The sequence below is a fragment of the Mesorhizobium sp. 8 genome (genome assembly GCF_006351905.1).
GTDB classification, from domain to species: Bacteria; Pseudomonadota; Alphaproteobacteria; order Rhizobiales; family Rhizobiaceae; genus Mesorhizobium; species Mesorhizobium composti.
On sequence record NZ_CP040914.1, the window covers coordinates 222685 to 331616 of the forward strand.

The following is a 108932-nucleotide window of genomic DNA, read 5'->3' on the forward strand; positions in this document are numbered from 1 at the left end:
TGATCCGCCAGTCGCAGCGCGGCTTCTCGATGGATTACGAGGTTTCACTGGCCTTCGAGAACGTCAACACGGTCGGCCATGCCGAGGTCGGCTACGGCGTCGATCACGTCGCGGTGGCCGAGGCGATGGGCTGCAAGGCGGTGCGCGTGCGCCGTCCGGAAGATTGCGCGGCAGGTCTTGCCGAGGCGAAGCGCCTGATGGAGGAGCATCAGGTCCCGGTCGTCGTCGAGTTCATCCTGGAGCGCGTCACCAACATCTCCATGGGCACCGAGATCGACAATATCACCGAGTTCGAGGACCTTGCCGAAAAGAACGAGGACGCGCCGACGGCGATCGTGCTGCTCGATTGACATTTTGCCGTGCGTCCTTCGAGGCTCGCTCCGCTCGCACCTCAGGATGAGGACTGTCGGAGCGAGACTTGAAATCGCACGGATGACGACGGGGCAGATTGCCTCTTCCCCGCACCTCAGCAGGAGGACTGGCCCCGACGTCGCGCAGACGGCAGCAAGACTAAACGTTGAGATGTATCGCGACCTCCCTCATCCTGAGGTGCGAGCGGAGCGAGCCTCGAAGGACGCACAACGGACAAGCCGCACCGTAGATGCGGCGCCATGGAGACTATCGATGCCGAAATTTTCAGCCAATCTTTCCATGCTCTTCCAGGAGCACGATTTCCTCGACCGCTTCGACGCCGCTGCCCGCGCCGGCTTCAAGGGCGTCGAATATCTCGGTCCTTACGACCACACGCCCGACGAGGTGGCCGCGCGGCTGAAGAAGAACGGGCTGACGCAGGTGCTGTTCAATGTGCCGTCGGGCAACTGGGCGGGCGGCGAGCGCGGCATCGCCGTGCTGCCGAACCGGGTGGACGAGTTCCGAGCCGGTGTCGACAAGGCGATCACCTACGCCAGGGCGCTGGGCTGCGGCCAGGTCAACTGCCTTGCCGGCATCGCGCCGGCTGGCGCCGATCGCGCAAGGCTGGAGGAAACCTTCGTCGCGAACCTGAAGTTCGCGGCCGAAAAGCTCGGGCAGGCAGGGATAAAGCTGCTGATCGAGCCGATCAACACGCGTGACATTCCGGGCTTCTTCCTGACGAACACGAAGCAGGGGCTCGATATCCTGGAGAAGGTCGGCTCGCCGAACCTCTGCCTGCAATACGACATCTACCACATGCAGATCATGGAGGGGGATCTCGCCCGGACCATCGAGGCCAACCTCAGCCGCATTGCGCATATCCAGCTTGCGGACAATCCCGGCCGTCACGAGCCGGGGACGGGTGAGATCAACTATCCCTTCCTGTACGACTTCATCGACGGCCTTGGCTATTCGGGCTGGGTCGGCGCGGAGTACAAGCCGAAGGCCGGCACCGAGGCGGGGTTGGGCTGGTTCAGGGAACTCGCGGGCAAGGCCGCGGCGTAAGTTTCTGCCCCTCACCCTTACCCTCTCCCCGTGAAGAACGGGGAGAGGGGGGTCGCCGACGCAACAGCCTCTCTCCTCTCCCCGTTCTCACGGGGAGAGGATGCCGGCAGGCAGGTGAGGGGCGGCACCAACATACGAGAACAGGGATATTGCAATGGACACCATCGGCTTCATCGGACTGGGCATCATGGGGGCGCCGATGGCGGGGCATCTGCTCGATGCCGGCTATAGCGTCGTCACCAGCGATCATCGCGGCAAGCCGCCGGCGGACCTCGTCGCCAAGGGCCTGAAGGCGGTGACAGGCTCGAACGCCGTCGCCAGGGCCGCCGACATCATCATCACCATGGTGCCGGACACGCCGCAAGTGGAGGAAGTGCTGTTCGGCGAGAACGGTGTCGCTTCCGGCCTGTCGAAGGGCAAGCTGGTCATCGACATGTCGTCGATCTCGCCGATCGCCACCAAGGAATTCGCCAGGAAGGTCAACGATCTCGGCTGCGACTACCTCGATGCGCCGGTTTCCGGTGGCGAGGTCGGCGCCAAGGCGGCCTCGCTGACCATCATGGTGGGCGGCGAAGAGAAGGCGTTCGATCGCGCCAGGCCGGTGTTCGAAAAGATGGGCAAGAATATCACGCTGGTCGGCCCCAACAGCGTCGGGCAAACCACGAAAGTGGCAAACCAGATCGTCGTGGCGCTCACCATCGAGGCTGTCGCCGAGGCGCTGGTGTTTGCCTCCAAGGCGGGCGCCGACCCGGCCAAGGTGCGTCAGGCGCTGATGGGCGGGCTGGCCTCGTCGCGCATCCTCGAAGTGCATGGCGAGCGCATGATCAAGCGCACCTTCGCGCCCGGCTTCCGCATCGAGCTGCACCAGAAGGATCTCAATCTGGCGCTGGAGGGCGCAAGGTCGCTCGGCGTCGCACTTCCCAACACCTCGACCACGCAACAGCTCTTCAACGCCTGCGCCGCCAACGGCGGCGGCAAGGACGACCACTCAGGGCTGGTCAAGGCGCTGGAGATCATGGCGGGGCATGAGGTGGGGTGATATTTGGGTGCGTCCTTCGAGGCTCGCTGCCGCTCGCACCTCAGGATGAGGGAGGTAGGGGGCCAACACCACCTGTTGAAGTCAGCACCAAACGGTCCTCATCCTGAGGTGCGAGCGGCAGCGAGCCTCGAAGGACGCACAGAAAGGATCAGCGGCCGAGCCACTTCCCCGCCGCATAAAGCGCCACCGCCGCCGCATTGCTGACGTTCAGCGAGCGGATCGCGCCCGGCATCTCCAGCCGGGCGAGCGCCGTCACCGTCTCGCGCGTCTTTTGGCGCAGGCCCTTGCCCTCGGCTCCCAGCACCAGCGCGATTTTTTTTCCCGCAAACGTCTTTTCCAGTTCCGCTGGCCCGTCCGAATCGAGGCCGATGGTCTGGAAGCCGGCGTCGTGCAATGCGTCCAGCGCTTCGGCCAGATTGCGCACCTCGATATGGTCGATGTGCTCCAGCGCACCGGAGGCCGACTTCGCCAGCACGCCGCTTTCGGTCGGACTGTGGCGGGCGGTGGTGATGAGCGCCCCTGCACCGAAGGCGACCGCCGAGCGCAGGATGGCGCCGACATTGTGCGGGTCGGTCACCTGGTCGAGCACCAGCACGAGATTCGTGTCGCCGAGCGCGTCGAGCCGCTTCGGCTTGAGCGGCTCTGCCTCGATCAGCACGCCCTGATGGACGGCGTCCGAGCCGGTGATCCTGTCGATGTCGCGCGGTTCGGTAAATTCGGCTGCGAAGGGCAGGGCGGAAAGATCGGAAATCCCCAGCCGTTCGGCGGCGTTGCGTGTCACCAGCATATGGCGGATCTTCCGCGCCGGGTTGTCGAGCGCGGCACGCACCGTGTGCAGGCCGTAGAGCCGCACCAGCCCGTCGCTAGGGCCTTCGCCGGCGGCGATCTTCGCTTTCGGCCTGAACGCGGGCTTGCCGCCGGCCTTCTGGTCGCGATGCGCCCGCCGCAGCTTGGCGTAATGGGAGTCCTTGGGCGTTCCCGCCGGATTCTCGTCCGGCCTGTTTCCGCCGCGCTTGTCTTTTCGATCGACCATGCCGGCTCTATAGCTGCCGCCGGAACGTTTGCCTATGTCCTCCGTTTTTGTTCGCCCGGGGGAATTCATCCTTGGGAGCCGGCCTCGGGATAGGGCCGGCATCGGCCTGGACTTAAAATTGCAAGGAGGACGGCATGGGCGCTTCGGTTCTGGTTGGCATTCTCATCACTTTTCTGGTCATCATTCTGGTGCTTTATCTCGTCCAGCGCCTGCCGCTCGACGCCCGCACGCGGCAGATCGTGCAGATCATCGTCATCATCATCGGCATCGTTTCGCTGCTGAAATACCTGGCCGTCTTCTAGAAGACGCCGCGGATCGGGAAAAAGCCGGACAGCGTGGTTGACACCGAATTGCCCAGTCGCCATAAGGCGCTGCGCTTGCACCGAGACGGGAGACGTTTTCCGGCTTGGTGAAGCGCAGATGCCTCGTTGCATGGCTCCGTCGGCAGTACGGAGGGGTGTCCGAGTGGTTAAAGGAGACGGACTGTAAATCCGTTCGCTATGCGTACGCTGGTTCGAATCCAGCCCCCTCCACCACTGCCCGATGAGCCAGCCCGATGGGCAGCAGCGATGATGCAGCAAGGCCGCAAAGGCGCTATCGCTTTTGGCCCGGCCGTGCCACAACAGTGCGGCGCGGGTGTAGCTCAATGGTAGAGCAGCAGCCTTCCAAGCTGAATACGAGGGTTCGATTCCCTTCACCCGCTCCAGTTTCCGGTCTTTCAGTTTCCTCGCACGCGCTTTTCCAGTTCGAGCGTCCGGCTGCTGAGGTCGTCGAGCTCGAAGGCCTGCGAATCGAGAAAGGCGACCGATCCGTTGTTCGGGTCGGCTGCCAGCCGTTCGGTTTCGCTGAGGTGATGCTTGAGCCAGCCCCGCTGCTCCCGTTGCAGCTTTGAACGCGCTGCGCCCTTTTGCCGTTTCAGCAAAGTCTGGTAGGCGCTGTTCAGCCTGCGGTCCCACTTGCCGATTTCGGCGTGGCCGCAGTCGAGCATCTTGCTTGAAACGCCTTGCGCCTGCGCCATGCAGGTATCGAATTCGGGGCTGTTCTGCGCCTGCGCGGGAAGCGCGATTGCCACAGACAGCACTGCGGCCAGGAAGAAAGTTCTGGGCATCCTGCCGCCTCCGCGTGGGGACAAGACGAAATGCCCGCACGGCTTGCGCCGTGCGGGCCTTCGCGATGTGCCGATGGATTAGTCGTTGAACGCCGACGCCACCTGGCGATGCGACGGCACCTGGCCGCCCGGCGTCAGTTTGTCGACCACACCGGGAAGGGCGGTGGAAAGCTGCTTCAGCAGTTCCTGTTCGTCCATGCCGGTGCGCTGGGCGATCTCGCGGATGACGGCCGGGCCGAGCGCGCGGCCGAGGTCGTTGGCGTCGATGGGCTGGTTCTGGCCGGTTCCCACCCATGAATCGGCGGCGTTGCCGTGGCCGGCCTCCTTCAGCCGGTCGAGCAGGCCGCCGAGCCCGCCGAGCAGGCCGCCGTCGGCGGACGCGCCGCCCGTTGGTGCGGGTGCGGCTTGCGGTTCGGCCGGCGCCGATTCCGTGCTCTTGCCGGACAGCATCTTGCCGACCAGCAGCGCGCCGAGCGCGATGAGCAGCGGCTTGGTGACGTTACCGCCGGGCACGGCGTTGTCGAACAATCCCATGGCAGACCTCCACTTGGATCAGAAATGCCCTTGCCCGCCGGCAACAATTGGCCTGTCGCGCGCGGATTTCAAGTCCGGCTTGAGCTTGGCCGGTTCCTGTGAAAATGATTGCCGTGTCGGGGGGCGATGGAGGAGACGTGCATGTCTATCATCAGCTGGATCATTCTCGGCGTCATCGCCGGCTTCCTTGGCAGCAAGATCGTCAACAAGAGCGGCCAGGGCATCATCATGGATATCGTGCTCGGCATCGTCGGCGCCATTGTCGGCGGCCTGATCTTCAGCGCCTTCGGCGCCTCGGGCGTCACTGGCCTCAACATCTACAGCCTGATCGTGGCGGTGATCGGCGCCATCGTCGTCCTGTGGGCTTACCATGCCCTCGCCGGGCGGCGTGCCTGACGGCCCGTGCCGCCCTTGCGGGACCGCCGGAAAGTCCTACATGAGCGGCAATCCACCCCACTGACGTCGAGCCGCATTCGGGATCGGGTCCGGGCCTTGCGATGAAGGTTCGGCCACAAGACACTTGTGTTTTGGGGCCGTAGTCGCTAATCGCCCCGCATCCGATCGAAAAGGTCACGCCGTCACAGGGAAAGCCTCAAGGAAAGAGACTATGGCAAAAGGTAAATTCGAGCGTAATAAGCCTCATGTGAACATTGGCACGATTGGTCACGTTGACCATGGCAAGACGTCGTTGACGGCGGCGATCACGAAGTATTTTGGCGACTACAAGCCGTACGACCAGATTGACGCGGCACCTGAAGAGAAGGCACGCGGCATCACGATCTCGACGGCGCACGTCGAATACGAGACGCCGGCTCGCCACTATGCGCACGTCGACTGCCCCGGCCACGCCGACTACGTGAAGAACATGATCACGGGTGCGGCGCAGATGGACGGCGCGATCCTGGTGGTTTCGGCCGCCGACGGCCCGATGCCGCAGACGCGCGAGCACATCCTGCTCGCCCGCCAGGTCGGCGTTCCGGCGATCGTCGTGTTCATGAACAAGGTCGACCTTGTCGACGATCCGGAGCTGCTCGAGCTGGTCGAGCTGGAGGTTCGCGAGCTTCTGTCGAAGTACGAGTTCCCCGGCGACGACATTCCGATCGTCAAGGGCTCGGCGGTTGCCGCCCTTGAGGACAGCAACAAGGAGATCGGCGAGAACGCCATCCGCAAGCTGATGGAAGAGGTCGACGCCTACATCCCGACGCCGGAGCGTCCGGTCGACAAGCCGTTCCTGATGCCGATCGAGGACGTGTTCTCGATCTCGGGCCGCGGCACGGTGGTGACCGGCCGCGTCGAGCGCGGCATCGTCAAGGTCGGCGAGGAGCTTGAGATCGTCGGCATCCGTCCGACGTCGAAGACGACCTGCACGGGCGTGGAGATGTTCCGCAAGCTGCTCGACCAGGGCCAGGCTGGCGACAACATCGGCGCGCTGCTGCGCGGCGTCGACCGTGACGGCGTCGAGCGCGGCCAGGTTCTGGCCAAGCCCGGCACCGTGAAGCCGCACAAGAAGTTCAAGGCGGAAGTGTACATCCTGACGAAGGAGGAGGGTGGCCGTCACACGCCGTTCTTCACCAACTACCGTCCGCAGTTCTACTTCCGCACGACCGACGTGACGGGCATCGTGACGCTGCCGGCGGGCACCGAGATGGTGATGCCCGGCGACAACGTGTCGGTGGACGTCGAGCTGATCGTGCCGATCGCCATGGAAGACCGCCTGCGCTTCGCCATCCGCGAGGGCGGCCGCACCGTCGGCTCCGGCATCGTCGCCGCTATCGTCGAGTAAGCTCGGCATTCGAAACAGAAAATGGCGGCCCCGCGCCGCCATTTTCGTCCGCCAGGCAGCGGAAGTCACTTGAAGCTTTCGCGCCAAGCGATTAGGAACGGCGCCATCGGGCGCATTGCGGAGCGACTTGCTGCCGCAGCGCACCGAGCGGCCTAGGGGTATAGCTCAGTTGGTAGAGCGGCGGTCTCCAAAACCGCAGGTCGCGGGTTCGAGCCCTGCTGCCCCTGCCATTTCCTTCCGACGCAGCCCTTTTTGCTTCGGAATTGCCCGTCGGAGCCTTGCCGAGGCCTTGAATGCGGCGAAATGCTTGCCATATGAGGCCTTCTCAGGCATAACGGCACCATAGCCGGGACGGAACGACTGGATGGTTCCGATGCGGCGTTTGGTCATAAAACGGATTGTTCCCACTTGCGTGGACTGAGAATCGGTTTTATGGAAGCATGACAGACACGCGACGCGTGGAGCTGGGAAACCGGCTTTACGCGTCTGATTTGCATGGACGGAAGGACCGCGCCGATTCGGCGGCACCGGAAGTCCGGCGGCACATCCCGGCCGATGGCTTTGTCGGCTGGATCATCCAGGAGACCCGGTCCAACGGGTCTTGAAAGAGCAGGCATGGCGTCGAAGACATACAATCCTTTCGTCTTCCTCCAGCAGGTGAGGGCGGAAACCGCGAAGGTGACCTGGCCGTCGCGGCGCGAGACGCTGATCTCGACCGTCATGGTGCTCATCTTCTCGTTCCTGGCCATGGCCTTCTTCTTCAGCGCGGATTTCATCATGGGCTTCGCGGTGGAGAAGATCCTCGGCCTCGGTGCCATTTAGTAAGATTGCCACTACGGGGAATTTGTTGATGACTGCGCGGTGGTACATCGTCCATGCCTACTCGAACTTCGAGAAGAAGGTCGCCGAGGACATCGAGAACAAGGCCAAGCAGAAGGGCCTGAGCGACAGGATCGAGCAGATCGTCGTGCCGACCGAGAAGGTCGTCGAGGTGCGGCGCGGCAAGAAGGTCGATGCCGAGCGCAAGTTCTTCCCCGGCTATGTGCTGATGAAGGCGAACCTGAACGACGCGGTGATCTCGCTGGTGAAGAACACGCCGCGCGTCACCGGCTTCCTGGGCGAGGACAAGCATACGGCCAAGCCGATGTACATCACCGAGAAGGAAGCCGAGCGCATCCTTCATCAGGTGCAGGAAGGCGTCGAGCGGCCCAAGCCCTCGGTCACCTTCGAGATCGGCGAGCAGGTGCGCGTCTCCGACGGGCCGTTCGCTTCCTTCAACGGCTTCGTTCAGGAAGTCGACGAGGAGCGCGCCCGCCTCAAGGTGGAAGTTTCGATCTTCGGGCGCGCCGTGCCCGTCGATCTGGAATTCGGACAGGTCGAGAAGGGCTGATCCGGATCGCCGGGCTTCGGCCGGGCGGACGCGGTGGCGCAAGCCGCCGTATCGAAGGTGGGAGGCGAGACCGGCTTTAGCCGGCCTGTCGGACCAGACCACCGCACTGCAACCGCCGGCGTCGTCCCCAGGACGGACCGGCAAGAACAAAGGCAGGAAAGAGTATGGCTAAGAAAGTAGCGGGCCAGCTCAAGCTGCAGGTAGCCGCCGGCTCCGCGACCCCGTCGCCGCCGATCGGCCCCGCACTTGGTCAGCGCGGCATCAACATCATGGAATTCTGCAAGGCGTTCAACGCTGCCTCGCAGGAGATGGAGAAGGGTTCGCCCATCCCCGTCGTCATCACCTATTATCAGGACAAGTCCTTCACCTTCGTCATGAAGACGCCGCCGGTGACCTACTTTCTGAAGAAGGCGGCCAACCTGAAGTCGGGCTCGAAGGAGCCGGGCAAGACCAAGGCCGGCACCATCGGCCGCGACAAGGTGCGCGAGATCGCCGAGAAGAAGATGAAGGACCTCAACGCCAACGACGTCGAGGCGGCCATGCGCATGGTCGAGGGCTCCGCCCGTTCGATGGGTCTGGAAGTGGTGGGCTGACGATCATGGCGAAGATTGCAAAACGTGTAGTCAAGTCCCGCGAGGGCATCGACGCGAACAAGGCCTACGGCCTCGGTGAGGCGCTGCAGCTTCTGAAGGACCGCTCGAAGGTCAAGTTCGACGAGACGGTCGAGGTCGCTATGAACCTCGGCGTCGATCCGCGCCACGCCGACCAGATGGTCCGCGGCGTCGTCAACCTGCCGAACGGCACCGGCCGTACCGTCCGCGTCGCGGTTTTCGCGCGCGGCGACAAGGCTGAGGAAGCCAAGGCCGCCGGCGCCGATATCGTCGGCGCCGAGGAACTGGTGCAGACCGTCCAGGGCGGCACCATCGAGTTCGACCGCTGCATCGCCACGCCCGACATGATGGGCCTGGTCGGCCGCCTCGGCAAGGTTCTCGGCCCGCGCGGCCTGATGCCGAACCCGCGCGTCGGCACCGTCACCGCCGACGTCGCCGCCGCCGTCAAGGCGTCGAAGGGCGGCGCGGTGGAGTTCCGCGTCGAGAAGGCCGGCATCGTGCATGCCGGCGTCGGCAAGGTCTCCTTCGACCTCAAGGCGCTGGAAGAGAACGTGCGCGCTTTCGCCGATGCGGTGAACAAGGCCAAGCCGGCCGGCGCCAAGGGCAACTATGTGAAGAAGGTGTCCGTCACCTCGACCATGGGCCCGGGCCTGAAGATCGATCCGGCGACGCTCGTCGCGTCTTGATCGCGAGTTTTCGGGATCGGCCGCCAGACGGCCGGTTCCGCTGAAGAATTCCGGTCCCCTGCGTATCGGGGGCCGGATGCCCGAGGCCGAAAGGCCGACGGCACGTCCTGTCCGAGATTGCGGGCGGCCAGGGGCTTCGGCTCACGGCCTTAATCGAATGGCCTGCATGAGACGGGTGAAGACCCGACAAGGAAGCTCCGGCTTCTTTTGAAAGGTTCGAACCGTGTTTGCCTTTTGGCGCGGCTCCGGGGAACCGGGACCGACGGAAAGGGGGCAGGATCCTCTGAACCGCCGTTCGAGCGATCCATGAATGGAAAGCTCGCCCGGCAAAAGGCAACCGACGCCTGTTTCCGCGAATGGGGGCAGGGGTCAACTGGAGATAGGCAGTGGACAGAGCGGAAAAACGCGAACTCGTCACGGGCCTGAACGACGCCTTCAAGGGCGCCGGTTCAGTGGTCGTGGCCCACTATGCCGGTATCACCGTCGCGCAGATGAACGATCTTCGTACGAAGATGCGTCAGGCCGGCGGCACCGTCAAAGTCGCGAAGAACCGCCTCGCCAAGATCGCTCTTCAGGGCACGGACTCCGCATCGATCATCGATCTGTTCAAGGGACAGACGCTGATCGCTTATTCGGAGGATCCGATTGCAGCGCCGAAGGTCGCATCCGATTTCGCCAAGGGCAATGACAAGCTTGTCATTCTCGGCGGCGCGATGGGTCAGACCTCGCTCGACGCCGACGGAGTGAAGGCTCTCGCCACGCTTCCGTCGCTCGACGAGTTGCGCGGCAAGCTGGTCGGCCTGCTGGTCGCTCCGGCGACCCGGATCGCCCAGATCGTCAATGCGCCGGCCGGCTCGGTCGCTCGCGTCATTGGCGCTTATGCCCGGAAGGACGAGGCGGCGTGAGGCCGTTCCTCAGCAACAACAACACGTTCGAACTGATTGAAGGAAAACGCAAATGACTGATCTCGCAAAGATCGTTGACACGCTTTCGAGCCTGACCGTCCTCGAGGCGGCCGAACTCTCGAAGCTCCTCGAAGAGAAGTGGGGCGTCTCCGCCGCCGCTCCGGTGGCGGTTGCCGCTGCCGGCGGTGGTGCCGCCGCCGCCGCTCCGGCCGAGGAGAAGACCGAATTCGACGTCGTTCTCACCGCCGCTGGCGACAAGAAGATCGAGGTCATCAAGGAAGTCCGTGCCATCACCGGCCTGGGCCTCAAGGAAGCCAAGGATCTGGTCGAGGGCGCTCCGAAGCCGGTCAAGGAAGGCGCCAACAAGGCTGACGCCGAGAAGATCAAGGCCCAGCTGGAAGCAGCCGGCGCCAAGGTCGAGCTGAAGTAAGTTGCGGTTCCGGCGGACGGTTTTTCCCGTCCGCCGGTCCCCGTAGCGCGGGGGAAGTGGGGAGAACCTCTTTCCCGAGGGCCGGAAAACGGCCTTCGGGAAACGGGTTTTTTCCCGTTCTGGGAACGGCCCCGAAAAGTTGCAGACTTTTCGGACAAGGTCGTTTCCGAAATCGAGAATTTGACTGCATCGGACCCGAATGGGAAACCCGGTTCCGGAAAAGTCCGATGCTGAAGCAGGAACAGGCCCGCTTGCCGAGATGCGGGCCGATGGCAGGGATCGCCGGGCAGGGCGGTCCCCCAGAGATGAAGCCAGGCATGGCTGAACAAGGAGCGACGATGGCCCAGACCCAGACTTTCAATGGCCGCAGACGCGTACGCAAGTTCTTCGGGAAGATCCCGGAAGTTGCGGAGATGCCGAACCTCATCGAGGTGCAGAAGGCATCCTACGACCAGTTCCTCATGGTGGACGAGCCGAAGGGCGGCCGTGCCGACGAGGGCTTGCAGGCCGTTTTCAAGTCGGTCTTCCCGATTTCCGATTTTTCCGGTTCCTCGATGCTCGAATTCGTCAAGTACGAGTTCGAGGCGCCGAAGTTCGACGTTGACGAGTGCCGTCAGCGCGACCTGACCTATGCGGCTCCGCTGAAGGTGACGCTGCGCCTGATCGTATTCGATATCGACGAGGATACGGGCGCCAAGTCCATCAAGGACATCAAGGAGCAGGACGTCTACATGGGCGACATGCCGCTGATGACGCTGAACGGCACGTTCATCGTCAACGGCACCGAGCGCGTCATCGTTTCCCAGATGCACCGTTCGCCGGGCGTCTTCTTCGACCACGACAAGGGCAAGTCGCACTCGTCGGGCAAGCTTCTGTTTGCCGCGCGCGTCATCCCCTATCGCGGTTCGTGGCTCGACATTGAGTTCGACTCCAAGGACGTCGTGCATGCCCGCATCGACCGCCGCCGCAAGATTCCGGTGACGTCGCTCCTGATGGCGCTCGGCATGGACGGCGAGGAGATCCTGTCGACCTTCTACGACAAGATCACCTACAAGCGTGCCGGCGACCACTGGCGCATTCCCTTCAACGTCGAGCGCTTCAAGGGCCTCAAGGCCGTCGGCGATCTGGTCGATGCCGACACCGGCGAGGTTGTCGTCGAGGCCGGCAAGAAGATCACCGCGCGCCAGGCCAAGCAGCTGGGCGAGAAGGGCCTGAAGGCCATCAAGGCGACCGACGAGGACCTGCTCGGCAACTACCTGGCCGAGGACATCGTCAACTACGCCACCGGCGAGATCTTCCTCGAGGCCGGCGACGAGATCGACGACAAGACGCTGAAGGTCCTGCTGTCGACCGGCGAGGACGAGATCCAGATCCTCGACATCGACCACGTCAACGTCGGCGCCTACATCCGCAACACGCTGGCCGTCGACAAGAACGAGTCGCGTCAGGACGCGCTGTTCGACATCTACCGCGTCATGCGTCCGGGCGAGCCGCCGACGCTGGAGACGGCCGAAGCCATGTTCAACTCGCTGTTCTTCGACAGCGAGCGCTATGACCTGTCGGCTGTCGGCCGCGTCAAGATGAACATGCGCCTCGAGCTCGACGCCGAGGACACCGTGCGCGTACTGCGCAAGGAGGACATCCTTGCCGTGGTCAAGACGCTGGTCGAGCTGCGCGACGGCAAGGGCGAGATCGACGACATCGACAATCTCGGCAACCGCCGCGTGCGTTCGGTCGGCGAGCTGATGGAGAACCAGTACCGCGTCGGCCTGCTGCGCATGGAGCGCGCCATCAAGGAGCGCATGTCGTCGATCGAGATCGACACCGTCATGCCGCAGGACCTGATCAACGCCAAGCCGGCGGCTGCCGCCGTGCGCGAGTTCTTCGGTTCCTCGCAGCTGTCGCAGTTCATGGACCAGACCAACCCGCTGTCGGAAGTGTCGCACAAGCGCCGCCTCTCGGCGCTCGGCGCCGGCGGTCTGACCCGCGAGCGCGCCGGCTTCGAGGTGCGCGACGTGCACCCGACGCACTACGGCCGCATCTGCCCGATCGAGACGCCGGAAGGCCCGAACATCGGCCTCATCAACAACTTGGCGACCTTCGCGCGCGTCAACAAGTACGGCTTCATCGAGAGCCCGTACCGCAAGATCGTCGACGGCAAGCTGACCGACGAGGTGATCTACCTTTCCGCCATGGAAGAGGCCAAGCACTACGTCGCGCAGGCCAACGCCGATCTCGACAAGGACGGCCGCTTCGTCGACGAGTTCGTCATCTGCCGTAGTGCCGGCGAGGTGATGATGGCGCCGCGCGAGAACGTCGACCTGATGGACGTGTCGCCCAAGCAGATGGTGTCTGTGGCCGCCGCGCTCATCCCGTTCCTCGAGAACGACGACGCCAACCGCGCGCTGATGGGTTCCAACATGCAGCGTCAGGCCGTGCCACTGGTGCGCGCCGAGGCGCCGTTCGTCGGCACCGGCATGGAGCCGATCGTCGCCCGTGACTCCGGCGCCGCCATCGGCGCCCGTCGCGGCGGCGTGGTCGACCAGGTGGACGCCACCCGTATCGTCATCCGCGCCACGGAAGACCTCGATCCCGGCAAGTCCGGCGTCGACATCTACCGGCTGATGAAGTTCCAGCGTTCGAATCAGAACACCTGCATCAACCAGCGCCCGCTGGTGAAGGTGGGCGACCGCATCGAGAAGGGCGACATCATCGCCGACGGTCCCTCGACCGATCTCGGCGATCTGGCGCTCGGCCGTAACGTGCTCGTCGCCTTCATGCCGTGGAACGGCTACAACTACGAGGACTCCATCCTTCTGTCCGAGCGCATCGTCGCCGACGACGTCTTCACCTCGATCCACATCGAGGAGTTCGAGGTCATGGCGCGCGACACCAAGCTCGGCCCGGAGGAGATCACGCGCGACATTCCGAACGTCTCGGAAGAAGCGCTGAAGAACCTCGACGAGGCCGGCATCGTCTATATCGGCGCGGAAGTGCAGCCGGGCGACATCCTGGTCGGCAAGATCACGCCGAAGGGCGAAAGCCCGATGACGCCGGAAGAAAAGCTTCTGCGCGCCATCTTCGGCGAGAAGGCGTCCGACGTGCGCGACACCTCCATGCGCATGCCTCCGGGCACCTTCGGCACCATCGTGGAAGTGCGCGTCTTCAATCGCCACGGCGTGGAGAAGGACGAGCGCGCCATGGCCATCGAGCGCGAGGAGATCGAGCGCCTGGCCAAGGACCGCGACGACGAGCAGGCGATCCTGGACCGCAACGTCTATGCCCGCCTGTCCGACATGCTGGCCGGCAAGGAAGCGATCGCCGGGCCGAAGGGCTTCAAGAAGGGCACCGCGCTCTCGAAGGAGCTGCTGACCGACTATCCGCGTTCGCAGTGGTGGCAGTTCGCCGTGGAGAACGAGAAGCTCCAGAGCGAGTTGGAAGCCCTTCGCGGCCAGTACGACGACTCCAAGAAGGCGCTCGAGCAGCGCTTCATGGACAAGGTCGAGAAGGTGCAGCGCGGCGACGAAATGCCTCCGGGCGTCATGAAGATGGTCAAGGTCTTCGTCGCGGTGAAGCGCAAGATGCAGCCCGGCGACAAGATGGCCGGCCGTCACGGCAACAAGGGCGTGGTTTCGCGCATCGTTCCGGTCGAGGACATGCCGTTCCTCGAGGACGGCACGCATGCCGACATCGTGCTCAACCCGCTCGGCGTGCCTTCGCGCATGAACGTCGGCCAGATCCTGGAGACGCATCTGGGCTGGGCCTGCGCCGGCATGGGCAGGAAGATCGGCGACCTTCTCGATGCCTATAACGCGGGCGGCGACATCAAGCCGCTTCGGGCGACCATCGAGCAGGTCATTCCGGCCAACGACCGCAACGAGCCGGTACGCGACTACGACGACGAGTCCATCGTTCGCCTCGGCGAGCAGATGCGGCGCGGCGTTTCCATCGCCACCCCGGTGTTCGACGGCGCGCATGAAGCCAACATCAACGAGATGCTGGAACAGGCGGGCCTGCATTCGTCCGGCCAGTCGCAGCTTTATGACGGCCGCACCGGCGAGCCGTTCGACCGCAAGGTGACGATGGGCTACATCTACATGCTCAAGCTTCACCACCTCGTGGACGACAAGATCCACGCGCGTTCGATCGGCCCGTACTCGCTCGTCACCCAGCAGCCGCTGGGCGGCAAGGCGCAGTTCGGCGGCCAGCGCTTCGGCGAGATGGAGGTCTGGGCGCTGGAAGCCTACGGCGCCGCCTACACGCTGCAGGAGATGCTGACGGTGAAGTCGGACGACGTCGCCGGCCGCACCAAGGTCTACGAGGCGATCGTGCGCGGCGACGACACGTTCGAGGCGGGCATTCCCGAGAGCTTCAACGTTCTCGTCAAGGAAATGCGCTCGCTCGGCCTCAACGTCGAGCTGGAGAACACCAAGGTCGACGAGGCTCCGGTGCATCTGCCGGACGCTGCCGAGTAAAAGGCGTTGCGCCGTGGGAATGGGTTCTCGCGGCGCGCAAGTTTTCCGGCTTCGGCCGGCCCTCGCGGACCGCTGTCCGCAGATGAAATGGAATGGGGTATCGAGGCCCCGATAAGGAGAATGGCATGAACCAAGAGGTCATGAATCTCTTCAACCCGCAGGCGCCTGCGCAGGTGTTCGATTCGATCCGCATCTCGCTGGCGTCGCCGGAAAAGATCCTGTCCTGGTCGTTCGGCGAGATCAAGAAGCCGGAGACCATCAACTACCGCACGTTCAAGCCCGAGCGTGACGGCCTGTTCTGCGCGCGCATTTTTGGCCCGATCAAGGACTACGAGTGCCTGTGCGGCAAGTACAAGCGCATGAAGTACAAGGGCGTCATCTGCGAGAAGTGCGGCGTGGAGGTCACGCTGTCGCGCGTGCGCCGCGAGCGCATGGGACACATCGAGCTCGCCGCTCCGGTCGCCCACATCTGGTTCCTGAAGTCGCTGCCGAGCCGCATCGGCACGCTGCTCGACATGACCCTGAAGGACATCGAGCGCGTCCTCTACTTCGAGAACTACATCGTCACCGAGCCCGGCCTCACCGACCTGAAGCTGCACCAGCTTCTGTCGGAGGAGGAGTACATGCTGGCCGTCGACCAGTACGGCGAGGATTCGTTCACCGCCATGATCGGCGCCGAGGCCATTCATGACCTGCTTGCAGGCATGGACCTGGAGAACATCGCCGGCGAACTGCGCACCGAGCTTGCCTCCACCACGTCGGAGCTGAAGCAGAAGAAGTATCTCAAGCGCCTCAAGGTGGTCGAGAACTTCATGGAATCGGGCAACCGTCCGGAATGGATGATCATGAAGGTCGTCCCGGTCATCCCGCCGGACCTGCGCCCGCTGGTCCCGCTGGACGGCGGCCGCTTCGCCACCTCCGACCTGAACGACCTCTATCGCCGCGTCATCAACCGTAATAACCGCCTGAAGCGCCTGATCGAGCTTCGCGCGCCGGGCATCATCGTGCGCAACGAAAAGCGCATGCTGCAGGAGGCGGTCGACGCCCTGTTCGACAACGGCCGCCGCGGCCGCGTCATCACCGGCGCCAACAAGCGCCCGCTGAAGTCGCTGTCCGATATGCTGAAGGGCAAGCAGGGCCGCTTCCGCCAGAACCTGCTCGGCAAGCGCGTCGACTATTCCGGCCGTTCGGTCATCGTCACCGGCCCGGAGCTGAAGCTGCACCAGTGCGGCCTGCCGAAGAAGATGGCGCTGGAGCTGTTCAAGCCCTTCATCTACGCCCGCCTCGACGCCAAGGGTTACTCCTCGACCGTCAAGCAGGCGAAGAAGCTGGTCGAGAAGGAGCGTCCGGAGGTCTGGGATATTCTCGACGAGGTCATCCGCGAGCATCCGGTTCTCCTGAACCGCGCGCCGACGCTGCACCGCCTCGGCATCCAGGCGTTCGAGCCGACCCTGATCGAGGGCAAGGCGATCCAGCTTCACCCGCTGGTCTGCACCGCCTTCAACGCCGACTTCGACGGCGACCAGATGGCGGTCCACGTGCCGCTGTCGCTGGAAGCGCAGCTCGAAGCCCGCGTCTTGATGATGTCGACCAACAACATCCTGCACCCGGCCTCCGGCGCGCCGATCATCGTGCCGTCGCAGGACATGGTGCTGGGTCTGTACTACCTGTCGATCGTCAACCAGAACGAGCCGGGCGAGGGCATGGCCTTCGCCGACATGGGCGAGCTCCAGCATGCGCTTGAGACCGGCGCCGTGACCCTGCACGCCAAGATCAAGGGCCGCTACAAGGGCGTCGACAAGGACGGCAACGAAGTGTCGAAGATCTACGACACCACGCCCGGTCGCCTGATCATCAGCGAGCTTCTGCCGAAGAACGTCAACGTGCCGTTCGAGACCGCCAACCAGGAGATGACCAAGAAGAACATCTCCAAGATGATCGACACCGTCTACCGCCACTGCGGCCAGAAGGAGACGGTCATCTTCTGCGATCGCATCATGGCTCTCGGCTTCGCCCATGCCTGCCGCGCCGGCATTTCGTTCGGCAAGGACGACATGGTCATTCCGGACACCAAGGCCAAGCTGGTCGCCGACACCGAGGCTTTGGCCAAGGAATACGAGCAGCAGTACAACGACGGCCTGATTACCCAGGGCGAGAAGTACAACAAGGTCGTCGACGCCTGGGCCAAGTGCTCGGAGAAGGTCGCCGACGAGATGATGGGCCGCATCAAGGCGGTCGAGTTCGACAAGGACGGCCGCCAGAAGCCGATGAACTCGATCTACATGATGTCGCACTCCGGCGCGCGTGGTTCGCCCACGCAGATGCGTCAGCTTGCCGGCATGCGCGGCCTGATGGCGAAGCCTAGCGGCGAGATCATCGAGACGCCGATCATCTCCAACTTCAAGGAAGGCCTCACCGTTCTGGAGTACTTCAACTCCACCCACGGCGCCCGCAAGGGCCTGGCCGACACCGCCTTGAAGACGGCGAACTCGGGCTACCTGACGCGTCGTCTGGTCGACGTGGCGCAGGACTGCATCGTCAACTCGGTCGACTGCGGCACCGACAAGGGCCTGACCATGCAGCCGATCGTCGATGCCGGCCAGATCGTCGCTTCGGTCGGCCAGCGCGTCCTCGGCCGCACCGCGCTCGACGACATCAACCATCCGGTTTCCGGCGACCTGCTGGTCAAGGCCGGCAAGCTGATGGACGAGCGCGACGTGGAGCTGATCGAGAAGGCGGGCATCCAGTCCGTGCGCATCCGCTCGGCGCTCACCTGCGAAGTCAGGGTCGGTGTCTGCGCGGTCTGCTACGGACGCGACCTCGCTCGCGGCACGCCCGTCAACCAGGGCGAGGCCGTCGGCGTCATCGCGGCGCAGTCGATCGGCGAGCCGGGCACCCAGCTCACCATGCGTACCTTCCACATGGGCGGTACCGCGCAGGTGGTGGACTCGTCCTTCCTCGAAGCCTCGTACGAGGGCACGGTGCAGATCCGCAACCGCAACGTCGTGCGCAACTCCGAGGGCCATCTCGTGGTGATGGGCCGCAATATGGCGGTGCTGATCCTCGACGAGACGGGCAAGGAGCGCGCCACGCACCGCGTTACCTACGGTTCGCGCATCTTCGTGGACGACGGCGACAAGGTGAAGCGCGGCCAGCGCATCGCCGAGTGGGACCCCTATACCCGCCCGGTGCTGACCGAGATTGAGGGCCGCGTGGCGTTCGAGGATCTGGTCGACGGCATCTCTGTGCAGGAGACGGCCGACGAGTCGACCGGCATCACCAAGCGCGAGGTCATCGACTGGCGTTCGACCCCGCGCGGTTCGGACCTCAAGCCGGCGATCGTCGTGCAGGACGCCAAGGGCAAGGTCGGCAAGCTGTCGAAGGGCGGCGACGCCCGCTTCCTGCTCTCGGTCGAGGCCATCCTTTCGGTCGAGCCGGGCGCCCAAGTCAAGCCGGGTGACGTGCTGGCGCGTATCCCGATGGAAAGCGCCAAGACCAAGGACATCACCGGCGGTCTGCCGCGCGTTGCGGAACTGTTCGAGGCTCGTCGTCCGAAGGACCACGCCATCATCGCCGAGATCGATGGCACGATCCGCTTCGGCCGCGACTACAAGAACAAGCGCCGCATCATCATCGAGCCGCATGACTCGGCGCTGGAGCCGGTCGAGTACCTGATCCCGAAGGGCAAGCCGTTCCATCTCCAGGACGGCGACGTCATCGAGAAGGGCGACTACATCCTCGACGGCAATCCGGCGCCGCACGACATCCTGGCGATCAAGGGCGTGGAAGCGCTGGCTTCCTACCTCGTCAACGAGATCCAGGAGGTCTACCGGTTGCAGGGCGTGTCGATCAACGACAAGCACATCGAGGTGATCGTGCGCCAGATGCTGCAGAAGGTGGAGATCACCGAGCAGGGCGACTCGACCTACATCCCGGGCGACCATGTCGACGTGATCGAGCTGGACGAGATCAACGAACGGCTGATCGAGGAGGGCAAGCAGCCCGCCGCCGGCCAGCCGGTCCTGCTCGGCATCACCAAGGCCTCGCTGCAGACGCCGTCCTTCATCTCGGCCGCCTCCTTCCAGGAGACGACCCGCGTGCTGACGGAAGCGGCGGTTGCCGGCAAGACCGACATGCTGCAGGGCCTGAAGGAAAACGTCATCGTCGGCCGCCTGATCCCGGCCGGCACCGGCGGGCAGATGAGCGCGATCCGGCGCATCGCCACGCATCGCGACGAGCTCATCCTCGACGAGCGCCGCAAGGCGTCCGGCGTGGAAGTGGCCGAGCCGATGCTGGCCGACATGACCAGCGCCGCCGAATAAGGTTCTTGCATGGACCTTGGCAAAAAGGGGCCTCCGGGCCCCTTTTTCTTTGGCATTCGCTTGGCAAGAAACGGAATGCGCCCGTATGCGGCGCGCCCTAGGTTTATGACGCGGACGAATTGACCGCCGGCATAGTCGAGGAGAAGCGCCATGCAAGCCACCGACGGGATCGTGCAGGAAAGCCCCTGGAATCGCTCCGCAGTATGGCACCCGGCCTCGGCGGAGGAGCGCGTGGCCGCCTATGACTGGCCGGCGCTCTCCGCGAGCCTCGACGCGCATGGCTGCGCGGTGCTCGACGGGCTGCTCGGCGCGGAGGAATGTTCCGCGATTGCCGGGCTTTACGACGAACCGGACCATTTCCGCAGCCATATCGTCATGGCCCGCCATGGTTTCGGCCGGGGCGAATATCGCTATTTCGACTATCCGCTGCCCGGCCTGATCGACGGGTTGAGGACGGCGCTCTATCCGCGGCTGGCGGTCGTCGCCAACGACTGGAACGCCCGCATGAACGTTGCCGAGCGCTATCCCGACCGCCACGCCGAGTTCCTCGAGCGCTGCCATGAAGCGGGGCAGGGGCGCCCGACGCCGCTTCTGCTGCGCTACCGCGAAGGCGATTTCAACTGCCTGCATCAAGACCTTTATGGCGACCTGGCCTTTCCGATCCAGGTGGCGATCCTGCTGTCGGAACCCGGCCGCGACTTCACTGGCGGCGAGTTCGTACTGACCGAGCAGCGGCCGCGCATGCAAAGCCGCGTCGAGGTCGTCCCCTTGCGCCGCGGCGATGCGGTCGCTTTCGCTGTGCACAACCGGCCGGTGCAGGGCACGAAGGGCAATTATCGTGTCAATCTGCGCCATGGCGTCAGTCGCCTGCGCGGCGGACTGCGCCATACGCTGGGGATCATCTTCCACGATGCACGATAGTCACGGGCACAAACAAGCACGGCGGCCGGACCTTGTCTTCCGCACCGTCGCAACGCCAATCGGTGACATGACGCTTGCCTTTGACGGCGATGGCGCCTTGTGCATGGCCGAGTTTGCCGATTGCGTGGAGCGCACGGAGCGCTGGCTGGAACGCCGGCCGGGCCGTTCTCATCCGCAAAGGCTAGGCGGCGGCATGGATGCGGCCTCGGCGTTCGCGGCCTATTTCGCCGGCGATCTGCGCGCGCTGGACGCCATTCCGATTTGCCTCACTGGCACGCCGTTCCAGAACGAGGTCTGGACGGCGCTGCGTGAAATCCCGCCGGGCAGCACCTTTGGCTACGGCGCCTTCGCAGAAAAACTCGGCCGGGCGCAGGCGGCGCGCGCCGTGGGCCACGCCAACGGCACCAATCCGCTCTCCATCGTCGTTCCCTGTCATCGGTTGGTCGGCGTCGGCGGCGCGCTCACCAAATACGGCGGCGGGCTGGCGCGCAAGCGCTGGCTGCTCGACCACGAGGCCCGTTACGCGGCTCAGTCGTAGAAGGCGTCCACGACGTTGCGCCTGCCGAGCATGAAGGCGTCGGCGACATGCTGGAGGGGCGCGAGGTCGACGTCGGATACGCCGGCGCGGACGATTTCGGCGAAGCGGCGGTAAAGCTGCGGATATTCCGTCTCCGGTTCCTCATGCACGGCGCGGCCGTCGATGGCGAGCCTTGCGCCGCCGGAAGACAGCACCATCGCGCCGCGATCCGTCTCGGCCATGATGTCCCACGACTGCGGGCCGGTCTGCAGCCAATCGAGGTCCATGTCGACGGCGATGCCATTCTCGGTGCGGAAGCAAACCCGCGCGGCCACCGGTGCGTCGCGGTTGGCGGGAAAGTCCAGTTCCGCTCGCGCCATGAACATCGGCGGCAGGATATGGGTGGCGATCGACAGCGCGTTGATGCCGGGGTCGAAGACGCCGAAGCCACCGGCCTGCCAGATCCATTCCTGGCCCGGATGCCAGCGCCGCACGTCTTCCTTCCAGACGATTTTCGCCGATTTGAGTTGGGCTGAAGCGAGGAAGGTCTTCGCGGCCTCCACCGCCGGCGCGTAGCGCGAATGCCAGCTTGCGAACAGCGACAGGCCGCGCTCGGCGGCCAGCACCTTCAGGTGCTCGACCTCGCTCACCGTCGCGCCGGGCGGCTTTTCCATGAAGACATGCTTGCCGGCCAGAAGCGCGGCGCGCGCCGCGTCGTGGCGGAACTGCGGCGGCATGCACAGCGACACCGCGTCGAGACCGGGCACGGCTTCCAGCATCGCCTCGATGCTCGGGAAATTGGGAATGCCGTCCACCTTGCCGTGCCGGCTGGCGGCCGCCGCCAAGCGAAAGTCCGCGTCTTTGGCCAGTGCCGGCAGGTGCTGGTCGCGCACGATCTTGCCGACGCCGACGATGCCGAGCGCGATGGGGCCGGGCGCGGTGGGCTTGCCTGATGCCGGCATGGGCGATCCTGTCATTTGTCTGATGAAAGAAGCCGACACATAGCGGCGGCGGCGGCGTTCGGCAAGCCGGCTGCCGGTCGCTTGCAAGGGGTGAGTTTGTGCACGATAAAGTTGCATTGCAGGTTGTAAGCCGGATTTATCGCCGGCGATGAAACTCTTTAACGACTTGGCCGTAGTGAACGCTGCCGCAGTGATCCCGAGGAGGCGGAATGTCGAAGCAGCAGCCGGACCAGTTCGAATGCCTGTTGGAGCCGACGGGGCGGTGGATGGTCTGGGATGCCGTCCACCAGCGGCCGGCGCAATATATGCGCAACACGCTCGCCGGCCTGCCGCGGGGGAAGGCGCTTTTGATGTGCCGGTTGCTCAACGCGATGGCGGCCGATAGCCGCTTCCGCTCGCTTGCATCCTGACTGGAGCATTTTGCGGCCGGACGGAATCGTCCGGCGTCGCACAAATGCGGCCAAGACAAAGAGCTGGATCGTTGCGCGGTTTTCGTGAAACGATCCAGCCGTTACCGCGCCCAGCTTTCCTCGAAATCCAGATCCAGTTCGCCACCCGCCAGGAAGGCCTCGATCCGGCCCTCGAAGGGCGAAGGGTCCAGGCTCCTTTCGGCCAGCCAGTCGTCGCAGTAATAGGTCTTGGCGTAGCGTTCGCCCGAATCGCAGATCAGCGTGACGAGCGAACCGCTTTCCCCGGCCTGCCGCATGCGCGCCGCCTGCAGGCACATGCCGGTGAAGTTTGTGCCGGTCGAGCCGCCGACGCGGCGGCCGAGCTTTCGCGACAGAACCCGCATCGCCGCCAGCGACACCGCATCGGGGATGCGCAGCATGTGATCGATGACGCCCGGCACGAAGGACGGCTCGACGCGCGGCCGACCTATCCCCTCGATACGCGACGGTTCCTCGCAGCGGCAATCGCGGCTGCCGGTGGCGAAGCCCTCGAAGAAGGCGGAGCGCTCGACATCGACCACGCACAGCCGCGTCGCATGGCGCTTGTAGCGGATGTAGCGGCCGATGGTGGCGGTGGTGCCGCCGGTGCCGGCGCTCATTACCACCCAGGAAGGGCAGGGGAAACGCTCCTGCCGCATCTGGTCGAAGATCGATTCGGCGATGTTGTTGTTGCCGCGCCAGTCGGTGGCGCGCTCGGCATGGGTGAACTGGTCCATGAAATGGCCGCCGAGCCGCGCCGCCAGCCCGGCCGATTCCTCATAGATGCGCCGGCCGTCGTCGATGAAGTGGCAGTTGCCGCCGTAGTGCTCGATGGCCGCGATCTTTTCCGCCGAGGTGGTGCGCGGCATCACCGCATAGAAGGGCACGCCGATCATGCGGGCGAAATAGGCCTCCGACACCGCCGTCGAGCCGGACGAGGCCTCGATCACCGGCGTGCCCTGCCGGACATGGCCGTTGCACAGCGCATAGAGAAACAGCGAACGCGCCAGCCGGTGCTTGAGGCTGCCGGTAGGGTGGGTCGATTCGTCCTTCAGGTAGAGGTCGATGCCGGCGAGCGCCGGCACGTCCAGCTTCCACAGATGGGTGTCGGCCGAGCGCCGCTGGTCGGCCTCGATGGCCGCCACCGCCTCGTCGGCCCAGCCGCGCGATTGCCCGCAGCCGTGCCCGGTCTTCGCTTCCTCGCTCAAAACGGTTCCTCGAAGGTGACGATGGACACTTCGCCCTCCAGCGCGCCCTGATAGGCCGAAAGATGCGGCTCCTCGTCCGGCTCTCCCTGTATGTCGCCGATCTGGTCGAGTTCGGCTTCCGCATAGCCCTCCGCCGCCAGCGCTTCCAGCGCCCGGCGCACGGCCGAATCGTCGTCGGCGGCAACGAGGAAGATATGCACCCCCTCCGGTTCGCCGTCCTTTCGCTTCCATACCCGGCCGGTGATGATGGTGACCGGTCTTTCCTCGTTGTCGTTCACGCGCTGATTCCTTGATTCCTGCTCGCAAGGGGACGATGATGGCCTTTGCGCCCCTTTTCGCATGAAGCGGCGGCCGACGACAGCGCAAAGCACGCCACTTTCTTTTTCGCACATGCGAAACGACGAAAGAATATTTCATGCGCGGCACGTATGCCTGCCAAGCCCCGGTCGCGGCGCAATATTTCGGGCGGCGGGCTTGACGCTTGCGGGCGATGCGGATAGATAGCGCGTCGTCTGAGCCGATGTGAGGCTTTCGGTCTGAAGCGACGCGCTTTGGAGTTTGCCTCAAACAGGGTTCGTTTTACGAGCGAAAACACATTGCCGGCGTGCATGAAGCGGATTGCTGCTTCCTCTGCCATTTGTTCGGGCAAGACCGCAAGCAGGCGGTTTGTGGCCCGAATTTGCATATGGAGTCGCTCGAAACGGCCCGGTGACGGGTTATCGACACGAGATTTTGATTGAGAAGGAAGGTTTAATGCCTACCGTTAACCAGCTGATCCGCAAGCCGCGCCAGGCGCCGGCGACGCGCAACAAGGTCCCGGCCATGCAGCAGAACCCGCAGAAGCGGGGCGTCTGCACGCGCGTCTATACGACGACGCCGAAGAAGCCGAACTCGGCCCTGCGCAAGGTCGCCAAGATCCGCCTGACCAATGGCTTCGAGGTGATCGGCTACATTCCGGGCGAGGGCCATAACCTTCAGGAGCACTCGGTGGTGATGATCCGCGGCGGTCGCGTCAAGGACCTTCCGGGCGTGCGCTATCACATCATTCGCGGCGTGCTCGACACCCAGGGCGTCAAAAACCGCAAGCAGCGCCGTTCCAAATACGGTGCCAAGCGTCCGAAGTAAGGGTTTTCCCGGCTTCGGCGCTTTTTGTTTGTGCGTCGGGCCAGAGAGACAAGAGAGACTAAGACATGTCCCGTCGTCACAGTGCAGACAAGCGTGAGATCAACCCGGACCCGAAGTTCGGCGATCTCGTCGTCACCAAGTTCATGAATGCCGTCATGTACGACGGCAAGAAGTCCGTTGCCGAGACGATCGTCTACGGCGCGCTCGACCAGGTTCAGGCCAAGACCAAGCAGGAGCCGGTCACCGTCTTCCATCAGGCGCTCGACAACGTCGCGCCGCATGTGGAAGTGCGTTCGCGTCGCGTCGGCGGCGCCACCTACCAGGTTCCGGTCGACGTGCGCCCCGAGCGTCGTCAGGCGCTGGCCATCCGCTGGCTGATCGCCGCCGCCCGCAACCGCAACGAGACCACCATGGTCGACCGCCTCTCCGGTGAGCTGCTCGACGCGGCCAACAACCGCGGCACCGCCGTGAAGAAGCGTGAAGACACCCACAAGATGGCGGAAGCCAACCGCGCCTTCGCGCACTACCGCTGGTAAGCGCGAAAGAAGACTGAAGAGGCACCTCCCATGGCCCGCGAATATCCCATCCACGACTACCGTAACTTCGGCATCATGGCCCACATCGATGCCGGCAAGACGACGACGACCGAGCGTATCCTTTATTACACGGGCAAGAACCACAAGATGGGCGAGACGCACGACGGCGCCTCGACCATGGACTGGATGGAGCAGGAGCAGGAGCGCGGCATCACCATCACGTCCGCTGCCACCACCACCTCGTGGAAGGGCCGTGACGGCAAGAACCGCCGCTTCAACATCATCGACACCCCCGGCCACGTCGACTTCACCATCGAGGTGGAGCGTTCGCTGCGCGTTCTCGACGGCGCCATCGCGCTGCTCGATTCCAACGCCGGCGTCGAGCCGCAGACCGAGACTGTCTGGCGCCAGGCCGAGAAGTATCATGTGCCGCGCATGATCTTCTGCAACAAGATGGACAAGATCGGCGCGGACTTCTACCGCTGCCTCGAGATGATCAAGTCTCGTCTGGGCGCGATTCCGCTCGCCATGCAGCTGCCGATCGGCGCCGAAAGCGATTTCAAGGGCGTCGTCGACCTCATCGAGATGAACGCGCTGGTCTGGCGCGACGAGTCGCTGGGCGCTGCCTGGGACGTCGTCGAGATCCCGGCCGACCTCAAGGCCAAGGCCGAGGAATACCGCGAGAAGCTCATCGAGACTGCCGTCGAGATGGACGACGATGCGATGAACGCCTACCTGGAAGGCACCATGCCCTCCAACGATCAGCTCCGCGATCTGATCCGCAAGGGCACCATCGACGTCAAGTTCCACCCGGTGTTCTGCGGCTCCGCCTTCAAGAACAAGGGCGTGCAGCCGTTGCTCGACGCCGTCGTCGACTTCCTGCCGGCGCCGGACGAAGTCCCCGCCATCAAGGGCGTCGATGCCAAGACCAACGCCGAGATCGAGCGTCACGCGGACGACAACGAGCCGCTGTCGATGCTGGCGTTCAAGATCATGAACGACCCGTTCGTCGGTTCGCTCACCTTCGCGCGCATCTATTCGGGCAAGCTCACTAAGGGCGTGTCGCTCGACAACACGGTGAAGGGCAAGAAGGAGCGCATCGGCCGCATGCTGCAGATGCACTCGAACTCGCGTACGGACATCGAGGAAGCCTTCGCCGGCGACATCGTTGCGCTGGCCGGCCTCAAGGAGACCACCACCGGCGACACGCTGTGCGATCCGCTGCACCCGGTCATCCTGGAGCGCATGGAGTTCCCCGATCCGGTCATCCAGATCGCCATCGAGCCGAAGACCAAGGGCGACCAGGAGAAGATGGGCCTTGCCCTGCATCGCCTGGCGGCCGAGGATCCGTCCTTCCGCGTCAAGACCGACGAGGAATCGGGCCAGACCATCATCGCCGGCATGGGTGAGCTTCACCTCGACATCATCGTCGACCGCATGCGCCGCGAGTTCAAGGTCGAGGCCAATGTCGGCGCGCCGCAGGTGGCTTATCGCGAGACGATCACCCGCACGCACGAGCAGGACTACACGCACAAGAAGCAGACCGGCGGCACGGGTCAGTTCGCCCGCGTCAAGATCGTCTTCGAGCCGAACACCGAGAGCGAAGAGTTCGTGTTCGAGTCCAAGATCGTCGGCGGTGCGGTGCCGAAGGAATACATCCCCGGCGTGCAGAAGGGCATCGACAGCGTCATGGGTTCCGGCCCGTTTGCCGGCTTCCCGATGATCGGCGTCAAGGCGACGCTGATCGACGGTGCCTTCCACGACGTCGACTCCTCGGTCCTGGCCTTCGAAATCGCCTCGCGTGCGTGCTTCAAGGAAGCCGCTCCGAAGCTTGGCGTGCAGTTGCTCGAGCCGATCATGAAGGTCGAGGTGGTGACGCCTGAAGACTACGTCGGCAACGTCATCGGCGACCTGAACAGCCGTCGCGGCCAGATCCAGGGCCAGGAGAGCCGCGGCGTCGCCGTGGTCGTCAACGCCATGGTGCCGCTGGCCAACATGTTCAAGTACGTCGACTCGCTGCGTTCGATGTCGCAGGGCCGCGCCCAGTACACGATGCAGTTCGACCACTACGAGCCGGTGCCGACCGCGGTCGCCCAGGAAGTCCAGAAGAAATACGCGTAGTCCCCGGAAACGGTTTGGGATTGCGTCGGTAACTTAATTGAACGCCCGAACGGGCAAGCAGGAATGGAGAGCTCACATGGCAAAAGGTAAATTCGAGCGTAATAAGCCTCATGTGAACATTGGCACGATTGGTCACGTTGACCATGGCAAGACGTCGTTGACGGCGGCGATCACGAAGTATTTTGGCGACTACAAGCCGTACGACCAGATTGACGCGGCACCTGAAGAGAAGGCACGCGGCATCACGATCTCGACGGCGCACGTCGAATACGAGACGCCGGCTCGCCACTATGCGCACGTCGACTGCCCCGGCCACGCCGACTATGTGAAGAACATGATCACGGGTGCGGCGCAGATGGACGGCGCGATCCTGGTGGTTTCGGCCGCCGACGGCCCGATGCCGCAGACGCGCGAGCACATCCTGCTCGCCCGCCAGGTCGGCGTTCCGGCGATCGTCGTGTTCATGAACAAGGTCGACCTGGTCGACGATCCGGAGCTGCTGGAGCTGGTCGAGCTTGAGGTTCGCGAGCTTCTGTCGAAGTACGAGTTCCCCGGCGACGACATTCCGATCGTCAAGGGCTCGGCGGTTGCCGCCCTCGAGGACAGCAACAAGGAGATCGGCGAGAACGCCATCCGCAAGCTGATGGAAGAGGTCGACGCCTACATCCCGACGCCGGAGCGTCCGGTCGACAAGCCGTTCCTGATGCCGATCGAGGACGTTTTCTCGATCTCGGGCCGCGGCACGGTGGTGACGGGCCGCGTCGAGCGCGGTGTGGTCAAGGTCGGCGAGGAGCTTGAGATCGTCGGCATCCGTCCGACCTCGAAGACGACCTGCACGGGCGTCGAGATGTTCCGCAAGCTGCTCGACCAGGGCCAGGCGGGCGACAACATCGGCGCGCTGCTGCGCGGCGTCGACCGTGACGGCGTCGAGCGCGGCCAGGTTCTGGCCAAGCCCGGCACCGTGAAGCCGCACAAGAAGTTCAAGGCGGAAGTGTACATCCTGACGAAGGAGGAGGGTGGCCGTCACACGCCGTTCTTCACCAACTACCGTCCGCAGTTCTACTTCCGCACGACGGACGTGACGGGCATCGTGACGCTGCCGGCGGGCACCGAGATGGTGATGCCCGGCGACAACGTGTCGGTGGACGTCGAGCTGATCGTGCCGATCGCCATGGAAGACCGCCTGCGCTTCGCCATCCGCGAGGGCGGCCGCACCGTCGGCTCCGGCATCGTCGCCGCTATCGTCGAGTAAGAGAAAAAAGAGATCTGTCGCGGGCGGGGTAACGCCCGCGCCGCGCCAGAACAAGGAATGACGAGATGAACGGTCAGAATATCCGCATCCGACTTAAAGCGTTCGATCACCGCGTGCTGGATGCCTCGACGCGCGAGATCGTGTCGACCGCCAAGCGCACCGGCGCCAACGTGCGCGGCCCCATCCCGCTGCCGACCCGGATCGAGAAGTTCACGGTCAACCGCTCGCCCCACGTCGACAAGAAGAGCCGCGAGCAGTTCGAGATGCGTACCCACAAGCGCCTGCTCGACATCGTCGACCCGACCCCGCAGACGGTCGATGCGCTGATGAAGCTCGATCTTGCCGCCGGCGTCGACGTCGAGATCAAGCTCTAAAGAGCGGACACATGAGCCCGACGGCCAGCCCGGACGGCTCCTCTGGAAAACAAGCGCCTGCAGTGGCTTCGAGCCCGGCGGGAAGCTCTAAAGGAAGATGAACCGATGCGTTCAGGAGTGATTGCACAGAAGGTCGGGATGACCCGCATCTATAACGATGCCGGCGAGCACGTTCCCGTCACCGTTCTCCGCATGGAGAACTGCCAGGTCGTGGCCCAGCGCACGCAGGAGAAGAACGGCTACACCGCCGTCCAGCTCGGCGTCGGCCTGGCCAAGGTGAAGAACACGCCGAAGGCGATGCGTGGCCATTTCGCCACCGCCTCGGTCGAGCCGAAGGCGAAGGTCGCGGAGTTCCGCGTTTCCCCTGAGAACCTGCTCGACGTCGGCGCCGAGATCACCGTCGATCACTTCGTCGCCGGCCAGAAGGTCGACGTCACCGGCACTTCGACCGGCAAGGGCTTCCAGGGCGTCATGAAGCGCCACAATTTCGGCGGCGGTCGCGCCACCCACGGTAACTCGCTGTCGCACCGCATCGCCGGTTCGACCGGCCAGCGCCAGGACCCCGGCAAGGTGTTCAAGGGCAAGAAGATGGCCGGCCACATGGGCAACGTGCGCGTCACCACGCAGAACGTCGAGGTCGTCTCCACCGACGCCGACCGCGGCCTGATCCTGATCCGCGGCGCCGTTCCCGGCACCAAGGGCGCCTGGATCCTGGTCCGCGACGCCGTCAAGGTGCCGCTGCCGGCCAACGCGCCGAAGCCCGCGGCCATCCGCGCTGCCGGCAAGACCGAGGCTCCGGCCGCTGAAGGAGCGGAATAATGGACATCAAGATCACCACGCTCGCCGGCAAGGACGCTGGCAAGGTCAAGCTCTCGGACGAGATTTTCGGCCTCGACCCGCGCGAGGACATCCTGCAGCGCGTCGTGCGCTGGCAGCTTGCCAAGAAGCAGCAGGGCACGCACCAGTCGAAGGGTCGCGCGGACATCGCCCGCACCGGCGCCAAGATGTACAAGCAGAAGGGCACCGGCCGCGCCCGTCACCATTCGGCGCGCGCTCCGCAGTTCCGCGGCGGCGGCAAGGCGCACGGCCCGGTGGCGCGCAGCCACGAGCACGATCTGCCCAAGAAGGTCCGCGCTCTCGGCCTCAAGCATGCGCTGTCGGCCAAGGCCAAGGCTGCCTCGATCATCGTCGTCGACGACCTGAAGCTGGCCGAGGCCAAGACCAAGGCGCTGGCGGCCAATTTCGCCACGCTCGGCCTCACCAACGCTCTGTTCATCGGCGGCGCCGAACTGGACCAGGGCTTCAAGAAGGCCGCTGCCAACATTCCGAACATCGACGTTCTGCCGATCCAGGGCATCAACGTCTACGACATCCTGCGCCGCGGCACGCTGGTCCTTTCCAAGGCGGCGATCGAGGCCCTCGAGGAGCGCTTCAAATGACCGACCTTCGTCATTACGATGTGATCGTCTCGCCGGCGATCACCGAAAAGTCGACCATGGCGTCCGAGCAGAACCAGGTGGTCTTCAACGTCGCCAAGAAGGCTTCCAAGCCCGAGATCAAGGCGGCCGTCGAGGCGCTGTTCGGTGTCAAGGTCACGGCCGTCAACACGCTGGTGCGCAAGGGCAAGGTCAAGCGCTTCCGCGGCACGATCGGCCGTCAGGGCGACGTCAAGAAGGCTGTCGTGACGCTGGCCGACGGCCAGTCGATCGACGTCGCGACCGGTCTCTGAGCTAGGGCGCTGAGGACAAGAAAATGGCTTTGAAACATTTTAACCCGATCACGCCGAGCACCCGTCAGCTCGTCATCGTCGACCGCTCGGACCTCTACAAGGGCAAGCCCGTCAAGGGGCTGACCGAGGGCCTGACCAAGTCGGGCGGCCGCAACAACTACGGTCGCATCACGGCACGCTTCATTGGCGGCGGTCACAAGCGTTCGTACCGCATCATCGACTTCAAGCGCCGCAAGCTGGATGTCGTCGGCACCGTCGAGCGTATTGAATACGACCCGAACCGCACTGCCTTCATCGCACTGATCAAGTACGAGGACGGCGAGCTGAACTACATCATCGCCCCGCAGCGTCTGCAGGCCGGTGACAAGGTTGTTGCCTCCATGGCCGCCGATGTGAAGCCGGGCAACGCGATGCCGCTGTCGGCCATGCCGGTCGGCACCATCGTCCACAACATCGAGCTGAAGCCGGGCAAGGGCGGCCAGGTCGCCCGTTCGGCCGGTGCCTACGCCCAGCTCGTCGGCCGCGACCAGGGCATGGCGATCCTGCGCCTCAACTCGGGAGAGCAGCGCATCGTCCACGGTTCGTGCTTCGCCACCATCGGCGCCGTCTCGAACCCCGATCACGGCAACATCAACGACGGCAAGGCCGGCCGCACCGTCTGGCGCGGCAAGCGCCCGCACAACCGCGGCGTCGTGATGAACCCTGTTGACCACCCGCACGGCGGCGGCGAAGGCCGCACCTCGGGCGGCCGCCACCCGGTCACCCCGTGGGGCAAGCCGACCAAGGGCAAGAAGACGCGCTCGAACAAGTCGACCGACAAGTTCATCGTGCGCTCGCGCCACGCGCGCAAGAGCTAAGAAGAGGTAGCTGAAGTGACTCGTTCAGTCTGGAAAGGCCCGTTCGTCGACGGCTATCTGCTGAAGAAGGCAGACAAGGTCCGCGAAGGCGGCCGCAACGAGGTGATCAAGATGTGGAGCCGTCGCTCCACCATCCTGCCGCAGTTCGTCGGCCTCACCTTCGGCGTCTACAACGGCCAGAAGCATGTCCCGGTCTCGGTGAACGAGGACATGGTCGGCCACAAGTTCGGTGAGTTCGCCCCGACCCGTACCTACTACGGCCACGGCGCGGACAAGAAGGCAAAGAGGAAGTAACGATGGGCAAGGCCAAAGCACCGCGCAAGCTCGCCGACAATGAGGCGCGCGCGGTCCTGCGCACGATCCGCATCAGCCCGCAGAAGCTGAATCTGGTTGCCGCCATGATCCGCGGCAAGAAGGTGGCGGCTGCGCTGAGCGACCTCGAATTCTCGCGCAAGCGCATTTCCGGCACCGTCAAGAAGACGCTGGAGTCGGCGATCGCCAACGCCGAGAACAATCATGACCTCGACGTCGACGCGCTGGTCGTGGCCGAGGCCTATGTCGGCAAGTCGATCGTCATGAAGCGCTTCCACGCTCGTGGCCGCGGTCGCGCCAGCCGTATCGAAAAGCCGTTTTCGCACCTCACGATCGTTGTTCGTGAAGTCGAGGAAAAAGGGGAGGCCGCCTGATGGGCCAGAAAATCAATCCGATCGGGCTGCGCCTCGGCATTAACCGCACCTGGGATTCGCGCTGGTACGCCAACACCGGCGAGTACGGCAAGCTGCTGCACGAGGACCTCAAGATCCGCGAGTATCTTGAGAAGGAACTCAAGCAGGCCGCGATCTCCAAGATCGTCATCGAGCGCCCGCACAAGAAGTGCCGCGTCACCATCCATGCCGCGCGCCCGGGCCTGATCATCGGCAAGAAGGGCGCCGACATCGAGAAGCTTCGCAAGAAGCTGACCGAGATGACGAAGTCCGAGACCCACCTCAACATCGTCGAGGTGCGCAAGCCGGAGACCGACGCCACGCTGATCGCACAGTCGATCGCCCAGCAGCTCGAGCGCCGTATCGCTTTCCGCCGCGCCATGAAGCGCGCCGTGCAGTCGGCCATGCGTCTCGGTGCCGAAGGCATCCGTATCAACTGCGCCGGCCGTCTCGGCGGCGCCGAGATTGCGCGCATGGAGTGGTATCGCGAAGGTCGCGTTCCGCTGCACACGCTGCGCGCCGATGTCGACTACGGCACGGCCGAGGCGCACACCGCCTACGGCATCTGCGGCGTCAAGGTCTGGGTGTTCAAGGGCGAGATCCTGGAGCATGACCCGATGGCTTCGGAGCGCCGTGCCACCGAGGGCGATCACGCCGGCGAGCGTTCGGGCGCACGTCGTCGCGAGAACGCCTGAGCATAGAGAGAATTTGGAGCAAGTAAGATGCTGCAGCCAAAGCGCACAAAGTTCCGCAAGCAGTTCAAGGGCCGCATCCACGGTACCGCCAAGGGCGGCACCAACCTGGATTTCGGCGGCTTCGGGCTGAAGGCGCTGGAGCCGAACCGCGTCACCGCGCGCGAGATCGAGGCGGCCCGCCGCGCGATCACGCGTGAGATGAAGCGCGCCGGCCGTGTCTGGATCCGGGTGTTCCCGGACGTTCCGGTCACCTCGAAGCCGACCGAAGTCCGCATGGGCAAGGGCAAGGGCGCGATCGATTACTGGGCCTGCCGCGTCAAGCCCGGCCGCATCATGTTCGAGATCGACGGCGTGCCGGAAGACATCGCCCGCGAGGCCCTGCGCCTCGGCGCCGCCAAGCTGTCGGTCCGCACGCGCTTCGTACAGCGCATCGCCGAATAAGGACGCCGAAGATGAAAGTCGAAGAACTCCGCTCGAAGACGCAGGACCAGCTCTCGGACGATCTGGCGGCCCTCAAGAAGGAGCAGTTCAACCTGCGCTTCCAGAAGGCCACCGGCCAGCTCGAGAAGACCGCGCGCGTCAAGCAGGTCCGCAAGGACATCGCCCGCATCAAGACCATCGCTGCCGAGAAGGCAGCGGCCAAGAAGGCTTAAGGATAAGACCATGCCGAAGCGCATCCTGCAGGGCACCGTCGTCAGCGACAAGAACGAGAAGACCGTCGTGGTCAAGGTCGAGCGTCGCTTCACCCACCCGGTGATGAAGAAGACCGTGCGTATGTCGAAGAAGTACAAGGCGCACGACGAGAACAACGCCCACAAGGTCGGCGACACCGTGTTCATTCAGGAATCGGCGCCGATCTCGAAGGACAAGCGCTGGGTGGTCGTCACCGCCGAGCAGGCCGAACAGGCCCAGGCGTAACGAACGAATTTTGGACAGACCGGGGAAGGGCGATGCGCCCGTCCCGATAGAAAAGAAGAAGGCGGCCAGTCATGATTCAGATGCAAACTAACCTGGACGTTGCCGACAATTCCGGCGCGCGCCGTGTCATGTGCATCAAGGTGCTGGGCGGCTCGAAGCGGAAGTATGCCTCCGTCGGCGACATCATCGTGGTGTCGATCAAGGAAGCCATTCCGCGCGGCCGCGTGAAGAAGGGCGACGTGATGAAGGCCGTGGTGGTTCGTACCGCCAAGGACATCCGCCGTCCCGACGGCAGCGTGATCCGTTTCGACAAGAACGCGGCCGTTCTCGTCGACAACAAGAAAGAGCCGGTGGGCACGCGTATCTTCGGCCCGGTTCCGCGCGAGCTTCGCGCCAAGAACCACATGAAGATCATCTCGCTGGCCCCCGAAGTGCTGTAAGGAGCCGGACAAATGCAGAAGATCCGTAAGGGCGACAAGGTCGTCGTGCTTTCCGGCAAGGACAAGGGCCGCTCCGGCGAAGTCGTGTCCGTGCAGCCGAAGGAAGATACCGCGATCGTTCGCGGCATCAACATCGTGGTTCGCCACCAGCGCCAGACCCAGTCGCAGGAAGGCGGTCTCATTCGCAAGGAAGCGCCGATCCATCTTTCGAACCTTGCTGTTGCCGACCCCAAGGACGGCAAGCCGACCCGCGTCGGCTTCAAGTTCGAGAAGGACGGCAAGAAGGTGCGCTTCGCCAAGCGCTCGGGAGAAACGATCAATGGCTAAGGCAGCGCAGGCAGAAGCCAACAACACGCCGCGCCTGAAGAAGGTCTACAACGAGACCATCCGCAAGGCGCTGCAGGAGCAGTTCAAGTACGACAACGAGATGCAGATTCCGCGTCTCGACAAGATCGTGCTGAACATGGGCGTCGGCGAAGCGACGGGCGATTCCAAGAAGCCCACGGTCGCCGCCGAGGACCTGTCGCAGATCGCCGGCCAGAAGGCCGTCGTGACCCGCGCGCGCAAGTCCATCGCCACCTTCAAGGTGCGCGAGAACATGCCGATCGGCACCAAGGTGACCCTGCGCGCCGAGCGCATGTACGAGTTCCTCGACCGCCTGGTCAACATCGCGCTGCCGCGCGTTCGCGACTTCCGCGGCCTGAACCCGAAGAGCTTCGACGGCCGTGGCAACTACGCCATGGGCATCAAGGAGCACATCGTGTTCCCGGAGATCAACTACGACAAGGTCGATCAGATCTGGGGCATGGACATCATCGTTTGTACGACTGCGAAGACGGACGACGAGGCTAGGGCTTTGCTCAAGGCTTTCAACTTCCCCTTCCGCCAGTAACGGCAGCGAGCAAAGGAAAATCTGAAATGGCAAAGACCAGCTCAGTTGAGAAGAACAATCGGCGGCGCAAGCTCGTCGCCCAGTACGCTGCCAAGCGTGCGGCGCTCAAGGCCATCGTCATGGATCAGTCCAAGCCGATGGACGAGCGTTTCCGTGCCCAGTTGAAGCTTTCGGCGCTGCCGCGCAACTCGGCCAAGATCCGCATCCGCAACCGCTGCGAAGTGACCGGCCGTCCGCGCGCCTACTATCGCAAGCTCGGCCTGTCGCGTATCGCGCTTCGCGATCTGGGCAATACCGGGCAGGTTCCGGGCCTGGTCAAGTCGAGCTGGTAAGGAGGACACGATATGTCATTGAGCGATCCTCTCGGCGATATGCTGACCCGCATCCGTAACGCCTACGGCCGTAAGAAGTCGAGCGTTTCGACCCCGGCCTCGCGTCTGCGCGCCCGCGTTCTCGACGTGCTGAAGGCGGAAGGCTACATCCGCGACTACAGCCAGACCGATTTCGACAACGGCAAGTCCGAGATCGAGATCGAGCTGAAGTATTTCGACGGCAACCCGGTGGTGCGCGAGATTTCCCGCGTCTCCAAGCCCGGTCGCCGCGTCTATGTTTCGGCCAAGTCCATCCCGCACGTCGCCAACGGCCTCGGCATCGCCATCCTTTCGACGCCGAAGGGCGTGATGGCCGATCATGAGGCCCGCGAGCAGAACGTCGGCGGCGAAGTGCTCTGCCAGATCGTCTGATCTCGAAGAGCGAACTGTAAGAAGCGAGGAGACGAAGATGTCTCGTATTGGAAAGAAACCCGTCGCGGTGCCGCAGGGCGTGACCGCTTCGGTGAACGGCCAGACCGTCTCGGCCAAGGGGCCGAAGGGCGAGCTGAAGTTCGTCGTCAACGACGAGGTTCTGGTGAAGCTGGAGGACGGCAACATCTCCGTCCAGCCGCGTGACGATTCCAAGGGCGCGCGCTCCAAGTGGGGCATGTCGCGCACCCAGATCGTCAACATCCTGACCGGCGTGAAGGACGGCTTCGAAAAGAAGCTCGAGATTACCGGCGTCGGCTATCGCGCCGCCATGCAGGGCAAGGACCTGCAGCTTGCGCTCGGCTTCTCGCACGACGTCGTCTACAAGACCCCGGCCGGCATCACCATCTCGACGCCGAAGCCGACCGAGATCAGCGTCGTCGGCATCGACAAGCAGCAGGTCGGCCAGGTCGCCGCCGAGATCCGCGAATATCGCGGCCCCGAGCCCTACAAGGGCAAGGGCGTGCGCTATGCCGGCGAGCGCATCGTGCGCAAGGAAGGCAAGAAGAAGTAATTTAAGGCAATAGGGGAATAGGGGAGTAAGGCAATAACAAGGGCACACATATTGCCCTACTGCCTTATTCCCTTACTCCCTTAAGATGCAACGCCACGGGGAATTGTCGCGGGAGCCAGGCTACCGCACACGGCAAACCCCGGTTTATGAAGGCAGGAACAGACCATGGCAGACAAGGCCGCAACCCAGAAGCGCGCGCAGCGCATCCGCCGCCAGATCAAGAAGGTCGCCGGCGACCGCCCGCGTCTTTCGGTGCACCGCACCTCCAAGAACATCTACGCCCAGGTGATCGACGACGCGAAGGGCCACACGGTGGCCGCCGCCTCGACGCTGGAGAAGGATTTCAAGGCCGGCAAGAAGACGGGCGCCGATTCCGCCGCTGCCGCCGCGATCGGCAAGCTGGTCGCCGAGCGTGCGGTCAAGGCCGGCGTCAAGGAGGTCGTGTTCGACCGTGGCGCCTACATCTATCACGGCCGCGTCAAGGCGCTGGCCGAGGCGGCCCGCGAGGGTGGCCTGAGCTTCTAAAACTGCTTCTACGGCGGTTGCGGCAAAAAAGTTGCTGACTTTTGCGCCGGGATCGTTCACAGGAAGCGCGATTTCGCCGCCGGCGGCCCGAAAACGGGGCGCCGGCATTTCAGCAGCCCGTGCTACCGGAAAAGAACAAGGACTAGGATATGGCACAGGAACCCAGGGAACGCGGCCGCGATCGTGGCCGTGACCGCGAGGAGCGCGACGACGGCATCGTCGACAAGCTCGTTCACATCAACCGCGTCGCCAAGGTGGTCAAGGGTGGCCGTCGCTTCGGCTTCGCCGCCCTCGTCGTCGTCGGCGACCAGAAGGGCCGCGTCGGCTTCGGCCACGGCAAGGCGCGCGAAGTGCCGGAAGCCATCCGCAAGGCGACCGAGTCGGCCAAGCGCGACATGATCTTCGTGCCGTTGCGTTCCGGCCGCACGCTGCATCATGACGTGGAAGGCCGCTGGGGCGCCGGCAAGGTGCTGCTGCGCGCCGCCAAGCCCGGTACCGGCATCATCGCCGGCGGCCCGATGCGCGCCGTCTTCGAGACGCTCGGCATGCACGACGTCGTCGCCAAGTCGATGGGCTCGTCGAACCCCTACAACATGGTTCGCGCCACCTTCGACGCGCTCAAGAGCCAGATGCATCCCAAGGATGTGGCTGCTGCGCGCGGTATCAAGTATTCGACCCTTCAGGCCCGCCGCGGCACCGCCGTTGCGGCTGAAGAGTAAGCTGGAAGGACCACGAAAATGGCCAAGAAAGCTGCCAAGACCATCACCGTCGAGCAGATCGGCTCGCCGATCCGCCGGCCGAAGGAACAGCGTGCCACGCTGGTCGGCCTCGGCCTGAACAAGATGCACAAGCGGCGCACGCTGGAGGACACGCCTTCGGTGCGCGGCATGATCGCCGCCGTTTCGCACCTCGTCCGCGTCGTCGACGAGGCCTGATAGGCGCGCAGGAGAAAGACCATGAAACTCAACGATCTGCGTGACAACGAAGGCGCGACCCATTCCAAGAAGCGTCTCGGCCGTGGCATCGGCTCGGGCTCCGGCAAGACCGGCGGCCGTGGCGTCAAGGGCCAGAAGTCCCGCTCCGGCGTCGCCATCAACGGCTTCGAGGGCGGCCAGATGCCGCTCTACCGCCGTCTGCCGAAGCGCGGCTTCAACAACATCTTCGCGAAGCACTTCGTGACGGTGTCGCTGGCCCGCATCCAGGCCGCGATCGACGCCAAGAAGCTCGACGCCAAGGAAACGGTCAATGCCGAGGCGCTGGTCAAGGCCGGCGTTATCCGCCGCGTCAAGGACGGGGTTCGCATCCTTTCCGACGGCGAACTGAAGGCCAAGGTCGCCTTCGACGTTGCCGGCGCCTCCAAGGCCGCTCTCGAAAAGATCGAGAAGGCCGGCGGCTCCGTCAAGCTGCCCGAGAAGGCGGCCGCCGAGTAAGCGCCGGGGGTAGGGCGCCTGGCGCCCCGATCCGTCCCGTGAACGAGCGGCCGCGTCAGTGCGGCCGCTTGCATATTCGGGACTGCGAGCTTATCTCGGTTTCGCGCGTCGCCTGATCGGGTGCCTTTGCAGCGAGACCTAGAGCAATTCCAGGACAAGCGGGAATCGGTTTTCCACCCGGAATTGCGAGAAAACAAAAGCGAGCGTTTCCGCGCTTCGAAGGAAGCGGAGATGCACCGGCGGAGAATCAGGCATGGCTTCGGCTGCTGAACAACTTGCTTCCAATCTGAATTTCGCCACCTTCGCCAAGGCCGAGGAACTCAAGAAGCGCATCTGGTTCACGCTCGGCGCGATGCTGGTCTACCGGCTCGGCACCTACATCCCGCTGCCGGGCATCAACCCGGAGGCCTTCGCCCAGGCCTTCAAGCAGCAGAGCGGCGGCGTGCTGGGCATGTTCAACATGTTCGCCGGCGGCGCCGTCGAGCGCATGGCGATCTTCGCTCTGGGCGTCATGCCCTACATTTCCGCCTCCATCATCATGCAGTTGATGACGTCGGTCATTCCCTCGCTCGAAGCCTTGAAGAAGGAAGGCGAGCAGGGCCGCAAGATCATCAACCAGTACACCCGCTACGGCACCGTGCTGCTCGCCATCGTCCAGTCCTACGGCATTGCGGTGGGCCTGCAGAGCGGCAACAACATGGTCATCCATCCCGGCCTGTTCTTCCAGCTTTCCACGGTCATCAGCCTGACCGGCGGCACCATGTTCCTGATGTGGCTGGGCGAGCAGGTCACCGCCCGCGGCATCGGCAACGGCGTGTCGCTGATCATCATGGCAGGCATCATCGCCGGCATGCCGCGCGCGCTCGGCGCGACGCTGGAGATGGGCCGTACCGGCTCGCTGTCGACCGGCTTGATCCTGGCCATCATCGTGCTCGCCGTCGTCGTCGTGGCGCTGATCGTCTTCTTCGAGCGCGCCCAGCGCCGGCTTCTGATCCAGTATCCGAAGCGCCAGGTCGGCAACCGCATGTTCCAGGGCGACACCTCGCACCTGCCGCTGAAGCTCAACACCTCGGGCGTCATCCCGCCGATCTTCGCGTCCTCGCTTCTGCTGCTGCCGGCGACGCTGGCCGGCTTCTCCAACACCACCAACATGCCGGGATGGGCGAACACGATCCTGGCCGCGCTCGGCCACGGCCAGCCGCTCTACATGCTCTTCTACGGCGGCATGATCGCCTTCTTCACCTTCTTCTACACGGCCATCGTGTTCAATCCGAAGGAGACGGCCGACCAGCTCAAGAAGCACTCGGGCTTCATCCCCGGCTATCGTCCGGGCGAGCGCACGGCCGACTACATCGACTATGTACTCACCCGCATCACGGTTGTCGGCGCCATCTATCTGGTCGCCGTCTGCCTTCTGCCCGAATACCTGATCGCCGCAACTGGGATACCGTTCTACCTTGGTGGCACTTCGCTTCTGATCGTCGTCAGTGTAACGCTCGATACGGTCGCGCAGATCCAGGGGCACCTGATCGCGCACCAGTACGAAGGTCTGATCAAGAAGTCGAAGTTGCGCGGGGGTAAGAGAGGCAGATGAGGTTGATATTGCTTGGCCCGCCGGGAGCGGGCAAGGGGACGCAGGCACAGCGCATCGTCGAGAGAAACGGCGTGCCGCAACTCTCCACCGGCGACATGCTGCGCGCGGCGGTGAAGAACGGCACCGAGGTCGGCAAGCGCGCCAAGGCGGTGATGGATGCCGGCGAACTGGTGTCGGACGCCATCGTCAACGCCATCGTCGCCGAGCGGATCGACCAGCCCGATTGCGCGGGCGGCTTCATCCTCGACGGCTATCCGCGCACACTGCCGCAGGCCGATGCGGTGGAAGCGATGCTGGCCGAACGCGGCCTCAAGCTCGACGCCGTGGTCGAGCTGGTCGTCGACGACAAGGCGCTCGTCGGCCGCATCGTCAAGCGGGCGAAGGAGGCCGAGGCGGCCGGGCAGCCGGTGCGCAAGGACGACAATCCGGAGGTGTTCGAGGAACGCCTGCGCGAATATTACAAGAAGACCGCCCCGCTCATCGGCTACTACTACGCCAAGGGCAGCCTGAAGAGCGTCGACGGCATGGCTGACATCGATGCGGTGACCCGTCAGATCGAAGGCGTTCTCGCCGGCGCCTGACCTGAAAATCGAAGACTGCCCTTGACGGGGAGGCCGCTGTGGCGTATGGCGGCCCGTCTCCCGATCAGGCACGAGGCTTGCTTGTCCGCACGGACGAGGCAAGACGGCTTTGAACTGGAACTCCCGCAAGGGCCGGGCTCCACCGGACGCGGGACATCTTGGATAGCGCCAGCTTTGCTGGCCCATATGGAGAAGAGAGAAAATGGCCCGTATAGCCGGCGTCAACATCCCGACCAACAAGCGCGTCGTCATCGCGCTCCAGTACATCCACGGCATCGGCAAGAAGTTTGCCCAGGAGATCGTCGACAAGGTCGGCATCCCCGCCGAGCGCCGCGTCAACCAGCTCACCGACGCCGAGGTGCTCGCCATCCGCGAGACCATCGACCGCGACTACCAGGTCGAAGGTGACCTGCGCCGCGAAGTCTCGATGAACATCAAGCGGCTGATGGATCTGGGCAGCTATCGCGGCCTGCGTCACCGCCGCTCGCTGCCGGTCCGCGGCCAGCGCACGCACACCAACGCCCGCACCCGCAAGGGTCCGGCGAAGGCGATCGCGGGCAAGAAGAAGTAATTTAGGGGAGTAGGGCATTAAGGCACTAGGGCAGTAAGTTCGCGTTCAAGCATACTGCCCTATTGCCCTACCCACCTACTGCCCTCCCAAGGTGTAGCCGCTGGCATTACGGCGGCGTAGAGATCGACTGAAAGGAAAGACATGGCCAAGGAAGCCACCCGCGTTCGCCGCCGCGAACGCAAGAACATTTCGTCGGGCGTCGCCCACGTCAATTCGACCTTCAACAACACCATGATCACCATTTCCGATGCGCAGGGCAATGCGATTGCCTGGTCGTCGGCGGGTGCGCAGGGGTTCAAGGGTTCGCGCAAGTCGACCCCGTTCGCCGCCCAGATGGCTGCCGAGGACGTCGCCAAGAAGGCGCAGGAGCATGGCATGCGCACCCTTGAGGTCGAGGTCTGTGGTCCGGGCTCGGGTCGTGAATCGGCGCTGCGCGCACTGCAGGCGGCCGGCTTCATGATCACCTCGATCCGCGACGTGACGCCGATCCCGCACAATGGCTGCCGTCCGCGCAAGAAGCGGCGCGTCTAACAAGAATAAAGGTCCGTATCGGCGCCCGCGAATAACGGGCGCCTTTGCGGTTTCCAGGTCGCCTGCCACGATTGGATGGTGGCGGGGAAACGGAAGGAAGGCAACATGATCCAGAAAAACTGGCAGGACCTGATCAAGCCGAACAAGATCGAGTTCTCCTCCAAGAACAAGACGCTGACCACGCTGGTCGCCGAACCGCTCGAGCGCGGCTTCGGCCTGACGCTCGGCAACGCGTTGCGGCGCGTGCTTCTGTCGTCGCTGCGCGGCGCCGCCGTCACCGCCGTCCAGATCGACGGCGTGCTGCACGAGTTCTCCTCCATCGCCGGCGTGCGTGAGGACGTCACGGACATCGTCCTCAACATCAAGGAAATCGCCATCAAGATGGAAGGCGACGGCCCCAAGCGCATGGTCGTGCGCAAGCAGGGTCCGGGCGCCGTCACCGCCGGCGACATCCAGACCGTGGGCGACGTCGAGATCCTCAACCCCGACCACGTCATCTGCACGCTGGACGAGGGCGCGGAAATCCGCATGGAGTTCACCGTCGACACCGGCAAGGGCTACGTGCCGGCCGAGCGCAACCGCGCGGAGGACGCGCCGATCGGCCTGATCCCGGTCGACTCGCTCTACTCGCCGGTCAAGAAGGTGTCCTACAAGGTCGAGAACACTCGCCATGGCGAGGAACTCGACAAGGACAAGCTGACCATGTCGATCGAGACCGACGGTTCGATCTCGGGCGAGGACGCGGTGGCTTTCGCTGCCCGCATCCTGCAGGATCAGCTTGGCCTGTTCGTCAACTTCGAGGAGCCGCACAAGGAAGTCGCCACCGAGGCCGTCACCGAGCTCGCCTTCAACCCGGCGCTGCTCAAGAAGGTGGACGAGCTGGAGCTGTCGGTCCGTTCGGCCAACTGCCTGAAGAACGACAACATCGTCTACATCGGCGATCTGATCCAGAAGACCGAGGCGGAGATGCTGCGCACCCCGAACTTCGGCCGCAAGTCGCTGAACGAGATCAAGGAAGTGCTCGCGGCAATGGGCCTGCACCTCGGCATGGAAGTGCCGGACTGGCCGCCGGAGAACATCGAAGATCTCGCCAAGCGTTACGAAGACCAGTACTGAACAGAAGCATTTCCAGCAAAAGTGCAACGCGGTTTTGCGTCCGGAAATGCGGCATAGAAGTAAATAGAACATGGTGCCAAGGACCGGTTCGCCGGTCCGACGGCCATGTGGAAAACCATCAGAGGCCGTGGCCTCTTGAACAATTGAAGAAGGAAAAGACCCATGCGCCACGGTTTCCAGGGCCGCCGCTTCTCCCGCAGCCAGAGCCATCGCAAGGCGATGTTCGCCAACCTCGCCGTCTCGCTCATCGAGCATGAGCAGATCGTCACCACCCTGCCGAAGGCGAAGGACCTGCGTCCCATCGTCGAGAAGCTGGTGACGCTCGGCAAGCGTGGCGACCTGCACGCCCGCCGCCAGGTGATCGCCCAGATCGGCAACGAGGGCGTCGTCAAGCGCCTGTTCGACACCATCGCGCCGCGTTATGCGGAGCGTCACGGCGGCTACCTGCGCATCATGAAGGCCGGCTTCCGCCAGGGCGACAACGCCCCGATGGCCGTCATCGAGTTCGTCGACCGCGACACGTCCGCCAAGGGCGCCGCCGACCGCGCCCGCCTTGAGGCGGAAGGCACGGAGGAAGCCGCAGCCTGACAGGCGCGGTCTTTCGCAGAACGAATTTAGGGGCCTTCGGGCCCCTTTTTCGTTGCGCCCCCTTTTCGTTGCGCCGATGCCGGCTGTGCATCGTCATAGCCCTTTAATCGCATCGTCATCGCACGGTCATGCGTTTGGAACAGAAGGGGAGAGCAAAGAGCGATCCCCAACCCGTTCGAAGGACGATTCGAGATGACCAGATATTCACGCCATTCCCTGCTGGCCACCGTTGCTGCCGCGACCTTACTCGCTTCCGGCGCCGGCCAGGCGCAGGATGCCGCCAACGCCTACCTCCAGCGCGCCGCCAAGGGCGACATCACCCAGCCCGGCGGCGCCCGCCGGCTCAACGGCGACGCCACCGCTGCCTTGCAGGCCATGATCAACGACGGCGAGGTGAAGAACGTCATCCTGTTCATCGGCGACGGTATGGGTGATTCCGAGATCACCGTGGCGCGCAACTATGCCGAAGGTGCCGGGGGCTTCTTCAAGGGCATCGACGCCCTGCCGATCACCGGCCAGTACACCCACTATGCGCTCGACAAGGAAACCGCCAAGCCGAGCTACGTCACCGATTCGGCCGCTTCCGGCACCGCTTGGGCAACCGGCGTGAAGACCTACAACGGCGCCGTCGGCGTCGATGTCCAAGGCAAGCCGCACAGGACGCTGATCGAGCTTGCCAAGGCGGCGGGGCTCGCCACCGGCGACGTCTCCACCGCCGAAATCCAGGACGCCACGCCGGCCGTGCTGCTCGCCCATGTCGCGCAGCGCAAGTGCTACGGGCCGAAGGCCACCGCGGAAAAATGCCCGGCCGACGCGTTGGAGAATGGCGGCCTCGGCTCCATCTCCGAACAACTCCTGAATACCCGCGCCGACGTCGTGCTGGGTGGCGGCGCCAAGAGCTTCGGCGAGGTCGCCAGGGCCGGCGACTGGAAGGACAAGACGCTGCTCGACCAAGCCAGGGAGCGCGGTTTTGCCGTCGTGACGAACGCGGACGAACTGGCCGCCGTCACGGTGGCCGATCAGGACAAGCCGGTGCTCGGCCTGTTTTCGGAAGGCAACATGCCGGTGCGCTGGAAGGGGCCGAAGGCCGCCCACTACGGCAACATCGACCAGCCGGCCATAACCTGCGAGCCCAACGCCGAGCGCGCCGCCTCGGTGCCGACGCTGGCGGCGATGACCGACAAGGCGATCGAACTCCTGAAGACCAACGACAAGGGCTTCTTCCTGCAGGTCGAGGGCGCCTCCATCGACAAGCAGGACCACGCGGCCAACCCCTGCGGCCAGATCGGCGAGACGGTCGATCTCGACGAGGCCGTGCAGGTCGGCCTCGACTTCGCCAAAGCCGACGGCAAGACGCTGATCATCGTCACGGCCGACCACGCCCATGCCAGCCAGATCATCCCGAACGGGGTGAAGGCGCCCGGCCTCACCCAGGCGCTCAACACCAGGGACGGCACGGTGATGACGGTGACCTACGGGAACTCCGAAGAAGCGGACGACCAGGAACACACCGGCGCGCAGCTCCGCGTCGCCGCCTTTGGTCCGCATGCCCCCAACTTCGCCGGCCTGACCGACCAGACGGACATGTTCTACACCATCTCCGATGCGCTGAAGCTCCAGCCCGAGCAGCGCGCCGACGCGCAGTAAGCCGGTTGCCAAAGGCGTCGGCCGATCCGGCCGGCGCTTCCTTTGCAGGGCCGCACAGAGATTGCTCTGTGCGGCCTTTCATTTTGCACAATCGTCGCGACAATGGCGCCCGACCGTTGGAGGATTCGTTCATGCGCGCCAGAAGGCCGATGCTCTATCTCGCCTGTGCCCTGATGGCGGCTTTTGCCGCGCTGACGGTCGGCCGCGCGGTGGCTGAGGACAAGAACAACGAACCCGGCCTGACCGAGGTGCTGACCGACCTGCTGCACGGCGCCGAAGGCGACGATGCCACCGCCGGCCCCGACCGCCGCGTGCCCTTCGGGCGCGAGGAGATGCAGCTTTCCTTCGCCCCGCTGGTCAAGCAGACCGCGCCGGCGGTGGTCAACGTCTATGCCTCGCAGACAGCCAAGGTCGTTTCGCCCTTCGAAGGCGACCCGTTCTTCGAGCAGTTCTTCGGCCGTTCGCAGCCGCGCGCCCAGTCGTCGCTGGGCTCCGGCGTGCTGGTCGACCCGAGCGGCATCATCGTTACCAATTTCCATGTCATCAAGGGCGCCGACGAGGTCAAGGTCGCGACTTCCGATGGCCGCGAATTCACCTCCAAGATTCTCCTGAAGGACGAGACGCTCGACCTCGCCGTGCTCAAGATCGAATCGGACAAGCCGTTCCCGACGGTGCCCATCGGCGATTCCGACGCGCTGCAGGTCGGCGATCTGGTGCTGGCCATCGGCAATCCCTTCGGTGTCGGCCAGACGACGACCAGCGGCATCGTCTCGGCGCTGGCACGCACCCATATCGGCATTTCCGATTCCGGCTTCTTCATCCAGACCGACGCAGCCATCAATCCCGGCAATTCCGGCGGCGCGCTCATCAACATGGCCGGCCAGCTGATCGGCATCAACACCGCCATTTACAGCCGCAGCGGCGGTTCCATCGGCATCGGTTTCGCCATTCCTTCCAACATGGTGCATGCCTTCGTGGAGGCGGCGAAAGCCGGCCGCGATTTCTTCGAGCGGCCCTATATCGGCGCCACCTTCGACCTCGTGACGCCGCAGATCGCCGAATCGCTCGGCATGGACAAGCCCTATGGCGCGCTGGTTTCGGCGGTCGAGCCGAACGGTCCCTCGCAGAAAGCGGGCCTGAAGCCGGGCGATGTCGTGCTGACCTTCAACGGCACCGCGCTGGAGAACGTCGACGCGCTTGGCTACCGGCTGGCGACGCAGCCGATCGGCGCCACCGCGCAACTGGGCATCCTCACCAAGGGCGAGCAGAAGACGGTCGACATTGTGCTGGAGCGCGCGCCCGAGGGGGCGGCCTCCACGCAGGTGGTGCTGCGCGGCCGCAGTCCCTTCGCCGGCGCCAAGGTGGCGCTCCTGTCGCCCAGGCTTGCCCAGCGCCTCGGCATGAACGCCGATTTGAAGGGCGTCACCGTCGTCGATGTCGATCCCAATTCGCCCGCCGCCGATTTCGGCTTCCAGCCGGGCGACATCGTGCGCGAGGTCAACGGCGCGACCATCGACAGCGCCCAGAAGCTGGAACAGGCCGTCGCGCAGAACACCCGCTGGTGGCGCTTCACCGTCGAACGCAACGGCCAGCTCCTGCGTCAGGTGCTGCGCTACTGATCGGCCTGTGGGCTCTCTAGGCCGGCGCTGGTTCTCGGCGCCGGCCACGCCTATATTCGCGCCATCATGGCCGACCTTTTCAACACCGACGAACCCAAGGCGCCGCCGCCCGGTCAACCGCTTGCCGATCGCATGCGGCCGAAGACGCTTGCCGAGGTGGTCGGCCAGGAGCACCTTACCGGACCGGACGGCGCGCTGACGCGCCTGATCGCTTCCGGCTCGCTCGGCTCGATGATCTTCTGGGGGCCGCCCGGCACCGGCAAGACGACCGTGGCGCGGCTCTTGGCCGGCGAGACGAAGCTAGCCTTCGAGCAGATCTCGGCGATCTTCACCGGCGTCGCCGACCTGAAGAAGGTGTTCGAGGCGGCCCGTCTGCGCCGCGCCAACGGTCGCCAGACCTTGCTGTTCGTCGACGAGATCCATCGCTTCAACCGCGCCCAGCAGGACAGTTTCCTGCCCGTCATGGAAGACGGCACCGTCATTCTGGTGGGCGCCACGACCGAGAATCCGTCGTTCGAGCTGAATGCCGCGCTTCTGTCGCGGGCGCGGGTGCTGGTCTTCCATTCGCTTGGCGAGGACAGCATCGAGAAGCTTTTGGCCCGCGCCGAGGCCATGCAGGGCAGCGCGCTGCCGCTGGACGCCGAGGCGAGGGCGGTGCTTGCGCGCATGGCCGACGGCGACGGCCGCGCCTCGCTCACGCTGGCGGAAGAAGTGTGGCGCGCCGCCAAGCCCGGCGAGGTGTTCGACGCCGAGGGCCTCCAACGCATCGTCCAGCGCCGCGCGCCGATCTACGACAAGGGGCAGGACGGCCACTACAACCTGATCTCGGCGCTGCATAAATCCGTGCGCGGCTCCGATCCGGATGCCGCGCTCTACTATCTTTGCCGCATGTTCGACGCCGGCGAGGATCCGCTCTACCTCGGCCGCCGGCTGGTGCGCATGGCGGTGGAGGATATCGGCCTGGCCGACCCGCAGGCGCTGGTCGTCGCCAACGCGGCCAAGGACGCCTACGACTATCTCGGCTCGCCGGAAGGCGAGCTGGCCTTCGCGCAGGCCTGCGTTTATCTGGCGACCGCGCCGAAGTCGAACGCGGTCTACACCGCTTTCAAGGCGGCGACCCGCGCGGCCAAGGAACACGGTTCGCTACTGCCGCCCAAGCACATCCTCAACGCGCCGACCAAGCTGATGAAGGAAGAGGACTACGGCTCGGGCTATCGCTACGACCACGACGAGCCGGACGCCTTCTCGGGCCAGGACTATTTCCCCGAGAAGATGGGCCGCCGGACCTTCTACGATCCGCCCGAGCGCGGCTTCGAGCGCGATATCCGCAAGCGCCTCGACTACTGGTCGAAGCTGCGCCGCGAGCGGCAGGACTGACACCGGTCCGCTTCGCCAGACTGCCCGAAAACTTGAAACAGCTTCAAACCGGGTTGCCCGAGTAGCCCCTTGCGCTCGGCATGCCACCCGGGCGACAGACTACAGGTCGGGAGAACAGCCGGATATCGCGTGGCCAGAGGGCAGGGCGTTACGGCTGTCGGGGATAGGCAGCCATTGTGGCGACCGGGAGGAACAATGCTCGATAAGTTTTTCAGATTGTCGGAAAATGGCACCACCGTGCGCACCGAACTGGTGGCCGGCCTGACCACTTTCCTGACCATGTCCTACATCATCTTCGTCAACCCGGACATCCTGTCCTCGACGGGCATGGACCGCAACGCCGTCTTCGTTGCCACCTGCGTGGCCGCGGCCATCGGCTCGGCCGTCATGGGCATGGTCGCCAACTGGCCGATCGGCATGGCGCCGGGCATGGGACTGAACGCCTTCTTCGCCTTCACCGTCGTCGCCGCCATGGGCTTTTCCTGGCAGCAGGCGCTGGGCGCCGTGTTCATCTCGGGCGTGATCTTCCTGCTGCTCACCGTTACCGGTGCGCGCGCCTGGCTGATCCGCGGTATTCCGAAATCGCTGCGTAGCGCCATTGCCGTCGGCATCGGCCTGTTCCTGGCGATCATCGCGCTGAAGACCTCGGGCATCGTCGTCGCCAACCCGGCGACGCTGGTCGGCCTCGGCGACCTCGGCAATACCGGTACGCTGCTTGCCATCTTCGGCTTCTTCGTCATCGCCGGCCTCGACGCGCTGAAGGTGAAGGGCGCGATATTGATCGGCATCCTCGTCGTCACGCTGGCCTCGATGGCGCTCGGTGTCAGCGAGTTCCACGGCATCGTTTCGGCGCCGCCGAGCCTGGCGCCGACCTTCCTGCAACTCGACATCATGGGCGCGCTGCATGCCGGCTTCCTGCACGTCATCCTGGTCTTCGTGCTGGTCGAGGTGTTCGACGCCACCGGCACGCTGATCGGCGTCTCCAAGCGCGCCGGCCTGATCGAGGAGGGCAAGAAGAGCAACCTCGGCCGCGCCTTGCTGGCCGATTCAACGGCCATCACCGTCGGCTCGCTGCTCGGCACCTCCAGCACCACGGCCTATGTCGAGAGCGCCTCGGGGGTCCAGGCCGGCGGCCGCACGGGCCTCACGGCGCTGACCATCGCGGTGCTGTTCCTGGCGGCGCTGTTCATCTCGCCGCTGGCGGGCTCCGTGCCGGGCTACGCCACGGCCCCGGCGCTGCTCTACGTCGCCGGCCTGATGCTGCACGAACTGGTGGAGATCGACTGGACCGACGTCACCGAGGCGACGCCGGCGGCACTGACGGCCATCATCATGCCGTTCACCTACTCCATCGCCAACGGCCTGGCCTTCGGCTTCATCAGCTACGTCATCCTCAAGGCGGCTACCGGCAAGTGGCGCGTCATCCATGCCGCGACCTGGATCGTGGCTGCGCTGTTCGTCGTCCGCTACGCCATGCTGTCGGAATAGCCACGGCAGCGATCCATAGCTTCCCTATGCATGGCCGATGTTCTAGACATCGGCCATGCTGAATCTCGGGCTGGTGATCGTCGGCGGCGGAATAGGGGCTGGTATCCGCCACCTCCTCAACATGGGCGCCATGCGCCTTCTCGGCTCCGGCTATCCCTGGGGCACGATGATCATCAACATCACCGGTTCCTTCGCTATGGGCGCCTTCATCGAATTGCTGGCGCGGCGCTTCGGCGCTTCCAACGAACTGCGCCTGTTCGTCGCCACCGGCATCCTCGGTGGCTACACCACCTTCTCCTCCTTCTCGCTCGATTTCGCCGCGCTGTGGGAACGCGGCGCGCTCGGCCCGGCGCTGGCTTATGTGCTGGTTTCCGTCGTCGGCGGCATCCTTGCCCTGTTCGCCGCCTTCTGGCTCGTCAGAAATCTCGTCTGAAGCCCTTGCCGCCGCTGAAAAGGCACGGCAGATAGCCGGTCATGGCTGGCGTCGAACAAATTACCGTTGAAGCAGGCGAAGCGGGCATGCGTCTCGACCGCTGGTTCAAGGCCCACTACCCGGGCCTCGGCTTCGGCCATCTGCAGAAATTGCTGCGCTCGGGACAGGTGCGCGTCGACGGCGGCCGCGCCAAGACCGACACGCGGGTCGAGCCGGGGCAAGTGGTGCGCATTCCGCCGCTGGACGTCGACAAAAAGGGCGACGCCAACCTCACCGGCCATTCGATCCGCAACCAGGACGATGCCGACGTGCTGGCCAAGATGCTGCTGCACGAGGACGACAAGGTGTTCGTCTTCAACAAGCCGGCGGGACTTGCCGTGCAGGGCGGCTCGGGCGTGACGCGCAACGTCGACGACATGCTGGAAGCCTGGCGCAACAAGAAGGGCGAGAAGCCGCGCCTCGTCCACCGCCTCGACCGCGATACGTCGGGCGTGCTGGTGGTGGCACGCACGCGCCTTGCCGCCATGAAGCTGTCGGAAGCCTTCCGCGCCCGCGAGACCAAGAAGACCTACTGGGCGCTGGTCAAGGGCGTGCCACCGAAGCGCGAGGACAAGATCTCGACCTGGCTGGTCAAGGAGCAGACGCCCGACGGCGACCGCATGCGCGTCGCCAAACATGGCGAGAAGGGCGCCGACCACGCCGTTTCCTTCTATCGTGTCGTTGAGCAGGCGGCACGCTCGCTGACCTGGTTGGAGATGGAGCCCTATACCGGCCGCACCCACCAGCTGCGCGTCCATGCCGCCTATATCGGCTGCCCGATCATCGGCGATCCGAAATATTTCGAGGCCGACACCAACTGGGAATTTCCCGGCGGCATCCAGAACCGGCTGCACCTGCACGCGCGCCGCATCCGCATTCCGCATCCGGGGCAGGGCGTGCTCGACGTCACGGCGCCCATGCCGCCGCATATGCGCCAGAGCTGGAACCTGATCGGTTTCGACGAGCAGAGCGCGGAGGAGGGGACGTGACCGCGCCTGCGCTGACGCGCTACGACGCCATCGATGCCACCGCGGCCGCGCTGATGGTCGGCATCACCTTTTCCTGGGGGCTGAACTACGTCGCCGCCAAGATTTCCTACGCAGGCTTCGACCCGGTCTTCGTTTCCATCATGCGTTCGCTGCTCGGCGGCCTGTGCGTGGTCGCTTGGTGCCGCTGGCGCGGCATCGCGCTTCTGAGCCACGACGGTACGCTTGCGGCCGGCATCGGCGTCGGCCTGCTGTTCGGCGTCGAGTTCCTGTTCCTCTATATCGGCCTGGAGCACACGACGGTGGCGCGCAACACGCTGCTGGTGAACGCCATGCCGTTCTGGATGCTGCTCGGCGGCCATTTCCTGCTCGGCGAACGCATGACGACGCGCAAGGTGTTCGGCCTTGTGCTGGCCTTTGCCGGGCTGATCGTGGTGTTTGCCGACAAGCTCGGCGCCTACGAGCAAAGCATGCTCACCGGCGACCTGCTCAGTCTCGGCGCCGGCGTCGCGTGGGCCGCGACGAACATCCTCATCAAGCGCTCCAACCTCACCACCGTGCCGGCGGAGAAGCTTCTGCTCTACCAACTGGCGGGTGCGGCGGTGGTCGGCCTTCTGGTCCTGCCGTTCTCAGGGCCGCCGGTGCGTGCCTTCGCGCTGGTGCCGGCGCTGGCGCTGCTGTTCCAGGCCGTCTTCATCGTCGCCTTCACCTATGTGCTGTGGTTCTGGATGCTCGGCCGCTATCCGGCCTCGGGCCTGTCGAGCTTCGCCTTCCTGACGCCGGTCTTCGGCGTTCTGTGCGGCGCGCTGTTCCTGGGCGAGCCGCTTTCGGCCGGTATTTTCGCGGCGCTTGTGCTGATCGTTGCCGGATTGGTCATTGTCAACAAGCCTGCGCGACGCCAGATACCGGGTGAGGTGCCCGATGCGTGATATTTTGAGCGATCTTGAAGCCGGCAAGCTGCTGTCCGATCCCGATCCGGTTCGCCGTGCCCAGATCCAGATGCGGACGCCGCTGCCCAAGCGGTTCTACAAGGCCGTCTCGGTGGAGCCGGACGGCGACGCCTTTGGCGTGCGGCTCGACGGCAAGCCGGTGCGCACGCCCGGCAAGGCGCTGCTGGCGCTGCCGAACGCGACGGCTGCCGCTCTGGTGGCTGGCGAGTTCGAGGCGCAGGAAAAGGTCATCGATCCGGTGACCATGCCAACGCTCAGGCTGGTCAACACGGCCATCGACGGTGTCGCCGCCGATCCGCAGGCGGTGCTGGAAGACATATTGCGGTTCGCCTCGTCCGATCTGCTGTGCTACCGCGCGGACAGCCCACAAGGGCTGGTCGATCGCCAGAACGAGCATTGGGACCCGGTGCTGGACTGGGCGCGCAGCGAACTCGGTGCGCGCTTCAACCTCGCCGAAGGCGTCATCCATGTCGAGCAGCCGCGCGGCACGATCGCTGTGCTCGGCGCGCATCTCGCCCGCCGTGCCGATCCGCTCAGGCTTGCGGCGCTGCACGTCATGACGTCGCTGACCGGTTCGGCGCTGCTGGCGCTGGCGGTCGAGGCCGGCGGACTCGACACCGAAGCGGCGTGGCTCGCCGCCCATGTCGACGAGGACTGGCAGATCGACCAGTGGGGGCAGGACGCCGAGGCCCTGTCGCGCCGCGCCCAGCGCAAGCGTGACATGCTGGCGGCGGCGGGCCTGCTTGCCGCGCTGGATTGATTTGACGGCTTTTCGCCATCCCCTTGAAAATTAGACCAAAGCCGTAATCCCAAAGGCTCTCTGCCGTCGGTCGCGACTTTCTGCCAGTTTGCGCCTGCGTCCGCTGCCCGTCCGCATCCCGAGGAGGAGGTGCGGGCTTGCCGGCGCAGCATCGCAACGCTTGATGGGAGAACAGTCATGACAGTGGCATCGACCACCGCCGGCAGAGCCAGCCGCGGCATGACGCGGGAGGAAAAGAAGGTCATCTTCGCCTCGTCGCTCGGCACGGTCTTCGAATGGTACGATTTCTATCTCTACGGATCGCTCGCCGCCTTCATCGGCTCGACCTTCTTCTCCTCCGCCATTCCCGAGGCGACGCGCAACATCTTCGCGCTGCTGGCCTTCGCGGCGGGCTTCCTGGTGCGCCCATTCGGCGCGCTGGTGTTCGGCCGCGTCGGCGACCTCGTCGGCCGCAAGTATACTTTCCTCGTCACCATGACGATCATGGGCCTGTCGACCTTCCTGGTCGGCGTGCTGCCCGGCTATGCAAGCTGGGGTATGGCGGCACCCATCATCCTGATCCTGCTGCGCATGCTTCAAGGCCTGGCGCTGGGCGGCGAATATGGCGGTGCGGCGACCTACGTGGCCGAGCACGCGCCCGACGACCGCCGCGGCTACTACACGTCCTGGATCCAGACAACGGCGACGCTTGGCCTGTTCCTGTCGCTGATCGTCATCCTTGTCGTGCAGTCTTCGCTGAGCAAGGAGACCTACACCGAGTGGGGCTGGCGCATTCCCTTCATCGTCTCCTTCGTACTCCTGGCCGTCTCCGTGTGGATCCGCCTGCAATTGTCCGAATCGCCGACCTTCCAGCGCATGAAGGACGAGGGCAAGACCTCGAAAGCGCCGCTCAAGGAAGCTTTCGGCCAGTGGAAGAACGCCAGGATCGCGCTGCTGGCGCTGCTCGGCCTCACCGCCGGCCAGGCCGTGGTGTGGTACAACGGCCAGTTCTACGCGCTGTTCTTCCTCACCAATGTGCTCAAGGTCGACGCCTGGTCGGTCAACATCATGATCGCCATCGCGCTCGCCATTGGCTCGATCTTCTTCGTCGTCTTCGGCTGGCTGTCGGACCGTATCGGCCGCAAGCCGATCATCATGGCCGGCTTCGTTCTGGCGATCCTGACCACGTTCCCGCTGTTCAAGGCGCTGACCTGGGCCGCCAACCCGACGCTGGCGGCCGCCCAGCAGAACGTGCGGGCGACCGTTACGGCGGCCCCCGGCGACTGCAAGTTCCAGTTCAACCCGGTCGGCACGGCGAAGTTCACCACCTCCTGCGACATCGCCACCTCCTTCCTGACGAAGAACTCGGTTCCCTATGACGTGGTGACGACGGCGGCCCCCGGCACGGCCGCTACAGTCACCATCGGCAGCGAGACGGTCGAATCCTACGACGCGGTGGCTGCCGGCGCCGACGCCAAGGCGAAGGATGCCGTGTTCGCCAAGGGCATCAACATCGCCCTGCAGGACGGCGGCTATCCGTTGAAGCGGGCTGCGGCCATGATTGCCGACCAGAAGCTCGACGCCTTCGTCGCCGCCAATCCGGAACTGAAGCTCGACGCCGCCGCCATCCGCGCCGGCGAGAAAAAGACGGTGCCGGCAGCCCAGGCGATCGCCGACAAGATCGTTACCGCCGAGGAGGCGGCAGGGGCGACCGAGATCACCGCCTATTCGATCCCGAATGGCGGCGCCTTCTCGATGTTCGCCGATCCTGCCAGGATCAACTGGCCGCTGACCATCGCGATCCTGTTCGTGCTGGTGCTCTACGTCACCATGGTCTACGGGCCGATCGCCGCCATGCTGGTGGAGATGTTCCCGACCCGCATCCGCTACACCGGCATGTCGCTGCCCTACCACATCGGCAACGGCTGGTTCGGCGGCCTGCTGCCGGCGACGGTGTTCGCGCTCAGCGCCTACAAGGGCGATATCTACTACGGCCTCTGGTATCCGGTGGCGATCGCGGCCATGTCGCTCGTCATCGGCACGATCTTCGTGCGCGACACGCTGGGCACGAATCTGGACGAGAAAGAGTAGCGGCTTCAAGCCCAGTCTTCTCCAAAAGCAAAAACCCGGCGGGAAACCGCCGGGTTTTTCGTCGCCCGTATCAATAGATGCCGGCGGTGGGCAGGCCGAGCGCCGTAGCACCGGCAAACCGGGACTGTGGGCCTGGTTGAAGGGGATGGTACCGGGCCCCCTGGATGTCCCGGAATCGACGCTCCAGTCCGTTCGACCGATAAAACCCCGCACCGCCTGCGACCTCCATGGCAAGCGTCACCGCGGCGATCGCATTTTCGGCCACCAGGTTGCGGCCGATCATCACCTCGTTGACGGTGTCCGCGGACGGCGCGTTCCTGTCTATGACATCGAGCATCCAGCGATGGGCCAGTTGCGCGGCGCGCAGCGCCGTTTCCATCCGCCCCGCGAGCGCGACGGTGTCCGAGTTCGGCTGCTTGCGCCTAGCCAGGTCCAGGGCGATGTCGCGCGCGGATTCCGCCACTCCAAGATACACCGAATAGATCAGCGGAATTGCGATCGTCGCGATCACCTGGAACAGCGGATGCCATTCCCCGGCTTTGCGGGACAAGGCGACGGCGCTGTCAGGGACGAAGAGGCCCTCGATAATGACGTCGTTGGAGCCGGTTCCGCGCATGCCCAGCGTGCGCCAGTTGTCGAGCACTTTCACCTCCGCCGCCTTCATGGAAACCGGGAAATGGATGATCGTCTCCGGCGGGCTGTCTCCATCGGGTTTGATGAGGGCGGTGGTCATCAGCATGTCGCCGATCGGCGATCCGGACGTGAAGACCTTCCGGGCGGTGATGCGATAGCCGCCTTCCACCCTGGCGGCCCAGCCAGCACCCCCGACCCAGTCCGACCCGCCGCTGGAGAGCAGGATAATGCCGTCGCTGGCGACGCGCTTCAGCAACGGCTCGACGGCCGTTACCTTCTGGTGGCGCCAGCGCCATGCGGGGATCGCGACCTGGTGGGTGTGCATCGCGAAGGCGAGGGCGGTGGAGCCGCAGTGGCGCGCGATCTCCTGCAGCATCGCCGAGAGTTGACGGATGTCGGCGTCGCCGCCGCCGAGCGCGGCCGGCACGCCGGCCCTGGCAAGACCCGCCTGTTTCAGAGCGGCGTAGTTGACGGCGACGAACTCGTCGTTCGCATCTGCGGCTTCTGCTCTCGCGGCGATTTCTGGAACCAGCAACCGCACCTTTTCGACTGGCGTCGCCTGCGCATCTTCCACTTCTCTTGTGATTGTCTGGGTGGACATTGAAACCTCCTTCACGACATCGATGGCGAAGGATGCCGTTCAGGCGTTGGCCGCTCCAGTCCACGGACTGTACCGCAAATGGCGCAGGCAGGGGTTTCTTGGCAGGTAGAGCGCATGCGGCTATAATTGGAAAGGCCAACGACCGAGCATCCGACGATGGGCGATCAAGGCAGTTACGGCCAGTTTTGTCCCGTCTCCATGGCTGCGGAGATTCTCTGCACGCGCTGGACAGCCCTTGTTGTGCGCGAACTCCTGTGCGGCAGCACACGCTTCAACGATCTACGGCGCGGCGTGCCGCGCATGTCGCCGTCGCTTTTGTCCAAGCGTCTGAAAGATCTGGAAAAAGCTGGCGTCATCGTCACGGCGCCCGGCAGCTCGGGTTCGACGGAGTACCGTTTGTCGGCCGCCGGCGAGGAGCTGGGTCCGATCATCCTCGGCATGGGTTTCTGGGGGCAGAGATGGATAGAGTCTCAACTGTCGCTCCAGAATCTCGATCCCTCGTTGTTGATGTGGGACATCCGCCGCAAGCTCGATCCCCAGCCGCTACCGGCCAGAAAATGCACGATACAGTTTCAGTATCCGGAATTGCGGGACGCCCAGCGAAATTGGTGGATGGTCATCGAGAACGGTGAGGTCGACCTGTGCAGTTCCGATCCGGGCTACGAGGTCAACCTGCTCGTGCGAAGTTCGCTACGCACGATGACGGCCATCTGGATGGGGTTTGCTGCCATTCCGCGCGAACTCGAGGCTGGGCGGCTGGAACTGGAAGGCGAGCGCCCGATCGCCAACGCGATCCAGAGGTGGCTGTCCCTGAGCACCTTTGCACCGGAGCCGCGCCAGGTTTCCTGACACAGGACCCGCAAAGCAAAACCCCGGCGCTGGCGCCGGGGTTCTGGTGGTCGAGACAATCTGCCTGAACGGCCGATCTCACACCGAATAGTACATATCGTACTCGACCGGATGCGGCGTCATTTCGAAACGCATCACCTCGATCATCTTCAGCTCGATGTAGGAATCGATCTGGTCGTCGTCGAAGACGCCGCCGGCCTTGAGGAAGCCGCGGTCCTTGTCGAGGCTCTGAAGCGCTTCGCGCAGGCTGCCGCACACGGTCGGAATCCGCTTCAGTTCCTTCGGCGGCAGGTCGTAGAGGTCCTTGTCCATCGGCTGGCCGGGATGGATCTTGTTCTTGATGCCGTCGATGCCGGCCATCAGAAGGGCCGCGAAGGCAAGATACGGGTTCGCGCCCGGATCGGGGAAGCGGACCTCCAGGCGCTTGGCCTTCGGCGAGTTGCCGAACGGAATGCGGCAGGAGGCCGAGCGGTTGCGTGCCGAATAGGCGAGCAGGACAGGGGCCTCGTAGCCCGGCACCAGCCGCTTGTAGGAGTTGGTCAGCGGGTTGGTGAAGGCGTTGATCGCCTTGGCGTGCTTGATGACGCCGCCGATGAAGAACAGGCAGCTTTCCGACAGGCCGGCATACTCGTTGCCGGCGAAGGTCGGCTTGCCGCCCTTCCAGATCGACATGTTGACGTGCATGCCCGAGCCGTTGTCGCCGAAGACCGGCTTCGGCATGAAGGTGGCCGTCTTGCCGTAGGCGTTGGCGACTTGGTGCACGACGTATTTGTACATCAGGATCTTGTCGGCGTTGCGCACCAGCGTGTCGAACTTGATGCCGAGCTCGTGCTGGCCGGCGGCGACCTCATGGTGATGCTTTTCCACCCTGACACCCATTTCGGTGAGCACGGTCAGCATCTCGGAGCGCATGTCCTGGCAGTTGTCGATCGGCGGCACCGGGAAATAGCCGCCCTTCATGCGCGGCCGGTGGCCGAGGTTGCCGGTCTCGTAGTCGGTGTCGTCGTTCGACGGCAGGTCGGCGCCGTCGAGCTTGAAGCCGGTGTTATAGGGGTCGGCCTTGAACTTGACGTCGTCGAAGACGAAGAACTCGGCTTCCGGGCCGACATAGATGGTGTCGCCGATGCCTTCGGCCTTCAGGTAGGCCTCTGCCTTCTTGGCGGTGCCGCGCGGATCGCGGTTGTAGGCTTCGCCGGAGATCGGATCGAGGATGTCGCACAGGATGACCATGGTCGACTGTGCGAAGAAGGGGTCCATGTGCACCGTCTCGGGATCGGGCATCAGCACCATGTCGGACTCGTTGATGGCCTTCCAGCCGGCGACGGACGAGCCGTCGAACATGACGCCGTCGGCGAACATGTCCTCCTCGACCTCGGCGACGTCCATCGTCAGATGCTGCAGCTTGCCCTTGGGGTCGGTGAAGCGAAGGTCGACGAATTTCACGTCGTTGTCCTTGATCTGCTTCATGATGTCGGATGCGGTCGTCATAGGCTGTTTTCCTGTGGCTTTGACTGTCTGTTGGGAATGGCTGCGCGTCAGATCGCGTCCGGTCCGGTCTCGCCGGTGCGGATGCGAACGACTTCCTCGATGTTGGAGACGAAGATCTTGCCGTCGCCGATACGCCCGGTCTGGGCGGCCTTGCGGATCGCCTCGATGGCGGCGTCCACGGCGTCGTCGCCGAGCACGACCTCGATCTTCACCTTGGGCAGGAAGTCGACGACGTATTCGGCGCCGCGATAAAGCTCGGTGTGGCCCTTCTGGCGGCCGAAGCCTTTCGCCTCGGTCACCGTGATGCCTTGCAGGCCGGCTTCCTGAAGCGCCTCCTTCACCTCGTCGAGCTTGAACGGTTTGATGATCGCTTCGATCTTCTTCATCGCAACATGGCCTCCAAATGCAATTCGAGAGGGCTGCGGCCCGCTCGCACAATTGGAAAGCAGGAAGCGTGCCAGTTCGAAAAACGCGCGTTTATGGGCAGCCCTGCGGTCAGGTCCGGAAGGTGTTTCGATGTGCTGCTTATTTTTTGTGCAACGTGCCTGTCGTAGCGGCTTCGCAGGCCGCTAAAAATTCCACGGCGAAATCAGGTCGAGGCCGGTGTCGCGGAAATCGGCAAGATTGCGCGTTGCAAGCCTGCCGCCGTTTACCCTGGCGATGGCGGCGATCATGCCGTCGGGCGCGCTCATCGTGTTGCTGCGGCGAACGGCCTGACCCATGATATCGCCATAGGCCAGCGCCGCTTCCTCGGTCAGCCCGAAAATCCGGTCGGAAAAGCGGCGGCGCCAGTCCGCAAGTCCTTGTTCCAGCCGTATCGCGCGCTCGTCGGGACGGATCTTGGCGATGCCGAAAGCGATCTCCGCGATGGTGACAGTCGGCAGCGCGAGTTCGGCGTCGTGGCGTACCAGCCATGCGATCACCGGTTCGGCCGGTGCCTTGCGCAGCGTCTCCGACACGACATTGGTGTCGAGGAAGATCAAAGGTCCGGGCCTTTGTGGGGGCGCCGTTCCTCGCGGATGACCGCGACGAGATCGATATCGGTTCCGTACGTGTTCGATAGCCGCGCATAGAAGCTTGACGCCGGCTCGCGCCCGGCTTCACGTACTTCGTAGGCTTCCAGCGCCCGCTCGACCACATCGGCGATGGAGCGTTTCTCGCGGCGGGCGAGACGATGAGCAAGATCGCGTGCTCTGGCACTGCGGACGGAAAGTTGAGGCTCGGCCATGGGAATATCCTTGCTCGACGCTAATGTAGTCGAGTTCCATTTTGCCATCAAGATGGCGGCTGCCATCTTGATGGCTGATGATGTGTCAGAGGCAGGCACGATTGGCATCGATCAGTATGCGCACCATTGAGCTGCTAACACCCGCCGAAATGGCCGAGGTCGATCGCCGGGCCATCGCCGCCGGGCCGTTCGATGGCATCGGCCTGATGCGCAACGCCGGACAGGCGGTGGCGTCGCTGGTGCTGGCGCGCTGGCCCGGCGCGCCGCGCGTGCATGTGCTCGCCGGACCGGGCAACAATGGCGGCGACGGCTATGTCGTGGCTCGTGTGCTGCATGAGAGCGGTGTCGCGGTTTCGCTGTGGACATCGGGCAGGGCACATGCCGGCGGCGATGCCGCGCTTGCGGCGGCCGAATGCCCGCTGCCGGTGCATGACCTCGCCGCTTTCGATGCGGAGCCGTGCGATCTGGTCGTCGACGCGCTCTACGGTGGCGGTCTGTCGAAACCGCTCGCCGGCGCGGATGCGCAGGCTATCGACAAGGTGGCGGCGCTCGGCCTCGCCGTCGTCGCGATGGACCTGCCGTCCGGCGTGTCGGGCGACAGCGGCAAGGTGCCGGGCCGCGCCTTCAAGGCGAACCTGACCGTCACTTTCGTGCGGAAAAAACCCGGCCATCTGCTTTTGCCTGGCCGCGAACTCTGCGGCGAGGTGGTGGTGGCCGATATCGCCATCGCCGATGCTGTCGTCGCTTCCGTCGGCGCCAGCACCTTCGCCAACGAACCGGAATTGTGGCGCGCCGCGCTGCCGGTGCCGGCGATCGACACGCACAAATACAGGCGCGGCCACGTCGGCGTTTTTTCCGGGGGACCGGCATCGACCGGCGCGGCTCGGCTGTCGGCGCTCGCTGCCGCGCGTGCCGGGGCCGGCGCGGTGACGGTGCTGTCGCCGGGCAGCGCCATGCAGGTCAATGCCGCGCATCTCACCGCGATCATGCTGCGCCGGACGGACGACGCTTCCGACCTCGACGCTTTCCTGGCCGACCGCCGTCCCACCGCCTTTGTGCTGGGACCCGGCTTCGGCGTCGGCGAGAAACTGCGCGACTTCGCCTTGGCCGTGATGGCAAGCGGCGAGGGTGAGGGGCCATCCGGCGTGGAAGGCCTTGTGCTGGATGCCGACGGCATCACCGCCTTCCGCGACGACCCTGTGCCGCTTTTCCAAGCTGCCGGCGCCGGCAACGCTCCCGCGCTGGTGCTGACACCGCACGAGGGCGAGTTCGCCCGGCTGTTTGCGGACTTGGCAGGGGACGAAACGCTTTCGAAGCTGGACAAGGCGCGCAAGGCGGCGAGCCGCGCGCACGGTGTGATCGTCTACAAGGGACCTGACACGGTGATCGCCGCTCCCGACGGCCGCGCCGCGATCAACGCCAACGGCGCTCCATGGCTGGCGACGGCGGGCTCCGGCGACGTGCTGGGCGGCATCGTTGCAGGACTGATGGCTCAGGGCATGCCGGCCTTCGAGGCTGCCTGCGCGGCGGTCTGGATGCATGCCGAGGCGGGCGCCCGCTTCGGGCCGGGCCTCATCGCCGAGGACTTGCCGCAGGCGGTGATGCCGGTGCTGCGCGAATTGCTCGGCGATCACGCAAGGTAGAGCATTCGCCGGCCGGAGACCCCATCTAAGGCGGAGGACGGCCGTTGCGGTTGACTTGGCACCGGCCTTCCGATTTACACCGACCCAACACCATCCTACGGGAAAATCCCGACAATTCGGACGCCTCCCATGCTTGAGAAAACCTATGACGCTAGAAGCGTCGAGCCGAAGATCGCGAAGGCCTGGGAAGAGGCGGACGCCTTCCGCGCTGGCGCCGGGGCGGAGGAGGGCGCCGAAGCCTTCACCATCGTCATCCCGCCGCCCAATGTCACCGGCTCGCTGCATATGGGCCATGCGCTGAACAACACGCTGCAGGACATTCTCGTCCGCTTCGAGCGCATGCGCGGCAAGAACGTGCTGTGGCAGCCGGGCATGGACCATGCCGGCATCGCCACGCAGATGGTGGTCGAGCGCAAGCTGATGGAACGACAGATCCATCGCCGCGACCTGACCCGCGAAGAGTTCATCGAGAAGGTGTGGGAGTGGAAGGCCGAGTCCGGCGGCGCCATCTTCAATCAGCTGAAGCGGCTGGGAGCCTCGGCCGACTGGTCGCGCGAGCGCTTCACCATGGACGAGGGTCTGTCGAAGGCCGTTCTGGAAGTCTTCGTCACCCTTTACAAGGAAGGGCTGATCTATCGCGGCAAGCGGCTGGTCAACTGGGACCCCAAGTTCGAGACGGCCATTTCCGACCTCGAAGTGGAGAACCGCGAAGTCGACGGCCATATGTGGCACTTCAAGTACCCGCTGGCCGGCGGCGAGACCTATACCTATGTCGAGAAGGATGCCGACGGCACGATCACCTTCCAGGAGGAGCGCGACTACATTTCCATCGCTACGACCCGGCCGGAAACGATGCTGGGCGACGGCGCGGTGGCGGTGCATCCGTCCGACGAGCGCTATGCGCCCATCGTCGGCAAGCTGTGCGAAATCCCGGTTGGCCCGAAGGAGCACCGACGGCTGATCCCCATCATCACCGACGAATATCCCGAGCCGGATTTCGGCTCGGGCGCGGTCAAGATCACCGGCGCGCACGACTTCAACGACTATCAGGTCGCCCGCCGCAACAGGATCCCGCTCTACCGGCTGATGAACGGCGTCGCCGCCATGCGCGACGACGGCGAGCCTTACGCCGTCTGCGCCGCGCAGGCCGCCGAGATCGTGCGGTCCGGTGAACTGCCGGACGAAGCGGATGTCGACGCAATCAACCTCGTGCCCGACGAGTATCGCGGCCTCGACCGCTATGAGGCGCGCAAGCGCATCGTCGACGCCATCAACGCCGACGGCCTGGCGGTGACGGTCACGGATGCCGAAGGCAATGCCGTGCCTTATGTCGAGAACAAGAAGATCATGCAGCCCTTCGGCGACCGCTCCGGCGTCGTCATCGAGCCGATGCTGACCGACCAGTGGTTCGCCGATGCCGAGACGCTGGCCAGGCCGGCGATCGCTTCGGTGCGCGAGGGCCGCACGAACTTCGTGCCCAAGAATTGGGAAAAGACCTATTTCGACTGGATGGAGAACATCGAGCCGTGGTGCATTTCGCGCCAGCTCTGGTGGGGCCACCAGATACCGGCCTGGTACGGGCCGGACGGCCATATCTTCGTCGAGAAGTCGGAAGAGGAGGCGCTGGACGCCGCCGTCCAGCATTATCTCGCCCATGAGGGACCGTGGAAGGCCTGGGTGGAGGAAAAACTGGAGAACTACCGGCCGGGCGATATCCTGACCCGCGACGAGGACGTCCTGGACACCTGGTTCTCTTCGGCGCTGTGGCCGTTCTCCACGCTCGGCTGGCCGGACGAAACGCCCGAGCTGGAAACCTACTATCCGACTTCGGTGCTGGTGACCGGCTTCGACATCATCTTCTTCTGGGTCGCCCGCATGATGATGATGGGGCTGCACTTCACCGACAAGGAGCCGTTCCACACCGTCTACGTGCACGCGCTGGTGCGCGACAAGAACGGCGCCAAGATGTCGAAGTCGAAGGGCAACGTCATCGACCCGCTCGACCTGATCGACGAATACGGCGCCGACGCGCTGCGCTTCACGCTGGCGGTCATGGCGGCGCAAGGCCGCGACGTGAAGCTCGACCCCGCCCGCATCGCAGGCTACCGCAACTTCGGCACCAAGCTGTGGAATGCCACGCGTTTTGCCGAGATGAACGGCGTGGCGCGCAACGATGAGGTCTGGCTGGGCGACGCCAGGCTGGCGCTGAATCGCTGGATCTTGACGGAGCTGACACGCGCGGCGAATGCCGTCACCGAGGGCATCGCCACCTACAAGTTCAACGAAGCCGCGAGCGCGGCCTACCGCTTCGTCTGGAACCAGGTCTGCGACTGGTATCTGGAATTGCTGAAGCCCGTCTTCATGGGCGACGACGAGGCGGCCAAGGCGGAGAGCCGTGCCTGCGTGGCCTTCGTGCTGGACGAGATCTACAAGCTGCTGCACCCCTTCATGCCGTTCATGACGGAGGAGCTGTGGGCCGAGACGGCGCCCGAGGGCGGCGAGCGCTCGTCGCTGCTGTGCCATGCCGCCTGGCCGGCGCCGGACTTCGAGGACGACGAGGCCGCGAGCGACATCAACTGGCTGATCGATCTCGTCTCCGGCATCCGCTCGGTGCGTTCGGAGATGAACGTGCCGGCGGCGGCGATCGCGCCGCTCGTCGTTATCGGCGCCGATGCGGCGACGCGCGAGCGCCTTGCCCGCCACGACGGCGCCATCAAGCGCCTGGCGCGCGTCGGCGACATCTCGCTGGCCGATGCGGCACCGAAAGGATCGGCCCAGCTCGTGCTCGGTGAGGCGACGGTGTGCCTGCCGCTGGGCAGCCTGATCGATCTCGAAGCCGAGGCCGCGCGTCTGCAGAAAGAGCTGGCCAAGGTGACGGAAGAAATCGCCCGCCTGCACAAGAAGCTCGGCAACGAGAAGTTCGTCGCCAACGCGCCCGAAGAGGTGGTGGCTGCCGAGCGCGAGAAGCTGGCCGAATACGGTGAGTCGCAGCTTCGCCTGAATGTCGCCCTGCAGCGTGTGCGCGGCACCGGCTGACGCTCCGGAACCGCCGGTTTGCGCGGCTTTCCGTCCTTCCGTTGCGTCAGAATTGACGTAAACGGAAAGATTTGAGCCTCATTGTTGCCGTAATGTAACAATGGAGCCGAAGTCAGCGAAAAGCGGCGGTTTTTGAAGTGAAAGCCGTTGGATTTGTCGGATTTTTGGGTCGCGCCCATCGATTTTTTGCCCGTTTTCGCCTTGCGCCGAATTGGTGTGATCGACTGCCTGCTTCTGCACGCATAGGTGTACTTGTACGGCCTGAAAATTCGTTATTGCGCCGTTAACCGGGAAACGCTCTTGCTTGAGCGACTGATTTTCGGGGAGACGGACTCATGCGGACTTTCAAGGCAAAGGCGCTGTTGGGGGCAGGCAGCCTGACGCTGGCGCTGGTCGGCGCGGCACAGGCCGGCGGCTTTTCGCGCGGCACGGCCGACACCGACATCCTGTTCGATGCCGGCAACTTCAACATTCGCGCCGGCGTGACCTATGTCAGCCCGAAGCGCGAGTTTTCGAAGGCTCCGGCGAAAAAACCAACTGATGTTGGCGATCCGCAGGGCTTGGTCGGCACATCCTATACGGACGATTACATCGTGCCGTCGATGGCGATCAAGATGAACCTCACCGACAATCTGCGCTGCGCCGCCACCATGGTGGACAACAATGGTGGCTCGGCCACCTATGCTGTGCCGAAGCCGAGCGGCAAGCTTTCGGAAGAATTCACGACCAATGAAAAGGCGCTGACCTGCGGCGTCAAATTCCAGGCCGGACCGGGCAATATCTGGATTCTGGGCGGCGGGTTTATGGAAAACTTCGACTATAGCCGACAGAACGCGCTCGGCACGCTGCCCAATGGCGTGGCGCTCCCCAACGCCAACCTCCAATTGTCCGGGCAGGATACCGGTTATCGTATCGGCATTGCCTATGAGATCACCGACATCGCGCTGCGCGCGCAGCTCATGTACCGCTCCGGCACGAGCTACGGTGCCGATGGCAGCCTGACGGTTCCGACCGCCGGTGTGCTGGGACAACAGGCGAAGATCGCCGCCGCCGCCGGCCGCTTCGGCGACGCCGGATTGCTCCTGGGCCAGGCCGCTAAGGCTGCGGCCGCAGGGTTGAATACGACGGTACCGGCCACCGGCACGGGCAATCTGCCGCAGAGCGTCGAATTCAAGCTACAGTCCGGCATCGCACCCGGCTGGCTGGCTTTCGGCTCCGTAAAGTGGATGGATTGGAGCGTGCAGAAGGAGTTGCTGGTCAATTCCGCGCTCTCCAACACCGCCGACGAATACTTCTGGAAGGACGGCTGGACCGTCACCGGTGGCGTCGGTCATGCCTTCAACGACCGCGTGTCCGGCCTTGTGAGTCTGACCTGGGACAGCGGCGTCAGCACCGGCTACGACTTCTCCTCCGACACCTACACGCTGGCGCTCGGTGGTTCGCTCAAGGACTCGCTCGGCGGCGAACTGCGTGCCGGCGTCGGTGTCAGCTACCTGACTTCGGCCGAAATTACCAAGGGAGGTGATACCGGGTTCGCGGTCAAGGACGGCTATGCCTTGGCCGGCAGCATCGGCTATAACATCAAGTGGTAAGTTATTGCCATTATTGACAAAAAGGCCGGGCATCGCCCGGCCTTTTTGTTGCGGCAATTGTCAGATTGTCTCACCGGGCGTTGCGAACAGGAAAAGGGGCCGTGCCGGCATGCGTGTGTGTCGTTTCAGCAACAGTTTATGAACACCCTTGTGTTACAAGCCTGCGCCGGAGGGAGTTGCCCACATCCCGCCATAAACCCGGCGCACCTCGTTAAGGTCCCCGGACACGCGCCATGAAGGCTCGGCGACGGGCAAGGCCGCACCGCCCGCGGCAAGGATGAGTATGAGCGCCAGAGTGATCGCATTTGCGGATCTGACGGATCGCTGCACCGCCGGCTGCTCCCCGGCGCTTGTGGATGCTTCCGCTTTGATCCGCGGCATCGGCCGCCATGCCCGCCGGGGCAGGGCGCCGGCTGGCCCGATCCGCTCCTGTCTTCTCTCCGCGCTGGCCGCCGTTGTCCTCCTGATCGGCGCCGGGCAGGCGCTGGCCTTCGACGACAAGGTGTTCGACGACAAGACCGGCGTGAAGCCGCAGTCGAGCCCCTGGGCGGTCTTCCAGTTCGGTTTCTCGGCCTACAAGAGCGGCCACAAGGAACAGGCCGTCGAGGCCTACAAGTACGCTGCCGAGAACGGCCAGATCGGCGCCACCTGGAAGCTCGCCCGCATGTATGCCGAGGGCGACGGCGTGACGCGCGACGACTACGAGGCCTACAAGTTCTTCTCCGAGATCGCCGACCAGGACGTCGAGCCCGGTTCGCCGGAGGAAAGCTATGTTTCCGATGCGCTGGTGGCGCTGGGCAATTACCTGAAGAAGGGCATTCCCGGCACGCCCGTCGCGGTCAACGAGGTGCAGGCGCAGGAATATTACATGCGCGCCGCCGCCAACTATCGCAATCCCGTCGCCCAGTTCGAGATGGGCAAGATGTTCCTCAAGGGCGAGGGCGGCGTCAGGGCTTCGGTCAAGCAGGCGGCGCGCTGGTTCCAGCTTGCCGCCGAGAAGGGCCATGCCGGCGCCCAGGCGACGCTCGGCAATCTGCTGTTCCAGAGCGGCAAGATCGTGCGCGGCCTGGCCATGATGACGGCGGCCCTCGACCACGCGCCGGCCAGCGACCAGCCGTGGATTCGCTCCATGCAGGAAGAGGCCTTCGCGCTGGCGCCGGAAGCAGACCGCCGCACAGCCATTTCACTGGCCGACGACATCCTCACCAAGGGCTTCGGCGGCCAGTAGCAGGCATCGCCGTCCTGTTCCCTACCATTCATGGACATTCAGGTTCGACCCGCCACGATGGAGACGCGCGATGCGTTTGCATCCCTGCTGGCGCAGGCCAGTACGTGGCAAAGAATGCGCGGCTCGGAGGCGTGGTCCCGTCCCTTCGACGATGATTGGATGCTGCCGCGCATGGAGCGAGGCGAACTGTTCCTGGCCTATCTGGACGGCGAACCCGTTTCCGCGTTTCGTCTCCTCTGGGAGGATCGCCCGTTCTGGGGTGAGCGGGAGATCGGCGACAGCGTCTATCTTCACACATTCGCGGTCCGGCGCGACAGGGCGGGCCTCGGCATCGGCGAGGCCGTCATCGAAACGGTCGTCGGCATGGGACGCGAGCGCGGCCGGACCAGGGTCCGGCTCGACTGCTTCCTCTCCAGCACCGGCCTGATCGGCTATTACGAGCGCAACGGCTTCGTTTCGGTCGGAACCGCGTCCATGCAGGGCAAGGTCGTGGCACTCATGGAGAGGGCAATCTGATTATTGGAGCGCCGCTCACGAGCGGCCGAGCAGCTTGTCCAGAAGCTCGCGCGGTTTCTCGAGCGGCTTCCACGAACCGTCGTCCGGCGCATGGCTCGCGTCGAGCGGCGGATTGCCCGGACAGTCGTCCTGCACCTTCGTCCACGACGAGGTGTTGAGCACGAGGTCGCAGCGCGCCAGGTAGCGCGTGCCGTCGACGCTGAGGCAGGCGAGCCTGCCGGCGCCGAACGATTGGGCGTTCGCCAGGCAGTTGGCGTCGAAATCGGCCGTCTGCGGAGCCTGTTGGTGTTCGCCGCCCGGGCAGTAGTCCTGCACCGTACGCCAGGACATCACGTCCTGCGTCGTTTCGCACAGCGCCAGCTTTCCCCTTTCGCCGACCTGCAGGCAGGCATACTGGCCGACGCCGAACGCTTCTCCCGCGGAAAGGCACCGAGGCTCCGCCGCCGCCGCTTGCGATGCGCCCGCAACCGCTGCGGCGGTCATGGCAAGCGTGGTTGAAAACCGCATGTCCGCCTTCAATTCCAAACCCGAAAAGTCAAGCACAACAGGCGAATGTGGCTATATCGCGGAGCCATGCCTCAAGCTGCGGCGAGATCGAGTTCGATCGCGACGGGGACGTGGTCGGAGGGTTTTTCCCAAGCCCGCACATGCTTCTCGATCGAGGCCGAGGAAAAGCGATTCGCCGCCTCCGGAGAGAGCAGGAGATGGTCGATGCGTATGCCGTTGTTCTTTTGCCAGGCCCCGCCCTGGTAGTCCCAGAAGGTGTAGGTGTCAGGCTGGTCGGTCACCGCGCGCACGGCTTCGGTGAAGCCGAGGTTCTTCAGGCGCCGGAAGGCCTGCCGCGTCTGTGGCTGGAACAGGGCGTCGCCCAGCCAATTCTCCGGGTGCCGGGCATCGATCGGCTCGGGGATGACGTTGTAGTCGCCGGCGATCACCAGCGCTTCCTCAAACTCCAGCCGCTCGGCCGCCCAACGCTCCAGCCGCTCCATCCACGAAAGCTTGTAGGGAAACTTCACCGGATCGTCGATCGGGTTGCCGTTGGGCAGGTAGATGGAGGCGACGCGCAGCGCGCCTTTGTCTGTGGAGAACACGCCCTCGATGAATCGCGCCTGCTCGTCGCTCTCGTCGCCCGGCAGGCCGCGGTTCACCTCGTCGAAGCGCAGCTTCGACAGGATGGCGACGCCGTTGAAACCCTTCTGGCCGTGTGTCTCGACATTGTAGCCCAGCGCCTCGACCTCGGCGCGAGGGAACTGCTCGTCGACGGTCTTGATCTCCTGCAGGCAGACGATGTCCGGTTGGCTTTCGCCGAGCCAGTGGGTGAGGTTGCCGATGCGCGCACGCACGCCGTTGATGTTCCAGGTCACGATCTTCATGAAAATCTCGCGATGATTTCAAAATGTTCTTGATAGCGCTTGGCGCGATTGCAGACGATCCTGCACTATCCTTCGGAGGAAGGGAACCGGCTCTCTTGGGCATTCTTCGGGCCGGTTCTGGGAGAGAGGAAAAAATGCCATGACGTCAACCACGCATTCCGTGGACGAGGTGCTGCCGGCACCGCGTCTGTTCGCGCTCGGCCTCCAGCATGTGCTGGTCATGTATGCCGGCGCGATCGCCGTGCCGCTGATTATCGGCCGCGCATTGAAACTGCCGCCGCAGGATGTCGCCTTCCTGATCTCGGCGGACCTGTTCGTCTGCGGCATCGCTTCGATCCTGCAATCGATGGGTGCGACGCAATGGTTCGGCATCAAGCTGCCGGTGATGATGGGCGTCACCTTCGCCGCCGTCGGGCCGATGGTGTCGATGGCCGTCGCCAATCCCGGCGTCGATGGCGCGCGTACCATTTTCGGCGCCATCATCGGTGCGGGCATCGTCACGGTGCTGATCGCGCCCTTCGTCTCGCGCATGCTGCGCTTCTTTCCGCCGGTGGTGACGGGCACCATCATCCTGGTCATCGGCGTGTCGCTGATGAAGATCGGCATCGCCTGGATCTTCGGCCTGGGTGTCGGCCCGACCGCGCCAAAGCTGGTCGATCCGGTGCATGCCGACTGGCTGAAGGCGGCGATGGATACGGCAAGCGCTGGCGGGTCCGCCATTCCGCCGGTGCCGCCGGGCATCGCACTGGCCCCTTCGCTGCCGAATCCCGCCTACGCGCCGGTTTCCAACATCGTGCTCTCGCTGGTGGTGCTCGCCATCGTCGTCGGCGTCGCCCGCTTTACCAAGGGCTTCCTGTCCAACATCGCGGTGCTGATCGGCATCATCGCCGGCGGCGTCATCGCGGCCGGGCTCGGCCTCATGCACTTCGACAAAGTGGCGAACGCCGCCTGGTTCGCGCCGATCATGCCGTTCCACTTCGGCATGCCGATCTTCTCGCCGGTGCTGATCCTGACCATGGTGCTGGTGATGATCGTCGTCATGATCGAATCGACCGGCATGTTCCTGGCGCTGGGCGAGATGACCGGCAAGGAGGTGACCCAGCCGATGTTGTCGTCCGGCCTGCGCATGGACGGCCTGGGCACCGTGCTCGGCGGGATTTTCAACACCTTTCCCTACACGTCCTTCTCGCAGAACGTCGGATTGGTCGGCGTGACCGGCATCAGGAGCCGCTTCGTCTGCGTCGCCGGCGGCGTCATCATGGTGGTGCTTGGCCTCATTCCGAAGATGGGCGCGCTGGTCGAGGCTCTGCCGACGGTGGTGCTGGGCGGGGCGGGCATCGTCATGTTCGGCATGGTCGCCGCCACCGGCATCCGCATCCTGACGGCGGTGGACTTCAAGACCAACCGCAACAACCTGTTCATCGTCGGCATCTCGGTCGGCTTCGGCATGATCCCGGTCGTCGCGCCGGAGTTTCACATGTGGCTGCCGAAGGCCATCGGCCCGCTGATCGATTCGGGCATTCTGCTCGCCTCGATCGCATCGGTCCTGCTCAACCTGGTCTTCAACGGCGCCACCGGCGATGCCGAGGGCCTGCGCGAAGCGGCGATGAGCGCCGAGGCGTGATCCTCGACGCCAAATTCCGCGGCGCCAAATCCCCAACACCAAATCCATTGAAAAGGGCCGCTCGGGCGGCCCTTTTTGTTTCATCCGGAATCTGGACGGGCGATCCGGGTCGTGCTGAATTGTTGGCGATGAACGCTTGCTTGGCGACGCCGCTTTCGCGGCGGACTCTCCTCAAACAGGCGGCCGCCCTCGGGATCGTCGGCGCCGCCGGCCAGGCTTTCGCCCAGTCGACCCGCGCCGTTCCGCCCATCGATGCCACCTTCCTGTTCGTCGCCGACATTCATGCCTGCCGCATGGCCAAGGGGCTGAGCCCTAATTGCCAGAAGGAAGGAAAGACCGATGCCAACCTGCTGCGCAACATCGCGGCGCTGAACGGCCTCGGCGATACGCTGTGGCCGGCCGAGATCGGCGGCGTGGCCACGAGCCTGCGTTCGGCCGGCCGACCGATCGGAACGCCGCTCGGCATCGTCGTCGGCGGCGACATGACCGACGATGGCGGCGGCCAGGTCATCCTGCCCAGCGAAGGCACGCAGCTGCTGCAGTTTTCCCAGCGGTACCAGCAGGGCGTCGGGCCGGACCGGGTCCACGTTCCGGTCTATGTCGGGCTCGGCAACCACGACCTCGACCAGAACGGCCCGACGGGGCACCTGAACTGGTATCGGCGCGAACTGCGCGACTATGTCGAGATCAACCACCGCGCCGGCGTCTTCTTCAAGCCGCCCGTGCCGGCCGACAACTACGACGTCGGTTCCGACTGCTATTCGTGGAACTGGGGCGGCCTCCATCTCGTCCAGACGCATCGCTTCGCCGGCGATACCGGGCACGGCGCCCTGAGCAGCCTGCCATGGCTGAAGCAGGACCTTGCGGCCAACGCCGCGGACGGGCGTCCCGTCGTCCTGTTCCAGCACTACGGCTGGGACACGTTCTCGACCGAGGTATGGGACAAGGCCCAGCATCGCTTCGACGACAGCGGCGAGGGCACCGCGCACTGGTGGAGCGCGGCAAACCGGGAGGCCCTGCTGGAAGTGCTGAAAGGCTACAACGTCATCGGCGTCTTCCACGGCCATCAGCACGAAACGCCGATGATCTATCAAAGCGACGGGCTCGACCTGTTCAAGCCGAAGGCCGCCTATATGGGCGGCTTCGCGATCGCGCGGATCACCAACCAGGCAATGGACGTCGTGCTGGCCGAGGCGAGCGACGACCATGGCGGCGTCGTCTTCACCAACGCCTTCAGCAAGACGATCAGCGTGTGAATCCGGGACTGCCGGTCAGATGGAGAAGCTGGTGCCGCAGCCGCAGGAGGCGACGGCGTTTGGATTCCTGATCTGGAAAGACTGGCCCATCAGGTCGTCGACGAAATCGACCACCGAGCCGCCCATATAGACGAGCGACAGGTCATCGATCAGAAGCGTCGCGCCGTCCTTCTCGATGGCGACATCGTCGTCGTTGCGGCCGTCCACGAGATCGAATCGGTAGGAGAATCCGGAGCAGCCGCCGCCCTCGACGGCGACGCGCAGCGCCGTCTTGCCGGGCTCGGCGGCAACGATCCGCGCGATCCGCTTCGCCGCGGCTTCGGTCATTTCTACGGTCGTGGTGGTCTTGGCGCCGGCATCCATTGCGCTCACCTTGCGTTGTGCTTGCCATGATAGGTATGAAGCGACAGCGGCCAAGTCAACGGCCGCCGAAGGAGGTGGCGATGATCCAGATCAGGGCCATGACCGAGCGGGATGTCGAAGCGGTCTCGCGGCTGCTGGGTGCTTCCTGGCGCCGCACCTATTCGACGATCCTCGGATCGGAGACGACGGCGCGCGAATCCGATGCCCGCCATGCGCCGCAACGGCTTGCCGCGGAACTTACGGACCCCGACAAAGCGTCCTTCGTGGCCGAGCGGCGGGACAAGTCGCTTGCCGGCTACGCGCTGGCCAGCATGGACGAGGCCGGCGACGTCACGCTCGACCGCCTGCATCTCGATCCGTCCGAATTCGGCACCGGCCTGGCGGTTGACCTGCTGCATGCTGTTCTGGCCTTCCATGCCGGCATCCCCAGCATCGCGGTGGAGGTGATCGAGGGCAATGACAGGGCTCTGGCTTTCTACCGCAAGCACGGCTTCGAGGTCGTTCAGCGCCAGGACGCCTCGCACGAGGCGGACGGCCATTCGTCCGTCATCCTGCGCAAGCTGCTGCCGCGAGCCTGATTGCGATTTGAATGGAAGACGGGGGCAGGGATCTCGGTGACATCGGCTTCGGCTACAGGCCGCGCGCGGCCTATGCCTGCGATCCGGCGCGCTCGCGCGGGCGGCTGTTCGCCGAGCCCGAAAGCCCGACGCGCACGCCTTTTCAGCGCGACCGTGACCGCATCATCCATTCCACCGCTTTCCGCCGGCTGAAGCACAAGACGCAGGTCTTCGTCGCCCATGAGGGCGACCACTATCGCACGCGGCTCACCCACACGATCGAGGTGGCGCAGATCGCGCGTGCGTTGGCCCGCGCGCTGAGGGTGGACGAGGACCTCGCCGAGGCGGTGGCGCTGGTCCACGATTTCGGCCACACGCCCTTCGGCCACACCGGCGAGGACGCGCTGAACGAGAAGATGGCGGCCTGGGGCGGCTTCGACCACAACGCCCAGTCGCTGCGCATCGTCACGCGGCTGGAGCACCGCTATGCCGACTTCGACGGCCTGAACCTGACATGGGAAACGTTGGAAGGGCTGGTCAAGCACAACGGCCCGCTGACGGATGCGGCGGGCAGGGGGCTTGCCGGCCCGGTGCCGCCGACGATCCGCAACTATAACGAGCTGCACGATCTCAAGCTTGCGAGTTTCGCCAGCATCGAGGCGCAATGCGCGGCGCTTGCCGACGACATTGCTTACGACACGCACGATATCGACGACGGCCTGCGCTCGGGCCTTTTGAAACTGGAGATGCTGGCGGACCTGGGGCTGCCGGGCGCGATCCTGAAAGGCGTGCGCGAGCGCTATCCGCATCTCGATACGGTCCGCACCGGGCATGAATTGATGCGGCGCCAGATCACGGCGATGGTCGAGGACGTCATCGCCGAGGCTTCCGCCCGACTGACGCGCGTTGCGCCATCGACGCCCGACGCGGTGCGTGCCGCCGGCGAGCCCATCGTCGCCTTCTCGCCGGCCATGGCGGCAAAGGAGAAGGAACTGAAGGCCTTTCTCTACGGCCACCTCTACCGCCATCCGGAGGTGATGCGCGTGCGCGCCGACGCCGAGCAGGTGGTGAAGGACCTGTTCGACGCCTACTACGCCGATCCCCGCGCTATGCCCGAAGGCTGGCGCGAGGGGCTGGACCGGGCGGAGGACCGCATCAAGGCGCGTTCTGTGTCCGATTTCCTCGCCGGCATGACCGACACCTATGCGCTCAAGGAGCACCGGCGCCTGTTTGACCGGACACCGGATTTGAGCTAGGGCGAGCCGAAACCACGAAAAACGTGAAAATCACGCCTGAAACGTGAAATTTTACGTGTTTTCCGTTCTACGAAAGCCTGTCATGCACATTTTCGCCGACTTCACTGCGCGGATCGCCAAGGCCGTCGAAGCGCTTGATTTGAAAGACAAGGAGGGCACCGCGCCCGATCTGTCGCGCATCGCCGTCGAGCCGCCGCGCGACGCCAGCCACGGCGACCTCGCCACCAATGCCGCCATGGTGTTGGCCAAGCCCACCGGCCAGAACCCGCGCGCGCTGGCCGAAAAGATCGCCGAGGCGTTGCGCGGCGACGCCGACATAGCATCCGCCGAGATCGCCGGCCCGGGTTTCGTCAATCTCAGGCTCACCGAGCGCTTCTGGCAGGCGCATCTGGTCGATATTCTGGACGCTGGGCGCGACTTCGGTCGCTCGACCGTCGGCAAGGGCCACAGCACCAACGTCGAGTACGTTTCCGCCAACCCGACGGGTCCGATGCATGTCGGCCATTGCCGCGGCGCCGTGGTCGGCGACACGCTGGCCAACCTTCTGGCCTTCGCCGGTTATGCGGTGGTGAAGGAATACGTCATCAACGACGCCGGCGTGCAGATCGACGTGCTCGGCCGCTCGGTGATGCTGCGCTATCGCGAGGCGCTGGGCGACGACATCGGCGAGATCCCGGCCGGCCTCTATCCGGGCGACTATCTCGTGCCCGTCGGCGAGGCCCTGGCGAAGGAATTCGGCCGCTCGCTGCTGCAAATGCCGGACGAAGAGGCGCTCGCCATCGTCAAGGATCGCACCATCGACGCCATGATGGTGATGATCAAGGCCGACCTAGCGCTGCTCAACGTCCATCACGACGTCTTCTTCTCCGAGCGCACGCTGCATGCCGACAACGCCAAGGCGATCCGCGCGGCAATCGCCGATCTCACGATGAAAGGCCACATCTACAAGGGCAAGCTGCCGCCGCCGAAGGGCGAGAAGCCTGACGACTGGGAGGACCGCGAGCAGACGCTGTTCCGCTCCACCGAGGTCGGCGACGACATGGACCGCCCGCTGGTCAAGTCGGACGGTTCCTTCACCTATTTTGCCGCCGACGTCGCCTACCTGAAGGACAAGGTGAACCGTGGCTTCGACGAACTGATCTATGTGCTCGGCGCGGACCACGGCGGCTACGTCAAACGGCTGGAGGCTCTGGCGCGCGCCGTCACCGGCGGCCGCGTCAAGCTCACCGTGCTTCTGTGCCAGCTGGTGAAACTGTTCCGCGACGGCGAGCCGGTGCGCATGTCGAAGCGCTCGGGCGATTTCATCACGCTGCGCGAGGTGGTGGAGGAGGTGGGGCGCGACCCGGTGCGCTTCATGATGCTCTACCGCAAGAGCGACGCGCCGCTGGACTTCGACTTCGCCAAGGTGACCGAGCAGTCGAAGGACAATCCGGTCTTCTACGTGCAGTACGCCTCGGCGCGCTGCCATTCGGTGTTCCGCCAGGCGGCCGAGCAGTTTCCGGGCGAGGCATTCGCGCGCGACGACCTCAAGGCGGCCGTAGCTGGCCTGACGGACGAGGGCGAACTCGGCCTTATCCGCAAGCTCGCCGAATACCCCCGGCTGATCGAGCAGGCGGCCCTTGCGCAGGAGCCGCACCGGCTGGCATTCTACCTCTACGACTTGGCGAGCGCCTTCCATGCGCACTGGAACCGGGGCACGGAGAATCCCGGCTTACGTTTTGTTAAGGTTAACGACCGACAATCGACTTATGCCAGGCTGGGTCTGGTGCAGGCTGTTGCGGACGTTTTGACGTCCGGCCTGACGCTGATAGGGGCCGACGCCCCGACCGAGATGCGTTAGGCTTTACTAAAAAACCTGCCACCTTTCGCCCACATTGGCTTGGTAAGGGCCAACCCTTCGCGACGTCGCTGGCGCGCGGACGAGTACGAGTTCGGGAACGATTATGGCAGACAGAAACCAGCTGAAAGTCGCCGATCATCATGGCATAGCCGATGACGATCCCTTTGCGGAACTGACCCGTATCATGGGTTTCGATCCGCGCGAGCCGGTTCGCCCGCAGACGCCGGTCCAGGCCGTTCCCGCCGAGGCGGTGGATGACGCCTTTGGCATCGACCTCGAAAAGGAATTGATGGGCGAGCTTGCCGGGTTCGATGACGAGCCCGTCGCTGCGCCGGCCGCCATCGAGCCGCAGGTGGAAGAGCTGGCGCCGCAGGTGGAGTGGGATTCCGCCCCGACCGCAGCGGTCGAAGCTGCCGCCGGCGACGGTTTCGATCTCGATGCCGCCATGGACGAGCACGTCGCTGCCTCGCTGCATGAGGATTTCAGCGTCGAGGACGAGGTCGAACAGGCCGCCGGGTACGAGGCCTATGTCGAGCCTGAATCCGAAGACGCTGCTGACGAGCAGGTGCTGGCGGACGACAGAGTATTCGACGACGTGACGGCTCAAGACTTCAGCGCCGCGCCGCAGGACGCCGAAACGTCCGGAGACGATGGCTATGCCGTCGCCGCCGAAGCTGCGCCGGTCTCGGGGCAGGGCGCGTCCGACGACGATTTCGCCGCCTATTTCGATGGCGCCATGGCTGACGTGGACATGGATTTCGCCGCCCGTCCGGTTGAATCGGAAGCGGTCGCGCAGCCTGTCCATGACGACGTGGTCAAGCTGGATGACGCGCTCGGCGCTGTCGACGAGGAATATCGCGAGGCCGTCGACGAGCCGGCTTTCGAACACGTCGCCGAACAGCCCGCTTTCGAGGAAACGGCCTACGAGCCCGAGCCCGTGGCGGCTTACGAACCCGAGCCTGTTGCTGCCGCCTATGTAGACGACCAGCCCGTTGCCGATGAATCTTCGGTGCAGGATATCGATTTCCGTGGTGCTTTCGACGAGCACTTTGCGGCCGATCCCGTTGCGGAGGCGCCGCAGCCTGTCGCGGCCGAACAGTCGCAACCAGCCCCGGCCTTGCACGAGAGCACGCTGGAAGACGAACTGAATGCGCTGTTGAACCGTATGACGGCGCGCCCGGCTGCTTCCGAGCCGGCAATCGCGGCCGTGAGCGAGGCTGCTACCCAGGCAGCCGAGGAGCCGCCCGTGTCGCATCACGAACACGACCCGGAAGCCCTTGACGCGGCGTTGCTGGCCGACCTCCAGGCTCTGGATTTCGACGACATCGCCGCTGACGCGCACGAGCAGGAGGCGGCCACAGCTCCCGCCGCCGAATCGAACTGGACGTGGAGCCGGGGCACGCCGCTTGCCCAGACGCCGGTCGCCGAGCCTCGCGCCGCCGCGCCCGAACCGGCGTCCGATTGGCAGGGGATGGCGCAGCAGCCCTACACTTACGGCGTACAGACGGCCGCGCCGGTCGCAAGCGCAGAGCCTGCTGCACCAACTGCCGCGCCGCGCTCCGAGATGCCGGACGTGGAGACGGTGGACGTGCCGGAACGCGTCGTGGCGCTGGCCGACGATCTTGATCTTCCCGAATTGTCCTTCGAGCAGGATGAGCCCGAATCCGTCGCCTACGACGATCTCGACGCGGAATTCTCCGGCCTGATCGGCACCATGGCGGCTCCCGGGCCGGAGCCCGCCGCGCCGCGTGCGGCCGCCTATGAGGACGATCCCTATGTCGGCGGCGCACACGCGCAGTACGAAGCGCCGGCCTATGCCGCGGCCGCCGCGGTGGCGGCATCCGCCGGCGGCAAGGCCGCGGAGTTCGGCCCGGCCGGTTTCGCCGCCAGCCGGCCGCGCGCCGGTCACGATCCTCTTCCCGTCGGCGAGTTGGACTACGATCCCGACCTCGACGAGGTGAACACCGTCCCGGATGTTGCGGAAGGCGCCGGGCGACCGCGCAACCGCGTTCTTCTGGCGGCCGCCGTCATCGGCGCCGTGGCGATCGTCGGCGGCATAGGCGCCTTTGCCCTGTCGCCAGGCAGCGGCGGCAGCGATGCGCCCGCCATCGTCAAGGCCGACAACCAGCCGATCAAGGTGAAGCCGGAGAACCCCGGCGGCACCGTCATTCCCAACCAGGACAACAAGGTCTACGAGGCCGTCAACGGCGTGAAAGCGGCCGATCCGAAGCAAGAGAAGCTGGTGACGGACGCACAGGAACCGATGGACGTAACGCAGTCGGCGGGCGGTCAGCCGGAAAGCCGGGTGGTAGACCTGTCGCCGGATAGTGATGCCGGGCCGGCTGTGCCTGCACCGAAATCGGAAGACCGCATCGAGCAGGCGGCCGCTCCCGAAGCCGACGCTGGCAACAAGGAAACCGCGCTGGTGACGCCGCGCAAGGTGCGCACCATGGTCGTCAAGCCCGACGGCTCGCTGGTACCGCGCGAGGAGCAGGCGCCCGCCAAGGTCGCCGCCACCGAACCGGCCGATCCGGCGCCGCAGCATGTCGATACGTCGGGCGACCAGACGGGCGCGGTGCCCTCCGCCGCCGCCAACGAGCCGGCGGCAGCCGAAAGCGCGGCCCCGGCGCAGTCCTCGGCCACGCCCAAGGTGGCGCCGGTCGCCCCGCAGCGTCCCTCCGATCAACCCGTCGACATCGTCGGCGAGGTCAAGCCGGACCAGGTCGCGGCCCTCGATCAGGGCGCGCCGGCTGCCGGTTCATGGTCGATGCAGATCGCGTCCCAGCCGACCGCCGAGAGCGCCCAGGCGAGCTACAAGGACCTTGCCCGCCGCTATGCCAGCGTGCTCGACGGCCACACCGCCAGCATCGTCAAGGCCGAGATCGCCGGCAAGGGTACCTTCTATCGCGTGCGCGTGCCGGCACAGTCGCGCAACGATGCCATTAAGCTGTGCGAAAGCTACAAGGCCGCCGGCGGCAACTGCTTCGTCTCGAAGTAACGGCGGCTTCAGCCAAATCGGAAAACGGCGCGGCTTCCCGCGCCGTTTTCGCTTTTTGTGGAGCCGACTGTGCTCCGTGCCGCCCGATTCCCTTTGGTCCCGCAACATTCTAGAGTCCGCATATGAGCGAATCACAATCCCTTGTCCTCGGCTGCGCCGAAAAATCGCTGACCCGCGAGGAGGTTTCCTTCTATCGCAGCGAGATGCCGTGGGGCTTCATCCTGTTTGCCCGCAACATCGGCGAGCCCGAGCAGATCCGCGACCTCGTCGCCCACCTGCGCGATTGCGTCGGCTGGCATGCGCCGGTCTTCATCGACCAGGAGGGTGGCCGGGTACAGCGCCTTCGCCCGCCGCTGGCGCCGAACTATCCGGCGGCGCGCGCGGTCGGCGCGCTCTATCGCGACAGCGAGGAGGACGGCCTGCGCGCCGCCTGGCTCATGGCGCGCCTGCACGCCTTCGACCTTGCCCGCTACGGTATCGATGCGGACTGCCTGCCGGTGCTCGACGTGCCGGTGGAAGGTGCCAACGACGTCATCGGCCAGCGCGCCTATGACCGCGAGCCGAAGATCGTCGCCACGCTCGGCCGCGCCAGCGCCGAGGGGCTGATGGCCGGCGGCCTGCTGCCGGTGATGAAGCACATGCCCGGCCATGGCCGCGCCACCGCCGACACGCATCTGGAACTGCCGACCGTGACCGCCTCGCTGAAGGAGTTGATGAACCACGATTTCGCCCCGTTCCAGGCGTTGAACGACCTGCCGGCGGCGATGACGGCGCATGTCGTCTATCAGGTGATCGATCCGGCGAACCCCGCCACCACCTCCGGCAAGGTGGTGGACGAGGTCATTCGCGGCGAGATCGGCTTCGACGGGCTGCTGATCAGTGACGACACTTCGATGAAGGCACTTTCTGGGGATTTCCGCACAAAGGCCGCCTCCATCCTTGCGGCGGGCGTCGATATCGTCCTTCACTGCAACGGCGTCATGGAAGAGATGCGGGGCATCGTTTCCGGCGCCAAACCGTTGCAGGGCAAGGCGCTGGAGCGGGCGACAAGGGCGCTGGCGGTCATCGGCGGCGGGGACGACAGTAGGGAAAGCGAATTGCGCGAGGAGTTCGCGCAGTATTTCGAAGCGGTCGCTTGAGGGTGTAGCAGCCCCGGCCGCAACAGGCGGAAAACCGATAGGTGGCACAGGCAGCGGAGACGAAGGGCGGAACGGGCGGAGCGGGCAAGGCCGCTCCCATGGATCGTCTTTGGGCCGAGAACGAGGAAACCCGCGCCACCAGCGAGCCGTCGCTGGTTGTCGACGTCGACGGCTTCGAAGGGCCGCTCGACCTGCTTCTGCATCTTGCCCGCAACCAGAAGGTCGATCTGGCGCGCATTTCGGTGCTGGCGCTGGCCGAGCAGTATCTTGCCTTCATCGGCAAGGTGAGGGCGATGCGGCTGGAACTGGCTGCCGACTATCTGGTCATGGCGGCCTGGCTGGCCTTCCTGAAATCGAAGCTCCTGATCCCCAAGCAACCGGGCGAAGAAGGCGAGAGCGGCGAGGAACTGGCGGCGGTGCTGCAATTCCGCCTGCGCCGGCTGGAGGCCATGCGCGATGCCGCCGCCCGGCTGGTGAACCGCAACCGGCTCGGCCGCGACGTCTTCCAGCGCGGCATGCCGGAAATGGTCATCGTCGAGAAGCGCAACGAATTTTCCGCCACGCTCTACGACCTGCTCACCGCTTATGCGTCGCAGCGCCAGCGTCAGGCGATCTCCAACGTCACCATCGCCAAGCGTGGCGTCTGGTCGCTCAAGACGGCACGGACAATGCTGTCGCGGCTGATCGGCGCCAGCGCCGACTGGACGGCGCTGGACGCCTTCCTGATCGAGTACCTGGCGAGCCCGGAGGAAAAACGTACCGCCATGGCATCTTCCTTCGCCGCCACGCTGGAACTGGTTCGAGAGGGCAGCCTGGAAGTGCGTCAGGAAGAGGTGTTCGCGCCGATCTACCTGCGCGGGCGCCAGCGCGTGAAAGCAGTCGAGGTTGCACGATGAGCGAAAGCGTCAACGCGTCGGTCATTCCCTTCGTCATCGGCGACGACGGCGAGGCCGTCCGCAATCCGGCCGAGCGCCTGCATCTGGCCGAAGCCGTGCGCATGGCCGAGGCCATCGTCTTCGCCAGCGCCGAGCCGGTCAGCGAAAAGCAGCTTGCCCAGCGCCTGCCGGAAGGCGTCGACGTGCCGGCGGCGATGGCCGAACTGCACAAGATCTACGAGCGGCGCGGCGTCAACCTCGTGCGCGTCGGCGACGCCTGGGCCTTCCGCACCGCCGGCGATCTAGCCTTCCTGATGAGCCGCGACGCCGTGCAGCAGAGAAAGCTGTCGCGGGCGGCGCTCGAGGTTCTGGCCATCATCGCCTACCACCAGCCCGTCACCCGCGCCGAGATCGAGGACATTCGCGGCGTCGAGACCTCGAAGGGGACGCTGGATACGCTCCTGGAGACGGAATGGGTGAGGATGCGCGGTCGCCGCAAGACGCCCGGCCGTCCCGTCACCTACGGCACGACGGAAAATTTCCTCGACCATTTCGCGCTGGAGGAAATCCGCGACCTGCCGGGGATCGAGGAATTGAAGGGCGCCGGCCTGTTGTCGGCACGCATGCCGTCCAATTTCTCCATTCCCCTGCCGCCGGCCGATCCCGATGAACTGACCGAGGACGAGGATCCGCTGACCGATATCGACCTGGAGGAACTCGGCCTTTTGACGCCGAAAGTCACCGAAGAATGATCGCCGACCGGGGCGCTTGCCTTAACCACGCCGTACGCCTGCGTCATTTCGGTACGTTGGGCGATGCGGTTGTGTTTGAAACCGGAAGCGAAAACGCATAGATCAACATCTGGGAACAGTTCTGAGAGAGAGTGACAATGGGTTCGTTTTCGATTTGGCATTGGCTGATCGTTCTGGTGATCGTGCTTCTTGTGTTCGGCCGCGGTAAGATTCCCGAGTTGATGGGGGACATGGCCAAGGGCATCAAGAGCTTCAAGAAGGGCATGGCCGACGACGACGAGGCCGATGATGCCGCCGACAAGGCCCGCACCGTCGAACATCGCGCCGACGAAACGGTTTCGGCGCGCGAAAAGGCGACCAAAAGCTGATTTTCGTTCGCCTTTAAGCGGGTAGCAGCGTCATGTTCGAGGTCGGCTGGACCGAGATGCTGGTGATTGCGGTCGTCATGATCGTGGTCGTCGGGCCTAAGGATTTGCCCAACATGCTGCGCACCATGGGCCGCATGACGGCGAAGATGCGCGGCATGGCGAACGATTTTCGCCGCCAGTTCGACGAGGCGCTGAAGGAAGCCGAGCTTGACGACGTCAAGAAGTCGGTGGATTCGCTGCGCGGCCTCAATCCGGCGACCGAGATCAGGAAGCAGCTCAATCCCTTCGAAAAGGCGGCTGCCGACGTGCGTGCCGGGCTCGACCAGGCGATGAAGCCGAAGCCTGCGCCCGAACCGAAGGTCGCAGAGGCCGACGCCCCCGCCGAACCCGCCGAGCCGCTGAAGAACGGCGCGACGGAGATGCCGGGCGTCACCGGGCCAGACACCATGCCGCCCGCGCCGGCGATCGCTTCGGCAACGGCGGACGCCACCGCAAAGGCCACGCCGGCCGCAAAGGCAAAAACCGCAACGAAACCCGTGAAGGCGCCAGCGGCGAAGCCGGGCAAGAGCGCAGCAGTCGCCGCCGGTAAGGTCGCAAAATCGCCCGCGAAGGCTGCCACTCCTAAGGCCGCGGCAGCCGGGAAGGCCGTCGCGAGTGCGCCGGCAGCCAAGGTTGCCGGGCCGGCGGCAGCAGGGAAGGCGGCTGCCGTGTCCAAGGCTGCGAAGCCGGGCAAGGCAGCTTCGCGCAAGAGGGCCGGCTCGTGAGCATCACCGAACGCGATCGCGAGGAGATCGACAAGTCGTCGGCGCCGCTGATCGAGCATCTGATCGAGCTGCGCCGCCGGCTGATCTGGTCGATCGCCGGCTTCTTCATCGCTTTCCTCGCCTGCTTCTTCCTCGCCAAGCGGCTGTTCAACCTGCTCGTCATCCCCTTCAAATGGGCGACGCAATGGGCCGGTCTGGACCCCTCGAAGGTCGAACTGATCTATACCGCGCCGCAGGAATTCTTCTTCACGCAGGTCAAGCTCGCTGCTTTCGGCGGCATGGTCATCGCCTTTCCGCTGATTGCCACGCAGATCTACAAGTTCATCGCCCCCGGCCTCTACAAGAACGAGCGGAACGCCTTCCTGCCGTTCCTGATTGCGTCGCCGATCCTGTTCTTGATGGGCGCAGCGCTGGTCTACTTCTTCTTCACGCCGATGGTGATGTGGTTCTTCCTGTCCATGCAGCAGGTCGGCGGCGGCGGCGACGTGCAGATTTCGCTGCTGCCCAAGGTGTCGGAATATCTCAGCCTCATCATGACGCTGATCTTCTCCTTCGGGCTGGTGTTCCAGTTGCCGGTGGTGACCAGCCTGATGACGCGCGTCGGGCTGTTGTCCTCCCAGGCGCTGAAGGACAAGCGCAAATGGGCGATCGTCATCGCCTTCGTCGTGGCGGCTGTGCTGACGCCGCCCGATCCGATGAGCCAGATCGGCCTGGCGCTGCCCACCATCATCCTCTACGAGGTGTCGATATGGTCGGCCAAGCTGATCGAGCGCAGCCGCGAGCAGGCCACCAAGGCGGAAACCGAAGACAAATCGGACGAATCGCCTTCCCAGCCGTCGGCCTAGACATAGTTTCCTGAAAAAACCTCCCGGTGGGTCCGCCGGGAGGTTTCTTTTCGTCTGCCCTGCTAAAATGCCGGGCGGAGGCTTCAGGCTCCTTCGACGATCGAAAAGCCCTCGAATTGCGGGTGGCCCAGATAGTGGACCTTGCCGGAACCGGCATTGCGGTGGGCGGCGCGGAAATTCTCCGATTTCGTCCAGGCGATGAAATCGTCCTGCGTGGCCCACAGCGTATGCGAGGCGAACAGCGTGTAGCCTTCCTCTTCGTTGACGGGACCGCGCAGGAGGTGGAATTCCTTAAAGCCGGTCATCTGGGAAAGCGAGGAATCGCGGCTCTTCCATACGTTTTCGAAGGCATCTTCCGATCCCTTCTGCACCTTGAAACGGTTCATGGCTATGAACATCGGCTTTCCTTTCTGGGGTGGGTTGGAGAACGATCGTCCAGCCGCCGTCGCAGGCCGAACGGTAGAATAACGGGTCGGCTTGGCGCTCCGTCTGTTCAGACGCCGAAAGCAATGCCGGCGCGCGTCGAGGTCTTCAGGCCGCGCATGCAGGCCGTCGGCTCGATGCCGGAACCCGCGCATTCGGTGGCGGCGTTGACGAGGACCCGGCCCACCTTGGTGCAATCGGTGCCGGCGAGATCGAAGCGCGTCACCTTGGTCTTGCCGGCCGGCAGATCCTTGAAGTCCAGCACTGTCAGGCGCTCGACCACGCCGGCCTCGTTGAACAGTGCGATCTCGAACGCCGCCTTGGAAAGGGCGGCGCCGAGATCGTTAGTCACCACGAAGGTCAGGCGGCAGCCCTTGTCGGAGGGCTGCGCGCCGTTGAGTTCCAGCGAAAGCGCAGGGGCGGGCTTTGCCGCCTCCTGCGCCGCCGCCCCCGAGCAAAGTGCGATCGCCACGGTTGCCGAAAGAACAAAGGTTGCCGTCTTCATGGTCGTGTCAGCCTCCGAACCGCACCGTCGCCGCCAACTTCACAGACACGCCCGGCTCGTAGATGGTGCTGGTCGCCGTGGCGTTGAGCGGGTTGGCGTACTTCTCGTCGAAGATGTTGTCGACGCGGAAGTCGAACTTGAGATTCTCGTTTGCCTTGTAGCTGGCGAAGGCGTTGACCAGCGTGTAGTCCCTTGCCGCGTCGTTGCCCTTCGGCTTGCCGTTGTGCTGCACCTCGCCGCCGACCGTCAGCCTGTCCTCGAGGAAGCGGAAGCCGAGCTGTGCGGTCACCTGCGAGGAAGGGATGGTCGTCAGGTCTTCGCGCAGGCCGTCATAGGACACCGTGTGGCCGTCGATGATCGAGGCCGAAAGGCCGGCGAAGCCCCAGCTCGCGTCGTAAACACTCTCGAATTCGAAGCCGCGGATCCTGGCGCTCGCGTAGTTCTGGTACTGGTTGCAATATGGGTAGTAGTATCCGCGGAATTGTCCCTTGGCCGGATCAAATACGGGCGCACCCGCCGGCACTGCCGGACAGGCGCCGGTGCCTGCGGGAATATCCCCGTTGGCCTGTATGTAATCCTTGACGTCGTTGTTGAAGTAAGCGGCCTTCAGGCGCAGCGCGTCACCAGCCTCGATGACGCCGTCTGCCTTGTAGTTCGCGCCGAACTCCCAGGTCTTGCCGGTTTCCGGCTTTAGGTTCGGGTTCGGCAGGAACGGGAAGGTGACGCCGGCGGGGTGCATGCCGTTCATCAGCGTTTCGGTGATCGACGGCGAACGGTAGCCCTCGGCATAGGTGCCATAAAATTGCAGCCCGTCCAGACCGGCGCTCTCGAAGGGCGTCACGCCGACGGTGATGCGCGGCGACAGGCGGTCGCCGGAGCTTTCGGCGGTGGCGCTGTCGAGGCTGTAGCTGTCGTAGCGCAGGCCGGCGATCACCTCCAGCCACTCCCAGCTCATCTTGTCCTGGACGTAGAGGCCGCTCACGCGCCGCTTGCCCGACGGCGTGTAGGTGTCCTGGCCGCCGGACGGGTCCAGCGTCACCATGTCGTCGCTCACCCAGTCGCCGCCATAGGTCAGCTCGTGGCCGAGCGTCCCCGTCTCGAAGCGAGAGGTGTTCCAGATGTCGAAGCTCAGCGTTTCGAGGTCGTAGGTGGTCCGCGAGCCGGCGGGAATGGTGGTCGGACGCCCGGTGACCGGGTCGTATTGCCCGCCGAGCGTCCTGAGATAGGTCCGTTCCAGATCGGTCTTGCCGTAGGAGGTGTTGATGTGGAGGTCTAGCCAGCTCTTGTCCTCGTCCGTGACGTTGTAGCGGGCGGTGAAGGTGTTCTGGCGCATGTCGAGATCGGACGTCGGGACGCCGCCGCTGATTTCGTTCCAGCCGTCGCTGGAGCCGACCCAGCCGAGCTTCAACTCGCTGTTCTCGCTCGGCCGCACGGTGGCCTTGAGCAGGCCGCCGAGCACGTCGAAGGCGGAGCCCGCGACCCTGTTGCCGTCGCCGTCCTTGTAGTCGCCGTAGTCGCGATAGACGATGTTGCCCAGCACGTCGAAGTCGGGGCTCAAGCGATAGGCGCCGGTGGCGCTGGTGGTCCAGCCGGAGCCGTTCGTTTCGTAGCGGCCGGTCACCGAGGTGGCCCAGGTCTCTTCCGGCTTGAGAAAGTTCGTCGCGTCCTTGGTGTCGAAGAAGACGACGCCGCCGATGGCGCCCGAGCCGTAGGTGTTGGCGACCGGACCGCGGATCACGTCCACGGACTGGATCAGTTCGGGGTCGATCCAGAAGGTCGACGATGTGCCGTGGCCGGAGCGGTTGAAGTCCTGCCGGGCGCCGTCGACGATCACCTGCACGCGGCCGAAGTCCTGCAGGCCGCGGATGTTGACGCTGGAGGCGGTGCGCTTGGCGTCGGACTGTACGGTCAGGCCCGGCACGCCGAAGAACACGTCGTTCACGCTGGTCGCCAGGCGCCGGTCGATCTGTTCCTGGTCGACGTGGCTTGATGACGACAGCGATTCGATCGCCGTTTCGCCGGTGCGGCTGAGCAGCAGGATCTTGTCGAGCAGCGTTTCGCCGGAGGCGCCTGTCTTGCCTTCGGCCTGCTGCTCTTCCTGCGTCGGCTGCTCCGTATTCGTCTGCTGCGCGTGAGCGAGCGACGCCGACAACGAAGCCGTCGCCACGCCCGCCAACAGGATGCTGACGCTCTTTAGTGTCCGCCGCCTTGCGCCTCTATCGCCGGCGCAACCCTCGAAACGATCCGCAGGCACTTCGCCCCCAACCGCCAAGCCCATGATTCAACTCCAAATTCTGTGTTGAATGCTGGCTGGCGTTGCCGCTTGCTCGCATTTTTCATCTCATCCGGCACCTTAAATGTTGACTCATTTGGTCCGGTATTGCACTGACTAGTAAACATGATTATCCGAGTCAACAAATGAATCGGCAATCATCCCCGGCGTCGCGGGCAGCGGCGCGAGATGGATCAGGAGCCTGACGATGAACACGCACAACCCTGACGATTTCCGCTATCGCTTCCGCCGCGCCGAGACGCACACGCCCATGCGGTCGGAACGCATGCCGCTGTCGCCGCGCACGCTGTCGTCCAATTCGCTGTTCCAGGGCGAACACGAGATCGGCATCGAGCATCACGGCGCGCTCTACCGGCTCAAGATCACCCGGCAGGGCAAGCTCATCCTCAACAAATAGAGCCAGCCAGCCGACACGAACGATTGTTGCTAGCGAACAGGTGTGACTATGGATCGGAATGTGAAGCCCACAGCGCAGGAAATCAGATCGGCGCGATCGCAGAATCCCAAGGCGCGAGAACGTGATCTGGCCTTGCAATTGGGCATTTCGGAAGCCGATCTGGTCGCGGCGCATTGTGGCGACGGCGTGCGGCGCATCGAGCCGCGCGTGCGCGAGTTGCTGGGTGAATTACCGGCGCTCGGCGAGGTGATGACGCTGACGCGCAACGACAGCGCCGTGCATGAGACGATCGGCACGTTCGGCGAGGTGCGGGCGAGCCCGCACGCCGCTGCCGTGTTTGGCGACAACATCGACCTTCGGGTCTTCTACGAGCACTGGGTGCATGGCTTTGCCGTCGAGAAGCGCGACGGCGACGCCATTCGCCGCAGCCTGCAATTCTTCGACGCCGGCGGCGAGGCGGTGCACAAGATCCATCTGCGTCCGGCATCGGACGTGGCTGCCTACGAGGCGCTGGTCGACCGCCATCTGTCGGCCGACCAGTCGCCGGTCGTGCGGACCGAAACCGTTGTCGAGGAGGAGGGGACGGCTGTCGAAGCCTTTTCACGGCGGGACGAATTGCGCGCGCGTTGGAGCAGCATGACCGACGTGCACCAGTTCTATGGCATGCTCAAGGATCTCGGCGTTTCGCGCCATGTCGCGGTGCGCTCCGTGGGCGAGGAATATGCCTGGCCGGTCGACCGCGAAGCCATCGGCACGCTGTTGCCGCAAGCGGCTGCGGCGCAGACGCCCATCATGTGCTTCGTCGGCAGTCGCGGTTGCGCTCAGATCTACACGGGGCCTGTCAGCGAACTGAAGACGATGGGTCCGTGGCTCAACGTGCTGGACGAAACCTTCCACCTGCACCTGCGCACCGACCATATCGCAGAGGTGTGGGCTCTGCGGCGGCCGATCAGGGAAGGGCATCTGACGACGATCGACGCCTACGATGCGCAAGGGCGGCTGATCATCCAGTTCTTCGGCAAGCGCCACGAAGGCGAGGATGAGCGCCAGGACTGGCGTTCGCTGGCCGAAAGCCTGCCGCGTCTGCCTGGCTCGGTCGCGGCCTGAGCGGACGTGAACGCATGAACGCCGTGGTTTGCAGCTTTGTGCGCCGGTCGCTGCTCGGCGCGGTTCTGGTCTTCGGCGCCCTCTCCACAGCGGGGGCGGCGGAAGACGGTGAAGTGTTCGCCGATCCGTCGCGCATCGCCTCCATCGGCGGTTCGCTGACCGAAATCGTCTATGCGCTCGGCCAGCAGGAGCATCTGGTGGCACGCGATTCCACCAGCCTTTATCCGCAGGAAGCGCTCAAGCTTCCCGATGTCGGCTACATGCGCCAGCTGTCGCCGGAAGGCGTGCTGTCGGTCAATCCGTCGGGAATTCTGGCGCTGCAAGGCAGCGGCCCGAAGGAAGCGGTCGAGGTTCTGAAAAAGGCCAGCGTGCCCTATGTCGAGGTGCCCGAGACCTTCGACCATGAGGGAATCCTTGCCAAGATCCGTGCCGTCGGCAAGGCGTTCGGCGTTGACGACAGGGCGGCGGCGCTGGCAATGGAAGTCGACGCCAAGCTGAAGGCGGCCGAGCAACTCACGGCGGCGGTCAAGCAGCGCAAGCGCGTGCTGTTCATCCTGTCCATGCAGGGTGGCAAGATCCTGGCTTCCGGCGGCGACACCGCGGCCGACGGCATCGTCAAACTGGCCGGCGGCGTCAATGCCATCGAAGGCTTTACCGGCTACAAGCAGCTTTCGGACGAGGCCGCCGTCACCGCCGCGCCCGATGTCATCCTGATGATGGATCATGCCGGCCCCGCCGTATCCGACGAGGAACTGTTCGCCAACGCGGCCATTTCCCAGACGCCGGCCGGTGCCGCCCGCAAGGTCATCCGCATGGACGGCGGCTATCTGCTGGGCTTCGGCCCGCGCACCGCCGACGCCGTCCACGATCTTGCCGTGGCGCTCTACGGCGCCGACCTCGGCCAGTGAACGCGGACCCGGTTTGAACGAGGCTGAGCGATGGCGGATCAATCGATCGCCGGCACGTCCGGCATGACCAGGCTCGCCAGGGGCGGCGAGGACGGCGATCGCGCGGCGCGCGCACGGCTGGCCATCGCGCTGCTGGCCGTCATACTTGGCGCGGCCATGCTTTTCAGCCTGACTTCGGGGGCGTCGGACGCCTCTGCTTGGGCTGTCTTGCGCGATTGGGTCTCGGGTTCTGTCGCCGATAACTCGGCGGCCGACATGCGCACCCGCGTCATCATCCAGGACATTCGCCTCCCGCGCGTCCTGATGGGGGTTCTGGTCGGCGCTTCGCTGGCGGTCTCCGGGGCGGTCATGCAGGGCCTGTTCCGCAATCCGCTGGCCGATCCCGGCCTGATCGGCATTTCGGCAGGAGCCAGCCTCGGCGCCGTCGCCGTCATCGTGCTCGGCACCACGATGCTGGCGCCGGTGGTGGCGCTGCTGGGGCCGATGGCACTGCCGCTGGCGGCCTTCGTCGGCGGTCTGGTCGCCACGCTCATCCTCTATCGCATCGCCACGCGGCAAGGCCGCACTTCAGTGGCGACCATGCTGCTCGCCGGCATCGCGCTGGCCGCACTCGCCATGGCGCTGACGGGCGTGCTGGTCTACATGGCCGACGACCGGCAGTTGCGCGACCTGACCTTCTGGCAGCTTGGCTCGCTGGCCGGCGCCACCTGGCAGAAGATCGGCACCGCCGGACCGGTGATCGTGGCGGCGCTCGCGGCGACACCCTTCCTGGCACGCGGCCTCAACGCGCTGGCGCTGGGGGAGGCGACGGCCGGCCATCTCGGCATTCCCGTGCAGCGGCTGAAATACGTCGCGATCGTCTCGGTCTCGGCTGCGGTGGGAGCGGCCGTGGCCGTCAGCGGCGGCATCGGCTTCGTCGGCATCGTCGTGCCGCACCTGCTGAGGCTGGCCATCGGCCCGGACAACCGCTATCTGCTGCCGGCTTCCGCGCTGCTCGGCGCCGCCATGCTGCTCGTTGCCGATGCCGTCTGCCGCACCATCGTCGCGCCCGCCGAACTGCCCATCGGCATCATCACGGCGGCGGTGGGCGGGCCGTTCTTCCTGTGGATCCTCCTGCGCAAGCGCGGCATCGTCGATTTGTGAGACCGATATGATCGAGGCGAAAGAGGTTTCGGTTTTCATCGGCCGCCGGCGCATCGTCGCCGACGTCGATTTCACGGCGCGGCCGGGCGAGGTGACGGCCATCGTCGGCCCCAACGGCTCCGGCAAGACGACGCTGCTCAAGGCCCTGTCGGGCGAACTGCCTTATGAGGGCCGCATCGCCGTCAACGGCCGCGACCTCGCCGCCATGAAGCCGGCCGAGGCGGCAAGCCTGCGCGCCGTGCTGCCGCAGGCGACGAGCCTGGCCTTTCCTTTCACCGTGCGCGAGATCGTCCGGCTCGGCCTGCTCGGCGGCCGTTCCGGCGCGCTGGCGGGCGAGAGCGAGCGCTTGCCGGAGCGTGCGCTGGCGAAGGTCGATCTCGCCGGCTTCGCCGGCCGTTTCTATCAGGAGCTTTCCGGCGGCGAGCAGCAGCGCGTGCAGTTGGCCCGGGTGCTGTGCCAAGTCTGGGCGCCGGTGCTGGAGGGCGTGCCGCGCTATCTCCTGCTGGACGAGCCGGTCTCCAGCCTCGACATCCGCCACCAGCTCACCATCATGGATATCGCCCGCGACTTTGCCCGGCGTGGTGGCGGCGTGGTGGCGGTGCTGCACGACCTCAACCTGACGGCCATGTATGCCGACCACATCCATGTGATGCAGGGTGGGCGGCAGGCCGCATCAGGCGCGCCGGAAGAGGTGCTGGTCGATCCGCTGCTGGAGAAGGTTTTCGGCTGCAGGCTGAGGGTCGGCGCCGTGCCGCCCGGCGGCGCACCTTTCGTGCTGCCCCAGTCGGCGGCGGTGTCCTGACGTTCCTTGGAAACCGGCCTTGCCTAAGCCGCCGGCGCGTGGCCTTCCAGCATGTCTATGCCGAGCAGATTGCGCATGCCCGGCCGTGCCGCCACCAGGTCGGCGATGGTGTGGCGGCCCAGCACTTCGAAGAAGGCGTTGAGCGCTTCGCGCAGGGCCGCGTTAAGCGAACAGCTGTCGACCAGCGGGCAATCCGTGTCGCTCTCGAAGCATTCGGCCATGGCGAAGCTTTCCTCCGTCACGCGCACGACGTCGAACAGCGTGATGTCCTCGGCCGGGCGGCCGAGCCTGACGCCGCCGTGGCGCCCGCGCACCGTCTGAATGAGGCCGTTCTCCACCAGCGGCTGCAGAATCTTGAACAGGAACAGTTCCGACACCGAATAGGCGGCGGCGATCTCGGGAATGCGGCTCAGCCGATCGTTATTCGCCGTGCAATACATCAGGATGCGTATCGCGTAGTTGGTCTGGCGGGTGAGTCGCATGAGACGGATCCTTGAAATTCACCCGACGAATATGGCCCATACCTTGGAACAATTCCAGACAAGCTGTGCCGGATAGATGATTTTTTCTGTCATCTTTCGGTGATCGGCGGCGGAAACTTCGAGAGCCGACCGTTTTCGCCCCGGTTTCGCTTTCCCTTCCGTTATGCGCGGGCTCCTTGCAATTCATGCTGCGCTGCACAATATTATACTCAGCACGACTCGAGGGAGGAGACCCCACGAGGAGTTCGACAGTATGGACGACCGTCTTCACCTTGCCGCGCCCCCGATCGGGCCGGTTCCGCTTACGGGCACGATCCGCCAGCTCAGGCCTTCCGATCTGCCGCGTTTTCGCGACCATCTCCTGCGTCTCGACGCAGTCAGCCGTCGCGACCGTTTCAACGGCGCCATCAGCGATGCCTTCGTCGCCGCCTATGCCGACCGCTCCTTCGCCGAAGGCACGACGGTGATCGGCTATGTCGAGGGCGACGAGGTTCTGGGTGCCGCCGAATTGCACGAGCGGCCCGAGGAAGCCGAACCGACCGCCGAGATCGCCTTCAGTGTCGAGCGCCATCTCCAGCATCGCGGGCTGGGCGGGCGATTGTTCGCGCGGCTGATCCAGCAGGCCAGGGGCTTCGGCTACACCCGCCTGTTCGTCACCACCCATGCCGATAACCGCGCCATGAAGGCGCTGGCCCGGCGCTTCGATGCGGCCTTGACCTTCGCCGAAGGCGAGACGGTCGGCGTCATCCGCCTCGAGCCGGCGGTGGAAGATGATTTTTTTCCCGTCTCGCGACGTCCAGTGCCGGTAGGCCCGATACCGGCAAGAAGGGCGTTCGCGTAGGAAAATAACCGCCACGGAATCAAAAAGGCCGCATCGAGGCTCGATGCGGCCTTTTCCGTTTTCCGGGCAGTCCGGATCAATTCTCGTTGGCGGTGACCGTGAGGCCCAGTGTCTTGGGCAGTTCCAGCGGGTTCGACATGCCGTTCGCCATCAGGAGCGCGAAGGGTACCGGCGAGGCCGGCTCGGCCGCGACCTCCAGGCTCTTGGGATCGTCGAGGAACTTGCTCACCGCCGCGGTCACCTGCGCCGTCAGTTCGGGATTGTTGAGCTGCGCCATGCCGAAGGGCACGATCGCCTTGGCCTGGTTGGCGATGTCCTTGGCCGACATGCCCTGCTGCTTGCCGACATATTCGAGCACCTTGTTGGTCAGCGAATCATCGTCGAAACGGATCGAGGCGCCGTTGAAGGTAAGCTGCTGCAACAGGCCCAGCATCGCCATGCCCTCGGCGGAACTGTCGGCGCCCTCGGGCTTTTCGGCCATCTTCTTCTGCATCTCCTGCAGCGACTTGACGAAATCCATCGTGTAGCCGCTGATGTCGAAGGTCATGCCGAAGGTGCCGGCATTGTCCACGGTGATGTCGTACTGCGACAGCTGCATCTTGCCGTCTGACGGCTGCCAGGAACCGGCGACCTGCATGTCGCCGGAAATGGTCTGGTAGCCGAGCGCCTCGATGACCTCCTTCGACTTCGGGTCTTCCACCAGCGAAAGGTCGCCGGTGAATTTCTCTGCGCTGCCGGTGAACTCCAGCGCCTTGCCGTCGGCAGGCGGGGTCACCTCGACGCTGAGCGTGTCGAGCGTAAAGGCCGGCTTGTCGCCCACCTTGACGGTCATGTTGGCGAGTTCGGCCGATTTGTACATGAGGATGCCGGCCAGCGGATCGGTGCTGCCCTCGGCCGGAACGGTCAGGCCGTGCATCATGAAGGGGCTGATGTCGACCGAAATGCCGTCCTCGGTGCGCGAAAAAGCCTGCGTGGAGACGGTTTCGATCACGTAGCCGCCGTTCTCCTCGCTGACACCCTCGAGGGTGACGTTGCCGATCGGCAGGGCGTCCTTTTCCGCCGCCGGCTTGATGGTGACGCCTTCCATCACCATGGAGGACGCGTCGCCCGAAATGCCGCTCCAGGCGAGATCGACGCCCTGGTTCGCCATCAGGGCCTTGAGCCGGTCCGCGACGGCGGTGGTGTCCTGCGCGAAGGCTACGTTGAGCGGCAGGGCGAACAAGAGGCCCGAGAAGGCGAGCTTGGAAAGGGTCGAGCGGTGGATCGTCATCGCGGGCTCCGAAATAGGCCTGAGGGTATGTTGATTTGCTGTACGCCCTTCACGTCTCCGTGAAGAACTGGACCGGAAAAAGGCGATCGCCGCCACAATGGCAGCAAACCGCCGAAAAAGGCAATCGGCACGGCCGCGCCCACACCGTGGTCTGTCGCAAACGCCGTGCCGTCCCATCTTGGGGCGATAGCCGTCCAATGTAACGGCACGATGCCGGAAGAGGCGGTCGAGGTTTCCGACGTCGATGCCGCCTCGGGCGGCTAAGCCGCTGCCAGCATCGCCCGCGTCTTGCCGATGATTAGCGCCGCCTGCGCCGCCTCGCGTCCCTTCTTGACGAAATGGGCGCGGAAGATCTGCGTGTGGTGCTCCGTCTCCTGGTAGTTGTGCGGCGTCAGCGATACCGACAGCACCGGCACGCCGGTGTCCATGCCGGCCCTCATCAGCCCGTCCACCACCGCCTGGGCGACGAAGTCGTGGCGGTAGATGCCGCCGTCGACGACGAAGGCGGCCGCCGCGACCGCCGCATAGCGGCCGGAAGCGGCGAGATCGCGCGCCAGCAGCGGCATTTCGAAAGCGCCGGGCACGTCGAACACGTCGACCTGCTCGCGCGGGATAAGTTCGAGGAAACCGTCGAGCGCGCGGTCGACGATATCGGCGTGCCAGCCGGCTTTGATGAAGGCATAGCGGGTGTGTGTCATCGTAATCACCTTTCTCGTAACGGACACGTCACCCAAGGCGATCACGGCTGTTCCGCCGGCAGGTTGCCGCCCGGAACAGCACGTTCTCTTTCATCCGGACTATACCGTCGGCCCAGGCATCGCACCTGGTCTGCTGACCCTTCCTGCGGAAGGCGCTCGCGGGCTCGCAGCTTGCGCCGCATACCGCCGGTGGGGAGTTTCGCCCCGCCCTGAGAACGGCGAATAGATAGCGATGCCATAGCGGGCAGGCAAGGGGCGTGGATTGGTCCTGCCGCACCCTCAGCGCGAAAGGAAGGCGGCCACGGTGCCGGAGCGCAGCACCGACTGCGTGACGCCGCCGAACAGGAGCCGGCGCAGCCAGGAATGGCTGTAGGCGCCGAGCACGAGGAGGTCGGCCCCGGTTTCGGTCATTCTGCTCTGGATGACGTCCTCTACCGAGGCGCCGTCGGCCTTACGCACGGCGACGCTGACATTCGCGCCATGGCGCGCCAGCGCGGCGGCGATTTCGCTGCCGGCCGTGCCGTCGTCGTCCTGGTTGTCGGGCGGATCGACGACGAACACTTCCGTCTTGTCGGCGGCGAGAATGAAGGGCAGGGCGTCGAAGGCGGCGCGTGCCGCCTCACGGGTACCGTTCCAGGCGAGCAGCACCGTCTTGAAGGTGGTGACCACCGGCCCCGCATGCGGCACAACCAGCACCGGGCGGCCGGCGTCGTAGACTAGCGAGCCGACATCGGCGTTGCCGTCGCCGCCGCTTTCGCTCTGAGCTGCCACGATCAGGTCGGCGGCGCGCACCGTCGAGATGCCCGACAGCCCGCTGTCGCCCGAGAAGGTTTCCAGGCTGCGCCATTCGAAGGACAGGCCCGAACCTTCGACGCGCTTGAGGAACAGCGCCTGCAATTTCTCGGCGCGTTCCTTGTTCATCTCGGCCGAAACCTGCAGGAACTCGGTATCCGGGAAGCCGGTGGCGGACGTGTAGGGAACCGGAAGCGATTCGGCGTGGATGCCGACAAGATGGCTTTCCAGGCCGGTAGCGAGTGGAATGGCGCAGTCGAGCACGCGCCCGGCGTCCTGTTCGCTCTGGAGGATGGCGACGATGGTCTTGAACGACATGGCAGGCTCCCTCAACTGGCCGCGTGCCGTATCCTATCACGGCCGCCCCTATAAAACGCGCTGCTTGTCGTCACGGTTCCCGCCGCGCGCTTCTCAGCCCGCCGTGGCGAAGCGCTTCACCATCGCCTCGACGTCGGCGCGCGCGGCTTCAAGCGCCTCCTGCGTGCGGGCGCGCACCACCAGTTCGGTCCAGAATTTGCCCTCGCCGTACTTCGGATAGGAGCCGATGATGGTGTCGGGATGCGCCTTCTGGATCTCCGCCAGCGGGCCGCCGATCGTGCCTTCGCCGACCGGGCAGTGGACGGCCGCCGACAGCATCTTCGCCCCCGTCTTCAGCGTCGGCACGACGTTGTCGAGCATCGCCTGGAAGATCGACGGAACGCCCGCCATGACGTGCACGTTGCCGATGCGGAAGCCCGGCGCGGTCGAAACGGGATTGTCGATGTGGTCGGCGCCGCGCGGCATGCGCGCCATGCGCTTCCTGGCCTCGGTGAACTCGATGCCGCGCTGGGCGTAGCTGTCGCCGAGCATCTTGTAGGCCTTGGCGTCGTATTCGCACGGCACGCCGAACGCCTTGGCCACCGAATCGGCGGTGATGTCGTCATGCGTGGGGCCGATGCCGCCGGTGGTGAAAACGTAGGTGTAGCGGGTCCTGAGCGCATTCAGCGCCGCGACGATCTCGTCTTCCTCGTCCGGCACGATGCGCACTTCCTTCAGGTCGATGCCGATGGCCGTCATGATGTCGGCCAGATGGCCGATGTTGCGGTCCTTGGTACGGCCCGAAAGGATTTCGTCGCCGATGACCATCATGGCGGCGGTGACGATATCTGGCATGGCGGTCTCCGGAAGAAGGGCAGGGCATCGACCCATACTCCCGCATCGGAACCGGGGCAATGGCATCCGATTAGTGAACAATCCGTGCTCCAGAAGATGGCTTCCGATGAACGGTGGGCACCTTAGATAGGGGTCGACGGCGCGCTTCGCGCCGACAGGTTTGCCCATCAAGGAGACTGTAATGGCAAAGGTTCTGGTTCTTTATTATTCGAGCTTCGGTCACATGGAGCAGATGGCCAAGGCGGCCGCCGAAGGCGCGCGCGAAGCCGGCGCCGAGGTCAGCTTGAAGCGCGTTCCGGAACTGGTGCCGGAAGCCGTCGCCAAGGCGTCCCATTACAAGCTGGACCAGCAGGCCGAGGTCGCCACGCCGGCCGAACTGGAGAACTACGACGCCATCATCGTCGGCTCGGCCACCCGTTACGGTGCCGTCGCCTCGCAGATGAAGAACTTCCTCGACCAGACCGGCCCGCTGTGGGCACGCGGCGCGCTGCTCGACAAGGTCGGCTCGGTTATGGTCTCGACCGCCACCCAGCACGGCGGCGCCGAACTCGCGCTGCTTTCCACTCAGGCGACGCTCCAGCATCACGGCATGATCATCGTGCCGCTGTCCTATGCCTATCAGGGCCAGATGGGCAACGACGTGGTGCGCGGCGGTGCGCCCTACGGCATGACCACGACCTCCGACGGCGACGGTTCGCGCCAGCCCTCGGCACAGGAACTGGAAGGCGCGCATTTCCAGGGCAAGCGCGTCGCCGAGATCGCCGCCAGGCTGCACGGCTGAGTTCGCGACCGGTCCGCAACGATCATGGAAGGGCGCTCCGGCGCCCTTTCGCTTTTTTAGGACACCGTCTTCCGGCGGTAATCCCCCACGGTAATCCTTGCGTAACGCCGCCGCGCTAGCCAGTGCCTGCGGGCAGGCGTTCGACAGCGAGGACGGCGATGAGAGCATGGATATGGGCGGCCTTCGCGGTGGCCGCTGTGATGGGACATGCAGGCGCCGTGCAGGCGGCGACCGTCTGCACCATCCTGGCCGACGCGGCGACTGGCGACAGGCTGGTGGCCGAAGGCGATTGCGACCGGCGCGTCACCCCGGCTTCTACCTTCAAGATCGCCATCGCCCTGATGGGTTACGACGACGGCTTCCTCAAGGACGAGCACAGCCCGAAACTGCCCTTCAAGAAGGGTTATCCCTCATGGGTTGCTGCCTGGAAGGCCGATCAGGACCCGACGTCGTGGATCGCCAATTCCGTCGTCTGGTATTCGCAGCAGGTGACGCAGCATCTGGGCGTCGAGAAATTCGACCGCTACATCCGGGCTTTCGGCTACGGCAACCGGGACGGCTCCGGCGATCCGGGCAAGGACAACGGGTTGACGCGGGCCTGGCTGTCGTCGTCGCTGAAGATTTCACCGGCCGAGCAGATCGAGTTCCTGCGGGCGCTGACGACGGGCAAACTGCCGGTGTCGCGCCACGCGCTCGACATGACCGCCGCCGTCACCGCCCTTGGCAAGCTGCCCGGAGGCTGGGACCTGCACGGCAAGACCGGAACCGGCCCCTTCCGCAAGGCGGATGGCAAGCCCGACCAGAACCACACCTATGGCTGGTTCGTCGGCTGGGCGGTGCGCGACGGCCGGACGGTCGTTTTCGCCCGCCTTGTCGAGGAAAAGGGCAAGCGCGTCACCATGACGGCTGGCCGCTCGACCCGCGACGCCATGATCAGGGAACTGCCATCCCTGTTGCCGGCCCGCTAAGCCAACCGGCTTCCGTCAGCCGTTTTCGGCGTCGTCCGCGATCTCGGTCTGCGGCCGGTCACGGCCGTCGGCCAGTTCCTCGTGCCATTTGCCCTGGGCGTCTTCGTACTGGATGCCGTCGGTGGTGCCGGCCACCTGCTGCTCGGCAGAGGCGTTTTCGGCGGCCCGCCGCGCTTCCTCGTGGCTCCGGAAGGTTTCGGAGAAGGTCGAGCCGACCTTGTAGGCCCAGCCTCCGTCATGCTCGACGATCGTGTAGGTCAGTTTCGCCATAAGACGTCTCCGAGGGTACAATATTGCGGTCGCGCTGCCGAATGGCGCGCGTTCCGTGCCAAACGCGAAGCGCGGAAAATGGTTGCCTGCCGGCGCCGGCACGAGGCGGCGGGCATACTATGCGTCAACCCGCCTTCTTCATCCAGTGCTGCATGGTGGTCACCGCACGCACCAGTTGCGGTGCCGCATGGACCGGCTCGCCAAGCATTGCCGCCGCCCGCCATCCCCAGCGCGGATCGGCGAGGAAAGCACGCGCCAGCGCCACCATGTCGGCACGGCCGTCGGCGACGATGGCGTTCGCTTCCAGCGGATCGTCGATCAGTCCGACGGCGCGGACGGGAATGTCCGCGCCCTTGCGGATCGCCTCGGCCAGATGCACCTGGTAGCCGGGGCCGGAGGGCAGTTTCTGATGCGGCGAATTTCCACCGGAAGAACAGCAGATATAAGCGACGCCTTCCGCTTTCAGCGCCTTCGCCATCTCGATCGCCTCGTCGACGTCGAAGCCGCCGTCCACCCATTCCTTCACCGAAAGCCGCGCGCCCAGCATCAGCTTCGGGGCGGCCTCGCGCACGGCGCGCGCGATCTCGACCGCGAAGCGCATGCGGTTTTCCAGGCTGCCGCCCCAGCGGTCGGTGCGCCGGTTTGAGAGCGGCGACAGGAACTGGAAGATCAGGTAGCCGTGCGCGGCATGCAGCTCGATGAAGTCGAAGCCGGCGCGCTCGGCCCGCCGGGCGGCGTCCGCGAACCGCTCGATCAACCGGACGATCTCTTCTTCTTCCAGCGCGTGCGGCGTGTGCCATCCCTGATCGTAGGGGATCGCCGAGGCTGAGACCGTCTGCCACGGGTCCTGGTTCGGCCCGAGCGGTCCGCCGCCTTCCCAAGGCCGCTGGCAGGAGGCCTTGCGACCGGCATGGGCGAGCTGCGTGCCGAACTTCGTGCCCGGCTGCGCCACCCGGCGCGCCGCATCCAGCGCGCGCTTCGCCGCCGCCTCGTTATGGTCCGAATAAAGGCCGAGGCAACCGTGGCTGATGCGGCCGCGCCGTTCCACGTCGGTCATCTCGACGGTGACCGTGCCGGCGCCCGACAGCGCATAGCTCATCCATTGATGGAGATGCCAGTCGGTGGCCGAGCCGTCATCGGCCGAATACTGGCACATCGGCGCCACCGCGATGCGGTTGGGGACGGTCATCCCGCCAAGCGTGATGGGCTGGAAAAGCGGTGCGGTCATGAAAAACTCCGGCGGATCGTGCAGGTGGCGGGATTGTCGAGCCTATGTAGGGGCATCTGCGGCGTGACGCCAGAGATGGGCCTGCCGGTCGCAGGCCGGCCCATTTGTGCGACGTGATGGAACCGCCAGCCGCGCCAGCCATTTGTTTCCCACGCCGGCCGACCAAAGGGAGAACAAGGCGATGCCGAAACTCAGCAATGCAAGCCCCGAGCGGATCGAGCGGCTGCGCGCCGACGCCAGCGCCATGTTCGGACCGGTCCTGCTCGGCGAGGCGCTGCGCCGCCTGTGCAGGACCCACGGCAGCGGCTGCCTCGACGAATTCGAGAAATCAATGGCCGACCGCATCGAGGCCATGCGGGCCGAGACGCCGGATTTCGGCGACATGAAGGAACTAGCCATCGAGCAGCTGTTCGCCGTGGTCAAGGAAGTTCGCACGCATCCCGACAACAAGCAGCCGCTTGAAGATCCGGCCGCGCGCCGGACGTCCGGTCGTTCGGAGGAGAATGAGACGCTGGAGGAGCAGCTTCAGTCCGGCCTCGAGGACACTTTCCCGGCAAGCGATCCGCCGGCCGTCGTGTCCACCGCCATTCCAGGCGGCGCCAAGGACAAGCAGCCGACCGGCGTCGAGGAGCATCTGCGCCGGCAGCGCGAAGCCGCCAAGCGCGCAAGTTGAGCGTGGCGGCCACCGGGCAAGCCGGTGGCTGCGATCACGCCTAGAGCGAGGTGCCGTTTCGCTGAATCGGCACCTCGCTCTAGCCTCTTGTTTTAACGCATGATGTTTTCCGAAAAGTCTGCAACTTTTCGGCATCATGCTTTAGCGAAGGAATTCGTCGACCCGGCGAATGGTGACGCGACGGTTGCGCCAATCCTCGTAAGGCGTGTCGACCAAAAGATAATCTTCGCCGTAACCCACCGCCTCGAGCGTGCGGGAAGGAATGCCGAACTCCGACACCAGCACGCGTTTCAGCGAGGCGGCCCGCCGCTCGGAAAGCGCCTGGTTGGATGCGCGCGATCCGACCGCGTCCGTATGGCCTTCGATGAGGAAGCGGGCCCTGCGGCGGCGGCGCGTGATCTGGTCGAAGGCACGCGCGATCTCCCGCACCTTGCGAAACTCCGAGCGCGGTATCTCTGCCGAGCCGAACTCGAAGTTGATGGCCTGGATATCGATTGAGGGGGCCGCACGGCGCAGGTCCGGCCGGCGGCGAAATTCCTGGATGGTGACGCGCTCTTCCGGCCGTACGCGCCTGCGCGGCTCGACGTCCAGCCGGCGCATGATCTGGTCGGAGGTGGGCGCGCTGCGGCTCTGCGCGAAGGCAAGGCCGGGCGTGGCGAGCAATGCGGCGATGCCGGTCAGGACGTGGCGACGATCCATCGTGATCTCCTTGGTCGTTTGTTCCGGCCGCCTGTTTGCCCGCCGCAACCTGAAGATTGGCTGAACGTGCCCGACCGGCAAAAACATCGATTGACGAAAACGGCCAAAGCCCCGACAAGCAGGGCCGCGCGGACGTGGTGGAACTGGTAGACACAAGGGACTTAAAATCCCTCGGAGCAATCCGTACGGGTTCGATCCCCGTCGTCCGCACCAGCTTTCGCGGTCGCCGATAGCGAGGATTTCGGAAAAGCGGGAGCGCGAAACGGCTGGCGGGCTCGCCCCTCTGAGCCCCGAGCCGCGCGCCGGCTGAAATGTCCCGCGCCCCCTCTGTATCTTTACGGGACAATGGCGGAAGCTTCCAACGAAACGAAAACTTAACCTTAGCGGCTAAGGTTAATTCTCCGGCTCACTTGGCGTCGATGAAGTCCAGCACCGCCTGATTGTATTCGTCCGGCGCCTGCAGCATGGCGAAATGGCTGGCGTTGGGCAGGATGATCTCCTTCGCGCCGGGGATGGTGGAAGCCATGTAGTCCGTGTGTTCGCGCTTGATCGCCTCGTCGTGGTCGCCGGCAACGACGGCGATCGGCGTGGTGATTTTGGCCAGTTCCTCCTTCGACCAATTGGGCTGCGTCTCCCACATCTTCGAGATCTGGGCGACGAAGGCGTCGTACTGGTCGGGCGTCTTGGACAGTTTCTTGTAGTCGCGGCCGGAGCGGTCGATGTAGGCGGCGAAGGTCTTGTTGGTCAGAACGCCGGGGTCGACGCCGTCGGTGGTCACGTTGGCGGCCTGCGCGAAGACCTTCGTCAGCCGTTCGGGGTGATGCAGGGCGATGTCGATGCCGATGATGCCGCCGTCGCTCCAGCCGACGAGTGCCGTCTTGTCGATCTTGAGGTGGTCGAGGAGGGCGAGATAATCGGAGGCCATCAGGTCGTAGCCGAAGGGCTCCTCGGTGCGCGTCGAGCGGCCGTGGCCGCGTGAATCGGCGATGATGACCTTGTGCGTTTTTGAAAGCGTGGCGACTTGGCTGGCCCAGATGTCGGCGTGGCCGAGGCCGCCATGGATGAGCAGCACCGGATCGCCCTTGCCGAACACGGCGTAGTACATGTCGATGCCGTTGACCGGCGCATAGCCGCTCTCGTCGGCCTTCGGCATCGGCGCGGGTTCCGGCAGGGTCTGCCAGCGTTCCTCGGCACTGGCGAGGCCGGGCAGGACGAACAGGGCAAGGACGGACAGCAAAAGGGAAAGACGGGTCATGGCGAACTCCCTCGATGGATGCCGAAATGAACCGCTTTCCCAGGCGGAAAGTCAACAAAGCCAACTGGTCAAATCCGCTGCGGATTGGCAGAGTCACGGCGAAGATTCTTCAGGGAACGGTGACGCTGTGAAAAAACCAAGGCCATGGGCGGAGATGGCGACGGAGCTGGTGGATGTGGCGACCGGCCGCAAGCCGGCCGATCTCGTCGTGCGGGGTGGCCGCTGGGTGAACGTCTATTCCGGCGAGATCGTGCCGGATACCGACATCGCGATTTCCGGCGGCCGCTTCGCCTATTGCGGGCCGGATGCCAGCCACGCGATCGGTGACAAGACCGTGGTGGTCGAGGCGCAAGGACGCTATCTGGTGCCCGGCCTCTGCGACGCGCACATGCACGTCGAGAGCGGCATGGTAACGGTGACCGAGTTCTGCCGCGCGGTCATCCCGCACGGCACCACCTCCATGTTCATCGACCCGCACGAGATCGCCAACGTGCTCGGCCTTCCCGGTGTCCGGCTGATGCACGACGAGGCGCTGGCGATGCCGATCAATGTCCATGTGCAGATGCCGTCCTGCGTGCCCTCCGCGCCGGGGCTGGAAAATCCCGGCGCCGTCTTGACGGTGAAGGACGTCGAGGAGGCGATGGGCTGGGAAAACATTATCGGCCTGGGCGAAGTGATGAATTTTCCCGGCGTCGCCGCTAACGATCCGGTGATGGCGGGCGAGATCGCCGCCACCATGCGCGCCGGCCGCACAGTCGGCGGCCACTATGCCTCGCCCGATCTCGGCCCCGCCTTCCACGGTTACGCCGCCGGCGGCCCGGAGGACGACCATGAGGGCACGCGCGCCGAGGATGCCATCGCCCGCGTCAGGCAGGGCATGCGGGCGATGCTCAGGCTGGGGTCCGCCTGGTACGACGTCGCTGCGCAGATCAAGGCGGTGACCGAAAGCGGGCTCGACCCGCGCAACTTCATCCTGTGCACCGACGACAGCCATTCCGGCACCCTGGTCGAGGAAGGCCATATGGATCGCGTCGTGCGCCACGCCATCCGGCAGGGCCTGAAGCCGGTGACGGCGATCCAGATGGCGACGCTGAACACCGCCCAGCATTTCAGGCTGGAGCGCGAACTGGGCTCCATCGCGCCCGGCCGGCTGGCCGATTTCCTGATCGTCTCCGACCTCGCCGAAATGGCCATCGACGACGTCTATGCGCGCGGCGTGCTGCTGGCGAGCAAGGGAAGATTGGCAATCGATATCCCCGCCTATGATTACCCGGCTTCGGCGAAGAACACGGTGCGGCTGGGCAAGACGCTGGCAGCGGCCGATTTCGATATCGCTGCGCCCGCCGGCGCCAACGAGGCGCGGGTGCGCGTCATCGGCGTCATCGAAAACCAGGCGCCGACCAAGGCGCTGGAGGCGGACTTGGCCGTAGAAAACGGGCTGGTGGCGATGGATCGCGCCAACGATGTCTGCCAGATCGCGCTGGTTGAGCGCCATCGCGGCACCGGCGGCGTCACCAATGCCTTCGTTTCCGGCTTCGGTTACTCCGAGGATTGCGCCATCGCCTCCACGGTGGCGCATGACAGCCACCACATCATCGTCGTCGGCACCAACAAGGCCGACATGGCGCTGGCCGCCAACCGGTTGGCCGAGGTCGGCGGCGGCGTGGTGCTCTATTCCAAGGGCAGGGAACTGGCGCTGGTCGAGATGCCGATCGCCGGCCTGATGTCGGACGAGCGCGCCGAGATCGTCGCCGCCAAGGCGCACAGGCTGGTCGAAGCCATGCGCTCGGTCGGCTGCACCCTGAATAACGCCTACATGCAGCACTCGCTGCTGGCACTGGTGGTCATCCCCGAACTGCGCATCTCCGATATCGGTCTCGTGGACGTGCGGACGTTCGAGAAGGTGGAGCTGTTTGTGTAGGGGGTAGGGATTAGGGCAATATGGGAATAGGGGAATAGGGGAATAGGGGAACAAGAAGAAGCTGCTGTTTCCTCTTCCTATCCTTTTCGTCTCCTATTCCCTTACTGCCCTAATCCCTTATTCCCTTCAATTTTTATTCTCCCCCCGTCGCCACCGACAGCACCTTGAACGGCGTTGTGATGATGATCTGGGCGACCGAGCCGACCGCCTGGCCGAGGCCGTTGCCGATTTGCTCGATCGGTTGGCCGGGCAGGGGCGCGCCGGTGGCGAGTGCGGCGGGCGTTTTCAGCTGGTCGCCAAGCAATTGCACGAGCATCGGGTTGTCGGCGAACTTGGCGTGGTTGAGCCGGTCGGAGCCCTTGGTGTTGGTGAGATCGGCGACGACGACACCGTATTGCGCGAGGTCGGCGGCGTCGCCGTAGTCGCCGACCCGCGGCTTGTCGCCGGAGATGAAGCCGGAAAGCTTCAGCGCCCGGTCGTCGCCAGAAAGCAGGATGGCGAAGGGCTTGTCCGGCTTGCCGTAGCGAATCATCTGCTTCTTGAACACGTCGACGTCGATGTCGGGCGAAGCCAACACCACGTAGCCGAGCTTGTCGTTCAGGTCGCGGTTGCCCTCGATGGCCAGCTGGCGCAGTGCTTCCATCGTCACCCATGTGCCCATCGAGTGAGCGACGATATCGATGCTTTTGGCCTTGGTGCGCGCCAGCATCTTCAGCGTCGCCTCAAGGTCGTCGCGGGCGGCGTTGGCGCTTTCCTTGTCGTAGACATAGCCGGTGATCTTGCCGGCGGAGGCCCAGGAAAACAGCACCGGCGTACCCCTGTAGCCGGTGTCGTGGGCGATCTGGGTGATCCGGTAGACGCCGTCGTCGAAGCCGTTGTTGAAGCCGTGCACGAACACCAGCACCCGGTCGCCGCGCCGGGCGATGTCGGCGCCGACCGCCTTCTGGAACTGGCCTGCATCGCCGTAGAGGGTGACATGCGAAGCGGAAAAATCCTTGGCCGGGTCGCTGGGGGCCGAGCCTCTGGCCCGCTCGATGGCGCCGACCTTGTGGACCTTCGGCACCGTCATCTGGACCTCGGCGAAGTTTGAGGTCAGCGAGCGGTCGCCGTCGAATACCTGGCGCGGTTGTTTGGTTGCTTTCTGGCGCGTGGTGACGACGAAGATGTCGTGCGTCGCGGCGATCGCCGATGCCGGCGCCTCGACCGCCGTCTTGTTCAGGAGGTCATGCGTGTTGCGGCCGGCGCAGCCGGTGGCCAGCAGCGCGAGTGCGACGATGAAAGCGATCTTTCCCTGCACCGGCGCGGACCTCGCTGGCGAACGCGACACATGACGACCCCGCCTGCATAAAGCCGACCGCCGCTTCGGTCCAGCCCGCAGGCTACATTGCGCCGGGGCTGGCCTGCTGGTTGAGCTGGATGATGCGGTCGGTCACTTCGCGGTCGCTGGCATAGCCGTCGTCCTGTCTCAAGCGCTTGCCGAGCAGCGTCACCAGGTCCGGATTGTCGGCGAACTTGGTGTGGTTGAACCTGTCGCCGGCTTTGGCGCCGGACATGTCCACCACCGTCACGCCATAGCTGGTGAGGTCGGTGGCGGCGTTCTTGTAGTCGCCGACGCGCGGCTGCGAACCGGCGATCATGCTGGAGAGGCGCAGCGCGCGGTCGTCGTCGGAGAGCAGCACGATGAACGGCTTGTCAGGCTTGCCGTAGCGCTGCATCTGGCTCTTGAACACGTCGACATCGATATCCGGCGAGGCGAGCACCACATCGCCCAGCTTGCCGCCGAGATTGCGGTTGCCCTCGATGGCAAGCTGCCGAAGCGCTTCCATCGTCACCCATGTCCCCATCGAATGTGCCACCAGGTCGATGCGGCGCGCACCCGACTGCGCCAGCAGCCTCAGCGTCGCCTCGAGCTGGTCGCGTGCCGCGGCCGCACTTTCCTTGTCGTAGACATAGCCTGTCGTGCTGGCGCCCGAGGCCCAGGAAAACAGAACCGGCGTACCGGGATAGCCGGAATCGTGAACGATCTGCGTGAGGCGATAGACAGCATCGTCGAAGCCGGTGTTGTAGCCGTGCACGAACACCATGACCCGCCCGCCGCGTGCGGCGATGTCGGTGTTCAGCGCCGACTGGAACTTGGCCGCGCTGTCATAGCCGGTAGCCTGCGAGGCCATGAAATATTTCGACGGATCGTCGGACTTGCCGCGGCTCTTGCGCTCGATCTTGCCGGTCTCGTGGCTTTTCGGCACCGTGATGTTGACGCGCGCGAAGCTGAGCAGCGCCGAGCGCTCGCCGTCGAACACCTTGTTGGGATCGTCGGAGCGCTTGCGCGTGGTGGCGATGAAGATGGCGTGGTTGCCGGAAATGTCGGCGATCGAGGCCGTCACCACGGCGCTGCCCAGCAACTCCTCCGGCTTGTGGCCGGCGCAGCCGGCAACAAGGACGGCAAGCACGGCAGCAAGAAGCGTTTTCGGCAGCACTTTCAAGTCCACTTCACTCCGCCATCGGCGCCAGTCCGCGGCTCAAACCCTGATATTTTCGTAAAAAATCTCCCCACAGGGCAAGTGCGGCCAAAGTAAGTCGAGGTCAGCCGAAATCGGCCGGGACATGAGTGCCGGCGGCAGACTGTTGCGCAAAAGTCCGAATGGCGTCAGGAACGCAGTCTCGATTGCACAGGAAAGATCGCCATGACTAGCTTCGCCGAAAAGGTTTCCAGCGCGGCTGCCGCCATGCGCGAGCTTTTCCCCGAGACGCCGTTGCAGGAAAATCCCTACCTGTCGCGCAAATACGGGGCGCGGATCCTGTTGAAGCGCGAGGACCTGACGCCGGTGCGCTCCTACAAGATCAGGGGAGCCTTCAATTTCTTCCGCAAGGCGCTGGCCGCCGGCAACAAGGCCGAGCTTTTCGTCTGCGCCTCGGCCGGCAACCACGCTCAGGGCTTTGCCTATGTCTGCCGCCATTTCGGCAAGAAGGGCGTGGTGTTCATGCCCGTCACCACGCCGCAGCAGAAGATCGACAAGACGCGCCTGTTCGGCGGCGATTTCGTCGAGATCCGTCTGGTCGGCGACTTCTTCGACGACTGCTACCGCGCGGCCCTGGAATTCACCGCCGAAAGCGGCGCGCACATGGTGCCGCCCTTCGACCACAAGGACATCATCGAGGGACAGGCGACGGTCGCCCATGAGATCGCCGGGCAGATCAGCACCCGCATGCCCGACATCCTCATGCTGTCGGTCGGCGGCGGCGGGCTGGCGGCGGGCATTTCGCATTATTTCGCCGAGCAGGCCAGGGAGTGCCGCTATGTCTTTTGCGAGCCGGCCGGTGCGCCGAGCCTGAAGGAGAGCCTCGGCGCCGGCCGCCGCGTCAAGCTTGCCAAAGTCGACAACTTCGTCGACGGCGCGGCGGTGGCCGAGATCGGCCGTGAACCGCTGCGCTTCCTCAAGGATTTTCCTGCCGATGCGGTGCGGCTGGTGCCGGAAAACCGGCTTTGCGCCACGATGATCGAGATGCTCAATGTCGAGGGCGTGGTGCTGGAGCCCGCGGGCGCGCTGGCCATCGATGCACTGAAGGATTTTGCCAGGAAGGAGATCAGGGGCAAGACGATCGTCTGTGTCGTCTCCGGCGGTAATTTCGACTTCGAGCGGCTGCCGGACGTGAAGGAACGGGCGCTGCGCTTCGAGGGTTTGAAGAAATATTTCATCATCCGCTTCCCGCAGCGGCCGGGCGCCCTGCGCGACTTCCTCGAAATGCTGGGGCCGGACGACGACATCGCCCGCTTCGAATACCTGAAGAAGTCGGCGCGCAATTTCGGCTCAGTGCTGATCGGCATCGAGACGAAGGAACGCCGCAATTTCGACCTCCTGACCGCGCGTTTCGACGCCAACGGCGTGCAATATCAGGACATCACCGACAACGAGACGCTGGCGGGCTTCATCATATGACGGCGAGGGGGAAGATTTTCGTCGCGCTGTTTTCCGGCATCAATGTCGGCGGCAACCGCATCGTCAAAATGGCCGAGCTGCGCTCCTTCTTCGAGGCGCTCGGCTTCACCGCCGTGCAAAGCTATGTGCAGAGCGGCAACGTCGTCTTCCGGGCGGCCGAAGGCGACGCCGCCGAGCTGGCCGGGACGATCGAGAACGCCTTCGAGGCAAAATGGGGTTTCCGCTCGCGCATCATGGTGCGGGACGCCGACTGGCTCGCGCGCCGCGTCGCCGAGAACCCCTATCCCGAAGTCGTCGACGAGCCGAAGAAACTCCACCTCTATACGCTGGAGCGCCAGCCGGCCGAAGAGGAAGAGAAGCGACTGGCGGACAAATGCACCGGCCCGGAGCATTTCACCGTCAAGGGTGACGCCTTCTACCTCAAGGCACCGAACGGACTCGGCCATTCCGACTTCGCCAACCTGATCCCACGCACGCTGAAAGTGCCCGGCACGGCACGCAACTGGCGTACCGTGCTGACGCTGCTGGAAAT

General features: G+C 64.8%; 115 protein-coding genes, 4 tRNA genes and 1 riboswitch (2 of these 120 only partly in view). Of the genes, 91 read left to right on the forward strand and 28 right to left on the reverse strand.

What is annotated here, in order from left to right; genetic code table 11:
• The 3 genes from gcl to FGU64_RS01140 all read left to right on the forward strand — a co-directional run.
• Positions 1 to 350 carry the 3' portion of a glyoxylate carboligase gene (gene gcl, locus FGU64_RS01130; protein WP_139950561.1) on the forward strand. The gene continues 1432 nt to the left of window position 1, outside the view, so only the last 350 of its 1782 coding nucleotides appear in the window; the start codon falls outside the window, past its left edge; its stop codon occupies positions 348 to 350.
• Between the two features lie 274 nt (positions 351 to 624).
• Positions 625 to 1416, forward strand: a complete 792-nt coding sequence (otnI, locus tag FGU64_RS01135; RefSeq protein ID WP_139950562.1) for a 2-oxo-tetronate isomerase — start codon at positions 625 to 627, stop codon at positions 1414 to 1416.
• 154 nt (positions 1417 to 1570) lie between these two features.
• Positions 1571 to 2455, forward strand: coding sequence for a 2-hydroxy-3-oxopropionate reductase (locus tag FGU64_RS01140; protein WP_139950563.1), 885 nt, complete (start codon positions 1571 to 1573; stop codon positions 2453 to 2455).
• 148 nt (positions 2456 to 2603) lie between these two features.
• On the opposite strand, the gene FGU64_RS01145 is transcribed toward FGU64_RS01140, so the two are convergent.
• On the reverse strand, positions 2604 to 3488 hold the full coding sequence (locus FGU64_RS01145; protein ID WP_139950564.1) for an RNA methyltransferase: 885 nt from the start codon (positions 3486 to 3488) through the stop codon (positions 2604 to 2606).
• A gap of 134 nt (positions 3489 to 3622) precedes the next feature.
• Between FGU64_RS01145 and FGU64_RS01150 the strand changes: the two genes are divergently transcribed.
• The 3 genes from FGU64_RS01150 (at position 3623) to FGU64_RS01160 (ending at position 4194) form a co-directional block, all read left to right on the forward strand.
• Positions 3623 to 3790, forward strand: a complete 168-nt coding sequence (locus tag FGU64_RS01150; RefSeq protein WP_139950565.1) for a Thivi_2564 family membrane protein — start codon at positions 3623 to 3625, stop codon at positions 3788 to 3790.
• Between the two features lie 149 nt (positions 3791 to 3939).
• Positions 3940 to 4024 (forward strand) — tRNA-Tyr (locus FGU64_RS01155).
• Between the two features lie 96 nt (positions 4025 to 4120).
• Positions 4121 to 4194 (forward strand) — tRNA-Gly (locus tag FGU64_RS01160).
• A 12-nt stretch (positions 4195 to 4206) separates the two neighbouring features.
• Here the strand turns inward: FGU64_RS01160 and FGU64_RS01165 are convergent.
• Both FGU64_RS01165 and FGU64_RS01170 read right to left on the reverse strand, forming a co-directional pair.
• A complete protein-coding gene (locus FGU64_RS01165) occupies positions 4207 to 4596 on the reverse strand; it encodes a lysozyme inhibitor LprI family protein (protein ID WP_139950566.1) in 390 nt (129 codons plus the stop codon).
• Between the two features lie 78 nt (positions 4597 to 4674).
• Positions 4675 to 5130 carry a YidB family protein gene (locus FGU64_RS01170; RefSeq protein WP_139950567.1) on the reverse strand — a complete coding sequence of 152 codons (456 nt, stop codon included), beginning with the start codon at positions 5128 to 5130 and terminating at the stop codon, positions 4675 to 4677.
• 141 nt (positions 5131 to 5271) lie between these two features.
• On the opposite strand from FGU64_RS01170, the gene FGU64_RS01175 reads away from it, so the two are divergent.
• The 13 genes from FGU64_RS01175 to FGU64_RS01235 all read left to right on the forward strand — a co-directional run bounded on the left by FGU64_RS01175 (position 5272) and on the right by FGU64_RS01235 (position 21191).
• Positions 5272 to 5526, forward strand: a complete 255-nt coding sequence (locus FGU64_RS01175) for a GlsB/YeaQ/YmgE family stress response membrane protein (RefSeq protein ID WP_136355266.1) — start codon at positions 5272 to 5274, stop codon at positions 5524 to 5526.
• A gap of 211 nt (positions 5527 to 5737) precedes the next feature.
• Positions 5738 to 6913: an elongation factor Tu gene (gene tuf, locus FGU64_RS01180; RefSeq protein ID WP_139950568.1), complete on the forward strand. Its 1176-nt coding sequence runs from the start codon at positions 5738 to 5740 to the stop codon at positions 6911 to 6913.
• 154 nt (positions 6914 to 7067) lie between these two features.
• Positions 7068 to 7143: transfer RNA gene (locus FGU64_RS01185), tRNA-Trp, on the forward strand.
• A gap of 385 nt (positions 7144 to 7528) precedes the next feature.
• The gene (secE, locus tag FGU64_RS01190) at positions 7529 to 7735 is read left to right on the forward strand and encodes a preprotein translocase subunit SecE (protein ID WP_136355270.1); all 207 of its coding nucleotides are present in this window, start codon (positions 7529 to 7531) and stop codon (positions 7733 to 7735) included.
• 28 nt (positions 7736 to 7763) lie between these two features.
• Positions 7764 to 8303, forward strand: a complete 540-nt coding sequence (nusG, locus tag FGU64_RS01195; RefSeq protein WP_136355272.1) for a transcription termination/antitermination protein NusG — start codon at positions 7764 to 7766, stop codon at positions 8301 to 8303.
• A gap of 164 nt (positions 8304 to 8467) precedes the next feature.
• Positions 8468 to 8896, forward strand: a complete 429-nt coding sequence (gene rplK, locus FGU64_RS01200; RefSeq protein ID WP_139950569.1) for a 50S ribosomal protein L11 — start codon at positions 8468 to 8470, stop codon at positions 8894 to 8896.
• Positions 8897 to 8901: 5 nt separating this feature from the next.
• The gene (rplA, locus tag FGU64_RS01205; RefSeq protein WP_136355276.1) at positions 8902 to 9600 is read left to right on the forward strand and encodes a 50S ribosomal protein L1; all 699 of its coding nucleotides are present in this window, start codon (positions 8902 to 8904) and stop codon (positions 9598 to 9600) included.
• A gap of 386 nt (positions 9601 to 9986) precedes the next feature.
• A complete protein-coding gene (gene rplJ, locus FGU64_RS01210; protein WP_136355278.1) occupies positions 9987 to 10505 on the forward strand; it encodes a 50S ribosomal protein L10 in 519 nt (172 codons plus the stop codon).
• 52 nt (positions 10506 to 10557) lie between these two features.
• A complete protein-coding gene (gene rplL, locus FGU64_RS01215; RefSeq protein WP_136355280.1) occupies positions 10558 to 10935 on the forward strand; it encodes a 50S ribosomal protein L7/L12 in 378 nt (125 codons plus the stop codon).
• A gap of 338 nt (positions 10936 to 11273) precedes the next feature.
• On the forward strand, positions 11274 to 15410 hold the full coding sequence (gene rpoB / locus FGU64_RS01220; protein WP_139950570.1) for a DNA-directed RNA polymerase subunit beta: 4137 nt from the start codon (positions 11274 to 11276) through the stop codon (positions 15408 to 15410).
• Positions 15411 to 15535: 125 nt separating this feature from the next.
• Entirely contained in the window at positions 15536 to 19732 is a 4197-nt protein-coding gene (rpoC, locus tag FGU64_RS01225) for a DNA-directed RNA polymerase subunit beta' (protein ID WP_139950571.1), read from the forward strand.
• Positions 19733 to 19882: 150 nt separating this feature from the next.
• On the forward strand, positions 19883 to 20653 hold the full coding sequence (locus FGU64_RS01230; protein WP_139950572.1) for a 2OG-Fe(II) oxygenase: 771 nt from the start codon (positions 19883 to 19885) through the stop codon (positions 20651 to 20653).
• Between the two features lie 67 nt (positions 20654 to 20720).
• Positions 20721 to 21191 carry a methylated-DNA--[protein]-cysteine S-methyltransferase gene (locus FGU64_RS01235; protein WP_139950573.1) on the forward strand — a complete coding sequence of 157 codons (471 nt, stop codon included), beginning with the start codon at positions 20721 to 20723 and terminating at the stop codon, positions 21189 to 21191.
• On the opposite strand, the gene FGU64_RS01240 is transcribed toward FGU64_RS01235, so the two are convergent.
• Positions 21182 to 22132, reverse strand: coding sequence for a Gfo/Idh/MocA family oxidoreductase (locus FGU64_RS01240; protein WP_139950574.1), 951 nt, complete (start codon positions 22130 to 22132; stop codon positions 21182 to 21184). The two genes, FGU64_RS01235 and FGU64_RS01240, sit on opposite strands and share 10 nt — an antisense overlap.
• Positions 22133 to 22341: 209 nt before the next feature.
• Here FGU64_RS01240 and FGU64_RS01245 point away from each other — a divergent pair, with 209 nt between their 5' ends.
• A complete protein-coding gene (locus tag FGU64_RS01245) occupies positions 22342 to 22542 on the forward strand; it encodes a hypothetical protein (protein ID WP_136355291.1) in 201 nt (66 codons plus the stop codon).
• A gap of 101 nt (positions 22543 to 22643) precedes the next feature.
• Here FGU64_RS01245 and FGU64_RS01250 read toward each other — a convergent pair whose 3' ends face one another.
• Together FGU64_RS01250 and FGU64_RS01255 are read right to left on the reverse strand one after the other, a co-directional pair.
• Positions 22644 to 23768 carry a PLP-dependent cysteine synthase family protein gene (locus FGU64_RS01250; RefSeq protein WP_139950575.1) on the reverse strand — a complete coding sequence of 375 codons (1125 nt, stop codon included), beginning with the start codon at positions 23766 to 23768 and terminating at the stop codon, positions 22644 to 22646.
• On the reverse strand, positions 23765 to 24046 hold the full coding sequence (locus FGU64_RS01255) for a transcriptional regulator (protein WP_139950576.1): 282 nt from the start codon (positions 24044 to 24046) through the stop codon (positions 23765 to 23767). Before FGU64_RS01255 ends, FGU64_RS01250 begins: the two co-directional genes overlap by 4 nt.
• 475 nt (positions 24047 to 24521) lie before the next feature.
• Between FGU64_RS01255 and rpsL the strand changes: the two genes are divergently transcribed.
• The 40 genes from rpsL (at position 24522) to FGU64_RS01455 (ending at position 55030) form a co-directional block, all read left to right on the forward strand.
• Complete coding sequence (gene rpsL / locus FGU64_RS01260; RefSeq protein WP_106775706.1) at positions 24522 to 24893, forward strand: 30S ribosomal protein S12; 372 nt, start codon at positions 24522 to 24524, stop codon at positions 24891 to 24893.
• 65 nt (positions 24894 to 24958) lie between these two features.
• Positions 24959 to 25429 carry a 30S ribosomal protein S7 gene (gene rpsG / locus FGU64_RS01265; protein ID WP_136355299.1) on the forward strand — a complete coding sequence of 157 codons (471 nt, stop codon included), beginning with the start codon at positions 24959 to 24961 and terminating at the stop codon, positions 25427 to 25429.
• A gap of 30 nt (positions 25430 to 25459) precedes the next feature.
• Positions 25460 to 27550 (forward strand): elongation factor G, encoded by a 2091-nt coding sequence (gene fusA, locus FGU64_RS01270; protein WP_136355301.1) that lies wholly within the window; start codon positions 25460 to 25462, stop codon positions 27548 to 27550.
• A 76-nt stretch (positions 27551 to 27626) separates the two neighbouring features.
• Positions 27627 to 28802, forward strand: coding sequence for an elongation factor Tu (gene tuf / locus FGU64_RS01275; RefSeq protein ID WP_136355268.1), 1176 nt, complete (start codon positions 27627 to 27629; stop codon positions 28800 to 28802).
• Positions 28803 to 28867: 65 nt separating this feature from the next.
• Positions 28868 to 29176 (forward strand): 30S ribosomal protein S10, encoded by a 309-nt coding sequence (gene rpsJ, locus FGU64_RS01280; RefSeq protein ID WP_006205468.1) that lies wholly within the window; start codon positions 28868 to 28870, stop codon positions 29174 to 29176.
• Positions 29177 to 29281: 105 nt separating this feature from the next.
• Positions 29282 to 29995, forward strand: coding sequence for a 50S ribosomal protein L3 (gene rplC / locus FGU64_RS01285; protein ID WP_136355303.1), 714 nt, complete (start codon positions 29282 to 29284; stop codon positions 29993 to 29995).
• Positions 29995 to 30615, forward strand: a complete 621-nt coding sequence (gene rplD / locus FGU64_RS01290; protein WP_136355305.1) for a 50S ribosomal protein L4 — start codon at positions 29995 to 29997, stop codon at positions 30613 to 30615. Before rplC ends, rplD begins: the two co-directional genes overlap by 1 nt.
• Positions 30612 to 30905, forward strand: coding sequence for a 50S ribosomal protein L23 (locus FGU64_RS01295; protein WP_136355307.1), 294 nt, complete (start codon positions 30612 to 30614; stop codon positions 30903 to 30905). The genes rplD and FGU64_RS01295 overlap by 4 nt, the downstream gene beginning before the upstream one ends.
• A gap of 23 nt (positions 30906 to 30928) precedes the next feature.
• Positions 30929 to 31762 carry a 50S ribosomal protein L2 gene (gene rplB / locus FGU64_RS01300; RefSeq protein WP_136355309.1) on the forward strand — a complete coding sequence of 278 codons (834 nt, stop codon included), beginning with the start codon at positions 30929 to 30931 and terminating at the stop codon, positions 31760 to 31762.
• A 15-nt stretch (positions 31763 to 31777) separates the two neighbouring features.
• A complete protein-coding gene (gene rpsS / locus FGU64_RS01305) occupies positions 31778 to 32056 on the forward strand; it encodes a 30S ribosomal protein S19 (RefSeq protein WP_136355311.1) in 279 nt (92 codons plus the stop codon).
• Positions 32057 to 32058: 2 nt separating this feature from the next.
• On the forward strand, positions 32059 to 32448 hold the full coding sequence (gene rplV, locus FGU64_RS01310; RefSeq protein ID WP_136355313.1) for a 50S ribosomal protein L22: 390 nt from the start codon (positions 32059 to 32061) through the stop codon (positions 32446 to 32448).
• Positions 32448 to 33161, forward strand: coding sequence for a 30S ribosomal protein S3 (gene rpsC, locus FGU64_RS01315; RefSeq protein WP_139950577.1), 714 nt, complete (start codon positions 32448 to 32450; stop codon positions 33159 to 33161). The genes rplV and rpsC overlap by 1 nt, the downstream gene beginning before the upstream one ends.
• Before the next feature lie 27 nt (positions 33162 to 33188).
• Positions 33189 to 33602: a 50S ribosomal protein L16 gene (gene rplP, locus FGU64_RS01320; protein WP_136355317.1), complete on the forward strand. Its 414-nt coding sequence runs from the start codon at positions 33189 to 33191 to the stop codon at positions 33600 to 33602.
• 11 nt (positions 33603 to 33613) lie between these two features.
• Positions 33614 to 33814, forward strand: a complete 201-nt coding sequence (rpmC, locus tag FGU64_RS01325; protein ID WP_136355319.1) for a 50S ribosomal protein L29 — start codon at positions 33614 to 33616, stop codon at positions 33812 to 33814.
• 10 nt (positions 33815 to 33824) lie between these two features.
• The gene (rpsQ, locus tag FGU64_RS01330; RefSeq protein WP_139950578.1) at positions 33825 to 34079 is read left to right on the forward strand and encodes a 30S ribosomal protein S17; all 255 of its coding nucleotides are present in this window, start codon (positions 33825 to 33827) and stop codon (positions 34077 to 34079) included.
• Positions 34080 to 34150: 71 nt separating this feature from the next.
• On the forward strand, positions 34151 to 34519 hold the full coding sequence (gene rplN, locus FGU64_RS01335) for a 50S ribosomal protein L14 (protein WP_024924768.1): 369 nt from the start codon (positions 34151 to 34153) through the stop codon (positions 34517 to 34519).
• A 12-nt stretch (positions 34520 to 34531) separates the two neighbouring features.
• The gene (rplX, locus tag FGU64_RS01340; protein ID WP_139950579.1) at positions 34532 to 34846 is read left to right on the forward strand and encodes a 50S ribosomal protein L24; all 315 of its coding nucleotides are present in this window, start codon (positions 34532 to 34534) and stop codon (positions 34844 to 34846) included.
• Positions 34839 to 35411, forward strand: coding sequence for a 50S ribosomal protein L5 (gene rplE / locus FGU64_RS01345; protein ID WP_136355325.1), 573 nt, complete (start codon positions 34839 to 34841; stop codon positions 35409 to 35411). Before rplX ends, rplE begins: the two co-directional genes overlap by 8 nt.
• Positions 35412 to 35437: 26 nt before the next feature.
• Complete coding sequence (gene rpsN / locus FGU64_RS01350) at positions 35438 to 35743, forward strand: 30S ribosomal protein S14 (RefSeq protein ID WP_136355327.1); 306 nt, start codon at positions 35438 to 35440, stop codon at positions 35741 to 35743.
• Between the two features lie 12 nt (positions 35744 to 35755).
• The gene (rpsH, locus tag FGU64_RS01355) at positions 35756 to 36154 is read left to right on the forward strand and encodes a 30S ribosomal protein S8 (RefSeq protein WP_136355329.1); all 399 of its coding nucleotides are present in this window, start codon (positions 35756 to 35758) and stop codon (positions 36152 to 36154) included.
• A 37-nt stretch (positions 36155 to 36191) separates the two neighbouring features.
• Complete coding sequence (rplF, locus tag FGU64_RS01360) at positions 36192 to 36725, forward strand: 50S ribosomal protein L6 (RefSeq protein ID WP_139950580.1); 534 nt, start codon at positions 36192 to 36194, stop codon at positions 36723 to 36725.
• A gap of 165 nt (positions 36726 to 36890) precedes the next feature.
• A complete protein-coding gene (rplR, locus tag FGU64_RS01365; protein ID WP_139950581.1) occupies positions 36891 to 37250 on the forward strand; it encodes a 50S ribosomal protein L18 in 360 nt (119 codons plus the stop codon).
• Between the two features lie 149 nt (positions 37251 to 37399).
• Positions 37400 to 37969: a 30S ribosomal protein S5 gene (rpsE, locus tag FGU64_RS01370; protein ID WP_136355335.1), complete on the forward strand. Its 570-nt coding sequence runs from the start codon at positions 37400 to 37402 to the stop codon at positions 37967 to 37969.
• 18 nt (positions 37970 to 37987) lie between these two features.
• Positions 37988 to 38185 (forward strand): 50S ribosomal protein L30, encoded by a 198-nt coding sequence (rpmD, locus tag FGU64_RS01375; RefSeq protein WP_136355337.1) that lies wholly within the window; start codon positions 37988 to 37990, stop codon positions 38183 to 38185.
• A gap of 21 nt (positions 38186 to 38206) precedes the next feature.
• A complete protein-coding gene (gene rplO, locus FGU64_RS01380) occupies positions 38207 to 38680 on the forward strand; it encodes a 50S ribosomal protein L15 (protein ID WP_136355339.1) in 474 nt (157 codons plus the stop codon).
• A 253-nt stretch (positions 38681 to 38933) separates the two neighbouring features.
• Positions 38934 to 40274 (forward strand): preprotein translocase subunit SecY, encoded by a 1341-nt coding sequence (secY, locus tag FGU64_RS01385; protein ID WP_136355341.1) that lies wholly within the window; start codon positions 38934 to 38936, stop codon positions 40272 to 40274.
• Positions 40271 to 40855 (forward strand): adenylate kinase, encoded by a 585-nt coding sequence (locus FGU64_RS01390; RefSeq protein WP_139950582.1) that lies wholly within the window; start codon positions 40271 to 40273, stop codon positions 40853 to 40855. The genes secY and FGU64_RS01390 overlap by 4 nt, the downstream gene beginning before the upstream one ends.
• A 202-nt stretch (positions 40856 to 41057) precedes the next feature.
• A complete protein-coding gene (rpsM, locus tag FGU64_RS01395; RefSeq protein ID WP_136355345.1) occupies positions 41058 to 41426 on the forward strand; it encodes a 30S ribosomal protein S13 in 369 nt (122 codons plus the stop codon).
• Between the two features lie 141 nt (positions 41427 to 41567).
• Positions 41568 to 41957: a 30S ribosomal protein S11 gene (gene rpsK / locus FGU64_RS01400; protein ID WP_136355348.1), complete on the forward strand. Its 390-nt coding sequence runs from the start codon at positions 41568 to 41570 to the stop codon at positions 41955 to 41957.
• 105 nt (positions 41958 to 42062) lie between these two features.
• Positions 42063 to 43073, forward strand: a complete 1011-nt coding sequence (locus tag FGU64_RS01405; RefSeq protein ID WP_136355351.1) for a DNA-directed RNA polymerase subunit alpha — start codon at positions 42063 to 42065, stop codon at positions 43071 to 43073.
• A 162-nt stretch (positions 43074 to 43235) separates the two neighbouring features.
• The gene (gene rplQ / locus FGU64_RS01410) at positions 43236 to 43661 is read left to right on the forward strand and encodes a 50S ribosomal protein L17 (RefSeq protein ID WP_139950583.1); all 426 of its coding nucleotides are present in this window, start codon (positions 43236 to 43238) and stop codon (positions 43659 to 43661) included.
• 192 nt (positions 43662 to 43853) lie between these two features.
• Positions 43854 to 45308, forward strand: coding sequence for an alkaline phosphatase (gene phoA, locus FGU64_RS01415; protein WP_139950584.1), 1455 nt, complete (start codon positions 43854 to 43856; stop codon positions 45306 to 45308).
• 131 nt (positions 45309 to 45439) lie between these two features.
• Complete coding sequence (locus tag FGU64_RS01420) at positions 45440 to 46927, forward strand: DegQ family serine endoprotease (protein WP_139950585.1); 1488 nt, start codon at positions 45440 to 45442, stop codon at positions 46925 to 46927.
• Between the two features lie 66 nt (positions 46928 to 46993).
• Positions 46994 to 48304 (forward strand): replication-associated recombination protein A, encoded by a 1311-nt coding sequence (locus FGU64_RS01425; RefSeq protein WP_139950586.1) that lies wholly within the window; start codon positions 46994 to 46996, stop codon positions 48302 to 48304.
• Between the two features lie 195 nt (positions 48305 to 48499).
• Positions 48500 to 49792 (forward strand): NCS2 family permease, encoded by a 1293-nt coding sequence (locus FGU64_RS01430; protein WP_136355361.1) that lies wholly within the window; start codon positions 48500 to 48502, stop codon positions 49790 to 49792.
• Between the two features lie 55 nt (positions 49793 to 49847).
• On the forward strand, positions 49848 to 50225 hold the full coding sequence (gene crcB, locus FGU64_RS01435) for a fluoride efflux transporter CrcB (protein WP_139950587.1): 378 nt from the start codon (positions 49848 to 49850) through the stop codon (positions 50223 to 50225).
• Positions 50226 to 50266: 41 nt separating this feature from the next.
• Positions 50267 to 51253: an RluA family pseudouridine synthase gene (locus tag FGU64_RS01440; RefSeq protein ID WP_139950588.1), complete on the forward strand. Its 987-nt coding sequence runs from the start codon at positions 50267 to 50269 to the stop codon at positions 51251 to 51253.
• Between the two features lie 53 nt (positions 51254 to 51306).
• Positions 51307 to 52179 carry a DMT family transporter gene (locus FGU64_RS01445; protein WP_139955223.1) on the forward strand — a complete coding sequence of 291 codons (873 nt, stop codon included), beginning with the start codon at positions 51307 to 51309 and terminating at the stop codon, positions 52177 to 52179.
• Entirely contained in the window at positions 52172 to 52960 is a 789-nt protein-coding gene (locus tag FGU64_RS01450) for an ATP12 family protein (RefSeq protein ID WP_139950589.1), read from the forward strand. The genes FGU64_RS01445 and FGU64_RS01450 overlap by 8 nt, the downstream gene beginning before the upstream one ends.
• Positions 52961 to 53137: 177 nt before the next feature.
• The gene (locus tag FGU64_RS01455) at positions 53138 to 55030 is read left to right on the forward strand and encodes an MFS transporter (protein WP_139950590.1); all 1893 of its coding nucleotides are present in this window, start codon (positions 53138 to 53140) and stop codon (positions 55028 to 55030) included.
• A gap of 70 nt (positions 55031 to 55100) precedes the next feature.
• Here FGU64_RS01455 and FGU64_RS01460 read toward each other — a convergent pair whose 3' ends face one another.
• Positions 55101 to 56264, reverse strand: a complete 1164-nt coding sequence (locus FGU64_RS01460) for an acyl-CoA dehydrogenase family protein (protein WP_136355370.1) — start codon at positions 56262 to 56264, stop codon at positions 55101 to 55103.
• Between the two features lie 156 nt (positions 56265 to 56420).
• On the opposite strand from FGU64_RS01460, the gene FGU64_RS01465 reads away from it, so the two are divergent.
• The gene (locus FGU64_RS01465) at positions 56421 to 57113 is read left to right on the forward strand and encodes a helix-turn-helix domain-containing protein (RefSeq protein ID WP_139950591.1); all 693 of its coding nucleotides are present in this window, start codon (positions 56421 to 56423) and stop codon (positions 57111 to 57113) included.
• Positions 57114 to 57191: 78 nt separating this feature from the next.
• On the opposite strand, the gene glnA is transcribed toward FGU64_RS01465, so the two are convergent.
• The 4 genes from glnA to FGU64_RS01485 all read right to left on the reverse strand — a co-directional run bounded on the left by glnA (position 57192) and on the right by FGU64_RS01485 (position 59829).
• Complete coding sequence (glnA, locus tag FGU64_RS01470) at positions 57192 to 58601, reverse strand: type I glutamate--ammonia ligase (RefSeq protein WP_139950592.1); 1410 nt, start codon at positions 58599 to 58601, stop codon at positions 57192 to 57194.
• A gap of 47 nt (positions 58602 to 58648) precedes the next feature.
• A complete protein-coding gene (locus FGU64_RS01475; protein WP_136355376.1) occupies positions 58649 to 58987 on the reverse strand; it encodes a P-II family nitrogen regulator in 339 nt (112 codons plus the stop codon).
• A 183-nt stretch (positions 58988 to 59170) separates the two neighbouring features.
• A complete protein-coding gene (locus FGU64_RS01480) occupies positions 59171 to 59584 on the reverse strand; it encodes a type II toxin-antitoxin system VapC family toxin (RefSeq protein WP_139950593.1) in 414 nt (137 codons plus the stop codon).
• Positions 59581 to 59829, reverse strand: a complete 249-nt coding sequence (locus FGU64_RS01485; RefSeq protein WP_139950594.1) for a type II toxin-antitoxin system VapB family antitoxin — start codon at positions 59827 to 59829, stop codon at positions 59581 to 59583. The genes FGU64_RS01480 and FGU64_RS01485 overlap by 4 nt, the downstream gene beginning before the upstream one ends.
• A gap of 116 nt (positions 59830 to 59945) precedes the next feature.
• Here FGU64_RS01485 and FGU64_RS01490 point away from each other — a divergent pair, with 116 nt between their 5' ends.
• The 5 genes from FGU64_RS01490 (at position 59946) to FGU64_RS01510 (ending at position 67844) form a co-directional block, all read left to right on the forward strand.
• Positions 59946 to 61472 carry an NAD(P)H-hydrate dehydratase gene (locus FGU64_RS01490; RefSeq protein WP_139950595.1) on the forward strand — a complete coding sequence of 509 codons (1527 nt, stop codon included), beginning with the start codon at positions 59946 to 59948 and terminating at the stop codon, positions 61470 to 61472.
• Between the two features lie 129 nt (positions 61473 to 61601).
• Complete coding sequence (locus tag FGU64_RS01495; RefSeq protein WP_139950596.1) at positions 61602 to 64508, forward strand: valine--tRNA ligase; 2907 nt, start codon at positions 61602 to 61604, stop codon at positions 64506 to 64508.
• Between the two features lie 335 nt (positions 64509 to 64843).
• On the forward strand, positions 64844 to 66100 hold the full coding sequence (locus FGU64_RS01500; RefSeq protein ID WP_139950597.1) for an outer membrane protein transport protein: 1257 nt from the start codon (positions 64844 to 64846) through the stop codon (positions 66098 to 66100).
• Positions 66101 to 66521: 421 nt separating this feature from the next.
• Complete coding sequence (locus FGU64_RS01505) at positions 66522 to 67328, forward strand: tetratricopeptide repeat protein (RefSeq protein ID WP_139955224.1); 807 nt, start codon at positions 66522 to 66524, stop codon at positions 67326 to 67328.
• 57 nt (positions 67329 to 67385) lie between these two features.
• A complete protein-coding gene (locus tag FGU64_RS01510; protein WP_180375606.1) occupies positions 67386 to 67844 on the forward strand; it encodes a GNAT family N-acetyltransferase in 459 nt (152 codons plus the stop codon).
• A gap of 15 nt (positions 67845 to 67859) precedes the next feature.
• Here FGU64_RS01510 and FGU64_RS01515 read toward each other — a convergent pair whose 3' ends face one another.
• The gene (locus FGU64_RS01515; RefSeq protein ID WP_139950599.1) at positions 67860 to 68351 is read right to left on the reverse strand and encodes a hypothetical protein; all 492 of its coding nucleotides are present in this window, start codon (positions 68349 to 68351) and stop codon (positions 67860 to 67862) included.
• 71 nt (positions 68352 to 68422) lie between these two features.
• Complete coding sequence (gene xth / locus FGU64_RS01520) at positions 68423 to 69217, reverse strand: exodeoxyribonuclease III (RefSeq protein ID WP_139950600.1); 795 nt, start codon at positions 69215 to 69217, stop codon at positions 68423 to 68425.
• Between the two features lie 139 nt (positions 69218 to 69356).
• On the opposite strand from xth, the gene FGU64_RS01525 reads away from it, so the two are divergent.
• Together FGU64_RS01525 and FGU64_RS01530 are read left to right on the forward strand one after the other, a co-directional pair.
• Positions 69357 to 70841: a nucleobase:cation symporter-2 family protein gene (locus FGU64_RS01525; protein WP_136355392.1), complete on the forward strand. Its 1485-nt coding sequence runs from the start codon at positions 69357 to 69359 to the stop codon at positions 70839 to 70841.
• A gap of 128 nt (positions 70842 to 70969) precedes the next feature.
• Positions 70970 to 72097: a metallophosphoesterase gene (locus FGU64_RS01530; RefSeq protein ID WP_139950601.1), complete on the forward strand. Its 1128-nt coding sequence runs from the start codon at positions 70970 to 70972 to the stop codon at positions 72095 to 72097.
• A gap of 15 nt (positions 72098 to 72112) precedes the next feature.
• Here FGU64_RS01530 and erpA read toward each other — a convergent pair whose 3' ends face one another.
• The gene (erpA, locus tag FGU64_RS01535) at positions 72113 to 72460 is read right to left on the reverse strand and encodes an iron-sulfur cluster insertion protein ErpA (RefSeq protein ID WP_139950602.1); all 348 of its coding nucleotides are present in this window, start codon (positions 72458 to 72460) and stop codon (positions 72113 to 72115) included.
• Between the two features lie 80 nt (positions 72461 to 72540).
• Between erpA and FGU64_RS01540 the strand changes: the two genes are divergently transcribed.
• From FGU64_RS01540 to tatC, 10 genes are all read left to right on the forward strand, one after another.
• Entirely contained in the window at positions 72541 to 73038 is a 498-nt protein-coding gene (locus FGU64_RS01540; protein WP_139950603.1) for a GNAT family N-acetyltransferase, read from the forward strand.
• 11 nt (positions 73039 to 73049) lie between these two features.
• Entirely contained in the window at positions 73050 to 74273 is a 1224-nt protein-coding gene (locus FGU64_RS01545) for a deoxyguanosinetriphosphate triphosphohydrolase (RefSeq protein WP_139950604.1), read from the forward strand.
• A gap of 82 nt (positions 74274 to 74355) precedes the next feature.
• Positions 74356 to 76113 (forward strand): arginine--tRNA ligase, encoded by a 1758-nt coding sequence (argS, locus tag FGU64_RS01550; protein WP_139950605.1) that lies wholly within the window; start codon positions 74356 to 74358, stop codon positions 76111 to 76113.
• A gap of 103 nt (positions 76114 to 76216) precedes the next feature.
• Positions 76217 to 79111 carry an SPOR domain-containing protein gene (locus FGU64_RS01555; RefSeq protein WP_139950606.1) on the forward strand — a complete coding sequence of 965 codons (2895 nt, stop codon included), beginning with the start codon at positions 76217 to 76219 and terminating at the stop codon, positions 79109 to 79111.
• A gap of 122 nt (positions 79112 to 79233) precedes the next feature.
• A complete protein-coding gene (gene nagZ, locus FGU64_RS01560) occupies positions 79234 to 80250 on the forward strand; it encodes a beta-N-acetylhexosaminidase (RefSeq protein ID WP_139950607.1) in 1017 nt (338 codons plus the stop codon).
• A 98-nt stretch (positions 80251 to 80348) separates the two neighbouring features.
• Positions 80349 to 81146, forward strand: coding sequence for a ScpA family protein (locus FGU64_RS01565; protein ID WP_139950608.1), 798 nt, complete (start codon positions 80349 to 80351; stop codon positions 81144 to 81146).
• Positions 81143 to 81877, forward strand: a complete 735-nt coding sequence (gene scpB, locus FGU64_RS01570) for an SMC-Scp complex subunit ScpB (RefSeq protein ID WP_136355411.1) — start codon at positions 81143 to 81145, stop codon at positions 81875 to 81877. Before FGU64_RS01565 ends, scpB begins: the two co-directional genes overlap by 4 nt.
• A gap of 137 nt (positions 81878 to 82014) precedes the next feature.
• On the forward strand, positions 82015 to 82245 hold the full coding sequence (locus tag FGU64_RS01575; protein ID WP_136355413.1) for a twin-arginine translocase TatA/TatE family subunit: 231 nt from the start codon (positions 82015 to 82017) through the stop codon (positions 82243 to 82245).
• A 32-nt stretch (positions 82246 to 82277) separates the two neighbouring features.
• On the forward strand, positions 82278 to 83009 hold the full coding sequence (gene tatB / locus FGU64_RS01580) for a Sec-independent protein translocase protein TatB (protein WP_139950609.1): 732 nt from the start codon (positions 82278 to 82280) through the stop codon (positions 83007 to 83009).
• A complete protein-coding gene (gene tatC, locus FGU64_RS01585) occupies positions 83006 to 83854 on the forward strand; it encodes a twin-arginine translocase subunit TatC (RefSeq protein WP_139950610.1) in 849 nt (282 codons plus the stop codon). Before tatB ends, tatC begins: the two co-directional genes overlap by 4 nt.
• Before the next feature lie 83 nt (positions 83855 to 83937).
• Here the strand turns inward: tatC and FGU64_RS01590 are convergent, their stop codons facing one another.
• The 3 genes from FGU64_RS01590 to FGU64_RS01600 all read right to left on the reverse strand — a co-directional run bounded on the left by FGU64_RS01590 (position 83938) and on the right by FGU64_RS01600 (position 86949).
• A complete protein-coding gene (locus FGU64_RS01590; protein WP_136355419.1) occupies positions 83938 to 84252 on the reverse strand; it encodes an antibiotic biosynthesis monooxygenase in 315 nt (104 codons plus the stop codon).
• Positions 84253 to 84347: 95 nt separating this feature from the next.
• Positions 84348 to 84782: a hypothetical protein gene (locus tag FGU64_RS01595; protein WP_139950611.1), complete on the reverse strand. Its 435-nt coding sequence runs from the start codon at positions 84780 to 84782 to the stop codon at positions 84348 to 84350.
• Between the two features lie 7 nt (positions 84783 to 84789).
• Positions 84790 to 86949, reverse strand: coding sequence for a TonB-dependent hemoglobin/transferrin/lactoferrin family receptor (locus tag FGU64_RS01600; protein ID WP_348639782.1), 2160 nt, complete (start codon positions 86947 to 86949; stop codon positions 84790 to 84792).
• Positions 86950 to 87262: 313 nt separating this feature from the next.
• Between FGU64_RS01600 and hemP the strand changes: the two genes are divergently transcribed.
• Genes hemP through FGU64_RS01625 form a run of 5 tightly spaced genes read left to right on the forward strand, consistent with a single transcriptional unit; the run spans position 87263 to position 91432 of the window.
• A complete protein-coding gene (gene hemP / locus FGU64_RS01605; RefSeq protein ID WP_139950613.1) occupies positions 87263 to 87472 on the forward strand; it encodes a hemin uptake protein HemP in 210 nt (69 codons plus the stop codon).
• Between the two features lie 48 nt (positions 87473 to 87520).
• Positions 87521 to 88579, forward strand: a complete 1059-nt coding sequence (locus FGU64_RS01610; protein WP_139950614.1) for a ChuX/HutX family heme-like substrate-binding protein — start codon at positions 87521 to 87523, stop codon at positions 88577 to 88579.
• Between the two features lie 14 nt (positions 88580 to 88593).
• Entirely contained in the window at positions 88594 to 89487 is an 894-nt protein-coding gene (locus tag FGU64_RS01615; protein ID WP_139950615.1) for a hemin ABC transporter substrate-binding protein, read from the forward strand.
• Positions 89488 to 89517: 30 nt separating this feature from the next.
• On the forward strand, positions 89518 to 90630 hold the full coding sequence (locus FGU64_RS01620; protein WP_139950616.1) for an iron ABC transporter permease: 1113 nt from the start codon (positions 89518 to 89520) through the stop codon (positions 90628 to 90630).
• 7 nt (positions 90631 to 90637) lie between these two features.
• Complete coding sequence (locus FGU64_RS01625; RefSeq protein ID WP_139950617.1) at positions 90638 to 91432, forward strand: heme ABC transporter ATP-binding protein; 795 nt, start codon at positions 90638 to 90640, stop codon at positions 91430 to 91432.
• 23 nt (positions 91433 to 91455) lie between these two features.
• Here the strand turns inward: FGU64_RS01625 and rirA are convergent, their stop codons facing one another.
• Positions 91456 to 91914, reverse strand: a complete 459-nt coding sequence (gene rirA, locus FGU64_RS01630; protein WP_136355436.1) for an iron-responsive transcriptional regulator RirA — start codon at positions 91912 to 91914, stop codon at positions 91456 to 91458.
• Positions 91915 to 92167: 253 nt separating this feature from the next.
• On the opposite strand from rirA, the gene FGU64_RS01635 reads away from it, so the two are divergent.
• Positions 92168 to 92755, forward strand: a complete 588-nt coding sequence (locus tag FGU64_RS01635; protein ID WP_139950618.1) for a GNAT family N-acetyltransferase — start codon at positions 92168 to 92170, stop codon at positions 92753 to 92755.
• A gap of 76 nt (positions 92756 to 92831) precedes the next feature.
• Here the strand turns inward: FGU64_RS01635 and FGU64_RS01640 are convergent, their stop codons facing one another.
• From FGU64_RS01640 to FGU64_RS01655, 4 genes are all read right to left on the reverse strand, one after another.
• Positions 92832 to 94025 carry a hypothetical protein gene (locus tag FGU64_RS01640; protein ID WP_139950619.1) on the reverse strand — a complete coding sequence of 398 codons (1194 nt, stop codon included), beginning with the start codon at positions 94023 to 94025 and terminating at the stop codon, positions 92832 to 92834.
• 260 nt (positions 94026 to 94285) lie between these two features.
• A complete protein-coding gene (locus tag FGU64_RS01645; protein WP_139950620.1) occupies positions 94286 to 94723 on the reverse strand; it encodes a 6,7-dimethyl-8-ribityllumazine synthase in 438 nt (145 codons plus the stop codon).
• Positions 94724 to 94801: 78 nt separating this feature from the next.
• Positions 94802 to 94944: riboswitch (FMN riboswitch) on the reverse strand.
• 58 nt (positions 94945 to 95002) lie between these two features.
• Positions 95003 to 95833, reverse strand: a complete 831-nt coding sequence (locus FGU64_RS01650; RefSeq protein WP_139950621.1) for a universal stress protein — start codon at positions 95831 to 95833, stop codon at positions 95003 to 95005.
• Between the two features lie 93 nt (positions 95834 to 95926).
• Complete coding sequence (locus FGU64_RS01655; RefSeq protein WP_136355446.1) at positions 95927 to 96667, reverse strand: competence/damage-inducible protein A; 741 nt, start codon at positions 96665 to 96667, stop codon at positions 95927 to 95929.
• A gap of 181 nt (positions 96668 to 96848) precedes the next feature.
• Between FGU64_RS01655 and wrbA the strand changes: the two genes are divergently transcribed.
• Both wrbA and blaOXA read left to right on the forward strand, forming a co-directional pair.
• The gene (gene wrbA / locus FGU64_RS01660; RefSeq protein ID WP_139950622.1) at positions 96849 to 97448 is read left to right on the forward strand and encodes an NAD(P)H:quinone oxidoreductase type IV; all 600 of its coding nucleotides are present in this window, start codon (positions 96849 to 96851) and stop codon (positions 97446 to 97448) included.
• A 158-nt stretch (positions 97449 to 97606) separates the two neighbouring features.
• Complete coding sequence (gene blaOXA, locus FGU64_RS01665; RefSeq protein ID WP_139950623.1) at positions 97607 to 98416, forward strand: class D beta-lactamase; 810 nt, start codon at positions 97607 to 97609, stop codon at positions 98414 to 98416.
• Between the two features lie 15 nt (positions 98417 to 98431).
• On the opposite strand, the gene FGU64_RS01670 is transcribed toward blaOXA, so the two are convergent.
• On the reverse strand, positions 98432 to 98686 hold the full coding sequence (locus tag FGU64_RS01670; protein WP_136355453.1) for a hypothetical protein: 255 nt from the start codon (positions 98684 to 98686) through the stop codon (positions 98432 to 98434).
• Positions 98687 to 98810: 124 nt separating this feature from the next.
• Entirely contained in the window at positions 98811 to 99914 is a 1104-nt protein-coding gene (locus tag FGU64_RS01675) for an NADH:flavin oxidoreductase/NADH oxidase (protein ID WP_139950624.1), read from the reverse strand.
• 181 nt (positions 99915 to 100095) lie between these two features.
• Here FGU64_RS01675 and FGU64_RS01680 point away from each other — a divergent pair, with 181 nt between their 5' ends.
• On the forward strand, positions 100096 to 100587 hold the full coding sequence (locus FGU64_RS01680; protein WP_139950625.1) for a hypothetical protein: 492 nt from the start codon (positions 100096 to 100098) through the stop codon (positions 100585 to 100587).
• A 141-nt stretch (positions 100588 to 100728) separates the two neighbouring features.
• Here FGU64_RS01680 and FGU64_RS01685 read toward each other — a convergent pair whose 3' ends face one another.
• Entirely contained in the window at positions 100729 to 101286 is a 558-nt protein-coding gene (locus FGU64_RS01685) for an OmpA family protein (RefSeq protein ID WP_139950626.1), read from the reverse strand.
• 128 nt (positions 101287 to 101414) lie between these two features.
• Between FGU64_RS01685 and FGU64_RS01690 the strand changes: the two genes are divergently transcribed.
• A tRNA-Leu gene (locus FGU64_RS01690) sits at positions 101415 to 101499 on the forward strand.
• 193 nt (positions 101500 to 101692) lie between these two features.
• On the opposite strand, the gene FGU64_RS01695 is transcribed toward FGU64_RS01690, so the two are convergent.
• Entirely contained in the window at positions 101693 to 102541 is an 849-nt protein-coding gene (locus FGU64_RS01695) for an alpha/beta hydrolase (RefSeq protein ID WP_139950627.1), read from the reverse strand.
• Between the two features lie 154 nt (positions 102542 to 102695).
• Here FGU64_RS01695 and ade point away from each other — a divergent pair, with 154 nt between their 5' ends.
• Positions 102696 to 104462: an adenine deaminase gene (ade, locus tag FGU64_RS01700; protein WP_139950628.1), complete on the forward strand. Its 1767-nt coding sequence runs from the start codon at positions 102696 to 102698 to the stop codon at positions 104460 to 104462.
• A gap of 133 nt (positions 104463 to 104595) precedes the next feature.
• Here ade and FGU64_RS01705 read toward each other — a convergent pair whose 3' ends face one another.
• On the reverse strand, positions 104596 to 105759 hold the full coding sequence (locus FGU64_RS01705; RefSeq protein WP_139950629.1) for an alpha/beta hydrolase: 1164 nt from the start codon (positions 105757 to 105759) through the stop codon (positions 104596 to 104598).
• An 82-nt stretch (positions 105760 to 105841) separates the two neighbouring features.
• Entirely contained in the window at positions 105842 to 106936 is a 1095-nt protein-coding gene (locus FGU64_RS01710) for an alpha/beta hydrolase (protein WP_136355922.1), read from the reverse strand.
• Positions 106937 to 107146: 210 nt separating this feature from the next.
• Here FGU64_RS01710 and ilvA point away from each other — a divergent pair, with 210 nt between their 5' ends.
• Together ilvA and FGU64_RS01720 are read left to right on the forward strand one after the other, a co-directional pair.
• A complete protein-coding gene (gene ilvA / locus FGU64_RS01715; protein ID WP_139950630.1) occupies positions 107147 to 108400 on the forward strand; it encodes a threonine ammonia-lyase IlvA in 1254 nt (417 codons plus the stop codon).
• Positions 108397 to 108932: the 5' portion of a DUF1697 domain-containing protein gene (locus FGU64_RS01720; protein WP_139950631.1), read on the forward strand. The gene runs 19 nt beyond the window's last position; 536 of the gene's 555 nt are visible here — the first part of the coding sequence; its start codon is at positions 108397 to 108399; its stop codon lies off the right edge, out of view. Before ilvA ends, FGU64_RS01720 begins: the two co-directional genes overlap by 4 nt.

What these genes read in the sequence shown, in the direction of transcription:
- FGU64_RS01465 (WP_139950591.1), top strand. Translation starts at nt 56,421, where the DNA reads ATGGGCGATCAAGGCAGTTACGGCCAGTTTTGTCCCGTCTCCATGGCT.
- blaOXA (WP_139950623.1), top strand. Translation starts at nt 97,607, where the DNA reads ATGAGAGCATGGATATGGGCGGCCTTCGCGGTGGCCGCTGTGATGGGA.
- fusA (WP_136355301.1), top strand. Translation starts at nt 25,460, where the DNA reads ATGGCCCGCGAATATCCCATCCACGACTACCGTAACTTCGGCATCATG.
- rpmC (WP_136355319.1), top strand. Translation starts at nt 33,614, where the DNA reads ATGAAAGTCGAAGAACTCCGCTCGAAGACGCAGGACCAGCTCTCGGAC.
- FGU64_RS01230 (WP_139950572.1), top strand. Translation starts at nt 19,883, where the DNA reads ATGCAAGCCACCGACGGGATCGTGCAGGAAAGCCCCTGGAATCGCTCC.
- FGU64_RS01420 (WP_139950585.1), top strand. Translation starts at nt 45,440, where the DNA reads ATGCGCGCCAGAAGGCCGATGCTCTATCTCGCCTGTGCCCTGATGGCG.
- FGU64_RS01475 (WP_136355376.1), bottom strand. Translation starts at nt 58,987, where the DNA reads ATGAAGAAGATCGAAGCGATCATCAAACCGTTCAAGCTCGACGAGGTG.
- FGU64_RS01170 (WP_139950567.1), bottom strand. Translation starts at nt 5,130, where the DNA reads ATGGGATTGTTCGACAACGCCGTGCCCGGCGGTAACGTCACCAAGCCG.
- FGU64_RS01565 (WP_139950608.1), top strand. Translation starts at nt 80,349, where the DNA reads ATGGATCGTCTTTGGGCCGAGAACGAGGAAACCCGCGCCACCAGCGAG.
- argS (WP_139950605.1), top strand. Translation starts at nt 74,356, where the DNA reads ATGCACATTTTCGCCGACTTCACTGCGCGGATCGCCAAGGCCGTCGAA.
- rpmD (WP_136355337.1), top strand. Translation starts at nt 37,988, where the DNA reads ATGGCCAAGAAAGCTGCCAAGACCATCACCGTCGAGCAGATCGGCTCG.
- nagZ (WP_139950607.1), top strand. Translation starts at nt 79,234, where the DNA reads ATGAGCGAATCACAATCCCTTGTCCTCGGCTGCGCCGAAAAATCGCTG.
- rplB (WP_136355309.1), top strand. Translation starts at nt 30,929, where the DNA reads ATGGCTTTGAAACATTTTAACCCGATCACGCCGAGCACCCGTCAGCTC.
- FGU64_RS01390 (WP_139950582.1), top strand. Translation starts at nt 40,271, where the DNA reads ATGAGGTTGATATTGCTTGGCCCGCCGGGAGCGGGCAAGGGGACGCAG.
- xth (WP_139950600.1), bottom strand. Translation starts at nt 69,217, where the DNA reads ATGAAGATCGTGACCTGGAACATCAACGGCGTGCGTGCGCGCATCGGC.
- FGU64_RS01555 (WP_139950606.1), top strand. Translation starts at nt 76,217, where the DNA reads ATGGCAGACAGAAACCAGCTGAAAGTCGCCGATCATCATGGCATAGCC.
- FGU64_RS01245 (WP_136355291.1), top strand. Translation starts at nt 22,342, where the DNA reads ATGTCGAAGCAGCAGCCGGACCAGTTCGAATGCCTGTTGGAGCCGACG.
- FGU64_RS01295 (WP_136355307.1), top strand. Translation starts at nt 30,612, where the DNA reads ATGACCGACCTTCGTCATTACGATGTGATCGTCTCGCCGGCGATCACC.
- rplE (WP_136355325.1), top strand. Translation starts at nt 34,839, where the DNA reads ATGGCTAAGGCAGCGCAGGCAGAAGCCAACAACACGCCGCGCCTGAAG.
- rplL (WP_136355280.1), top strand. Translation starts at nt 10,558, where the DNA reads ATGACTGATCTCGCAAAGATCGTTGACACGCTTTCGAGCCTGACCGTC.
- FGU64_RS01530 (WP_139950601.1), top strand. Translation starts at nt 70,970, where the DNA reads ATGAACGCTTGCTTGGCGACGCCGCTTTCGCGGCGGACTCTCCTCAAA.
- rplV (WP_136355313.1), top strand. Translation starts at nt 32,059, where the DNA reads ATGGGCAAGGCCAAAGCACCGCGCAAGCTCGCCGACAATGAGGCGCGC.
- FGU64_RS01430 (WP_136355361.1), top strand. Translation starts at nt 48,500, where the DNA reads ATGCTCGATAAGTTTTTCAGATTGTCGGAAAATGGCACCACCGTGCGC.
- rpsE (WP_136355335.1), top strand. Translation starts at nt 37,400, where the DNA reads ATGGCACAGGAACCCAGGGAACGCGGCCGCGATCGTGGCCGTGACCGC.
- rpsC (WP_139950577.1), top strand. Translation starts at nt 32,448, where the DNA reads ATGGGCCAGAAAATCAATCCGATCGGGCTGCGCCTCGGCATTAACCGC.
- FGU64_RS01240 (WP_139950574.1), bottom strand. Translation starts at nt 22,132, where the DNA reads ATGCCGGCATCAGGCAAGCCCACCGCGCCCGGCCCCATCGCGCTCGGC.
- FGU64_RS01680 (WP_139950625.1), top strand. Translation starts at nt 100,096, where the DNA reads ATGCCGAAACTCAGCAATGCAAGCCCCGAGCGGATCGAGCGGCTGCGC.
- rplP (WP_136355317.1), top strand. Translation starts at nt 33,189, where the DNA reads ATGCTGCAGCCAAAGCGCACAAAGTTCCGCAAGCAGTTCAAGGGCCGC.
- FGU64_RS01610 (WP_139950614.1), top strand. Translation starts at nt 87,521, where the DNA reads ATGGATCGGAATGTGAAGCCCACAGCGCAGGAAATCAGATCGGCGCGA.
- FGU64_RS01655 (WP_136355446.1), bottom strand. Translation starts at nt 96,667, where the DNA reads ATGCCAGATATCGTCACCGCCGCCATGATGGTCATCGGCGACGAAATC.
- FGU64_RS01495 (WP_139950596.1), top strand. Translation starts at nt 61,602, where the DNA reads ATGCTTGAGAAAACCTATGACGCTAGAAGCGTCGAGCCGAAGATCGCG.
- rplQ (WP_139950583.1), top strand. Translation starts at nt 43,236, where the DNA reads ATGCGCCACGGTTTCCAGGGCCGCCGCTTCTCCCGCAGCCAGAGCCAT.
- FGU64_RS01165 (WP_139950566.1), bottom strand. Translation starts at nt 4,596, where the DNA reads ATGCCCAGAACTTTCTTCCTGGCCGCAGTGCTGTCTGTGGCAATCGCG.
- scpB (WP_136355411.1), top strand. Translation starts at nt 81,143, where the DNA reads ATGAGCGAAAGCGTCAACGCGTCGGTCATTCCCTTCGTCATCGGCGAC.
- rplX (WP_139950579.1), top strand. Translation starts at nt 34,532, where the DNA reads ATGCAGAAGATCCGTAAGGGCGACAAGGTCGTCGTGCTTTCCGGCAAG.
- FGU64_RS01575 (WP_136355413.1), top strand. Translation starts at nt 82,015, where the DNA reads ATGGGTTCGTTTTCGATTTGGCATTGGCTGATCGTTCTGGTGATCGTG.
- FGU64_RS01635 (WP_139950618.1), top strand. Translation starts at nt 92,168, where the DNA reads ATGGACGACCGTCTTCACCTTGCCGCGCCCCCGATCGGGCCGGTTCCG.
- rpsN (WP_136355327.1), top strand. Translation starts at nt 35,438, where the DNA reads ATGGCAAAGACCAGCTCAGTTGAGAAGAACAATCGGCGGCGCAAGCTC.
- rpsQ (WP_139950578.1), top strand. Translation starts at nt 33,825, where the DNA reads ATGCCGAAGCGCATCCTGCAGGGCACCGTCGTCAGCGACAAGAACGAG.
- FGU64_RS01490 (WP_139950595.1), top strand. Translation starts at nt 59,946, where the DNA reads ATGCGCACCATTGAGCTGCTAACACCCGCCGAAATGGCCGAGGTCGAT.
- FGU64_RS01670 (WP_136355453.1), bottom strand. Translation starts at nt 98,686, where the DNA reads ATGGCGAAACTGACCTACACGATCGTCGAGCATGACGGAGGCTGGGCC.
- FGU64_RS01455 (WP_139950590.1), top strand. Translation starts at nt 53,138, where the DNA reads ATGACAGTGGCATCGACCACCGCCGGCAGAGCCAGCCGCGGCATGACG.
- rpsK (WP_136355348.1), top strand. Translation starts at nt 41,568, where the DNA reads ATGGCCAAGGAAGCCACCCGCGTTCGCCGCCGCGAACGCAAGAACATT.
- rpsM (WP_136355345.1), top strand. Translation starts at nt 41,058, where the DNA reads ATGGCCCGTATAGCCGGCGTCAACATCCCGACCAACAAGCGCGTCGTC.
- glnA (WP_139950592.1), bottom strand. Translation starts at nt 58,601, where the DNA reads ATGACGACCGCATCCGACATCATGAAGCAGATCAAGGACAACGACGTG.
- FGU64_RS01175 (WP_136355266.1), top strand. Translation starts at nt 5,272, where the DNA reads ATGTCTATCATCAGCTGGATCATTCTCGGCGTCATCGCCGGCTTCCTT.
- rplN (WP_024924768.1), top strand. Translation starts at nt 34,151, where the DNA reads ATGATTCAGATGCAAACTAACCTGGACGTTGCCGACAATTCCGGCGCG.
- FGU64_RS01675 (WP_139950624.1), bottom strand. Translation starts at nt 99,914, where the DNA reads ATGACCGCACCGCTTTTCCAGCCCATCACGCTTGGCGGGATGACCGTC.
- FGU64_RS01525 (WP_136355392.1), top strand. Translation starts at nt 69,357, where the DNA reads ATGACGTCAACCACGCATTCCGTGGACGAGGTGCTGCCGGCACCGCGT.
- FGU64_RS01500 (WP_139950597.1), top strand. Translation starts at nt 64,844, where the DNA reads ATGCGGACTTTCAAGGCAAAGGCGCTGTTGGGGGCAGGCAGCCTGACG.
- FGU64_RS01620 (WP_139950616.1), top strand. Translation starts at nt 89,518, where the DNA reads ATGGCGGATCAATCGATCGCCGGCACGTCCGGCATGACCAGGCTCGCC.
- otnI (WP_139950562.1), top strand. Translation starts at nt 625, where the DNA reads ATGCCGAAATTTTCAGCCAATCTTTCCATGCTCTTCCAGGAGCACGAT.
- FGU64_RS01460 (WP_136355370.1), bottom strand. Translation starts at nt 56,264, where the DNA reads ATGTCCACCCAGACAATCACAAGAGAAGTGGAAGATGCGCAGGCGACG.
- rplC (WP_136355303.1), top strand. Translation starts at nt 29,282, where the DNA reads ATGCGTTCAGGAGTGATTGCACAGAAGGTCGGGATGACCCGCATCTAT.
- secE (WP_136355270.1), top strand. Translation starts at nt 7,529, where the DNA reads ATGGCGTCGAAGACATACAATCCTTTCGTCTTCCTCCAGCAGGTGAGG.
- rplK (WP_139950569.1), top strand. Translation starts at nt 8,468, where the DNA reads ATGGCTAAGAAAGTAGCGGGCCAGCTCAAGCTGCAGGTAGCCGCCGGC.
- FGU64_RS01595 (WP_139950611.1), bottom strand. Translation starts at nt 84,782, where the DNA reads ATGAAGACGGCAACCTTTGTTCTTTCGGCAACCGTGGCGATCGCACTT.
- nusG (WP_136355272.1), top strand. Translation starts at nt 7,764, where the DNA reads ATGACTGCGCGGTGGTACATCGTCCATGCCTACTCGAACTTCGAGAAG.
- phoA (WP_139950584.1), top strand. Translation starts at nt 43,854, where the DNA reads ATGACCAGATATTCACGCCATTCCCTGCTGGCCACCGTTGCTGCCGCG.
- FGU64_RS01615 (WP_139950615.1), top strand. Translation starts at nt 88,594, where the DNA reads ATGAACGCCGTGGTTTGCAGCTTTGTGCGCCGGTCGCTGCTCGGCGCG.
- hemP (WP_139950613.1), top strand. Translation starts at nt 87,263, where the DNA reads ATGAACACGCACAACCCTGACGATTTCCGCTATCGCTTCCGCCGCGCC.
- FGU64_RS01235 (WP_139950573.1), top strand. Translation starts at nt 20,721, where the DNA reads ATGACGCTTGCCTTTGACGGCGATGGCGCCTTGTGCATGGCCGAGTTT.
- tatB (WP_139950609.1), top strand. Translation starts at nt 82,278, where the DNA reads ATGTTCGAGGTCGGCTGGACCGAGATGCTGGTGATTGCGGTCGTCATG.
- rpoC (WP_139950571.1), top strand. Translation starts at nt 15,536, where the DNA reads ATGAACCAAGAGGTCATGAATCTCTTCAACCCGCAGGCGCCTGCGCAG.
- FGU64_RS01485 (WP_139950594.1), bottom strand. Translation starts at nt 59,829, where the DNA reads ATGGCCGAGCCTCAACTTTCCGTCCGCAGTGCCAGAGCACGCGATCTT.
- FGU64_RS01590 (WP_136355419.1), bottom strand. Translation starts at nt 84,252, where the DNA reads ATGTTCATAGCCATGAACCGTTTCAAGGTGCAGAAGGGATCGGAAGAT.
- tuf (WP_139950568.1), top strand. Translation starts at nt 5,738, where the DNA reads ATGGCAAAAGGTAAATTCGAGCGTAATAAGCCTCATGTGAACATTGGC.
- rpsH (WP_136355329.1), top strand. Translation starts at nt 35,756, where the DNA reads ATGTCATTGAGCGATCCTCTCGGCGATATGCTGACCCGCATCCGTAAC.
- rplA (WP_136355276.1), top strand. Translation starts at nt 8,902, where the DNA reads ATGGCGAAGATTGCAAAACGTGTAGTCAAGTCCCGCGAGGGCATCGAC.
- FGU64_RS01510 (WP_180375606.1), top strand. Translation starts at nt 67,386, where the DNA reads ATGGAGACGCGCGATGCGTTTGCATCCCTGCTGGCGCAGGCCAGTACG.
- FGU64_RS01625 (WP_139950617.1), top strand. Translation starts at nt 90,638, where the DNA reads ATGATCGAGGCGAAAGAGGTTTCGGTTTTCATCGGCCGCCGGCGCATC.
- FGU64_RS01150 (WP_139950565.1), top strand. Translation starts at nt 3,623, where the DNA reads ATGGGCGCTTCGGTTCTGGTTGGCATTCTCATCACTTTTCTGGTCATC.
- erpA (WP_139950602.1), bottom strand. Translation starts at nt 72,460, where the DNA reads ATGGATGCCGGCGCCAAGACCACCACGACCGTAGAAATGACCGAAGCC.
- rpoB (WP_139950570.1), top strand. Translation starts at nt 11,274, where the DNA reads ATGGCCCAGACCCAGACTTTCAATGGCCGCAGACGCGTACGCAAGTTC.
- FGU64_RS01140 (WP_139950563.1), top strand. Translation starts at nt 1,571, where the DNA reads ATGGACACCATCGGCTTCATCGGACTGGGCATCATGGGGGCGCCGATG.
- FGU64_RS01685 (WP_139950626.1), bottom strand. Translation starts at nt 101,286, where the DNA reads ATGGATCGTCGCCACGTCCTGACCGGCATCGCCGCATTGCTCGCCACG.
- FGU64_RS01425 (WP_139950586.1), top strand. Translation starts at nt 46,994, where the DNA reads ATGGCCGACCTTTTCAACACCGACGAACCCAAGGCGCCGCCGCCCGGT.
- wrbA (WP_139950622.1), top strand. Translation starts at nt 96,849, where the DNA reads ATGGCAAAGGTTCTGGTTCTTTATTATTCGAGCTTCGGTCACATGGAG.
- rplO (WP_136355339.1), top strand. Translation starts at nt 38,207, where the DNA reads ATGAAACTCAACGATCTGCGTGACAACGAAGGCGCGACCCATTCCAAG.
- rplR (WP_139950581.1), top strand. Translation starts at nt 36,891, where the DNA reads ATGGCAGACAAGGCCGCAACCCAGAAGCGCGCGCAGCGCATCCGCCGC.
- FGU64_RS01405 (WP_136355351.1), top strand. Translation starts at nt 42,063, where the DNA reads ATGATCCAGAAAAACTGGCAGGACCTGATCAAGCCGAACAAGATCGAG.
- FGU64_RS01645 (WP_139950620.1), bottom strand. Translation starts at nt 94,723, where the DNA reads ATGACACACACCCGCTATGCCTTCATCAAAGCCGGCTGGCACGCCGAT.
- rpsG (WP_136355299.1), top strand. Translation starts at nt 24,959, where the DNA reads ATGTCCCGTCGTCACAGTGCAGACAAGCGTGAGATCAACCCGGACCCG.
- rplF (WP_139950580.1), top strand. Translation starts at nt 36,192, where the DNA reads ATGTCTCGTATTGGAAAGAAACCCGTCGCGGTGCCGCAGGGCGTGACC.
- secY (WP_136355341.1), top strand. Translation starts at nt 38,934, where the DNA reads ATGGCTTCGGCTGCTGAACAACTTGCTTCCAATCTGAATTTCGCCACC.
- ade (WP_139950628.1), top strand. Translation starts at nt 102,696, where the DNA reads ATGGCGACGGAGCTGGTGGATGTGGCGACCGGCCGCAAGCCGGCCGAT.
- tuf (WP_136355268.1), top strand. Translation starts at nt 27,627, where the DNA reads ATGGCAAAAGGTAAATTCGAGCGTAATAAGCCTCATGTGAACATTGGC.
- FGU64_RS01450 (WP_139950589.1), top strand. Translation starts at nt 52,172, where the DNA reads ATGCGTGATATTTTGAGCGATCTTGAAGCCGGCAAGCTGCTGTCCGAT.
- FGU64_RS01640 (WP_139950619.1), bottom strand. Translation starts at nt 94,025, where the DNA reads ATGACGATCCACCGCTCGACCCTTTCCAAGCTCGCCTTCTCGGGCCTC.
- FGU64_RS01540 (WP_139950603.1), top strand. Translation starts at nt 72,541, where the DNA reads ATGATCCAGATCAGGGCCATGACCGAGCGGGATGTCGAAGCGGTCTCG.
- rplD (WP_136355305.1), top strand. Translation starts at nt 29,995, where the DNA reads ATGGACATCAAGATCACCACGCTCGCCGGCAAGGACGCTGGCAAGGTC.
- FGU64_RS01145 (WP_139950564.1), bottom strand. Translation starts at nt 3,488, where the DNA reads ATGGTCGATCGAAAAGACAAGCGCGGCGGAAACAGGCCGGACGAGAAT.
- FGU64_RS01545 (WP_139950604.1), top strand. Translation starts at nt 73,050, where the DNA reads ATGGAAGACGGGGGCAGGGATCTCGGTGACATCGGCTTCGGCTACAGG.
- rirA (WP_136355436.1), bottom strand. Translation starts at nt 91,914, where the DNA reads ATGCGACTCACCCGCCAGACCAACTACGCGATACGCATCCTGATGTAT.
- FGU64_RS01515 (WP_139950599.1), bottom strand. Translation starts at nt 68,351, where the DNA reads ATGCGGTTTTCAACCACGCTTGCCATGACCGCCGCAGCGGTTGCGGGC.
- rpsL (WP_106775706.1), top strand. Translation starts at nt 24,522, where the DNA reads ATGCCTACCGTTAACCAGCTGATCCGCAAGCCGCGCCAGGCGCCGGCG.
- FGU64_RS01445 (WP_139955223.1), top strand. Translation starts at nt 51,307, where the DNA reads ATGGTCGGCATCACCTTTTCCTGGGGGCTGAACTACGTCGCCGCCAAG.
- crcB (WP_139950587.1), top strand. Translation starts at nt 49,848, where the DNA reads ATGCTGAATCTCGGGCTGGTGATCGTCGGCGGCGGAATAGGGGCTGGT.
- FGU64_RS01695 (WP_139950627.1), bottom strand. Translation starts at nt 102,541, where the DNA reads ATGACCCGTCTTTCCCTTTTGCTGTCCGTCCTTGCCCTGTTCGTCCTG.
- ilvA (WP_139950630.1), top strand. Translation starts at nt 107,147, where the DNA reads ATGACTAGCTTCGCCGAAAAGGTTTCCAGCGCGGCTGCCGCCATGCGC.
- rpsJ (WP_006205468.1), top strand. Translation starts at nt 28,868, where the DNA reads ATGAACGGTCAGAATATCCGCATCCGACTTAAAGCGTTCGATCACCGC.
- FGU64_RS01440 (WP_139950588.1), top strand. Translation starts at nt 50,267, where the DNA reads ATGGCTGGCGTCGAACAAATTACCGTTGAAGCAGGCGAAGCGGGCATG.
- FGU64_RS01650 (WP_139950621.1), bottom strand. Translation starts at nt 95,833, where the DNA reads ATGTCGTTCAAGACCATCGTCGCCATCCTCCAGAGCGAACAGGACGCC.